The sequence below is a fragment of the Paraburkholderia sp. BCC1885 genome, from assembly GCF_900996235.1.
Lineage (GTDB): Bacteria > Pseudomonadota > Gammaproteobacteria > Burkholderiales > Burkholderiaceae > Paraburkholderia.
In genome coordinates, this window is the sequence record NZ_CAAJGM010000208.1 from 683,194 (window position 1) to 798,536 (window position 115,343).

Consider the following 115,343-nt stretch of genomic DNA (forward strand, 5'->3'; position numbering starts at 1 on the left):
GTTCGGTACGGGAGACGCGCGCGGTTTGCTCGATCTCGCTGCGCAACTCGCGTTCGAGCCGCTCGAAGGCGCGCGTCTGCGCTTCGGCGGTCGAACCGAGGTGGTCGCCCAGATCGTCGAGTTGCGCCTCGAGGTCGCCGTGGCGGCCGCCGCGCAGCAGCACCAGCAAGGCAATCACCAAGGCGGCGGCCAGCACCGCGACCGCCGCCGCCAGAATCATCGTCATGCGCGGGCCTTGCCGAGTACTTCCGGATTGACCGGATTCGCCGGGCGTCCTGCATTCGGACCTTCGCCGAGCGCCGCAATCAGATTGTCCGCGGCGAGATTGGCCATGGCGCGCCGGGTTGCTTCGGTGGCGCTCGCGATATGCGGCGTCAGCACGATATTCGGCACCGTGAGCAACGCCGGATTCAGGTTCGGCTCGCCTTCGTAGACATCGAGCCCGGCCGCGGCGATCTGTCCGGCACGCAAAGCGTCGACCAGCGCCGCGTCGTCGACGATCCCGCCGCGCGCAATGTTGGTGAGCGTCGCGGTGGGCTTCATCTGCGCGAGTTCGGCCGCGCCGATCGTGTGGTGGTTGTCACGGGTATAAGGCAGCACGAGCACGACGTGATCGGCGCGCTTTAACAACTCCGCCTTCGACACATACTGCGCGTTCAGTTCCGCCTCGATCTCCGGCGCGACCCGCGACCGGTTGTGATAGATCACCTGCATGTTGAAGCCGCGAGCACGCCGCGCCAGCGCCTGGCCGATGCGCCCCATGCCGATCACGCCAAGCGTCGAGCCGTACACGTCGCTGCCGAGAAAGGCGTCGTAGGCCCACTTCTGCCATTGGCCGGCGCGCAGCCAATGCTCGGATTCGGCGACGCGACGCGCGGCCGCCATCATCAGCGCCCAGCCGAAATCGGCGGTGGATTCGTTGAGCACGTCCGGTGTATTGGTGCCGAGCACGTTGGCCGCGTTGAAGGCGGCGATGTCGAAGTTGTTGTAGCCAACCGCCATGTTCGACACCACCCGCAGGCGCGGCGCCGCCGCCAGCACGGCCGCACCGACCGGATCGCCGGCGGTCAGCGCGCCGTCCTTGTCGGCGAGACGGCGCGTCAGTTCTTCGGCGGACAGGACGTCGCCGTTATTCCAGTCGACCTCGAAATACTGCTTGAGGCGTTCGATTACATCCGGAAAAATCGGACGGGCAACAAGGATCTTCTGCATTGCAATTCTCCGAATAGCGCGACGGAACTGTCAGCGGCTCCGTCATCATCAACCGCTAAAAGAACAACCAGGTGGTCACGAGAAAAACCGGCACCAGAATCGTGACCGACCACCCCAGATAAGCAAAAAAACTCGGCATGCGCACGCCGCGCGATTCCGCGATGGCCTTCACCATGAAGTTTGGCGCATTGCCGATATAACTGTTGGCTCCCATGAAGACCGCGCCGGCCGAGATCGCCGCCAGCGTGGTGGCGCCGTGGCTCATCAGGCTCTGCGCATCGCCGCCGGCCAGGTTGAAAAACACCAGGTAAGTCGGGGCGTTGTCGAGGAAGGATGAGAGGAGACCGGTCGCCCAGAAATACATCGCGTCATGCGGCTGGCCTGCGGCGTCGTTGACCAGATGGGCGATGCCGGCGAAAGCGCCCGCATCGCCGGCACGCAAAATGGTGATGACCGGCGCAATCGTCACGAAGATGCCGGCAAAGAGCTTCGCCACCTCTTCGATCGGCGCCCAGTTGAAGGCATTGCCGACGCGCGCGGCGCGCGGCGTCACGGCCAGCGATAGCAGTGTCACCCCGATCAACGCCACATCGCGCGCCGCATTCTGCAATGCGACGTGCGTGCCGAACAGGTCGAATTCGACGCCCGGCTTCCATAGCCCGCTCATCAGCACCAGCGCGATCACGACGCCGAGCAGCACGAAGTTGATCTTGCCGTCGATGCCCAGACGCGGCGTATCCGGCGTCGGATCGAGCAACGGCGCGCGCTCTTCTTCACGGCGATGGTAATAGTACGAATCGAGCGCGTAAAACGTCACGAGCAGCACGCCGCAGACGAACAGCATCGGCAGCGCCAGATGTGTGGTGGTCCAGAAGAAGCTGACGCCATTCAGGAAGCCGAGAAACAGCGGCGGGTCGCCGAGCGGCGACAGCGAACCGCCCGCATTGGCGACCAGAAAGATAAAGAACACGACGACGTGCACGACGTGCTTGCGGTTGTCGTTGGCGCGCAGCAGCGGCCGGATCAGCAGCATGGCCGCGCCGGTCGTGCCCATCAGGCTGGCCAGCAGGGTGCCGAGCGCAATGATCGCGGTGTTGGTGCGCGGCGTGCCATGCAGATTGCCGCGCACGCAGATGCCGCCGGCCACCGTATACAACGCGGTCAGCAGGACGATGAACGGCACATACTCTTCGAGCATCGCGTGCACGAAGCTGCCGACCGCGACGCCCGCGCCGAAGGTGACGCTAAACGGTACGAGGAACAGCGCGCCCCAGGCCGCCGCGATCTTGCCGAAATGGTGATGCCAGAATTTTGGCGCGACGAGCGGAAACACCGCGATCGACAGCAGCACGCCGGCAAACGGCAGGCCCCACCAGGCCGGTAGGCTCGCGCCATCCAGCGTCGCGGCTGAAGCACTCTGCGGCCACAGAGCCAACGCGAAAGCGAAAGCGCATGCGAGTGTGGATGTGACGGCGAGCCCGAGGCGCGCCGCTGCGGCACGATCACGCATGCGGCTCACGCGCCGCGCACGACGATCGCATGCACCCGACACGGCCCATGTGCACCGAGCACGATGGTCTGCTCGATATCGCCGGTACGCGACGGTCCCGAGACGAAATTGACCGCGCGCGGCAGTTCGCCGCGTTCGGCGCGGATCAGCTCGAAGGCGTCTTCGTGACCCGCGACGATCCGCGAGGCCGGCACAATCGCGATGTGCGTTTCCGGCAGCAGTCCCGCGGACGCATAGGTTTCGGGTCCGGACAGCAACGCCAGCGTGCCGGTCTCCGCAATCGCGCAGAAACAGCCGGTGATGCCGACCACGTCGCTATCCACGGGCTTGCGGAATTCGACCGCGAGGCCTGCGGCGCTCCAGTCGAGCTCTTGCAAGGTCTGCCAGGCAATCGCCTGCACCGGCAGGCCGTGCTCCGTCAGATAGCGCTGCGCCGTAGCGGGCACTTCGCTCAAGGTTTCGACGCTCTCGACGCTGGTCGCCATCTTCTGCGCCTCGTCGATAAAGCGCGCGGCGAGGTCGTCCGGCATAGGCGGCCGCGGACCTTGCGGATGACGCGCGAGATAGTCGGCGGCGGCCTCGCGTTCGGCGGCCGCAGGTTCGGCTTCGCGTCCCTGCGCCGCGCGGATGCGCGCCAGGATATTGCGGCGGGCGGTCGATGTATCCATGTACGCTTGTCCGTTGGGCCTAGTTCGACACTTCCTCGTCCGGCTGCCTGATGCCGAACACCTGGCGCAGGTAGGCCAGATACGCCTTGTCGTCGCACATGTTCTTGCCCGGCGAATCGGACAGCTTGGCGACCGGCTGGCCGTTGCAGCGAACCATCTTGATGACGATCTGCAGCGGGTTGTAGCCGAGGTCGTTGGTAAGGTTGGTGCCGACGCCGAACGCCAGCTTGCAGCGTCCCCGGAACCGTTCGTACAGTTGCAGGACCTTGGGGATATCGAGCGCGTCCGAGAACACGAGGATCTTGGTGCGCGGGTCGCAGCGGTTGGCTTCATAGTGCCGCAGAAGCCGTTCGCCCCATTCGAACGGGTCGCCGGAATCGTGGCGCGCGCCGTCGAACAGCTTGCAGAAATACATGTCGAAATCGCGCAGGAACGCTTCCATGCCGTACACGTCCGAGAGCGCGATGCCGAGGTCGCCGCGATATTCCTTTGCCCACATCTCGAAGCCGTAGATCTGCGAATCGCGCAGCCGCGGACCGAGCGCCTGGCAGGCCTGCAGGTATTCGTGAGCCATCGTGCCGAGCGGCGTCAGGCCGTGCTTCATGGCGTAAAAGACGTTGCTGGTACCGGTGAACTGTTCGCCGAGGTCGTCTTTCAGCGTCAGGATCACCTCTTCGTGCCAGCGCTTCGAGAAGCGGCGGCGCGTGCCGTAGTCGGCGATCTTGCAGTCCGCGAATTCGGGGCGCGCGCCGAGCAGCTTGATCTTTTCCGAGAGACGCTCGCGGCCTTCGCCATACGCCGGCTCGCGCTGCGTGTTGCGAAAGTAGACCTCGTTGACGATCGCCAGCACCGGGATCTCGAACAGGATCGTATGCAGCCACGGACCCTTGATCTCGATGTCGATTTCGCCGTTGCCCCTGGGCGAAGGCGTGATGGAAATGTACTTGTCGTTCAGATGAAACAGCGCCAGGAACTCGATGTAGTCGCCCTTGATGAAGCGCATGCGCCGCAGATAATCGAGCTCGCCGTCCGTGAAGCGCAGCTCGCACAGCTTGCGCACTTCCTCGCGGATTTCCTCGATATACGGCACGAGATCGACGTTCGGCGTCCGGCAGCGGAAGCGGTATTCCACGCTCGCAGCGGGAAAATGATGCAGAACCACCTGCATCATCGTGAACTTGTAGAGATCAGTATCGAGCAGCGAAGTAATAATCATGATGGTGCGAACCGGACTGCAGGAAAAACGGAAGGCCGCGGCGGCTGGCCCATGCGCCTGCGGCACGCCTCGCGTGCCGACCTGACGCATGTTACCCGAATGCGCAGGCCGAACGGCGCGGCCGGGGCTCGCCGCCGGAGGCGCCATAAACTAATCACGAAAACGTATAAACCGGTTGGCGCGCCGCTACATACGCCACTTGACGTTACGTTACAATAGCGCTTTTGGCGTTTCGCCTCCCCAGATACCGCATGCAGGAGCTGCCTGAATGACTCACGTTGTGACCGAAAGCTGCATCAAGTGCCGCTATACCGACTGCGTCGATGTGTGCCCGGTGGACTGCTTTCGCGAAGGTCCCAACTTCCTCGCGATCGACCCCGACGAATGCATCGACTGTGCAGTGTGCGTCGCCGAATGCCCGGTGAACGCCATTTACGCTGAAGAAGACGTGCCGGGCGACCAGCAGGATTTCATCGCGCTGAATGCCGACCTCGCCAAGAACTGGCCCAGCATCACGAAGACCAAGGCTCCGCTGCCCGAGGCAGACGAGTTCAAGGACGTGAAGGAAAAGCTGGCTCTGCTCGCCCGCTGAGCGGCCATGGGCGGTGTTCCGTCCGGTCAGGGCAAAAATTCCGGCTCACCTCTTCGAATGAAATGGAGATGAGTTCGGGGCCTTGACAGGTCCGGGAGCACCCCCTACAATTTCGCTTCTCTGCTGTTGTTGTTCCCCGATAGCTCAGTCGGTAGAGCGCCGGACTGTTAATCCGTAGGTCCCTGGTTCGAGCCCAGGTCGGGGAGCCAAAAATTGCAAAGGCCCGTTAACCAAAACGGGCTTTTTTATGTAAAGGTTGTACTGCTGTTCCTCGATAGCTCAGTCGGTAGAGCGCCGGACTGTTAATCCGTAGGTCCCTGGTTCGAGCCCAGGTCGAGGAGCCAAAAAATTCGAAGGCCCGCATCCGTGCGGGCCTTTTTGTTTTGGTTTCGGAAATGATCTGCCTGCGCGTTTCTGCGGACATAAACCAGCGCGCCGTGGAATTGCGAGCCCCACGCGTCACCTGGGCGGGGCTTGCCGTTATACGATGGGGCTTTCCCTTCGCGATCATTCCGGTCTCCCGATGAAATCCACCTTGCTGTGCCTCGCCTCCACACTCACCCTCGCTACCGCGCTGTTCGCTCCGCTCGTCCATAGCGAGGAAGTCGCCAGCGTCAACACCAATTTCCATCTCACCGGGTCCGACCGCGTGGTGGTCGAGGCCTACGACGATCCGCTCGTCCAGGGTGTGACCTGCTATGTCTCGCGGGCGCGCACGGGCGGCATCAAGGGCACGCTGGGGATTGCCGAAGATCCGACCGAGGCGTCGATCGCCTGCCGGCAAGTGGGCGCAATCAAATTCACCGAGCCGCTCAAGCAGCAAGCCGATGTGTTCTCCATGAGCATGTCGCTGATCTTCAAGACGCTGCACGTCGTGCGCGTGGTCGACGCCAAACGCAACACGCTGGTCTATCTGACCTATAGCGACCGGGTCGCGAGCGGCAGCGCGAAAAACAGCGTGACGGCAGTGTCGATGCCTGCCGGCACGAGCATCCCGGTCAAGTGAAAGCCGCCTGTGCGGGACGCCGCGGCGGGCGCTAAACTGGCAGACCGCGCCGGACTTTCATCATGACCGTCACCCGTTTTCGCGATTCCGCCCGCTACTGGCGCACGCCGCTTTTGCCCGGCGCGGATCTGCTCACGGCCGAATATCACGATCACGAGTTCTCGCCGCACTGGCACGACGCCTACACGATCCCGGTGATCGTGGCGGGCGCGGAGGGCTACCGGTATCTCGGCACGGACTACGTCGCCGAAGCCGGCAGCGTGCCGATCATCAATCCGGGCGAACTGCATACCGGCGCGCGGGCCATGGAGGAAGGCTGGCGCTATCGTGTGTTCTATGCGCCGGTGGACTTCATGCAGCAGCTCGCCGCGGATGTCGCCGGCCGGCCGCAGGATCTGCCGTGGTTCGAGCCCGGCGTGATCCGCGATGCCGATCTCGCCCAGCGGCTCGCACGCGCTCACCGCCTGCTCGAAGCACAAGCGGATCCGCTCGCGGCGGAAGCCGCCATGCTCGACGCGCTGTCGACGCTGCTGGTCCGCTACGCCGGCAATCCGACGAAACCGGCGCGACTCGCCACCGACGACGCCCGCGTCGCCACCATGAAAGAGCGTCTGACCGGCGATCTCATCGTGCCGCTGCAACTTGGCGAGCTGGCTGAGTCGGTGGGATTGTCGCCGTTTCACGCGGCGCGGCTCTTTACGCGGGTCACCGGCATGCCGCCGCACGCGTGGCGCAATCAGGTCCGTCTGCAACGGGCGCTGGCGCCGTTGCGCGCGGGCGTGTCGGTCACCGAAGTGGCGGCGGCCAGCGGCTTTACGGATCAGAGCCACTTCACGCGGCACTTCCGGCGCATGTTCGGGGTGCCGCCGGGCCGCTGGCAGGCGGCCTGAACGAGACGCCGCCCGCGCCGCCGCCACACCACGCCACACGAGACGCGGCTGCCCCTCACCGCAAGAACGTACAAGCCCTCCCACCGAGCCATCGCTATGCTCGATGGACCCAGGAGGCCAGCTTGACCCATCCCGACCATTCGACCCGTTCGACCCGTTCGACCCGCTCGACTCATTTGACCGAAGGCACCGCCGGCGCGCGCGACATCATCCCCATGATGGTCGGCGCGGCGCCGTTCGGCGTGATCTTCGGCACCCTCGTCACTTCCGGGCCGCTGCATCTGTGGCACGGACAACTGATGTCGCTCGTCGTCTTCGCCGGCTCCGCCCAGTTCATCGCGCTCGGTCTGATCGCCGGCCATGCGAGCTTTGCCGTGGTGTGGGCCACCACCCTCGTCGTCAATCTGCGGCACGTGCTGTACAGCGCCACGCTCGCGCCCTACGTCTCGCATCTGCCGCTGCGCTGGCGCCTCGCGCTCGGCGGCGTGCTCACCGACGAAGTCTTCGCGGTCGCCTGGGCGCACTACCGGCACCATCCGCCCGGCTCGGTGAGCCCATACTACTTCCTCGGCGCGGGCCTCGCCATGTATCTCAACTGGCAGATCTGGACCCTGGCCGGGCTGCTGTTCGGCGCGGCGTTCCCCGGCCTGCAGTCGCTCGGGCTCGATTTTGCAATGGTCGCCACCTTCATTGCGATCGTCGTGCCGCAACTGGTCGCCCTGCGCTACCTCGCCGCCGCCGTCGTCTCCGGCGCGCTGGCCTTTTTCTGGCAAGGATGGCCGTACAAGCTCGGCCTGCTCGGCGCGGTGTTCGCGGGCGTCGCGATCGGCGTGCTGCTGTCGCGCCCTGGCCGTCAGCCGCGCACGGCGGAGGCGGCACGATGATGAACTACGTCGTCCTGATACTCGGCATGGCGCTGCTCACGTGGATCATCCGCGCGGCCGTGTTCGTGCTCGGCGACCGGCTGGTATTTCCGCCGCTCGTGCGCACCGCCCTCGGCTTCGTGCCGGTGACGGTGCTAACGGCCATCATCGTGCCGATGGCCGTCGCGCCGCACGGTGGCGGCGCCGAGCTGAGCTGGCGCAATCCGCAGCTGGCCGGCGCGCTCGCCGCCATCGCGGTCAGCGCGCTGACGCGCCGGCCGCTGCTGACCATCGCGCTCGGGCTCGCGGTGTTTTTTGTCTGGCAAGGCGTCGTGCTCAAATAGAGCGCCCTGTCTACAAACATGCCGGCGGCGCGGTCAGCCTTGTGCAGCGCCGCATCCAGCGTTTTCCGCGGACGGACGGGCCTTGCATGTCCTCAAGTTTTATCCTGATCCGCCGTTATGCAGTCGAGGTCCGCTCGTCGGGAAGTCATCCCCGCTGGTTATGCGGCAACAAAGCAGGATCAACCGCGTCGGGCATCGACGCCGCCCTCGCACAGGAGTTGTTCGCAGAGGACGGCGCTTTGCGATGTCACGCGGGAGGACCAAACGGGATAAGACATGGGTCAGATCACCCTTTCACTCAAAGACGAAACCGTCGCCACTTTGCGCAAGGACTTCGACGCTTTTTTGCGCGTCTCGCTGAAGCTCGACCCGCAATTTGCCACGCCGTCGTTTGAGGATTTTTTGCGCGCCAAGCTGCTCGACAACATGCTGCCGCTCACCGAACACGCGGTGAAGCGGATGTTGCAGGGCGGCCAGTATGCGTGGGCCAAACGCACGCTGGACAAGGAATTTCCGGATGTCGTGGCGATTTTGATGCAACAGGCGTCGGAATTCGGCTTCGGCTTTGCGTCGCGTTCGGAATGGACGCCTGAGGAACTCGCCAAGCAGTGCCACGACTGGGCCGCGGCGATCGTCAAGGAATCGGAAGGCGACGAGTCGCTGGTCGACCCGCTCGCCGCGCAGATCAAGAGCGCCGCGCAGGACATCCAGGCGCTGGAAGAGGCCATGCAGACCCCGGCGTGGCGGCTCGTCGAGTCGCTGCGGCAGCGGGTCTACGAAGCCAAGGTGGCGTGCGAGACGAACGTCGGCAGCACGGCGCGCGAAAAGCTCGGCGAATTGCGCGGCCTGCTGCGTCTGGGTATTTCACACGGCTCGTTCCAGAAGCAGGAAGCGCAGCAGATCATGGAATATCTGCGTTTGCTGAAGCCAGAGATCTTCGTCGAAGAACCCTACGACATTTTCTCGCGCCTCGCGGCGTGGCTGCGCGCGTTCTTTACGCCGCCGCCGCGGCCGACGCAGACCCGCCAGCAGCAACAGCAGCCGCCGCAGGCGCGATAAGCCGCGCCGCGCGCTCAGTCCCACATTCTTTTCAGCTTCGCGGCAATCTCGAGCTTCGCCTGAGCCGCGGCGGCAAGTCCCGCTACGCTCGGCGCGGTGGGCTGAGGGATGCGCGGCCACGCATAGGCGTCGAAGAGCGGCAGCAGATGCGCCGGGATAAAACGCGTGCGCGACGCCCAGACGTGCCGGTCGCCCAGTTGCGTCTGGTTATGCACGTAAAAGCGCTGCGGCACGACGATGTGCAGATCCTCTTTCGCGCGCGTCATGGCGACGTAGAGAAGACGGCGCTCCTCGTCGATTTCCGCCTCGCTGCCGGTGCCGAGATCCGACGGGATGCAGCCATCCACGCCGTTCAGCACGAACACATTGCGCCACTCCTGCCCTTTGGCCGAATGGATCGTCGAGAGGATCAGGTAGTCCTCGTCGAGCAAGGGGACGCCGGACTCGCCGCTGGTGGCATCGGGCGGGTCGAGCGTCAGTTCTGTCAGGAAGCGCTCGCGCGACGCGTAGGTGGCCGCGATGCTTTCCATCTGCAGCAGATCCGCGTGACGCATGGCGGCGTCCTCGTGATTGCGCTCGAGATGCGGCTCGTACCAGCGGCGGATCTGCTCGAATTCGGCCGGCCACGCCGAACCTCGCCGGCACACGCTCGACATCAGCGCCACGAACGGCTGCCAGTCTTCAAGGGTGCGCGGCGGCGGGACGAAGGCGGCGAGCGCCTCGATGGTATTGGCGGCGCGGGCCGCGATGTCGTCGAGCAGGCGCGCGGCCGTCGCCGGCCCCACGCCCGGTAGAAGCTGCGTGACCCGAAACCCGGCCACCCGGTCGCGCGGATTTTCCGCCCAGCGCAGCACCGCCAGCACGTCCTTCACGTGCACCGAATCGAGAAACTTGAGGCCGCCGAATTTCACGAACGGGATGTTGCGCCGGGTCAATTCCACTTCCAGCGCGGCGCTGTGGTGCGCCGCGCGAAACAGCACCGCCTGCGACTTCAGCTTCATGCCGCCCTCGCGCGCTTCGAGCACCTGTTCGACCACGTAGCGCGCCTGCTCGGCTTCATCCACGACGCTTACGAGACGCGGACGCTGCGCCGAGGCTGTGTCGGTCCAGAGATTTTTGGTGAAGCGTTCGCTGGCGAGTTCGATTACCGCGTTCGACGCCGCGAGAATCGGCTGCGTGGAGCGGTAGTTGCGCTCAAGCGTGACCTGCTTCGCGGGCGGATTGAAGTGCGTCGGGAAATCGAGGATGTTGCGCACCGTCGCGCCGCGAAACGAATAGATCGACTGGGCGTCGTCGCCCACCACGGTGAGGCCGCGGCCGTCCGGCTTCAGCGCGAGCAGGATCGACGCCTGCAGGCGGTTGGTGTCCTGATACTCGTCGACCAGCACGTGATCGAAGCGGCCGGCGAGGTCGGCGGCAATCGCGGGCTGGCCGGCCATCAGGGACCAGTAGAGCAGCAGGTCGTCATAGTCGAGCACGCTCTGCTTCTGCTTGGCCTCCACGTAAGTGGCGAACAGCATGCGCAGGTCCGCCTCCCATTCACGGCACCACGGGAAGGCGCTCGCCAGCACGTCCGCGAGCGACGCGCCGGTGTTGACGACGCGCGAATAGATCGCAAAGCAGGTGCCCTTGGCCGGAAAACGCCGCTCCTTCGCCGACAGCCCGAGTTCGTGGCGCACCAGGTTCATCAGGTCGGCGGAGTCTTCACGGTCGTTGATCGTGAAGGTGGGCGCGAGGCCGATCAGCTCGGCGTACTCGCGCAACAGTCGCGCGCCGATGCCGTGAAACGTGCCCGACCACGTCAGACCTTGCGCCACCGCGGCCCGCGCGCCGAGCGCCTCGCCGGCGATGCGCGTGACGCGGCGGGTCATTTCGACGGCGGCCCGGCGCGAAAAGGTCAGGAGCAGAATGCGGCGCGGATCGACGCCCTTGACCACCAGATACGCGACGCGATGCGCCAGCGTGTTGGTCTTGCCCGAGCCCGCCCCGGCAATGACCAGCAAGGCGCCGGCCGGCTGGACGGGGTTCCCGGCGCCGTATTCGACGGCTTCGCGCTGCGCCTCATTGAGCTTCGCCAGCCAGGCGGCGGTATCGGACGGCGCGGAGTCGGCAACGGAGAGCACGTTTGGGTCGAAGGTTGGAGTCGTGGATGGGCGCGGCGTCGCATACTGTATATCCATACAACCGGGGACGACAAGCGCCCTTTTTTCGGCCTGACGTCAGTCGGAGCGCGAAAAAGAAAAGCGGCCCGGGTGCTAGAGCACCACGGGCCGCTTCTCGCCGGCGAATTTCAGGTCGCGCGAAAACCTATTCCTTCTTCGCGTCCTTTTCCTTGGCATCGGCGGCGGCCTTGTCGGCATCCGTCTGGGCGTCGGTTTTGGATTTGTTGGCCTTGGCCTGAGCGACATCGGACTTCTTGTCCGCCTTCGACTGTTCCTTGGCGGCCTTCTTGTCCGCGTGCGTCGGCGTGGCGGACGGGTCCGCGGCCTGCGCGAGGGCAACTGACGACAGGCAGCCCGCTATCAACGCCACGTAAATTCTGCTCATAGGCTTGTTCATGCATGGCCTCCATGATGGCCCGAGGTAAATCAAATCAAGTCAAAGCGAATCGAGCCGGGGCGAACCGGCCGGGGCGCGGGCAAAGGCGCACCGACCGGGCGGTCAGGCCGCCCGAAACGACGGTCCGGCGCCCTCAGATTTCAGTGATTAATGCTTGGCGTCCGACGGATCGCCCTGACCCGGCGTCTGGCCTTGCATGTCCGCCTTCATTTCGTTGTTGGCCGTCTGCTTGTCGGCCTTCTTGTTGAGCTTGGCGTCCTTGACCTGCTGCTTGTAGCTCGACTTGGCGGCCGCCTGCTGTTCCTTCAATTGCGCCTTCGACGACTTCTTCGACGCGCTGTATTCAGCATTCGCCTTGGCGTCGGCGTCGCGCTTTTGCACCAACGGATCGGTCGATCCCGGTGCCGTCAGGCGCTGCGGCGCCGGCGTCGCGGGCTGCACGCCCTGGGCGGCCGGCGCAGCGTTGTCGGCATCCGGTTGTGCGTTGGTCTGGGCAAACGCGCCAGTGACGGCAAAAGCACTCAGGGCGGTACCGATCAGGAGCGAACGAATCTGGGTCATGGTTATCCTCTCTAAAATTGTTGTTACGACGCGGGCGTCGGCGCTTCCATCCCCAGTCAGACAGCAACTGGACGCCGACCGCAGCACTGACAGTGCAGCCTGCCCGGTCTGTCATCACCAGCCGTCAAATGCAGCCATGTGGCAGTGAAGTCACAAAACAGCACGAAGACAGCAGGCTTTTCTACAGACCAGCCCGTTGCGAGTGAAGTTCTCAAGAAGCGCCCGCTGTTACGGAACGTTTCATTTTCTAACAATCACCCGACACCTACTTTCATTTATCCGATGTCCGCATTGCCAGGGCCGATGTGCCGGCTTCTGACTTATGATGCGAACCCCGTTACCCGAAGTGCAATCGCCATGCCTAACCTTGATTTCACCCTGACCGGCGACTATGTCGAACTGCACAATCTCCTGAAGATAACGGGCCTTGCCGACAGCGGCGGCTCCGCGAAATTAATGGTTGCCTCGGGCGATGTGACCGTCGACGGCCGGGTCGAACTGCGTAAAACCTGCAAAATCCGCGCGGGGCAGGTCGTGCTGCTGGGCGACACGCGCATTGCGGTCCACGAGGCTTAGCCACCACCCAAGGCCCGCGGATGCCGTCCCACGCCACGGCCGGTGATAGCTTGCAGTGGCCGCGATTGCCCTCGCGGTCGCGCCCAAAACCCGCACCAAAAATGTGCTTACAGATCGACAACCGCGCGCCTGGCCCATAAGCTGTCAGTTTTGACAGATACGGCGCGGGCGCCGCCCCGCCACCTCGCACGACCGATGACCCAATCCGGCTTCTCCCGCGTGGCCGTCCCGCCGCCGACCCTGACGCGTCACGCCGCCGACACCGCCCGCCTCGCCGCCCCGCTCGCCATCGCCCAGTTGTCGCAGATGGCCATGGGCGTCACCGACACGATCCTGCTCGGCGCGCTCGGCCCCGACTCGCTCGCGGCCGGCGGCCTCGGCGCGAACCTGTTTTTCGTGGTCGTGACGCTGCTGCAAGGCGTGCTGACTTCGGTGAGCGTGAGCGTCGCGCACGCCCGTGGCGCGCAGGCGGAGAACCGTGTGCCGGACATCTACTGGACCGGCCTCGTGATGTCGGTGCTGCTGGCGATCCCGGCCTTCGCGCTGCTGTCGTTCGCCGCGCCGATCCTCGCGGCCTTCGGCGAACCGGCGCTGCTCGCGCACAACGTCGGCGAATATGCGGCGATCGTGCGCTGGGGCGCGCCCGGCAGCCTGATCGGGATTGGCCTGATGCGCTCGTTCCTGCCGGCCATCGGCGCGGCGAAGCGGCTGCTGTGGGTCTCGCTGGTGGGCGTGCTGATCAACGGCTTTCTGAACTACGGCATGATCCACGGCGTGTTCGGCCTGCCGCGCCTCGGCTTCCTCGGCTCGGCGTGCGGCACGACCATCACCGTCTGGATCACCGCGCTCGTGCTGATGGCGTGGCTGCATCTGCGGCCGCGCTACCGGCATTTCGTCACCGCGGCGCGGCCTCGCTTGCCGCTGATGGGCGAGCTGTTCGGCATCGGCTGGCCGGTCGCCATCACGTATGGCGTCGAATCCACGCTGTTTCTCGCCACCGGCCTGATGGTCGGGCTGCTCGGCGAAGCCCAGCTGGCCGCGCACCAGATTGCGCTGAACGTCGCGTCCGTGGCTTTCATGGTGCCGCTTGCCATCGGCCAGGCGGCCAATGTGCGGGTGGGCTACTGGTCCGGCGCGGGGCAGCCGCTCGCGGCACGCCATGCCGGCTTCGTGGCGCTCGGCCTCGGCGTCGCCTTCATGTCGTTGTCGGGGCTTCTGCTGATACTCGCGCCGCACTGGATCGTCGGCCTGTATCTGCATCTGGACGATCCGGCCAATGCGGCCACGGTCAAGCTCGCCAGTTCGCTGCTCGGCGTGGCCGCGATCTTCCAGATCGTCGACGGCATGCAGACGGTGGGCTCCGGCTGTCTGCGCGGCCTGAAGGACACCCGCGTGCCGATGATCGCCGCGGCGTTTGGCTACTGGGGCATCGGTTTTCCGACCGGCTACGTGCTGGCGTTTCACCTCGGCCTGGGCACGCGCGGCCTGTGGTGGGGGCTCGCCGCAGGGCTCGCGAGCGTCGCGCTGCTGATGACGCTGCGTTTTCACCGCCTCAGCCTGCGGCGTGCGGACGGTTAGGCGCGGACGGTTAAAATACCCTCCGGTTAGTCTCCCGGCCCATCCCGGTCACCCTCGCAGCAGGTCCACGCGTCCCACGAGGACGCGCCCGCGCCGCCGCCGTCTTCAGCACAACGATTCATCCAAAAACAAACAGTATCAAGGACCTCCTGACATGCTTGCCCGGGTTACCCGTCTCTTCCCGCTGTGGGCCGTGCTGATCTCGCTCGCCGCCTATTTCTCGCCGGCCTCCTTCAGCTTTATCGCCCCGCACGTCACCACGCTGCTGACCATCATCATGCTGGCGATGGGCGTGACCCTTTCCATTGCCGATTTCCGGCGCGTCTTTACGCGGCCCGCGCCGGTCGTCGCCGGCATCGTGCTGCACTATCTGGTGATGCCGCTCGCCGCCTGGGCCATCGCCCGGGTGCTGCGCATGCCGCCCGATCTGACCGCCGGCATGGTGCTGGTGGGCAGCGTCGCGAGCGGCACGGCCTCGAACGTGATGATCTATCTGGCGCGCGGCGACGTGGCCTTGTCGGTGACGATCAGCGCGCTGTCGACGCTCGTGGGCGTATTCGCCACCCCGCTGCTCACGCGCCTCTATGTCGACGCGTCCATCGTCGTCGACGTGCACGGCATGCTCATGAGCATTCTGGAGATCGTCGCGCTGCCGATCGTCGTCGGCCTCGTCATCAACCATCTGTTCGGCAAGCTGGTGCGCAAGGTGGAACCGGTCCTGCCGCTCATCTCGATGATCGCGATTCTGCTCATCATCTCGGCCGTGGTGGGTGGCACGCAGAAGAGCATCGCTTCGGTCGGGCTGGTGGTGATGGTGGGCGTGGTGCTGCATAACGGCATCGGCCTGCTCGGCGGCTATTGGGGCGGCCGGCTGCTCGGCTTCGACGAAGCCGTGTGCCGGACCCTCGCCATCGAAGTTGGCATGCAGAACTCCGGCCTCGCGGCCACGCTCGGCAAGCTGTATTTCTCGCCGCTCGCGGCATTGCCGGGCGCCCTGTTTTCCGTGTGGCATAACCTGTCGGGATCGTTGCTGGCGGGCTATTGGGCCGGTCGTCCGGCCAAAGGCTCCACGCATCGCGACGCCGCCGCCTTCGACGTCAGGCGCGGGTGAAATAACGGCGTGAGAAAAAGCCGTGGCCAAAGCCGCAGAGCCGCAATCGCAAAAGTTCACGGCAGTTCCTGAAGCGCTGGCGTTGTTTTCGTCCCTGACGAGCGCAGCGCCGGCACGGGTTCAAACGAGGCGGGCGTGGCCGGCCATGCTTCAACCCGCGCACGCCTCACCTCACCTCACAATTAATCAGCATACCGAATCAACTCGGGCATCACTGATTCATCCACATTCACCGCGTCACGCGAAAACCCTTCGCGCTCCGCCCACCGCCGCGCGTCTGCGAACTCCCGCACTCGTCAGACCCATTCCCCCTTAGAATGCTTTCCTCACCAGCGCCCAGACGCCATGCCTATGCGCCTGCGTCGAATCAGCGTGTGCGAACCGAATCCAGCGGAGGAACAGCGTGCCGGTGTACAACAGCAATAACAAACTCGTGTCGCAATCTCATCATGAATCAACGGGAAGCTCGATGTTCCCGCGCCCCATCACGCAAATGGCGACACACATCGGCAAGCGTTGCCTGTTGCTATGCGCCACAGCGGCACTTTTGACCGCCTGCGCAAGCCGGCCGCCAGCCGCTTCGTTCGACCGTCCGGTCACGCACGCCCTGCCCACTTCGACATCGACCGCACTCAGCACGGCCCTGGCGCCTGTCGAGCTTGCGCATCCCGGCGAATCGGGTTTTCGCGTGCTCTCGGACGGCACCGAAGCATTGCAGATGCGCATTGCGCTCGCCCGCGCCGCGACCAAAACGCTCGATATGCAGTACTACATTGCCAACGAGGACACCACCGGCAAGCTGCTGCTCGGCGCCGCGCTCTACGCGGCGGATCACGGCGTGCGCGTGCGCATGCTGGTCGACGACCTGAACTTCAAGGACATCGACGACGTAATGGCCGGACTGAACTCGCATCCCAACATCGAAGTGCGCGTGTTCAATCCATTTGGCAGCACGCATCGCAGCGTATTCGAACGCACCACCAATCTGCTGACCAGGATCGACCAGTTCACGCGCCGCATGCATAACAAGGCGATGATCGCGGACAACCAGCTGGCGATCGTCGGCGGCCGCAATCTCGGCGACGAATACTTCAGCGCCAGCACGACGCTGCAATTCCGCGATCTCGACGTGCTGGCCGCCGGCCCCGTCACCGCCGACGTCTCCGCGAGTTTCGACGAGTACTGGAACAGCGCCGGAGCCTATCCGTTGAAGGCGCTCAATCATCAGAACTTCTCGGCGCAGGAACTGGACGCCACCCGCGACGCCTTGCGCGAGCACTGGCGCACCAACGCCGATCCCTATAACGCCAAGCCTTTGAATGCGACGCCGCTCGCCACACAGATCGCGAATAATTCACTCGGCCTGATCTGGGCGCCGGCGGAATTCAAGGCCGACACGCCGGGCAAGATCGACCAGCCGTCGCCGGATTACGTGAGCCCACCGATGCAACGGCTCGCGGACCTGATGAAGGACGCGCAGACGGACTTTCTGGTGGTGTCGCCGTATTTCGTGCCGCACGATGCGGGCGTGCAGGCACTCGCGCAACTGACGCACCGCGGCGTGCGGGTGGCGGTGCTGACCAACTCGCTCGCCGCGACCGACGCCGTCGCCGTGCAGGCCGGCTACAGCCCGTACCGCGTGCCGCTGCTGCAAGACGGCGTCGAGCTGTATGAGTTCAAGCCGGAGCAGAACAACAGTCCGCGGGTGTCGGTGGCGGGTTCGGGTTCGCGCGCCAGCCTGCATGCGAAAACCTACGTGCTCGACCGCAAGATTCTCGTCATCGGCTCGATGAATCTCGATCCGCGTTCGACCAATCTGAACACGGAACTGGCGCTGTTCATCCACAGCCCGGAGCTGGCCGGCCAGGTCGCCACTCTGTTCGATCGCGCCACGACGCCCGAAGTCAGCTTTCGTGTGACGCTCGCGACGCCTGCACAACTCGCCGGACTCAGCTACATTGGTGCGCCGCAGTCGCAGCTTGTCTGGACCGACGTCGAGAACGGCATGCAGCGCACCTACAGCGTCGACCCGCAAGCCGGTTTTTACCGGAATCTGATGACGGGTCTATTCTTGCTATTGCCAGTCCAGGGACAGCTTTGATCTGCGCCGTAGTTTGCGCCTTGATGTGTCCTCGCAGCAGCGGCGCGCAGGCCATCCGAACCACGCAGTTATTCAGCAAAAGCGGAGTTGAACCATGACCGAAGACGTACGAATGGAGCGCGACACGTTCGGCGAGATTGCCGTGCCGAACGCTCGTTTGTGGGGCGCGCAGACCCAGCGCTCGCTGCAGAACTTCAAAATTTCCACCGAGAAGCAGTCGCCCGAACTGATCACGGCGTTAGCCGTCATCAAGCGTGCGGCGGCTGAGGTCAATCTGGGCCTCGGCGTGCTCGAGGAAAGCAAGGCCCGCGCGATCATCGAGGCAGCGGACGAGATCATCGCGGGCAAGCATGCCGGCGAATTTCCGCTAGCGGTGTGGCAAACCGGTTCCGGCACGCAGACCAACATGAACCTCAACGAGGTGATTGCGAACCGGGCCAGCGAGCTGATGGGCGGCGAGCGCGGCGAAGCCCGCAAAGTGCATCCGAACGACGACGTGAACCGCGGCCAGTCTTCCAACGACGTGTTTCCGACCGCCATGCACGTGGCGGCGGCGGTGGGCATCGTCAAGCATCTGGTGCCGGCGCTGAAGGTGCTGCGCGCGACGCTCGACAGCAAGGCGAAGGCGTTCGCGGGAATCGTCAAGATCGGCCGCACGCACTTGCAGGATGCGACGCCGCTCACGCTCGGCCAGGAATTCTCCGGTTATGTCGCGCAACTCGACCACGGCATTCGCCACGTCGAAACGGCGCTGCCGCATCTGTACGAATTGGCGCAGGGCGGCACGGCGGTCGGCACGGGTCTGAATGCGCATCCGCAATTCGCGGACAAGGTCGCGGCCGCCATCGGCAAGCTGACGGGCGTGCCGTTCGTCTCGGCGCCGAACAAATTCGAAGTGATGGCCGCCGCCGACGCGCTAGTGTTCGCGCACGGCGCACTGAAGACCGTGGCGGCGAGCCTGATGAAGATCGCCAACGACATCCGCTGGCTGGCGAGCGGCCCGCGTTGCGGCCTGGGCGAACTATCGATTCCGGAAAACGAACCGGGCAGCTCGATCATGCCGGGCAAGGTCAACCCGACCCAGTCCGAAGCCATGACCATGCTGTGCTGCCAGGTGTTCGGCAACGACGTCGCGGTGAATATGGGCGGCGCGAGCGGCAATTTCGAGCTGAACGTGTTCCGTCCGATGATTGCGCACAACGTACTGCAATCGATCCGCCTGATCGCCGACGGCGCGCACAGCTTCAACGACAACTGCGCGGTGGGCATCGAGCCGAATCGGGAACGCATCGACACGCTGCTCAATGAGTCGCTGATGCTGGTGACGGCGCTCAATCCGCACATCGGCTACGACAAGGCCGCGAAGATCGCCAAGAAGGCGCACAAGGAAGGCACCACGCTCAAGGCATCCGCGCTGGCGCTCGGTTTTGTCACCGAGGAACAGTTCGACGAGTGGGTAAAGCCGCACGACATGGTCGGAAATACGGCGGGCTAAGCTGGGCTGAGCCAGGCTCAGCCGCGCCGGTTCGCGCCGATCCGCCTTGCGGATGGCACCGATGACGCACAAGCGCCGCGCCGGTCGTCGTGACCGGCGCGGCGCTTGTTCTTTGCGGCTGCCTGCTTTTAAAAAGCCGGGGACGGCCTGACGCCTAGATCTTGCCCTGCGCGACTTCTTCCGGCTTGAGTTCGACGATGGCGTCGAGCGCTTCCTTCACGTCCAGCGCGTATTTGGCGAGGCGCTTCTGCTCGTCGGTCTCGGGGACGAAAGCCGGCACCGGCACGGGATGGCCATTTTCGTTGACCGCCACCATCACGACGAGGCAATCGGTGGTCTGCATCAGCTCGCCGCCTTTCGGATCGCCCGCCTGCACCGACACATGAATGTGCATGCTGGTGCGGCCGGTATTGACGACGCGCGCCCGCAGTTCGACCAGATTACCGACGAGGATTGGCCGGCGAAAGCGGATATTGCCGACGCTGACCGTCACGCAATAGCGCCCCGACCAGACGGCGGCGCACGCGTAGGCGGTTTCGTCGATCCACTTCATCAGCGCGCCTCCGTGCACCTTGCCGCCGAAGTTGACCGAGGTCGGCTCGGCAAGAAAGCGGAACGTGGTTTCAGAACGGTCCAGCGGCGCGGCGGAAGGGGTGCTCATCTTGACTCCGGTCAAACAGTGTGTCGAAAGGAGCCGATTATACGAGCGCAATTTTGACTGCGGCGTGCCGGGCGGTCGGTAAGGGTGTTTTGTTGTACGGGAAACAGGCGAACCGGCGAGGCCGGAATGATCCGGACGTGAGCGGCACGCCGTCCGGCGACGTCCAAAGGCGCGTCAGCTGCTGGCGCCACGGACGGCGCGCCGACCCGGCCTGCCCCTACAGGCACGGAAAGCCTCAGCGGACCGGTTGCGCCGCGGCAAAGCGCTCGCGGTAATCGAGCGGCAGCACGCCGAACCGCCGCATGAAGGCGCGCCGCAGATTCTGCTCGCTGCCGAACCCGCACTCCAGCGCGATCCGTTTGAGCGGCCGGCGCGATTCGGCCAGCCAGCGCGACGCAGCCTCCAGACGCAATGCCGCGACCGTCCGCGCCGGCGTGCGGCCCACCTCGTCCACATAGCGGCGCGCGAAGGTACGCGGACTCATGCGGGTGCGTTCCGCGAGCCGTTCGACTGACAGGTCGTCGCGCAGATTCGCGGCCATCCAGCTATGCAAGGCCTCGAACGGCCCGCCCGCCGACGCCTGCGCCGCGAGCGCCGCGCTGAACTGCGACTGACCGCCCGGCCGCTTCATGAACACCACCAGCCGGCGCGCCGCCTGCATGGCGACCGCGTGGCCGAGATCCTCTTCGATCAGGGCCAGCGCGAGGTCGATGCCGGCCGTCACGCCTGCCGAGGTCCAGACGGCGCGGCCGTCGCGCACGTCGCGGATGAAGATGGGATCGGCGTCGACCTCGACTGTCGGGAAGCGCCGCGCCAGTTGCGCCGCGTCGCGCCAATGCGTGGTGGCGCGGCGGCCGTCCAGCAGCCCGGCGGCGGCCAGATAGAACGCGCCTGTGCATACCGAGCACACCCGCCGCACCTGCGGCGCGCGGCGCGCCAGCCACGCGACCAGTTCAGGCTGCAGCGGCGCGCCGTCGTCGACTGGCACGCCGGGAACGATCAGCGTGTCGATCGGCTCGTCGTCGAGCGCGTCCAGACGCGTGGTCACGACCGGCAGGCCCGGAAAAGTCTGCAGGACGCCGCCGTCGATCGAGGCTACGGTCGTGCGATAAGCCGTCGCGGCACCATCGTGCAACGCGAGCGGCGCGCCCGCCGCAGCCGCCGCAACCGTCAGCTCGGCGCGCCAGAAGGCCTCGAGCGGGCCGCAGGCGTCGAGCAGCACCAGTTCCGGCGCCACGGCGAACACGACGTGGCGCGCCCTGGGCGCCACGCCCGGCTGCGCTGCGTCGCGCTCGTCCCCGCCTTCCGGCCGAGGCGATTCAACAGATTCCAAAGCCGGTTCCAAAGCCGCCACTCGAAACGAAGCAACCATCAGCGTTTTTCCTCAATCCTCAGTCGAACCATTCGGCAATTTGCCGCCGCCACGTTCACGACGACACCCACGCCGCCTGCCGCGAACGCGACCAGCCATAGCCTAGCGTCGCCAGCGCGGCGAGCGCCAGAAACGGAAAGATCGCCGCGTTGATCATCGCCCAGCCGAAGTGCGCGAGCAGTTGCCCCGCGAACAGCGAGCCGAGCGCCGAGCACGCGAAGGTGGTGAATTCGCTCGTCGCCTGCGTCCTGGCGCGCTCGGACGGCCGGTACGACTGCGCCAGCAGTGTCGTGCCGCCCACGAACATGAAATTCCAGCCCACCCCGAGACAGGCCAGCGCCGCGTAGAAATGCGCCAGGTCAGTCGAGCGCAGCGCGAACACGCCGCACAGCGCCGACAGCACGATCCCACAGCCGATCACGCGCAGCACCCCGAAGCGCTGGATCAGGCGCGCCGAGAACAGCGACGGCGCGAACATGCCGACCAGATGCCACTGGATGATCTGCGCGCCGTCGCCGATGGTGTGGCCGCAGGCGAGCGCGGCGATCGGCGTCGCGGTCATCACGAACATCATCACCGCGTAGCCGAGAGCGTTATTTGCCAGCGCGGCGACGAAAATCGGCTGCCGGACGATCTGACCGAGCGGACGCGGCGCTTCTGCGGCGCACGCCCCAGCCATGCCGGCGTGCGTGGACGGCGCGGCGTCGCGATAGGCCAGCGCCAGCAACGCCAGCGAGATCAGCCCCAGCAGCGTGACCAGCGCATACGAGCCGGCGAACGCGACCGGCGCGAGCCAGTCCTTGCTCCATGCGGCGAGCAGCGGCCCGAGCACGGCGGCGACCACGCCGCCCGTCAGCACCGTCGAAATGGCGCGGCTTTTGGCGGGCACGGCGACCGCATCGGCGGCAGCGAGCCGGTAATACTGCGCGAAGGCCTGGAACACGCCGACCGTCGCGGTGCCCGCGCAGAACGCCCAGAAGCTGTGATGGAAGATCGCCCACACCGAAATCGAGCCGCCCAGCGAACCCACGCCCGCGCCGAGCAGAAAGCCCGCGCGTCGTCCGATACGCGCCATCAGGAAGGAGGCGAGGATCGTCGTCAGCGCGGCGGCCACGGTGATCAGCGAAAACGGCAGTGTGGCGAAGGCTTTGTCGTCGGCGAGGTTGTAGCCGACCAGACCGGTCAGTGTCAGATCGATCGAGACCGAGGACGTGTAGAGCGCCTGGCAGACCGCCAGCACGCCGGTGCCGCGCCAGCGGCCCGGTTGCTCCGGGGCGGCCTGCTGGCCTGAGTCTGCTGTGGGAATGGCGGCGACCGTTCCCGTGCGGGGGCGGAATCCGGAACTGGCTAGGGAAACCACAGACTGTGACGACATCGGCAAGCCTCGCGTTGCTGGAAGAACGAAGCCTGATCGTCACATGGCAGACGTTGGCAGAAGTGACAATGATGCATCAATTCCTGCCACACGTCGTGGACCGCCTGAAAAACTCGTGGCGCGGCGAAACGAATCATCCACGCCGCACAGCGTGGCCCCTATTTGCTGTGATAGGAAAGACCTTCGTCGATCGTGCCGTACATCGTGATGCCGCTCGAATCCGCGCTCGGGGGCGCCGAGCCGCCTTGTGCGCAGGCGGCACACAGCAGCGCGGTAGCGGCAAGGGCTAACAGAAGTTTCATGGGGAAAGGGGTCTCCGGATGCAGGTTTTGATTCTAGCCTGGTGGGCTCATGGCGCGCGCAAGCGCGGCGCGGACGGCTGCCGTGCTTTTCTTTGCCTCGCCGCACCTCACCGCGCCGCCGGTGCTTGCCCCAGCCCGCTTCGCCGCCGACCGGCCATTCGCATCCCACATTTCACGTCAACCCGAAACGTCGAATACCACGCTCCGATATAGTGAAGAGGTCGACGAGCGCGCACGCGCGCCAGCCTCAGGAGCCATTCATGTCCGCTTTGCTTTCCGATGAACACAACCACTTTCCAGGCTTGAGCCGGATCGGCGCCCTGCTCGCCGACCCCGGCCGCGCCGCCATGCTCTGGGCGTTGATGGACGGCAGCGCGCGCCCGGCCGGCGAACTGACCATGGTGGCCGGCCTCTCGCCCTCCGCAGCCAGCGCCCATCTGGCGCGTCTGACCGAAGGCGGCCTGCTGGCCGTCGAAGTGCGCGGCCGGCATCGCTACTTCCGGATTGCGTCGGCGGATATCGCGGCGTCAATCGAAGCGCTCGCCAACGTCGCGCAGGCAAGCGCGTCGCAGCGCACGACGCCGCGTCCGGCGCGCACCGTGCCCGTCGACATGCGCTACGCCCGCACCTGCTACGACCACATGGCCGGCGAACTGTCCGTGCAGCTATTCGAGCAGATGCTGAGCCACGAGCTGCTGAGCCTGCACGGCAACGCCCTCGAAGCCACCGCGGACGGCGTGGCCCAACTCGCCGCGTGGGGAATCGACGCAGCGGGCCAGCGCAGCCGCCGGCGCCGCTTCGCGTGCACCTGCCCGGACTGGAGCGTGCGCCGTCCGCATCTGGGCGGCGCGCTCGGCGCCGCGCTGCTCGACGCCTGGTCGACGCATGGCTGGGTGGAGCGCACCGAACGGCCGCGCATCCTCAGAGTGACGCCCGCCGGGCATCAGCATTTCAACGAATTTTTGCAGCCCTCCTGACCCGGATGCAGGAGGGCCGCGCCGGACCGCCGGGTTCGGGTCAGGTCCAGCGAGAATCGCCAAACAACCGGCACGGCAACACGTTTTGTTACACGCAAGCCAGGGAGGCTTACAAATGTCGACGCCTTGAAACAGGCCCCAACGGTAGAGTGTTTTCACGGATGCAACAACGAAGCGTCCGTTTGAGAGACACACCATGAAAACGAAAACATTCACCGTATCCCGACCCGCGCTGCGCCACGTCACCGGATACACCCTGATTGCCGCAGCCGTATGTTCGCTCGCCGCGCAAACCAGCTTCGCCCAGGAAGGGCCGCCTCCGGACGACGCGCCCAGCGCGACCCAGAGCGCCGGCAATGTCGACCCGCCGGGACGCGTGGCGCGCCTGAACTACACGTCGGGTGCCGTGACCACCGAACCCGCCGGCGCCACCGACTGGTCCTACGCGCAGATCAACCGTCCGCTCACCACCGGCGACCAACTCTGGGACGACCAGAACGCCCGCGCGGAACTGCATATCGGCTCGACGGCCGTGCGGCTCGGCGACTCGACCAGCCTCGACATCCTCAACCTCGACGACAGCAACGCGCAGTTGAAGATTGCGCAAGGCACGCTGTCGACCCGCGTGCGCGAACTCGCGCCGGGCTCGACCTATGAGATCGACACGCCGAACCTCGCGCTCGGCGTGACCGGCCCCGGCGACTACCGCGTGGACGTGGCGCCCGACGGCAGCAGCACGACCGTCACGGTACGCAGCGGCAGCGCCACTGTGTACGGCGACAACGGCCAGGTGCCGGTCGCCGCCGGCCAGCAGATCCGCTTCGCCGGCACCGCCCTGCAGCAGGTCGCCGACAACGGCGCGCCGGGCCTCGACGGCTTCGATCAGTGGGCGGCCGGCCGCGACGCCGCCGAAGACCGTTCGGTGTCGGCCCGCTACGTGTCGCGCGATGTGCCCGGTTACGAAGACCTCGACGCCAACGGCACGTGGCGCAGCAACCCGCAATACGGCGAAGTGTGGGTGCCGAGCGCGGTGCCGGCCGGCTGGGCGCCCTATCACGACGGCCACTGGGTCTGGCAGGCGCCGTGGGGCTGGACATGGGTCGACGACGCGCCGTGGGGCTTCGCTCCGTATCACTACGGCCGCTGGGCTTATGTCGACGATTCGTGGGCGTGGGTGCCCGGTCCGGTCGTCGTCAGCGAGCAGCCGGTGTATGCGCCGGCGCTGGTGGCGTTTGTCGGCGATGGCGGCGGTTCGTTCGACTGGGGCGTGAGTCTCGCGGTGGGCGGCGTCGCTGCAGCGGGCCTTGCCTGGTTCCCGCTCGGCCCGGGTGAGCCGTGGCATCCGCGCGGCGGCGGCTGGAGCCCCGGCTACTACAACCGCGTCAACAACTACGACCACCGGGTGAACGTCACCAACATCACCAACATTCACAACACTTACATCAACTACCGCGCGCCGGGTGGCGTGACGGCCGTGCCGGCGACCGCCTTCGTGCATGGCCAGCCGGTTGGCCGCTTCGCCCAGAAGGTCGATCCGCGGCAATGGCGAAACGCGCAATTCAATCCGGGCGGCCCGGGCATCGCGCCGGTGCGGCAGAGCTTCGATTCCGGCATGCGCAATGCGAACTACCGGCCGCCCGCCGCAGCGACGGCGCGCTCGGTCGTGGCGACGCGTAGTCCGTCGGTGCCCGCGGCCTATCACGACACGCTCGCGCAACGGTTTGCGCAAGGCGGCGGCCGAGTGCCGGGCGCCGGCGAGCCGATCGTGCGGACGTCAGTGCCGGCGCATTTCGCCGGTGCGGGGACGCGTGGCGGTCTCGCGGCGGCGACCGCGCAGAACGTGCGGGTCGTTCAGGCGAATTCACCGCGTATGGCGACGGGTGCCGTCGGCGCCGAACCGCATGTCGCACAGAATGCGGCGCAGGGTGCGGCGCGGCCGGGCGAGCCCGCGCTGAATGGGGCGCCTCGTCCGTCTGGGTTCGGCGGTACGGGGCCGAACGGGGCGCAGGCGCCGCGTGGAGTCGCTGAACAGGGACGGCCGGGAACGCCGGGTGCGCCCGTTGCGCCCGCGCAGCTTGCCAATGAGCGGCCGCAACCGAACAACGGCGTGCCGCGTCCGCCGCAGGCAGCAACGGCCGGTGCGAATCCGAACTCGTTCGCCCAGCGTAATGGCGTTGCGCCGGCAACGGGGCAGCAGGCGGCGGCCGAAGCTCGTCACGAGCCGGCATGGACGCAGCCGCATACGCCGATGGCGATCCAGGCGCAGCAGCATGGCAGCGCGCCACAACAGGGCGGCGCGGCGCGTGAGCCGTTTGCGCAGCAGGCGGGTGGGCCGCAGAACCGGCAGCCACAAGCGGGTTTCGCCGCGCAGCAGCAGGCGCAGGAACGTGGGGCGCCGCATCCGGCGGAGAATCCGGCGGCAGCGGCGCGGGCCCCACAAGAGGCTCAGCGCGAGCCCAACCCCGCGCAGCAGCAACAGCAGCAGCAGGCGCGCGCGACGGAGTATCGCCAGCAGGCCGCGCCGCCGGCGCAGCAGGCTCAGCGTGAAGAGGCCCGGCCGCAGGCACAGACGCAAGCTCAGCCTCGTCCGGAATATCGTCCGCAGCAGGTTCAGCAGGCGCCGCGTCCGGAGTATCACCCGCAGCCGCAAGCTCAGGCGCAGCCTCGTCCGGAATATCATCCGCAACAGGTTCAGCAGGCGCCGCGCCCGGAATACCACCCGCAGCAGGTTCAGCAGCCTCGGCCCGAAGCCCGTCCCCCGCAACAGGCTCAACAGCCCCATGCGCAGCCGCGTCAGGAGCAGCATTCCAACAACGGCGGGCATGAGGAGCATCGGAGGGGGTAATGAATGCTCGCTGACGGCGGCAGCGACGGCGTTGTTCCAGCTCGACCCGGCAGGTCACGAGTTCGCCAGCTCGCCCCAGATTGGCCACGCGGGACAATGCACGTCGCCGGCACGGTCGATTCACGCTATCGCAGCGCGCCGCCAGCGAACTGATCGCGGACATCTGGCGCGCGGCGCGGCAGTGGCGCGTCTACTTCGAGGAGTTCGGCGTGGACGCCGCCGAGACCGATCAAGCCGCGCCAGCGTTTCGCCACATCGACGCGATATCGACTCCGGCTATGCGCACGCTGTTACCGTGAAAAGATTCACCGGGAACAGATGCGCACGGCGTCGCCAGAAGCCGTTAAACCGCCATCGGCGCAGTCAGCGGCTCATGATGCCGGTAACCGACCAGCGAGAAATCGGCTGGTTCGATCTTTTCGAGCCATTCCGGCTCGTACACGCCGGTTTTGGCGTAATCCGGCACACGCGCATCGATCGCCAGCTGCGGGCTTTCATAAGGCTCGCGCGTTAGCTGCCGTTGCAGCATGTCGAGCTGATTTTCGTAGATATGCGCGTCGCCGATGAAATACGAAAACCAGCGCGGCGTGTAACCCGTCAAGCGGCCAACCAGATGCAGCAAAGCCGCGCCCTCGGTCAGATTGAACGGCGTGCCGAGCCCCACATCGTTGCTGCGAATGTAGAGGCACAGCGAAATTTCGCGCCGCGCCGCGTTCGGCAGGAACTGATAAAGCAGATGGCAAGCCGGCAAGGCGATCTCTTCCAGAACCGCAGGGTTCCACGCATGAAACAGAATGCGCCGGTCGCCCGGGTTCTGCATGATCGTGTCGAGGCACTGGCGCAACTGGTCGATGGCCTTGTACAGCAGCACCTTGCGGGCGCCGTCTTCGTCGAATTCGGTGACAACCCGGTAGCCGCGCCCGCTCGCATCCGCGATCTGCGCGCTCGCCGACGCATCCAGCACCTTGTAGGCCGGCCATTTGCGCCACTGCACGCCATACACGTCGCCGAGGTCGTCAGGACCTTCGCGGTACGGATTGGCCAGCCATTGCGGATTCTGATTGGCGTTCGCGTCCCACACCTTGCAGCCCAGATCGCGAAAGTCCGCCGCGCTGCGCGAGGCGCGCAGGAAGCCCACCAGTTCGCCAATCGCCGACTTGAAGGCGAGTTTCTTGGTCGTGACGGCGGGGAAGCCCTGCTGGAGGTCGAAGCGGAGCATCGCGCCCGGCATGCTGATGGTGCGGATGCCTGTGCGGTTCTCCTGCCACGTGCCGGTATCGAGAATCGAGCGGACGAGGTCGAGGTATTGTTTCATTCGGGTTCCTTCGGCCCGGCGCCGGGCGCCCAGGACTTTTCGCGACAAAACCCGATTCTAGCAAGCGCGGACGAGCGGCGCCCCAAAAGCGCAAGGCGCTCAGATGTGCGGCACCGTCGCCTGCTCGCCATGCGGCACGATGGGCTCGCCTTCCATATGCCGCATTCCATGCGCGCACAGCAGACGGTACAGCGTCACGCGTGAAATGCCCAGTTCCTGCGCCGCATCGCCAAGCCGGCCGCGATGACGCAACAGCGCCAGTTCGATAGCCTGGCGCTCCGCCGCCTCGCGCGCCTGCGCGAGCGACACCGGCACGATTTCCACGTATTCGGCAAGTTCGAGATCGCGCGCGGTAATCGCGCGCCCTTCCGACATCACGATGGCGCGCCGCACCCGGTTGATCAGTTCGCGCACGTTGCCCGGCCAGCTGTAATTGTGCAGCGCGGCGATGGCGTCGGGCGCAAAACCGCGCAGCCGGCGGCTTGCATCTTTTTTGAAACGTTCCAGCATGTGCCGCGCAAGTAGTTCGATGTCCTTACCACGCGCCCGCAACGGCGGTTCGTCGATCTGCAACACGCACAGACGGTGATACAGGTCCGAGCGGAAACGTCCTTCGATCATCGCGGCGTTCATATCCACGTGGGTCGCCGAGATGATGCGCACGTCGACGTCGATCGCGCCATGGCCGCCCAGCCGCTCCACCTTGCGCTCCTGCAGGAAGCGCAGCAGGCTCGCCTGGCTTTCGAGCGGCAGGTCGCCGATTTCATCCAGAAACAGCGTGCCGCCGTTGGCCGCTTCGACGCGGCCGATCTTGCGCTGATTGGCGCCGGTAAACGCCCCGCGCTCATAGCCGAACAGTTCGGACTGCAACAGATGCGGCGGTATCGCGCCGCAGTTGATGGGGACAAAAGGCGCGGCGCGGCGGGACGAACGTTCGTGAATCGCTACCGCCGTGAGTTCCTTGCCGGTACCCGATTCGCCGGAGATGAACACCGGCGCGTCGGTCATCGCCACTTTACGGATGGAGCGGAACAGCGCCAGCATCGCATCGCACGAGCCGACCATTTCGCCTTCTGCACCATTGGGCGAGCCGTCGTTCGAGCCGGGTTCGCCGAGTGAAATCATGCCGTAAGCATGCCCGACGGAATCGACGATCCTGTCGCCCGAGTAAGGCACGGTCACGTAATCGAAACAATAGTCGCGCACGAGCCGGCGCAACGCGGCATCCTGCAACTGGCCAGGCATGGTCGCGGCAACCCAGCCGACGTTGGGCATCGTCAGGCACGACTCGAACGCGGCGATCTCATGCTGCTGAAAATGGCTCGACAGATCGAGCAGTCCACCCGCGGCCATACCGGAGCGAACGGCACGACGGACGTCACGCGCCGAACCGACCACTTCAACGTGCCAGCCGCGTTGATGAAACTGGTTATGCAGTTCCGCGCTAGGGTCACGCGAAACGTAAATCAGTTGCCGCGTTGCGGGTTCCATTATTCAGATCCTCTCGTCAACGAACGTTAAGGATGACGGCACGCGCCGAAACATTGTTTCAGGCGCATTGACTCAGCTCGGGATTCGCGCATAGCAAAAACCGAACGGCCATTCCATTCCGTGCGGACAGCTGATCCCCGAAAAACGGCGTGTGTGATTGAGACGGCCCAACTACGGGCTTTTTTTAAATGTGACTCTGTTTTCGAGAGCTTACTATACGCGCGCCGCTTCGAAAACAAATATGCGAATTTAATCACCCACTTCACCGCCCAGCCGCTCTGGGCGGGCGTTCCAGAAGTCTACGCAGTCTGAATAAAGCGTTTCCAGAAGGCGATCCTACGTGTCTACCCTGACCTTTCCGGTGACGGCGTTAATCGCGCTTTATCGGTATTTCCTGCTGCCCGTTTCAGGGCTGAAACGTTTTTTCCGCATTTTCACGAGTTTCTTTCGAGGCTGTTACCTGAGACCCAGCCGTATCAATCGATTGCGGCTGATGGCACACGTTTCGCTAAATGTCCCGCACCAAGGAGACACATCATGCGACTCGCTTTCCGCATCGACCTGCACCGCTTTAAGCCCTACGCCGCATTGTGCGCCACGTTGCTGATTGTTGCGCTGCCGCTGGGCGCCAACGCCCAGGAATCCCTCACCGCCAGTTCGCCCGATACCGGGGCCGCCACCCTCGCGAGCGACGCGCCCGCAGCGGTGGCGGTCCCCGATACCGTGCCCAGCAGCGCGGCCGACACATCGAATGCCCCAGCCTCCGCCAGCGATCTCGCGGGCAACGTGCTGAGCATGCCGGCCGACGCGGTCGCAGCAACCGATCCGGTGCTCGACGACCAGGCGCTGTCGCAGCAACGCGGCGGCTTCGGCGGCCTCTTCATGGTGGCGGCGACGCCGCAACTGATGCGGGTCAGCAATGGCAGCGGCGGCGGCAACGGCGTGACGCTGTGGGACGAAATCGCGCCGCCCTCGCAGTTACCGATTCCGGTCGACGTCGCCCGCTCGGCGCAAGGCAACCTCACCACGTATCAGAGAAATTAGCCGGACGACGCCCGCTCGCTGCCCAACGCCAGCCGCGCGTCCGCCAAGGAACCGACATGAACGCCTCAATCCAGATGCCAAGCCTTCGCAGCGACCACCGGACCCTGCTCTGTGTGCTGTGCAGCGTGCTCGCCGCCGGCGCCGCGGTCTCATCGGTCCCCGCTGCCGCGCAGCAGGCCACGCAGCCCGGCAACCTGATCATCGAGCGTGACATCACCCCGCGCGACGCGTTTGTGCCGGTGCCGCGCAACGACGACCCGATCGCCGTGCAGGTGCAGACGTTCCCGACCGTGGCCTTCGACGGCGCGCTCGGCGCAATGGCGAGCGACCTCGACCTGAACAGCGCGCACGGCACCACCGGCATCAGCACCGGCAGCAGTTTCATGCCGGCGCTGGTCGGCACCAACGGCATCGAACACATGCTCGCGGGCAATGGCAACGGCAGCGGCCTGCCTGTCGGCGCGGCGGCGGGCTTGGGCGGCGCAGGCGGCATCGGCAGCACGATTACCCAGACCATCACCGGCGCACTGGCCCCGCTCGGCGCCGCGATGGGCTCCATCAAATGAAAACCTACCGGGCAATGGCCATGAACCCCCTGCCGTCACGTCAATCGCTGCGCTCACTGCTCGTCTTCGCGCTGTGCGGCGCGAGCTTCGCCGCCCACGCCCAGACGCCGCCGTCCGCCCTGGTGGACGTGCAATCGGTGATCGGCACTAGCGCAGTCACCGGCGCTACGGGCGTGGTGGCGATCAACGAGACCGCCGGGCTCGATAACGTCCAGGCAAATCAAGGTGTCCTGATGAATGGACCCGCGCCCCTGAACCTGACCGGCAGCGTGCAAAGCGCGTCGGCCAATGCGAGGACGACGGCCGCACGCAGCGACATCGGCAACAACGCATTCTCGAACACCTCCGGTCTGATTGAAGTGAATCAGTCGGCGGGTGCAGCGAATCTTCAGCGGAACAGCGCCGTGATCGGTGCGGCTCCGGTTGAGGGGGAGATCGTAGCGGATGGGATCCTATCCGCTACGACCGCCAAAAACGTCGGTACAGGAAGGTCCAGCGAAAACCACGACGCACGCGAGGTGTCCATCGGCACGGACGCGCTCAAGAACGTCAGCGGCATCGTCCAGATCAACCAGGCTGCCGGCACGGGCAATGTCAGTTCAAACAGTTTTGTGCTCCGTCCCCCGGCGGGCACCTTTTTCTAACGAGCCACACTCTCTATCGGAGCGTCATCATGAAGCGCACTCTCATTGCAGCAGCTGTTCTTTCGACGATGGCAGTCAGCTCGGCTTACGCCGAATGCACGGCAGGCTGCGACCCGGCTGAGCTGTTCACCGCCACGGACCTCTATACCGACATCGGCGAGTTCGGCTTCATCACCCTGCGCGGCCGGGTCGATGTGTCGAGCAGCAGCGGCGCCACGGTCAACAACACGCAGAACGTCAACGTAGGCGGCGTCGACATGAAGACGCCCCCGCAAACCTACACGTCCGGCAACGTGACGACCGGCATCCACACCGCCAACGTCTGGAACGACGCCAGCGGCAGCAGCAGCGGCGGCGGCTACAGCCAGTCGTATAGCACCAGCGGCTACAACTACGGCAACGTCAACTCGCACACCACGACTTCGACATCCGCGGGCGGCTTCGTCGCCGGTGGCGGCTTCACGGCAGGCATCGCCGCGGCCACGCAGAGCTACAGCTACGCCAACACGCATGCTTCGGCAAACGGCTTCCTCGCCGCAGGCCTGATCGCCGGTCTCGGCGTCGGCGACGGCGTGATCGTCGGCGGCCTGGCCGCGGGTTTTGCCGGCGCGCTGAACACGCATGAGTCGCAAAACGCGGGCGCCGGCGTCGCGGCGGCCGCAGCCGGTTACGGCGCGGCATGGGGCGGCTATGAGGCCGGCAACACCAGCACGACCACGAACTCGAACGCCGGCTACGGCGACAAGACCAATTACGCGTTCTCGGAAGGCAGCCACGCTTCCAGCTGGTCGCATGACTACGCGGACAACGCCGGTGCAGTGACGGTGAACGGGAGCATCACCGAACACATCAACACCGAAACGGCCACGACGATGTCGGCGGGCATTGGCAACGGCGCGCTGGACGGCACGAGCGGCAACGTCGGCGTCAACATCGCCACCGGTGTCGACAACGCGCAGTCCAACGACGCCGCCCTGACGAACATGGACGTGGGCCCGGTGTTCGGCAGCTCGCAGATCTACTCGACCCAGTCGTCGAACGGCACGGCCAAGATCGGTGACTTCAACTTCGTCTCTTCGGTCGGCGCAGGCGCGCTTGCCGGTGCGACCGGCAATGTCGGCGTGAACGTGGCGTCGGGTGCGGGCAACGTGCAGAACAACAGCCTGTCCGCTTCGGCGACGACTGACAGCAAGCCCACTGGCTTGCACGGCGCCGCGGTCGATGGCGGCGAAGTGCTCGCCAGCGACCAGAACTGCCAGACCGCCGCAGCCAGCGTGAATGGCGAATTCACCGGTTCGTCGCTGCTCGGCGCCGGCGCACTGGCTGGAGCCAGCGGCAACATCGGCGTGAACATCGCGTCGGGGGTAGGCAACCTGCAACACAACGGCCTCGCAGTCGCCAGCGTGTCGCACTAGCAACTAAAGCATCGACGCAGGAAGACTCCGGTCAGCCTTCGAGCTGGCCGGCTGTCTCCGCAGGGGGAAGTACCATGTTCGGGGTGAGCAGGGTCACGCGTTGTCTGGTTCTGGCGCTCGGCGCCGGCCTTTGGCTGTCACAGCCGGGGCACGCCCAGAGTGCGCTCAACATGTACGCCGCCGCGGGCGTGCCGTTCGATCTGAACGTGCATTCGGTTCGCGAGCTGCGCTACAACCACATCGTTTCCCAGCGTTACGACTATAGCTGCGGCTCGGCGGCGCTCGCCACCTTGCTGAAATTCGGCTATGGCATCGACATTCCGGAGACCGAAATGATCCGCCGCATGATGGTGTTTTCGACACCGGCCGTGGTGGTGAAAAACGGTTTCTCGATGCTCGACATGAAGAAGTTCGTCGAGACGCTCGGCCTGCGCGGCCGCGGCTTCCGGGTTGCCTCCGAGGCGCTCTACCACCTGCAGATCCCCGTGATCGTGCTGATGAACAGCGACGGTTACGAACACTTCGTCATCGTCAAGCATGCGGAAAACGGGCTCATTTTTCTCGCCGACCCCGCGTTGGGTAACCGCATCATTTCCGAAGACGACTTCGTCAAGAAGTGGAACGGCCTCGTATTCGCGGTCGTGGGCAAGCCATTTAGGGAGGATTCTCCGCTCTTGCAAGGCAACGAGTCGCTCGCGCTAAAACTGCGTGAACGTGCACTGGAAAACGGTACGGCAGCGACTCCCTTCGTTGAATACGGTCTGATCAAGGCAGAGTTGTTCTGACTCATCATGGATCGAAACTTACTTACCGTCGCCTGCGCGTTGTGCTTCGCGACCTGCAGTCTCGCCTCCGTCGCGCAGGCCGCCGAGCCGACGGCAGTCCCTCTTTTCGAAGACGTCGCCGCCATCAAACTACAACCGGTCGACGACACCATCCTCGCATCGCAAAGCGGCAAAGGCGTCGCGGGCGACATCATCTCCGGTGTGGTGGTGAACCTGCTGTCGCAATGGAACCTGCCCAATGGCACCACCGCCGTCGCGCAGGGCGCACTTTCCATTGTGACCAACGCGCTCAACCAGGTGTCGGTTCGGGTTGGTTCGTCCGCCAGCGTCACCGGCCCGAACACTAACCGGGACAGCGGCGCCAATCCGAACGCCAGCGCCAGCGGCGGCGAGAACACGAGCGTCAACGGCGTCTCGCAGATCGCGCAGGTGGCCGGCAACGGCAACAGCGGCAACAACCAGACGCTGATCGACTTCAACACCCCGTTGAGCAGTCTGCCGAACAGCGCCACCAACAACCAGACCTCAGCCTTCGCGAGCAACACGGCCGGTTCCGTCAAAGCCGGCGTGAGCTTCAACAACGGCGGCATCGCCATCGCCCTGCAAACGCCAGCAGGCCTCGCCACGCAAACGATCACGCCGGGCACCTCGACCCAGGCCGGCCAGATCGCGCAGCTACTTCAGATTGCAGGCAATAACCAGCAAGTCGCCAACGCGTTGCAACTGCATTTGCAGACACAACAGATGTCGGCCTCGATGCTTCGCCAACTCGGCGTACTACAAGCCCTGCAAAACACCGTGAGGAGATAACACGGGCCGCAACCCGATGAAAAAAGAAGGAATACGAAGTATCGAAGCACCAAAGCGACCGCACGAGCCACAAGGAGACACAGGACGCGCGGTCTGAATACCGGGGGAACAAAAATGACCAGACTTTCCACCATCGGGGCGCCGCGCATGGTTTTAGCGGCCATCCCTGCTGCCGTGATGTTGTTCGCACTTTCACAGGGGGCCTGCGCCCAGGCGCTCGGCGACCAATCCGTCGAGGACCGGCTGAACACGTTGATGCGCGTGGTCAGCGAGCAGCAGAAGCAGATCAATTCGCTCGAACAGCAGGTGACGACGCTGGAGATGTCGCAGCGCGGTCGCGGCATGCCCGGAGCCGGCGCACCGGCCGACAGCGCCGCGGTGGCCGAGCAGCCCGGTGCGGACGGCCTGCCCGTGCCGCTGCCGCCACTGGCCCAGATCAACCCGGGCGGCACACCCGCGCCCGGCGGCGGCACCGGCACCGCGACCGGCGTGCCGGTCAATCCGCCCGCGCCGGATGGCGGCAGCGCCGGCGGCCTGCCGTCTGCCAGCGACGGCACCGGCGCGGTCGGCCAGACGCAGAAGGACGCCCAGCCGGTGCGCACGCAATCGGAAGAAGCCGTCGCCCAGCGCGAACTGGCGCCGCTCTTCGACCACAAGCTGACCTTCGACTGGGGCATCAGCGATACCTACTACGACCGCCGCCAGTTGCAACTGTCCGGCTTCCTCGCGCTCGATGCGATTTTCCTCGGCAACATCAACCTGGGCGAAACCAAGTCGCACCAGGTGATGGCGGATCTCGACACGCGCTACGGCGTAAGCGACCGGCTGAGCGTCGACGTCGACGTGCCGTATATCTACCGGCATAGCAACTTCATCGTCGGCGGCGCGGGTGGCGCGGCCAGCACGCTGTCGGATGCGTCGGCGAACTCGAGCGATATCGGCGACGTCAACTTCGGCGTGTACTACCAGTTCATGAAGGAAACCAACAGCCTGCCGGACCTGGTCGCCAGTCTGCGGGTCAAGGCGCCGACCGGTTCGTCGCCGTTCGGCATCAAGCTCCAGCAGGTCGACGCAGACAATACCAACCTCGTCGCGCCCAACAAGCTGCCCACCGGCACCGGCTTCTGGAACGTGACGGCCGGCCTGTCGGCGTTGAAAACCTACGACCCGGTGGTGCTGTTCGGCAGTGTTTCGTACACCTATAACATCGCGCGCTCGTTCTCGGACATCTCGTCGGTCATCGGCCAGACCGAACCGGCGACGGTCAAACTCGGCGACGTCATCCAGTTCGGCGGCGGCGCGGCACTGGCCTTCTCCGACAAGGATTCGGCGAGCGTGTCCTACACCATGGCGCTGGAGCCGGAGTCGCAGACCAAGGCGCCGGGCGGCACGTACTCCAAGGTGCCGGGCAGCGAGACGACCGCGTCGGCCATCACCTTTGGTCTGAATCACGTAGTGAACAAGCACCTGACGATCAACGGTTCGGTTTCGGTTGGGCTCACGCCCGACACGCCGAACTTCGTGGTCGGCGTGCGCTTTCCCTACACTTTTTGACGTGCCAACGATACGAGGCTGATCGTGCGCGAATCCCCCCATCTGACCAGTGTTACCGCGCCCACGGGCACGCATCTTTCTCTGGCGCGCGCGCCGCAGGAAGCGCCCGCGGGGCGGCCGCGGGACGTCTCGCCCGGACAACCGCCGGATGCCGCAGCGGGTTCCAAAGCGGCGCCGCGGATTCCCCATGCGCAGGCCGAACGGGCGTTGCTGTACGTGGCGCGCACGCCGGACGAAACGCTGGTTGCGCACCTGAAGAGCCGCGCCTGGAACGTCATGGTGGCGCGCACGGCGCATGAGGCGAGCCGGCTCATCAAGCCCGACGTGGTGTACGCGGGCGTGGTCGATCTGGCGAGCTTTGCATTGCGCGATCTGGGCGGCCTCGAAGCGGGTCTGCGCCATCAGCAGATCGGCTGGATTGCGCTGTCCACCGCCGAGCGTCTGACCGATCCGGAAGCGCGCCGCCTGATCCGTCATTACTGCTTCGACTACGTGAAGAAACCGGTTGCGCACGCAACGATCGACTACCTCGTGAGCCACGCGCTCGGCATGGTGACGTTGTGCGATCCCGACGATATCGGCAGCGCGCCGGCCAGCGACGAGGAAGAAATGGTAGGCACCTGCGAGGCGATGCAGAATCTGTTTCGCACCATCCGCAAGGTCGCCAACACCGATGCGAGCGTGTTCATCTCGGGCGAGTCGGGCACCGGCAAGGAGCTCACCGCGCTGGCGATTCACGAGCGCTCGCGGCGCCGCAAGGCGCCGTTTATCGCCATCAACTGCGGGGCGATTCCACATCATCTTCTGCAATCCGAACTATTCGGCTACGAACGCGGCGCGTTTACCGGCGCCAACCAGCGCAAGATCGGCCGGGTCGAAGAGGCGGATGGGGGGACGCTGCTGCTCGACGAAATCGGCGATCTGCCGCTCGAAAGCCAGGCGAGCCTGCTGCGTTTCCTGCAGGAAGGCAAGATCGAACGTCTGGGTGGGCGCGAATCGATTCCCATCGACGTGCGCATCATCTCGGCTACCCACGTGGACCTCGAAACCGCGATGCGCGATGGCCGCTTTCGCGCCGACCTGTTCCACCGCCTGTGCGTGCTGCGGGTCGACGAGCCGCCGTTGCGCGCGCGCGGCAAGGACATCGAAATTCTCGCGCATCACATCATGCGCAAGTTCAAGACCGATAGCGCGCGCAAGATCCGCGGCTTTACGCCCTCGGCGATCGAGGCCATGTACAACTACAACTGGCCGGGCAACGTGCGCGAGATGATCAACCGCGTGCGCCGTGCCATTGTGATGGCGGAGAACAAGCTGATTTCCGCCGAAGACCTCGATCTGGCGCACTACACCGCGCAGGAACCCATGAGCCTCGCGCAAGCCCGCGAAGCCGCCGAAAAGCGCGCGATCGAATCCGCCCTGTTGCGGCACCGCCACCGCCTGTGCGAAGCGGCCGTAGATCTGGGCGTCTCGCGCGCGACGCTGACACGCCTGATGGGCACCTACGGTTTGCGCGAGGCGCCCGGCGCGGACGAGGACGGCCTGTCCGATGTGCCTGACGTGCCTGACGCGGGGGCCGGAGCGGGCGAGTAACCGCAGCGGCCTCGCGCTCCGTCCCCGTAAGCAGGCGCGCGCGCCCGTACTACGCGCCGGTGTAGCCGTCGCGACCCGGGCGTCAGGTAGAATCGGGACGATTACGTTCCCGTGTTCACTCGATGACGACGCTCACCCTGATCGTCGCTCGCGCCCGCAATGGCGTGATCGGCCGCGACAACCAGCTACCCTGGCGCCTGCCCGAGGATCTTGCGTTCTTCAAGCGCACGACCATGGGCGCGCCCATCATCATGGGCCGCAAAACCCATGAGTCGATTGGCCGGCCGCTGCCGGGACGGCGCAATATCGTCGTCACCCGCGATGCCGCGCGCCGCTTCAACGGCTGCGACACCGCCACCAACCTCGACGAGGCGCTCGAGCTCGCAGCCCAGGATCAGGCGCCGGAGGCGTTTCTGATCGGCGGCGCCGAGCTTTACGCCGAAGGACTGCGCCACGCGGACAAATTGATCGTCACCGAAATCTCGATCGACTTCGAAGGCGACGCGCATTTCGCCGCACTCGATTCGCAGGAATGGGAAGAAGTCGCGCACGAGACGCACCGGGCTCATGCGCCCAACGAATTCGACTACGCGTTTGTGACGTACCGCCGCAAGGGCGGCGTGGCGAATTCGCGCGAGGCGTAGATTCGCCTCACGCGGGGACTCGCGAGCAGGTACGAAACAAACAAAAAAACGCCACGGAAAGTACTTTCCATGGCGTTTTTTCTGGCTGCTGGCCGGCCGCGCCAGCCTGCCTCAAGTCTTACTGCCCGGCAATCGTCATCCGTTCGATCAGCACCGAACCCGTCTGCTTGGTGCCGCGCACGAGCGTGTCCGCGCCGACGGCGACGATATGGCGGAACATCTCCTGCAGCGTGCTCGCCACCGTGATCTCTTCCACCGGATACTGGATCTTGCCGTTTTCGACCCAGAAACCCGACGCGCCGCGCGAATAATCGCCCGTCACATAGTTGACGCCCTGCCCCATCAGTTCGGTCAGCAGCAGGCCGGTGCCGAGCTTCTTCAGCATGGCTTCGAAATCGTCTTCCGGACGCGTCTTCGAGCTGAGCAGCTTCAGGTTATGCGAGCCGCCGGCGTTGCCGGTGGTCTGCATGCCGAGCTTGCGCGCCGAGTAGGTGGACAGGAAATAGCCTGCGACCACGCCGTCCTTCACCACCGAACGCTGCTTCGTGCGCACGCCTTCTTCGTCGAACGGCGCGCTGCCCATGGCGCGGGCCACGTGAGGGTCTTCGACGATCTGCACATGCGGCGCGAACACCGGCTTGCCGAGGCTGTCGACGAGGAACGAGGTCTTGCGATACAGCGCGCCGCCGCTCACCGCCTGCACGAACGCGCCGAGGATGCCCGCTGCGAGCGGCGCCTCGAACAGCACCGGCACCTTGCGGGTATCGAGGCCGCGCGCGCCGATGCGCGCCAGCGCCCGTTGCGCGGCGTAACGGCCGACGGCTTCCGGATCGGCGAGGTCGGCCGCGCTGCGCTGCGAGGTGTACCAGTCGTCGCGCTGCATGTTGCGGCCGCTGCCGGCGATCGGCGCGCAGGCCACGTAGTGGCGCGAGTACGGATAGCCCGACAGAAAACCGCGCGAGGTGGCCAGCACGAACTGCGAATGCTGCGCGGAGACGCTCGCGCCTTCCGAATTGCGGATCTGCGGATCGGTGGCGAAGGCGGCGTCTTCGGCGCGACGGGCGATTTCCACCGCTTCGTCGGCGCTCAGATTCCACGGATGATACAAATCGAGGTCGCGCGGATCGGTTTCGAGCAGCTCGGCCTCGGCGAGGCCCGCGCAGTCGTCCTCCGCCGTGAAGCGGGCGATGTTGTAGGCGGCCGCGACGGTGTCCTTCAACGCCTGCGCGGAAAAATCCGACGTGCTCGCGTTGCCGCGCTTGTTGCCGATGAACACCGTCACGCCGACCATCTTGTCGCGGTTATGTTCGATCGTCTCGACCTCGCCACGCCGCACGGAGACGGACAGGCCGTCGCCTTCGGAAATTTCGGTCGCTGCGTCGGTGCCGCCGAGCGACTTTGCGTGACGCAGGATGTCCGAGGCAATCTCTTTCAGCTCATCCTGGGTATGCGGGAAAAAGCGCTGTCGTACGTCCATGTCTGCTGCCATATTCGTTGCCGTCCTTTTACATCGCTACGTATCCCGCGATCATAGCAAGGTCCGCGCGGACGCACCTGGCATTCGCCGCGCGGCAAGACGTCCTCGCGACACGGGCAAGCGCGCCGGCACGACCGCCGCACCCGGATGGCCGGCCCGCGGCCTCTCGCGCACGGCACGCTACAATAACGGTATGACACGTAAAACCCGCATTCAACCGATGGAACCCGCCGCCGAGCCAGAGATCGACGAGAACGGGTATGACCGTCCCAGCAAATCCCAGCTCAAGCGCGAAATGCACGCGCTGCAGGAGCTGGGCGAGGCGCTGATCGCGCTGCCGAAAGACGCCTTGAAGCGTATGCCGATGCCCGAAAAGCTCGACGACGCCGTGCGCGAAGCGCGCCGCATCACCGATCACGAGGGCAAGCGCCGCCAGGTCCAGTACGTGGGCCGCGTGATGCGCTCGCTGCACGAGGACGAAACCGCGGCGCTGCGTACCGCGCTCGACTCTTACAACGGCGTCAACAAGGCCGAAACGGCGCGCATGCACTGGATCGAGCGGACCCGCGAGAAGCTGCTCGCCGACGACGCCGCGCTGACCGAATTCATCCGCCAGCACCCGGCCGCCGATCCGCAGGAAGGCCGCACGCTGATCCGCAATGCCCGCAAGGAAGCCCAGCAAAGCAAGCCGCCGCGCTATTTCCGCGAACTGTTCCAGTGGATCAAGCACGCGGACGGCCCGGCGGCAGCCGAAGACGGCGCGGACGACGCCCCGGAAGACGACGATGACGAAAATCGCGCGTAACCACCCTGACGAAATCGTGATCGGCCTGGTGTCGATCAGCGACCGCGCGAGCACCGGCGTCTACGAAGACAAGGGCATTCCGGCGCTGCAGGAGTGGCTCGGGGCGGCGCTGAGCTCGCCCTGGCAGGCCGTCACCCGTCTGATCCAGGACGACGCGGCGACGATCTCCGCCACCCTCATCGAACTGGTGGACGAGGCGGGCTGCGATCTGGTGCTGACCACCGGTGGCACCGGGCCGTCACGGCGCGACGTAACGCCCGAGGCGACGCTGGCGGTGGCAACCAAGGAAATGCCCGGATTCGGCGAACAGATGCGGCAGATCAGCCTGAATTTCGTGCCGACGGCGATTCTGTCGCGCCAGGCGGCGGTGATCCGCGAGACTGCGGACCATGCCGCGCTAATCGTGAATTTGCCGGGGCAGCCCAAATCGATCCGGGAAACGCTGGAAGGGCTGCGCGACGCGGCGGGCACGCTCAAGGTGCCGGGCATTTTCGCCGCGGTGCCTTACTGCGTGGACCTGATCGGCGGCCCTTACGTGGAGACGAACGAGGCGGTCGTGAAGGCGTTCCGGCCGAAGAACGCCATCCGCGCGCCGCGACAGGGCTGAGTGAGCCGCGGGCTTGCGGGGGCTTGCTGAGGCGCTTGTCGGGGTCTGCCGGGGCTTGTCGGGGCGTCTTAAGCCTCGTCGGCCGGCGTGGCTGCAGCCGGGATCAGGAAGTGCTCGCGGTAATACTTGAGTTCGTCGATCGACTCGTGGATGTCGGCCAGCGCCGTGTGCATGGCGCGCTTCTGGAAGCCCTTGTAGATGGCCGGCTGCCAGCGGCGGCACAGTTCCTTGAGCGTGCTCACGTCGAGATTGCGGTAATGGAAGAAGCGTTCCAGATCCGGCATCCAGCGCGCCATGAAACGGCGGTCCTGGCAGATCGAATTGCCGCACATCGGCGACTTGCCCGGCGGCACGTACTGGCCGAGGAAATCGCGGATCAGCTCGGTGGCGTCCGCTTCGCTCACCGTCGAGGCCTTCACCCGGTCGATCAGCCCCGAACGGCCGTGGGTGTTCTGGTTCCACTGATCCATTTTGGCGAGCGTTTCGTCGCTCTGATGAATGGCGAGCACCGGCCCTTCGACCATCCTGTCGAGCGTGGAATTGGTCACCACCACGGCAATCTCGATGATGCGGTCGGTGTCGGGCTCGAGCCCGGTCATTTCCATGTCCAGCCAGATCAGGTTCATGTCGCTGCGTACTAGCGAGGGCTGGCCGGTGGATTCGAGGATGTCAGTCATGAAGGGCAACCTTGGTGGAGAGCGCCGCGCGTCTTGAGCGACGCGCCATTCGCCGTTAATTTCGCCGTCGAAACAGTTCGTTTTAGCGTGGCCCCGCCAGCCGGCGGGAAGAAACATATAATTCTCGCATAGATACCACGGATTCCCCGGATGCCAACCCTGTACTTCTCCGTTCTGTTCGCTGTCGCCGTCGTGGCGATGGTCTGCACCAAGCTCTGGCTCGCGTCGCGGCAAATCCGCTTCGTCGCGGCGCACCGCGAGCAGGTGCCGGGCCAGTTTGCGGCCACGATCGCCCTCACCGCGCACCAGCGCGCCGCCGACTACACCGTCGAACGCACGCGGCTTACGATGGTCGAGATCGTCGTCAGCGCGGCCGTGCTGATCGGGCTGACGCTGCTGGGCGGCGTGCAGGCGCTCGATCTGGCGATCTCCGGCTGGCTCGGACGCGGCTACCTCGGCCAGATCGGGTTGATCGCGGCGGTCATAGCGATTACCAGCGTGATCGATCTGCCGTTCGACTATTACCGTCAGTTCGGCATCGAAGAACGCTTCGGCTTTAATCGCATGGGCAAGGGCATCTTCTTCGCCGACCGCATCAAGGGCGCGCTGCTCGGCGCCGTTTTCGGGCTGCCGCTGCTGTTCGTCGTGCTGTGGCTGATGAACCAGGCCGGCAGCCTGTGGTGGCTGTGGACGTGGGTCGTGTGGGTGGTGTTCCAGTTGCTGGTGCTGGTGCTGTATCCCACCTTCATCGCGCCGCTCTTCAACAAGTTCGAACCGCTCAAGGACGAAGCACTGGTGAGCCGCATCGAATCGTTGATGAAGCGCTGCGGCTTCGCGGCCAAGGGGCTGTTCGTGATGGACGGCAGCCGCCGCTCGGCGCACGGCAACGCGTACTTCACCGGTTTCGGCGCGGCCAAGCGCATCGTCTTTTTCGACACGCTGCTCGCGCGTCTTTCGGGTAGCGAGATCGAAGCGGTGCTCGCGCATGAGCTCGGTCACTTCAAACGCCGTCACGTGATCAAGCGGATGGTAGTGATTTTCGCCGTCAGCCTCGTGATGCTCGCCTTGCTCGGCTGGCTCATGCAGTGCGTGTGGTTCTACGAGGGTTTGGGCGTGCGGCCGTCGCTGCTCGGCGGCAACAGCGGGCTCGCGCTGGTACTGTTCTTCCTCGCGCTGCCGGTGTTCCTGTTCTTCGTGACGCCGCTCAGCAGCCTCAGCTCGCGCCAACACGAATTCGAAGCCGACGCATTCGCCGCCACCCAAACCGACGCGCAGGATCTCGTCAACGCGCTCGTCAAGCTGTACGAGGACAATGCCTCCACGCTCACGCCGGACCCGCTCTACACCGCGTTCTATTATTCGCACCCACCGGCGTCGCAGCGGATTGACCGCCTGATGCGGCACGCATGAGCGGCCGCTCCCCGAAAGCGCCGCGCGCACCGTCCACGACGCGCGTGGGCGGCCTCGTGATCGCCGCGCACGGACGACACTATCTGGTGGCGCCGGAAGATGGCGGCGCGATGCTGCAGTGTTTTCCACGCGGCAAACGCAGCGAGGTGGCGGTCGGCGATCGCGTCCTGTACGAACCTACCTCGGCCGATCAGGGGGTGATCGTCGAGATCGGCGAGCGGCGCAATCTGCTGTACCGCTCGGACCAGTACAAATCGAAACTGTTCGCGGCCAATCTCGATCAGTTGCTGATCGTGCTCGCCACCGAGCCCCACTTCAGCGAGGATCTGCTCGGCCGCGCCCTGGTGGCCGCCGAGGCAAACGAGCTGAAGCCGCTGATCGTCCTGAACAAGACCGACGTCACCGCCGAGCTGGCGGGCGCACGCGCCCGACTCGCCCGTTATCAGGCACTCGGCTATACGGTGGTGGAACTGTCGATCAAGACCCAGCCTGACGCCGCGCGCGCCGCGCTCGAAGAACATCTGCATGGTCATGCCACGTTGCTGCTGGGACAGTCGGGGATGGGTAAATCGACCCTGGTGAATCTGGTGGTGCCCAACGCCGAGGTCGCCACCCGTGAAATCTCCACCGCCTTGAACAGCGGCCGCCACACGACCACGTTCACGCGGCTCTATCCGCTGCCGGATGGCGGAGCGCTGATCGACTCGCCGGGGTTCCAGGAGTTCGGGCTGCATCACCTCACTGAGGGCAAGCTCGAACGCGCGTTCCCGGAGTTCAGGCCGCTGCTGCCCAATTGCCGCTTCTATAACTGCCATCACTTGCAGGAACCCGGATGCGCGATTCTCGAAGCGGTCGCCGACGGCCGCATCGCGCCGGCACGGCACGCGCTCTATGCGCAGCTCGTGCACGAGGCGAGTCAGATCGTCCGTTGAGTTCAGCGCGGCATCTGGGCGATTGACCAGCCGCCGCCTTGCATACTTCATTTAATCAACCGCACTCACCCGCCACGGATCTCCCCTCATGATGAAACTGATGCGCGCGCCGAATCTGCTGATCGGACAGCATTGGATCAATGTGCTGGCGACGGCGGGGATTCCATGCGAGTTGCACAACCGCTATCTGAATGGCGCGCTAGGGGAGATTCCGGCGGATCAGTGCGCGCCGGAGTTGTGGCTGGTCGACGAACGCGACGAGATGATGGCGCGCAAGCTCATCGACGTGGCCGCGCATGGACCGGGCGCGGGCGCGCCGTCATGGCGCTGTGCTCAATGCGGCGAGACGCTGGAGGCGCAATTTACCGTGTGCTGGCAATGCGGGACGGCGCGTAATCCGCTGGACGGCTAAAGAGGGGACGGCGAGCAAACTCGCCACTTGGCAGCGGCGTCAGCTTCAGGCGAGCCACACGGCGATCGTCAGCATCAGCAGCAAAATCATCCACAGGATGACGGCGCGCCACACGAGCCCCACCGCCGATTGCAGCGTGCGCGGCGTGCAGTCGTCGCCGACCTGCATCGGACCGCCGTCACCCGTTGCCAGAGCGTCGAGGCTCGACGGTTCGGCGAGCGGCCCACTCAGACGTGCGCCGAGGGCGCCACTGCCCGCGGCGAGCAGCACGCCATCATTGCTGTCCGGCCATTGACGCGCGTGATTACGCCAGGCGTAAATGGCGTCCTCGAAGTTGCCGACAATCGCAAAGCCCAGCGACGTCAGCCGCGCCGGAATCCAGTCGATCACGAAGAAAGCACGCTGCGCAAAACTCGAAAACGCCACGGTGCGCTCGTCCGTCGGGCGGGCCCAGGTGCGCGCCAAATACTCGGCGATCCGGTACAGCACCGCGCCAGCCGGCCCCACCGGCACCAGGAACCAGAAAAATACGCCGAACACATGGCGGTGCGAAGCCACCACGGCGTGAATCAGGGTATGACGCACGATCTCGCTAACGGGCATGTCGACCGTATCGAGGCCGGTCCATTCATTGAGGATTTCCCGCGCGCGCGGTACGTCGTCGTTATTCAGCGCGAGGTGGATGTCCGTGAAGTAATGGCTGAACTGACGGAAACCAAGCGTGAAATAGACGATCACGATGTTCCACAGGAACGCCAGCACGAAGTTGATGTGATAAAGCACGTAGTAGACGAGCGCGACGGCAAGCGTCCACGGCACCACGACAACGAGCCACGCGAGCAGGCCATGCCTGGGTTTGCCGGCATCGAATCCGTGCGCCGCCGACTCCGCATGATATTGAAGCAACGCGGACACCGGATTGTTCGGCGATAGCGCGCGTACCTGTTCAATGATCAGAGCCAGCAATACGGAGAAAAAAGTCATGCGATGCGCCGTGCTTTTCGAGTTTTTACGATTGTTTTATAACGATAGCACAGGGTCGGATGCGACCGGGCACGCCGATGGTTGCAAAGCCGCGACACTCCGGGCCATTCGAACTGTTCCGCGGCCGTCATGCGGCGAGGAAGCGATAGAAGTTGCGTAACATGCCCGCCGTTGCGCCCCAGATGAAGTAGTGTCCGCCCGCATCGCCGCGTGGGTAGGGCATCGAAAAAAAGCGCCGTTCGCCGCCTTCCCAGCGCAGCACTCGCACCTCGTGATGAGACGGGTCCATCAGAAAGCGCAGCGGCACTTCGAAGACTTCCGCCACTTCCAGTGAATCGGCCTCGACCGTAAACGGCGGATGCACGAGCCCTACCACCGGCGTGACGCGAAAGCCCGTGCCGGTCAGATAGTCCGGTAGCGCGCCGAGCACTTCCACACGCTGCGGATCGAGGCCGACCTCTTCCTGCGCCTCGCGCAGCGCGGTGGCCGTCGCGTCGGCATCGAACGGTTCGTGGCGGCCGCCCGGAAAACTGATCTGGCCCGCGTGATCGTTGAGGTGGTCGGCCCGCTGCGTGAGCAGCACCGTGAGCCCTTCGTCACGCACCACCAGCGGCACGAGCACGGCTGCGACGCGCGGATCGCCGAACTCCTTCCAACGTGCGTCGCCCGGCTCTGCGGTCCATGACAGACGTTGCTCGAAGCGCGCGCGCAGCCCGTCGGGCGTCAGACGCACAGGAGCAACCGATGGCAGATCGCGGCCCGTCGATTCGACAGGCAGGTTTTCGGGTTCGAAGACAGGACGGGTCAACGGGATCTCAGGGGCGAGCTTGTAGAGGCAATGCCGCTATTTTGACCCAACAAAGAAAAAAGCACCCGCGAAGGGTGCTTTTTCTTACAGCTTTTACGCTCAGGAAGCAGCGCGGTCTTTCGAGACCAGCTTTTCCTTGATCCGGGCCGACTTGCCCGAACGGTCGCGCAGGTAGTACAGCTTCGCACGACGCACATCGCCACGACGCTTCACGACGATGCTTGCCAGCAGCGGCGAGTACGTCTGGAACGTACGCTCGACGCCTTCGCCCGACGAAATCTTACGGACGATGAACGACGAATTCAGACCACGGTTACGCTTGGCGATCACGACGCCTTCGTAAGCCTGAACACGCTTACGCGTGCCTTCAACCACGTTCACGCTGACGATCACCGTGTCGCCGGGGGCGAATTCGGGGATGGTCTTCTCGCCGAGGGCGCGCGCGATTTCTTCCTGCTCGAGTTTTGCAATCAGATTCATCACTGACTCCTAATGCCATCTTGTCGGCGTTCGTACCTGCCTCACAGAAACTGCTCGGCTACGGCCCCGATAGAGGATGGGTTCACATCAGGCACCGTACACGCATGTGCGGCGCCGCCTATTCGCTAGTGACACCGGGGCGTTACGCCTTCGATGCTTCCTTCGCGAGACTAGCAAGCCATGCCTCATCGGCACGGCTCAACATCTTGTTATTTCTGGCCTTCTCGATCAGATCGGGCCGCTTGCTGAGCGTGTTGCGCAGCGCTTCGCGTCGGCGCCACAGCTCGATTTCCGCATGATGCCCGCCGAGCAGCACATCGGGCACACGCACGCCTTCGTATTCCTCAGGACGCGTGTAATGCGGACAATCCAGCAGCACCTCGACGAAACTGTCCTGCACCGCCGATTGCGAGTCGTTCAGCACGCCAGGCAACTGACGCACCACGGCGTCCATCAAGGCCATGGCCGGCAGTTCGCCACCGGACAGCACGAAGTCGCCGAGACTGACTTCCTCATCCACGCAACGGTCGATCAAACGCTGATCGATCGCTTCGTAACGCCCGCACAGCACGATCAGGCCAGGCTCAGCGGCAAACTGCATGACCCGCTCGTGATTGAGCGTCGCACCTTGCGGGGACATCATCACGACGCGCGAGCCGGCGATGCCCTGCTCCGCCTGCGCGGCCTTCGCCGCCCCGATCGCATCTTCCAGCGGCCTGCCCAGCATCACCATGCCCGGGCCGCCGCCATACGGGCGATCATCGATGGTACGGTAGTTGTCGGTTGTGAAATCGCGCGGATTCCACGTGCGCAAACCGTAGCGCTCCTGCTTCGCCGCGCGGCTGGTGATACCCCAGTCGGTCAGCGCACGAAACATGTCAGGAAAGAGCGTAACGACATCGAACTGCATCGCTCTCTCCGTTATTGAGCTGGTTTAACGAGCTCGTTTAATAATCGGCTTCCCAATCGACGACAATCTGCTTCGCCGTCTGGTCCACCGTTTTGACATAGACACCGACGAACGGGATCAAACGCTCGCCCGCGGCCGGCTTGCCATCTTTGCCGGTAGTCGGATATTCGATGCGCAACACCGAGTGCGCACCGTTGTCGATCATGTCGGCCACCTTGCCGAGGGCAACCCCGGTCAGGTTCACGACATCCAGGCCGAGCAGATCGACCCAGTAAAACTCGTCAGCATCCAGCGCCGGGAAGTCGCTGCGGCAGATATACACCTGCGTGCCACGTAGCGCGAGCGCCTCGTCGCGGTCAGCCGTGCCGCCCAGATGGGCCACAATGCTGTCGCTATGAATTTTGGCCTGCAACGCCGGCGCCGAACTGCGCTCGCGGCCTTTCATCAGCCACCAGCGCTTCGCGCTCAGCAACGCGTCGCCACCACGCCCGGCATCCGCATGCGCGGCCACCTTGATCCAGCCCTTGAGGCCGTATGCGTCGACGATCGCGCCTACTTCGACAGCGTCCTCCGGCCAGCTTTCCGCCGTTTCGGCGCGCATGACTGCAGCGCCCGATTCGACCACGGCTTCCGGTTTTGCTTTGCTCGGGGCGCGTTCGACCGGCTTGCGGACGAATGCGCCGAACGGTGCCTCAGCCGCTGCCGGGCTTGCTGCCCGGACACGCGGACCCGCCTTGGCGCGACCTGAACTTCCCGAATCACGCTCAGACATGAAAACACCTCAAGACGAAGCTCGCTGCCATCTTCGACGTCTGCTGTTTCTGTAAAACATGCAGCAAAACTCGCGCATCGGACACCTCGGGCAAGCTGCGCGAGCCGCCGGCGATGCACATGCTGGCTACCATTAAGCAGCCGGCTGCGCCTTTTGCGCTTCCTTCACGAGACGCTCGACTGTCGGCGACAGTTGCGCGCCAACGCCTTGCCAATACGTCAGGCGGTCTTGAGCGATACGCAGCGATTCACCCTTCGTAGCGACCGGGTTGTAGAAACCAACGCGTTCGATGAAGCGGCCGTCACGACGGTTACGCGAATCGGTTGCGACGATGTTGTAGAACGGGCGCTTCTTGGAGCCGCCACGAGCCAAGCGGATGATGACCATACTAGAATCCTTGAAAACCGGGGTTCGGAACCACTGAAACAGGCGATTATAGCGGGAAACCGAAGCCATAACAAACACTTACCGGGATAAACTGCGATTCGCGGTTGCGCCGGCCATACAGTCCGGCCAGCCGGGGCTTGTCGGACGGCACGAATTCTCCCCTTCAGGAACCGATATGCCCGCCGCGGCGCCCCCGGCGTAGAATGCGCCTCGGCCCGCGCACCGTTGCGCGCCAGTGATCCAGACCGCCTGCCACCCAACTGCCGCCCATGTCCACCCGCGTTTCGAATTCCCCGCGTTTCAGGTCCAAGACGATGACCGCCGCGCTGGCCTTTTTTCTTGGCAGCCTCGGCGCGCATCGCTTCTATCTGTATGGAAAGCGCGACGTCTACGGCTGGCTCCATCTGCTCGGCACGCTGCTCGGCATTCCGGGAGTTCTGCTGCTGATCGGCAGCGAGCGGACTTCGGCGCTCGGCTGGGTGCTGACGGTTCCGGGCGCGATCTCGCTCTTTGCGGCGTTCCTTGCGGCGATGGTCTACGGCCTGCGTCCCGATGAAAAATGGGACGCGCAATTCAATCCGCAGAGCCAGCAACGCAGCCGCTCCGGCTGGAGCGTGATCTTCGTGGTGATCTTTTCGCTCTTCATCGGCGCCATGCTGCTGATGACCGGGCTCGCCGTGACGTTCCAGACCTATTTCGAATCACAGGTTCCGGCGGACAAGACGCCATCGCAGTAACCGGCAGGCGGCCATGCCGCCGTTCTGGTACCGGCTCGCTATCTAGAACAGTTTCATTTGCGGATCGTCGCGCGCCGGGGTCAATGGCGCGGCCGGCGCGGCGCGCACAAAGTGCGACATATCCAGAATGCCATGCCGGCGCTCGTTCAGACCGAGCCTGCGCGCCGCTTTGTGAAAGCGCTGCCTGAGCAGATCGGCCCACGCACCCTCACCCTTCATGCGCGTCGCGAAGTTCGCGTCGTAATCCTTGCCGCCGCGCATGTCACGCACACGGCTCATCACGCGGTCGGCGCGATCCGGAAAATGCGCCGCCAGCCAGTCTTTGAAAAGCGGCGCCACCTCCCAGGGCAGACGCAGCACGATATAGCTCGCATTGCTCGCCCCGGCTTCGGCGCAGGCCTCCATGACCCGCTCCATATCCGGTTCCGTGACGAACGGAATCACCGGCGCGATGCTCACGCCCACCGGGATGCCGGCTTCGGTGAGCGTGCGGATGGTGCGCAAACGGCGTGACGGCGTGGCCGCGCGCGGTTCGAGCGTGCGCGCGATTTCGGCGTCCAGCGTCGTGATGGTGACGGCCGCCATGAACTGCCCACGCGCTGCCATGGGCGCCAGCAGATCCAGATCGCGCTCGATCAGCGACGACTTCGTAATGGCCGCGAACGGATGGCCGCGCTCATGCAGCACCTCGATAACCCGCCGGGTGAGCCGCAACTCACGCTCGACGGGCTGCCATGCGTCGGTATTGACGCCCAGCGCGATCGGCTCGGGCACATATGACTTCTTCGATAGCTCGCGCTCCAGCAGTTCCGGCGCGTTGACCTTGGCGTAGATGCGGCTCTCGAAATCGAGCCCCGGCGACAGCCCCAAATAACTATGTGTAGGCCGCGCGAAGCAGTAGATGCAGCCATGCTCACAGCCCCGGTACGGATTGAGCGACACGCTGAACGGGATATCCGGCGACGCGTTGCGGTTCAGAATGCTCTTAGCCTGCTCGCTGAAGACCTGCGTGCGCAACGCGGGCGAGCCGCCCTCTTCGTCCTCGTGCAGCATCCAGCCGTCGTCGACCGCTTCGCGCTGGTCGACTTCATAACGGCCCTGCAGGTTCGTAACGGCGCCGCGCCCTTTGCGTGGCACGGGCGGTGCGATGGGATATTCGGGGACGGAGTCGGTCACGGTAAGATCCAGCACAAGCGGACAACAAAAAGGCGCAACAATACTGTACAAATATACAGTGTTTACGCCATTTGTCGAGCCCTGTCTTCAGCCGGTCGCCGCAGCTTACTCGCCCACCGCAATCGTCAAGGTTTCCTTGATTTCTTCCATCACCACATAGCTCTTCGACTGCACCGCGCCCGGCAGTTGCAGCAGAATGTCGCCCAGCAGCTTGCGGTAATCAGCCATCTCGCCAATGCGCGCCTTGATCAGATAATCGAAGTCGCCCGAGACCAGATGGCACTCCAGCACCTCGGGAATCTTCTGCACCTCGCGGCGAAACTGGTCGAACATGTTGCCGCTTTTGTGGTCGAGCGTGATCTCGACGAACACCAGTAGCGCCGCGCCCAGCTCGGCCGGGTTCACGCGCGCGTGATAGCCGGTGATGACGCCGTCGCGCTCCATGCGCTTGACCCGTTCGATGCACGGCGTCACCGACAGCCCGACCTGCTCCGCGAGGTCTTTCATCGCCATCCGGCCGTCCTGCTGCAGCAGCCTGAGAATCTTGTGATCGAGCTTGTCGAGAGCGCGGATCGGTTGACGTTGGGTTCGCATGGTGTTTCTACTAAAAATCTCAAAAATACAATAACAAAACCTGCCGTTCTCTAAATAGTATAGCGGTTAACACTGGGCTGAAAGCGTATCACCTCGTTAATCGAATCATCCGCAAACGAGCTGAGCCATCCACGGACGCGCAAGCCCCAAAGAACCTTCTGGAGCAGCTATGCGAGTCGTCGTTTTGGGCAGTGGCGTGGTCGGAGTGACGAGCGCTTATTATCTGGCGCGCGCCGGTCATGAAGTGACGGTGATCGACCGCGAAGCCGGTCCGGCACAAGAAACGAGTTTTGCCAACGCGGGCCAGATCTCGCCTGGCTACGCCTCGCCGTGGGCCGCTCCGGGCGTGCCGTTGAAGGCCGTCAAATGGATGTTCCAGAAACACGCACCGCTCGCCATCCGCCTCGACGGCACGCAATTCCAGCTGCAGTGGATGTGGCAGATGCTGCAGAACTGCACGTCCTCGCGCTATGCGGTGAACAAAGGCCGCATGGTGCGTCTTGCCGAATATAGCCGCGATTGCCTGCAGGCGCTGCGCGCCGACACCGGCATCCAGTACGAAGGCCGCACCGGCGGCACGCTGCAGGTGTTCCGCACACAGCAGCAATTCGACGGCGCGGCGAAAGACATCGCCGTGCTGAAAGACGCCAACGTACCGTATGAACTGCTGACGTCGGCCGAACTGGCGCGCGCTGAACCCGCGCTCGCCGCGACCGCGCACAAGCTGACCGGCGGCCTGCGTCTGCCGGGCGATGAAACCGGCGACTGCCAGCTCTTCACCACGCGCCTCGCAGCTTTGGCCGAAGAGCTGGGTGTGACGTTCCGCTACAACACGCCGATCGACGCGCTCGCCACGACCGGCGGCCGGATCGCCGGCGTGCAATGCGGCGCCGAATTGCTGCGCGCCGACGCGTTTGTCGTGGCGCTCGGTTCGTATTCGACCCGGTTCCTCACAGACATCGTCAAGATTCCGGTCTATCCGCTCAAGGGCTATTCGATCACGGCGCCTATCGTCGACGCGGCGGCCGCGCCGGTGTCGACCGTGCTCGATGAAACCTACAAGATCGCCATCACGCGTTTCGACGACCGGATTCGCGTCGGCGGCATGGCGGAGATCGTCGGCTTCGACAAGTCGCTGCGCGAGGCACGCCGCGAGACGCTCGAAATGTGCGTCAACGATCTGTTCCCCGGCGGCGGCGATACGGCCAAGGCCAGCTTCTGGACCGGCCTGCGTCCGATGACGCCGGACGGCACGCCGATCGTCGGCCGCACGCCCCTCTCCAATCTGTTCCTCAACACCGGCCACGGCACGCTCGGCTGGACCATGTCGTGCGGCTCGGGGCAACTGCTCGCCGATCTGATCTCGGGCAAGCAGCCGGCGATTCAGTCGGACGATCTGTCAGTGCATCGCTACCTGGGCGAGACGCGAGGTGCGGGACGTCCGGCTTTTGCCTGAGTCATTGTCTTTCTTAGGCGATTCTGGCCATAGCAGCGAAGTCATTCCGACAGAACAAAAACGGCACCTTCTCAGGTGCCGTTTCTATTGGCAATTGGCAGCGCCATCTGACAAAGCCCGGCGTCAGAACTGATCCTCTGCCAGCGCCAGCACGCCCTCGTCCCCCTTCGCGCTGACCACTGCCGCTTCCAGCGCCGACGCCTGCGGCAGCACGTGCTCCGCGTAGAACTGCGCGGTGGCGATTTTCGCGCCGTAGAACGACGGATCGTCCGCGCGCTTTTCCTGCGCCGCGAGCAACGCACGCGCCATCTGCCAGCCGCCCAGCACGATGCCCGCCAGCTTCAGATACGGCACGCTGCCGGCAAACACCGCATTCGGATCGCGCTTTGCCTGGGTCACGACAAACTCCACCACCGCGGCGAGCGAGTCGTGGCCTAGCGCGAGATACTTCCTCATCGACTCGAACGCCGCGCCCTGCTGCGCCCCCAGCGCCTCGACGGTCCCGGCAATCCCGGCCAGCAGCGACTTCGCCACCGCCCCGCCGTCACGCAAGGTCTTGCGGCCAATCAGGTCGTTCGCCTGGATCGCGGTGGTGCCTTCGTAGATCGGCAAAATGCGCGCGTCGCGATAATACTGGGCCGCGCCGGTTTCCTCGATGAAACCCATGCCGCCGTGCACCTGCACACCGAGGCTCGCCACGTCGATCGACAATTCCGTGCTCCAGCCCTTCACGATCGGCACGAGGTATTCGTAGATGGCCTGATGCTCGCTGCGCTTCGCCTCGTCCGGGTGACGATGCGCGATATCGCAATGCGCCGCGGCCACGTAGGCCAGCGCGCGCGAGGCCTCGGTCAGGCCACGCATCGTGGCGAGCATGCGGCGCACGTCCGGGTGATGAATGATCGACACCGATTGCCTGGCGGAACCGTCCACCGGCCGGCTCTGCACGCGGTCCTTCGCATACGCCGCCGCTTTCTGATACGCGCGGTCCGACACGCCCACACCCTGCATGCCCACCGCGAAACGCGCGGCGTTCATCATGATGAACATGTACTCGAGGCCGCGATTTTCTTCGCCGATCAGATGACCGAGCGCGCCGCCGTGATCGCCGAATTGCAGCACGGCCGTCGGGCTCGCCTTGATGCCGAGCTTGTGCTCGATCGACACGCAATGCACGTCGTTACGCGCGCCGAGCGAGCCGTCCTCATTGACGAGAAACTTGGGCACGATAAAGAGCGAAATGCCCTTCACGCCTTCCGGCGCGCCCGGCGTGCGCGCCAGCACGAGATGGGCGATGTTCTTCGCCATGTCGTGCTCGCCCCACGTAATAAAAATCTTGGTGCCGAACAGCTTGAACGAGCCGTCGCCCTGCGGCTCGGCGCGCGCGCGCACCAGTGCGAGATCGGAGCCGGCCTGCGGCTCGGTGAGGTTCATCGTGCCGGTCCATTCGCCGGAGATCAGCTTCGGCACATAGGTCTGTTTCTGCGCTTCGGTGCCGGCCGTCAGCAGTGCTTCGATCGCGCCATCGGTCAGCAACGGACACAAGGCAAACGAGAGATTCGAGGCATTGAGCATTTCGACGCACGGCGTCGCGATCAGCTTCGGCAGCCCCTGCCCTTCGTAGTCCAAAGGATGCTGCACGCCTTGCCAGCCACCCTCGGCGAATTGCCGGAACGCCTCGGCAAACCCCGGCGTCGCGGTAACCTCGCCGTCCTTCCAGCTACTCGGGTTGCGGTCGCCTTCGACGTTCAACGGCGCCAGCACTTCGCCGCACAGCCTGGCCGACTCCTCGAGCACGGCTTGCGCGGTGTCGAGATTGGCATCTTCGAAGCCGGGCAGCTTCGCGATGTCTTCGAGTCCGGCCAGTTCTTTCATCACGAACAGCATGTCCTTGACGGGCGCCGTATAGCTCATTTTGGTTCTCCTCCTGCCTGCGATATAAAAAGGGACGCCGGACTATGGGTCCCTGCGTCCCTTTATGTGCTGCCAGACGCCTTATTGCGGCGTTCCCGGCTTTAGCCCAGCTCGGTTACCAGTTCCGGCACGACCGTGAACAGATCGCCGACCAGACCGTAATCGGCGACGCTGAAAATCGGCGCTTCCGGGTCTTTATTGATGGCGACGATGACCTTCGAGTCTTTCATGCCGGCCAGATGCTGGATGGCGCCTGAAATGCCCACGGCCACGTACAGTTGCGGCGCGACGATCTTGCCGGTCTGGCCGACCTGATAGTCGTTCGGCACGAAGCCGGCATCGACGGCGGCGCGCGACGCGCCCAGCGCCGCGCCCAGCTTGTCGGCCAGGGGCTCGAGCACCTTGGTGTAGTTCTCGCCGCTGCCGAGACCGCGACCACCCGAAACGATGATCGACGCCGAGGTCAGTTCCGGACGGTCCAGCTTCGTCACTTCGCGGCTAACGAACTGCGACAGGCCGCTATCCGCCGCGGCTTCGATCTTCTCGACCGCCGCGCCGCCGCCTTCTGCCGCGACCGGGTCGAAGCCGGTGGTACGCACCGTGATGACCTTGATCGGATCAGCCGATTGCACCGTGGCGATTGCATTGCCCGCGTAGATCGGGCGCTCGAACGTGTCGGCGGAATCCACGGCGGTGATGTCGCTGATCTGCGCGACGTCGAGCTTCGCGGCGATGCGCGGCGCGATATTCTTGCCGTAAGCGGTAGCCGGCGCGAGGATATGCGAGTAGTCCTTCGCAATGTTCAGCACCGTGGCTTCGACGTTTTCCGCGAGGCCCGCTTCGAGTTGCGGCGCGTCGGCCAGCAATACCTTGGCAACACCTGCCACCTTCGCTGCCGCGTCGGCCGCGCCTTGCGCGTTGTGGCCGGCGACCAGCACGTGCACGTCGCCGCCAATCTTCGCGGCCGCCGCCACCGTGTTCAGCGTCGCCGCTTTCAGCGACGCGTTGTCGTGTTCCGCAATTACCAGAATCGTCATTTCGTCCGTCTCCTCTTACAGCACCTTGGCTTCGGTCTTCAGCTTCTCGACCAGCGTCTTTACGTCAGCGACCTTCACACCAGCGCTGCGCTTCGCGGGCTCGACCACCTTCAGCGTCTTCAGGCGCGGCGTCACGTCGACACCCAGGTCTTCGGGCTTGAGCGTTTCCAGCGGCTTTTTCTTCGCCTTCATGATGTTCGGCAGCGTCACATAACGCGGCTCGTTCAGGCGCAGGTCGGTGGTGATGACGGCGGGCAGCGCCAGCGACAGCGTTTCCGCGCCGCCATCCACTTCGCGCGACACCGTCGCCTTGCCGTCGGCCACCACCACTTTCGATGCAAACGTGGCTTGCGGCAAATTCGCCAATGCAGCCAGCATCTGGCCGGTCTGGTTCGAATCGTCGTCGATCGCCTGCTTGCCGAGGATCACGAGCGACGGCTGTTCCTTGTCGAGCAGCGCCTTGAGCAGCTTGGCCACCGCCAGCGGTTGCAGGTCTTCGTTCGACTCGATCAGGATGGCGCGATCCGCGCCGATTGCCAGCGCCGTGCGCAGCGTTTCCTGCGACTGCGTCACGCCCGCCGAAACGGCGATCACTTCCGTCGCCACGCCCGCTTCCTTCAGACGCACCGCCTCTTCCACGGCGATCTCGTCGAACGGGTTCATCGACATCTTTACATTTGCGATGTCGACGCCCGTGCCGTCCGACTTGACCCGGACTTTCACGTTGTAATCGACCACTCTCTTGACTGGCACCAGGATTTTCATGCACACGCTCCAAAGTTACGAATACGTCAACCCAACGGACATTATAGCGACTGCCCTTTTACGACAGCCGCGTCGCGGGCTGGTTTTACATCGAGGATAGCGCTCCTCAGCGGCGTGACAGCAATAACGAACGGTCGTTCTATTTTAATCCCGAAAAAACCCGGGCGACAACCCCGGGTCCCGACTTCCGACTCTAATTCATCATTTGCCATCGATGACGGTTGTGGTGCTGGGCCGCGCGCCGGGCGCGGCAGCCAGTTTCAGAACCCAACGACATTGCATGACCGCCCCCTCGCAATCTCGCCAGGCGGCGGTCGATAACCCCGTGCTTATTTATGGCTCAGACGGCGCACGAGCCAATCGCCGAACGACTGCACCAGTTGCACGAACACAATCAGGATCAGCACGACGGTCCACATCACGTCCGGCTCGTAGCGCTGATAGCCGTAGCGAATGCCGAGGTCGCCAAGACCGCCGCCGCCGATTGCGCCCGCCATCGCCGAGTAGCCGACCAGCGAGACGAAGGTGATCGTCAGACCCGCGACCACGCCGGGCCACGATTCCGGCAGCAGCACCTTGAAGACGATCTGGCTGGTGGTCGCGCCCATGGCCTGCGCGGCTTCGATCAGGCCGCGGTCCACTTCGCGCAAGGCCGTTTCGACCAGACGCGCGATGAACGGCGCGGCGGCGATCGTCAGCGGCACGACGGCCGCGGCGGTGCCGATGGACGAACCCACCACCAGCCGCGTGAACGGAATCACCGCCACCAGCAAGATGATGAACGGCGTCGACCGCACCGCGTTGATGACGACGCCCATCGTGCGATTCAGCGCGACGTTCTGCAGGACACCCTGGCGATCCGTCAGATACAGCAGCACGCCGAGCGGCAAACCGACCAGTGCGCCGACGAGCCCCGAGATGCCCACCATGATGAGCGTCTCCCAGAACGACTGGACGAACATATCGAACATTTCACTCAACATGGGACATCTCCTCCACCACCACACCCTGTTCGCGCAGATACGCCAGCGCCTGCGCCACCTTCAGCGGTTCGCCGCCCGCCAGCACCGCGAGCGAGCCGAACGCCTGCCCCTGGATCTCGTCGATCTGGCCGTGCAGGATGTTGAAGTCGAGTTCGTAACGGCGGATGGTCTCCGAGAGGATCGGCTGATCGACGCCTGTGCCGGTGAAGGCGAGACGCAGCAGATGCCCGCGGCCTGTCTTCAGGCGCTCGGCGACGCGCGCCTTCAGTGCCGGCGGCAACTCCTGGGCGATCACGTCGCCGATCAGCGCGCGCGTCACTTCGTGATGCGGTTGCAGGAATACGTCGATGACCTTGCCGTGTTCGACGACCCGGCCGGCATCGAGCACCGCGACGCGGTCGCAGACCTGCTTGATGACGTCCATCTGATGCGTGATCAGCACGATGGTCAGGCCGAGTTCGCGATTGATGCGCCTGAGCAGGTCGAGAATCGAGCGGGTGGTTTCCGGGTCGAGCGCCGAGGTGGCTTCGTCGGACAGCAAGACCTTCGGCTTGCTCGCCAGCGCCCGGGCGATCCCCACGCGCTGCTTCTGGCCGCCGCTGATCTGCGCCGGATAGCGGTCTTTCTGCGCCGAGAGCCCGACGAGTTCGAGCAGCGGCAACACATTGGCCTCGATCTCGTCACGCTTCAGTCCCGCCAGTTCGAGCGGCAGCGCGACGTTCTCATACACCGTGCGCGACGAGAGCAGATTGAAATGCTGGAAGATCATGCCGATCTCACGACGCGCCTCGCGCAATTGCGCGGCGGACAGCGTGGTGAGATCGCGGCCGTTGACGACGATGTTGCCTTCGGTGGGGCGCGTCAGCAGGTTGATGGTGCGCACGAGCGTGCTCTTGCCGGCGCCGCTGCGGCCGATAATGCCGAACACCTCGCCCGCCGGAATCGACAGGTCGACGTTATGCAGCGCCTCGATCCAGCCGCGCGGGCCGGCAAAACGCTGGGAGATATTGCGAATTTCGATCATGGAAAAACCAAACGGCGGGGCTGCCAGCGAGCGTGAATGCGCTCCCGGCAAGCGGCCGCCGTTGCTTCGATTGGGAATTTGAGCGGCGATTCTACCGCAGCGTCGACATTCCCTTTAATAATCAATTCCGATTTTTTCATAACCCAGAGGAATTAGAGGTGCGTCCTGCACGCCGCGCTCGCGTGCGCCGCCCGCGTGCGACTATGATCGGCCCAATCAGAACAACATCAAGACGGTGGATATGGAGACGACCCAGCACGACGACGCTCGCCCGAGCCTAACGGCGCAGGAGGCCCCGAGTTCTCATGCGGCCGGCACGGGCGCGGCTGCCCAGCACGGCGGCGCGACGCGCTCGACCGTCACGACCCGCGATGGCATCACGCTGCCGCTCTACCGCTGGCCCGCGACCGGTCCGCGCCGCGCGACAGTCGCGCTGGTGCATGGCCTCGCGGAACACGCCGGCCGTTACGCGGCGCTCGCCGGGCGGCTGAATGCAACGGGCATCGAACTGCTCGCCATCGATCTGCGCGGCCACGGACGCGCGCCTGGCCGGCGCGCCCGCATCGATCGCTTCGACGACTATCTGCTCGACGCCGACGCTTTGCTCGGCGTCGCCGCGCACGATCCGGCGCCGCTGTTCCTGATGGGCCACAGCATGGGCGGCGCGATTGCCGCGCTGTACGCCATCGAGCGTCTGCCGGCGAGCGGCCATCGGCTGGCCGGTCTGATCCTGTCGAGTCCCGCGCTCGCGCCGGGCCGTGATGTGCCGCGCTGGATGCTGACCATGAGCCAGATTATCAGCCGCATCTGGCCGGGCTTTCCCGCCATGAAGATCGACGCGGCGCTGCTGTCGCGCGACAGGGAGATTGTCAAGGCGAATCGCCACGATCCGCTCGTGCATCACGGCGCCATTCCGGCTCGCACCGGCGCGGAGATCCTGCTGGCAATGGCGCGCATCGAACGTGGCCGCGCGGATTTGCGCATGCCCCTGCGCGTCTATCACGGCACCGCCGACAAGCTCACCGAACCCGACGGCAGCCGTGCATTCGGTCAGCACGCCGGCTCGCCGGACAAGACGCTGACGCTCTACGAAGCCAGTTATCACGAGACGATGAACGACCTCGATCGCGAACGGGTGATCGGCGAACTGCTGGCGTGGATCGAACCGCGCTGCGGTTGAATCGAAACGTGGGTGAGTAGCTGATTCAGCGCCGGGCGATGGCGCGGAATCGGCGCGGCGTCATTCAGATGCCTGCCAGCGCGCGCACATGCGCCACCACGCTGCGCCCGAGCGCCGACAGGTTATAACCGCCCTCCAGACAGCTCACGATACGCCCACGCGCATACCGGCCGGCGATATCGCGAATCTGGCCGGTCAGCCACGTGTAATCGTCTTCGACGAGCCCGAGGTTGCCGAGGTCGTCCTCGCGATGCGCGTCAAAGCCCGCCGAAACGAAGATCATCTCCGGCTTGAATGCATGCAGACGCGGCAGCCATAGCAGGTCTACCGCCTCCCGCACTTCCATGCCTTTGGAACGCGCCGGCATCGGCACGTTGACCATATTCGACGCCTGATTCTCAGCGCCGCTAAACGGATAAAACGGATGCTGGAAGATGCTGCACATCAGCACCCGCGAGTCGCCGGCAAAAGCAGCCTCGGTGCCGTTGCCATGATGGACGTCGAAGTCGACGATCGCGACGCGTTGCAGCCCATGCACTTCCAGCGCGTGACGCGCGGCAATCGCGACGTTGTTGAAAAAACAGAAGCCCATCGCGCGAGCCGGCTCCGCGTGGTGACCGGGCGGTCGCACGCTGCAAAACGCATTGTCGTAACGGCCTTCGATCACGGCGTCCGTGGCCGCCACCGCAGCGCCCGCGGCGCGCAGGGCGGCCTGCCAGGTGTGCGGATTCATCGACGTGTCCGGGTCGATCTCCGCATAGCCTTCGTCGGGTGAGCGGCTGCGGATATAGTCGACGTGCGCCGGGGTATGTACGCGCAGCAGCGCGGTCTCGTCTGCAAGCGGCGGCGACTCGCGTTCGATCAGCGCGTCGATGCGGCTGGCGATCAGTTGATCTTCGATAGCGTGCAGACGCGCCGGACATTCGGGATGCCATTCGCCCATCTCGTGAAGCAGACAGTCTGCGTGGGAATAAAAGGCTGTGGCCATGATTCTCTTCTGCGCCGCGTCGCCTCGGCGCACGGCGTGTCTCCATCCAAAGGCGCGCACGCATGGCGCGCCCAACACCGTCAACTTACCACACCATGTGGCGCAAACCCGCCACGGCAACAGTTCTGCATAGTTCTGCAATGGGCCTCGGGTATACTGCCCCGTAATCTTCTGCAACCGTCTGTCTCCTTCGCCTCGCGCCCCCAGTTCAATATGACCGTCAAGCTTGCTCTGTCCGCACGAACCCGGCTACGCAGCCAGAAAGCAGCCACCGCACTCGCCATTGCATGGTGCGTGGTCGCGGCAGCCAGTCCGGCCGAGGCACAGACCAGCGCGCCCAAACGGCCGCTGCTGATAGCGCAGGCGCAACCGCAACCCACGGTGCCCCAGGGCCAGACGTTCGAAGAAGAGATTATTCCGCAACGTTACGCCAACAACCCTGATGTCGACGGTTTCATCAACGACATGGTGGCGCGCTACGACTTCGATCCGGCCGCGCTGCACACGCTGTTCGCGGGCGTCAGCTATTCGACCACGGCGGTCAAGCTCGTCACGCCCTCGCCCACGCCGTCGGTGAAAAACTGGCGTTCGTACCAGTCGCGTTTCCTCGACCCGGTTCGCATCAATGCGGGGGTGCGTTTCTGGCGCAACAACCAGGCTACGCTGCAACGCGCCTATGAGGAATTCGGCGTGCCGCCTGAGGTGATCGTCGGCATTCTTGGCGTCGAGACCATCTACGGCCGCTTCATGGGCAACTTCCGCGTGCTCGACGCGCTGACCACGCTCGCCTTCGATTACCCGAACACGCCGAACCGCGCGGAACGCGAGCAGACCTTCCGCAAGAATCTCGAAGACTATCTGGTGTGGACGCGCGATTCGCAGCTCGATCCCACTTCGGTACTCGGCTCATATACGGGCGCGATCGGCATTCCGCAGTTTCTGCCAAGCAGCATCGTGCAATACGCCATCTCCTATGACGGCAACAAGCAGATCGACCTGCGCACCAGCCAGGCGGATGCGATCGGCAGCGTGGCGAATTATCTGAAGCAGAACGGCTGGGAGAATGGCCGTCCGGTGATATGGGAGATCGGTTCGGATGCCGGCAGCCAGGGCATCGCCCAGGCCGGCGCCGACGGTCAGCCCGAACCGCATTGGCCGCTCGAACAACTTCTGCGCGCCGGCATGGTGCTGAATCAGCCGGGGGTGGATATGTCCTCGGAAGCCGGCACGCCGGTGACGATCGTCGACCTGCCCACACCAGGCCTGCCCACCGAATACAAGCTGGGGCTGAAGAATTTTTATGTGCTGACGCGCTACAACCGCAGCTTCTTTTATGCGCTTGCGGTGTATCAACTCGGGCTCAGAATCAAGGCGCAAATGCAAGCGTCCGGCGATCTGGACAGCAATGGCGCGCCCGCGCCGCGAAGCGCGCCGATGATGCCAGCCGTGCCATCCGCACCAACGAACCTGCCGGCTCCGATGTCCGCTCCCGCGCAAGACACGGACTAAGCTCGCGGCGATCCGTGAGAACTCGCCCGAATGCAAAAGCGCCAGTCAAGACCGGCGCTTTTGTTTGGCGAACGAAACATGCCAGATCGGCATTCCAGTTTTGCCTGTCGGCCCCTCAACGCCTGACAGACGCTGACATTACGCAGGAAACACGCCCGTAGACAGATACCGATCACCACGGTCGCACACCACGAACACAATGGTCGCGTTCTCCACTTGCCGCGCAATGCGCAGCGCCACTTCGCACGCGCCGGCCGCCGAAATCCCACAGAAGATTCCTTCGACCGCCGCCATCTTGCGCGCCATCGCTTCAGACGCGGCCTGACTGACATTCTCGACCCGATCGACGCGGCTGCGATCGAAAATCTTCGGCAAATATGCTTCCGGCCATTTGCGGATACCTGGAATGCGCGAGCCCTCTTCAGGCTGCGCACCGATAATCTCCACGGCCTGATTCTGTTCCTTCAGATATTGCGACACGCCCATGATCGTGCCGGTCGTCCCCATGGCCGACACGAAGTGCGTGATGCGACCTTCGGTTTCCTGCCAGATTTCCGGGCCGGTCGTCTCGTAATGAGAAAGCGGGTTATCCGGATTTGCGAACTGGTCGAGGATGATGCCCTTGCCTTCGCGCTGCATCTGCTCGGCGAGATCGCGGGCGTATTCCATGCCGCCCGTGACCGGCGTCAGCACGATCTGCGCGCCGTAAGCGGCCATGCTCTGACGGCGCTCCACCGACAGATCCTCCGGCATGATCAGCACCATCTTGTAGCCGCGGATCGCCGCCGCCATGGCGAGTGCGATGCCGGTGTTGCCGCTGGTGGATTCGATCAGCGTGTCGCCCGGTTTGATGCGGCCGCGCATTTCGGCCTTCTTGATCATCGACAGCGCCGGACGGTCTTTCACCGAACCCGCCGGATTGTTGCCTTCGAGCTTGCCGAGGATCACGTTGTTGCGGCTGCGGATCTCGTCGTCCGGCAGGCGGACGAGTTGTACGAGCGGCGTATTGCCGATCGTGTCTTCAATAGTTTTGTAAGCCATATTGGGGGTATGTTGCAGTCGCTGCGCGGAGTCTTCAATCGAACGATTCTAAACCACCCTGCGCCACGCCGCCGTGCGGCCCTCCTGATGACAGGGATGCATAGCCGCGCGGTCATGCCTATATAACGTCGCGCTATAAGCCGGCACGCCATGCAAAAAGCCCGCGGCCGAGTACCGCGGGAGCCAGTCATTTGAGTGACGGCTGAAGGAGCGTGCTGTACCGACTCCGACCTGAGAAGAAAACCTGCGAGACAGCAGCGCGGCAACAGGCACGCGCCGCCGCGCATGGCGTCAAGGGTGCAGTTGCTCACGATTGCTCGCAACCGTTCACGCATGGGCCATTCGTCTCGCGTTACGGCGGGCGCCTATTTCTTGACCACCACCGCGGCGCCATTTTTCTGCGCGCCGCCGGTGGCAGCGGCAGCCGTCGCAGAAGTCGCGGCCTTGCCTTGTGCCGCCGCCGCAACCTGTGCGCCAGTAGCAGCGCCAGCCGGACCGACAGCCAGACCCTCCGCCTGCAAGCGCTCGACGGTATGCCCGCCCATGCCCTTGACGCGCTTGCTGAGGTCCGTCGGATCTTTGTACGGGCCGTGCGCGTCGCGCTCTTCGAGAATCGCTTTCGCTTTGGCGGGACCGATGCCCTTGACACCGCGCAGCGCGGCTTCGTTCGCCGTATTGACGTCGACCGACGCGTAGGCCTGTCCGAACGCGGCGAGCATTGCCGCGGTAACCATGATTTTTCGCAACATTATGGAATCTCCCTCTTACAACCTCACCGGTGACGACCACCGGCGAGGAGATTCCAGTTTAGAGAGGTTTGCGAAATATTTACACCTGGCCGAATAGCCAACGCACGTAGCGATCGACGCCTTCCTGCACGCTCAGGAACGGCGCGTCATAACCCGCGGCACGCAGCTTCGTGAGATCGGCTTGCGTGAAGCATTGATACTTGCCGCGCAGCGCGTCGGGAAACGGGATGTACTCGATCAGCCCGCGTTGCACCTGTTCTTGCAGCGACAGCGGCGCCTCGTTGTTCAGCGCACGCAGCGTGTTGACGACGCTGCTCGCAATGTCGTTGAACGGCTGCGCGCGGCCACTGCCGAGATTGAAAATGCCCGAGCTTTCCGGATGATCGAAGAAGTGCAGATTGACCTTCGTGACGTCTTCAACCGAAACAAAATCGCGCGTCTGCTCGCCCGCCGCATAGCCGTTGTATTCGCCGAACAGCTTGACCTTGCCCTCGGCGCGGAACTGGTTGAAGTTGTGGAACGCCACGGAAGCCATGCGGCCTTTATGCGTTTCGCGCGGCCCGTACACGTTGAAGTAGCGAAAGCCCGCAATCTGGCTTTTGGCCGTGGGCAGCACGCGGCGAATCACCTGGTCGAACAGGAACTTCGAATAACCGTAGACGTTGAGCGGCTGCTCCACTTCGCGCTCTTCGACGAAGCGGCTGGAGCCGCCGTAGGTAGCGGCCGACGACGCATACAGGAACTGCGTGCCTTGCGCGAGGCACGCGTCGAGTACGGCGCGGCTATAGCGGAAGTTGTTGTCCATCATGTAGCGGCCGTCGTGTTCCATCGTGTCCGAACAGGCGCCTTCGTGGAACACCGCGCGCACCTTGCCGAAGTCGCCGCGCGCAAAGCGTTCGACGAATTCGGTCTTGTCGAGATAGTCGTCAATCTCGCAATCGACGAGATTCTTGAACTTGTCCGCGCGCGTGAGGTTGTCGACGGCGATGATGCGTTGTTCGCCGCGCTCGTTGAGCGCCTTCACGAGATTGCTGCCGATAAAGCCGGCCGCGCCGGTGACGATGAGGGTCATGGTCGTCCTGCGGTATGAGATTGCGCACGCCGCCCGCGCCGCATGCAGGCGCGAGACGGCGTGCTGCATTAGAGAAAGAGTTCGTCGTAGTCGACGGTTGCGGTGCCGAGCTTGCCGACCACGATGCCGGCCGCGCGATTCGCCAGCGCCACGGCATCGACGAGCGACAAACCCGCGCCGAGCATCACGGCGAGTGTAGCGATCACGGTGTCGCCCGCGCCCGAGACATCATACACTTCGCGTGCAACCGCCGAAGCGTGCAGGATGCCGTCGTCCGAGAAGAGCGTCATGCCTTCTTCAGAACGCGTCAGCAGCAGCGCCTTGAATTCGAGTTCGGTGCGCAGTTTCGTCACGCGCGCGATCAGATCTTCTTCCGACTTCCACTGCCCGACCACCTCGCGCAACTCCGCGCGGTTCGGCGTGATCAGGGTCGCGCCACGGTAGCGCTCCCAATCGTCGCCCTTCGGGTCCACCAGCACCGGCTTACCGGCCGCGTGCGCCTTGGCGATCATCTTCGTGACGTGAGTCAAGCCGCCTTTGGCGTAGTCCGACATCAGGATCACGTCGTGCGTGGGCAGCAGTTCGTCAAAACGCGCGAGGCTCGCGAGCAGCACTTCGTGCGCCGGCGTGTTCTCGAAGTCGACCCGCAGCAGCTGTTGCTGACGCGACAGCACGCGCAGCTTGATGGTGGTCAGCAAGTCCGGATCGCGCTCCAGATGCGGCACCACGCCGCTATCGTCGAGCAACTGGATGATGCGCTCGCCCGGTTCGTCATGGCCCACCACGCACAGCAGGCCCGATTGCGCGCCGAGCGCGACTGCATTGCGCGCCACGTTGGCCGCGCCGCCAAGCCGGTCTTCCTGTTTCTGGACGTGCACGACGGGCACCGGCGCTTCCGGCGAAATACGGTTGACGTCGCCGAACCAGTAACGGTCCAACATGACGTCGCCGACCACCAGCACGCGGGCTCCGGCGAGCCGCTCGCGCGGCACGGCGCCGGGACCGGGAGCGGACACGGCGGTTTCGTTGATAGTCTCAGGCATCGGCTGCGATTGCGGAGGGGTGGGCATAAGGACGTCCAATCGAGTGGTAATCGATGCCCAGTTCGGTCATCGATTCCGGTTCGTAGAGGTTGCGGCCGTCGAAAATCAGCGGCGTCTTCAGCACCGATTTCAGATGCGCGAAGTCCGGGCTCTTGAACTCCTTCCATTCGGTGACGATCACGAGCGCGTCGGCGCCGGTGAGAGTCTCGTCCTGGGTGCTGGTGAAGTGCAGGCGCGCCAGATGATCGGGCGCGTCGTGCAGATCGAGCGCGAAAACGCGGCGCGCTTCGGTGATGGCGACCGGATCGTACGCCCGCACGTTGGCGCCGCGCGCCAGCAGTTCCGCGATGATGCGGCGGCTCGGCGCTTCACGCATGTCGTCGGTATTCGGCTTGAAAGCGAGGCCCCAGACAGCGAAGGTGCGCCCGCCCAGATCGTCGCCGAGCGCGCCGGTGATCTTGCGCACCAGCACTTCCTTCTGCTCATGGTTGACGGCTTCGACCGCTTCGAGGATGCGCAGGCTCTGGCCGCTTTCGGCGGCGGTGCGCACCAGCGCCTGCACGTCCTTCGGGAAGCACGAGCCGCCGTAGCCGCAGCCGGCGTATAGAAAGTGATAACCGATGCGCGGGTCCGAACCAATGCCGCGGCGCACCGCTTCGATATCCGCGCCGACGCGATCCGCCAGATTCGCCATCTCGTTCATGAACGAGATGCGGGTGGCGAGCATGGCATTGGCCGCATACTTGGTGAATTCAGCCGAGCGCACGTCCATGTAGAGCGTGCGTTCGTGATTGCGGTTGAACGGCGCGTACAGACGCTTCATCAACTCGCGCGCGCGCAGGCCGTCTTCGTCTTCGTCATGGCCGAGCACGATACGATCGGGGCGCATGCAGTCGTCGACCGCGGCGCCTTCCTTCAGGAACTCGGGGTTCGAGACGACCGAGAAACGATGCTGCCCGCTCGCGCCGGAACCGCGCTTCGCCAGTTCCTCTTCGACGACCGCGCGCACGCGCTGCGCGGTGCCGACCGGGACCGTCGATTTGTCGACGATCACCTTGAAGCCGCTCATCGTGCGGCCGATGTTGCGGGCCGCTTCGAGAACATATTGAAGGTCGGCTGAGCCGTCTTCGTCGGGCGGCGTACCGACCGCGATGAACTGCACTTCGCCGTGCGCCACGCTGGCTTCGACATCCGTCGAAAACGTAATGCGCCGTGCCCGCCGGGTGCGGGCGATGATCTCCTGCAGGCCCGGCTCGTGAATCGGCACGCCGCCATTGTTCAGAATCTCGATCTTGCGCGGATCGACATCCAGACAGAAAACATCGTGGCCGATCTCGGCGAGGCACGCGCCAGTGACAAGGCCAACATAGCCCGTGCCGATGATGGTGATTTTCATACGCGTTCCGCTAATGGGTTCCGGTGATGGTTTCCGGTATTGATTCCGGCGCTGACTGCCGTACACGAAGGCGGGCCCCTGCTGCACCGGCCCGCGCGCACTGCCGGGCCGCCGCGCCTGGCTGCTTTGCCGCCCTCGGCGCGCCGCTCAGCTCGACGCCGTAATGGGCTCGACGCGGCGCGGTGCATAGGTTTCCCACCCACTGCAACCCGGACACTGCCAGTAGAAAAGACGGGCCCGGAAGCCGCAATTCTGGCACGTATATCGTGGCAGATTTTTGGTGCGCTGCTTGATGAGCGTGCGCATCAGTTCCAGTTCGCTGCGCCGTGGCTCTTCGGCGACAGCCTGCTGCGCTTCGAGCAGCCGTGTCATGCCGGCCAGGTTGGGCGATTTCTGCATCTGCGAGCGCGCCAGCGCATGCGCCGCGTCCTGTCCACGCAGGGCCGCGACGTGCTGATAGGCGACGTCCAGAAGATCGTTCGACGGGTAACGGTCGACCCAGCTCGTCAGCAGATCGGCTCCGTCCTGCGGGCGGCCGAGCGCGTCGTAGGCCTTCATCAGCTTCTCGGCCACCAGCGGCAGATACGAGGAATTCTGCTCCTCGACTTTCAGCCAGTGTTCGATGGCCGCCTGCGGGTCGCCGCCGGCCATGTCCACATCGCCGAACAGGATGGTGGCGCGCACGCTTTGGGCGTAAGCCTTCAGCGCCAGATGCAATTGACGGCGTGCTTCGTCGGGATTTTTTTGCTGCAGCGCTTCCTGCGCCAGCTCGCAGTGGAACTGGGCAATCTCCTTGTCGAGCGACTCCGCGCCCATTGTTTCGAGATGGCGCGCGGTGTCGATTGACTTGAGCCAGTCTTTTTCGATCTCGTAGATCGTGAGTAGCGCGCGCTGGGCGCCCAATGCGTGCTCGCCGGCTTCGAGCGAGCGGAAGGTCTCTTCCGCGCGGTCCAGCAGCCCTGCCTTCAGGAAGTCCTGGCCCAGCTCATAGGCCGCGTGGTCGCGTTCCTTGACCGGCAAATCGGCGCGGCTGAGCAGATTCTGATGCACGCGAATCGCCCGATCCGTCTCGCCGCGACGGCGGAACAGATTGCCGAGCGCGAAGTGCAGTTCGATGGTCTCGGGATCGAGTTTGACGACCTCGATGAAGGCGTCGATCGCCTGATCCGGCTGTTCGTTCAGCAGAAAATTGAGGCCGCGGAAATACGACCGCGGCAGGTTGGCGCTCTCGGACAGCAGCGTCTTGAGGTCGTAACGCGCGGCCATCCAGCCGAACGCGAAAGCGACGGGTATGACGAGCAGCCACCAGAAGTCTAGATCCATGCGAGTGATCAGGAGTGCAGAAACAAACGCCATGCGCCTTGGGCGCATGGCAGGGGAAAGCCTAGATCAGCGGCGGCAGCGGCGGGGTTTCGACCACCACCGGAGCCTCGCGCGCCACGCGCAATTCGCGCTTCAGGCGGCCGTTTTCAAGCCGTAGCCGGAACACGGCCGGCACCGCCGACACCAGCCCGGCCAAAAGCCCCACCACAAAGAACGCCAGGCCGATCAGGATCAGCGGAGCGGACCACGCATAACCGGCGAGGAAATTCAGCGTAGCGGGTTGCGTGTTGGAGAGCGCGAGCACCAGCAGCAGCACGAACACCAGAACGCGGATCAGCCAGACGATAAATTTCATGAATAAGGCCTCTTGACGGCAGTTGCGAGTCGGACGCCGGCCAGATGACGCGCGTCGCGCCACGGTCTTGCCCGCGCCGAAGTGACCCGTATTGTAAAGGAAGGCCTCGCGAGTGGGCAGGAACAAGCCGTTTGCATGCGCTTACGCCGGGCTTACCAGGCGCGTGCGCCGCGGGGCGGCTCTGCGGCCCTCGAAACCATCGGCGAAAAAAAAGCGCCCGAAGGCGCTTTTTCTGGTCTTTTGCCGTCTGGCTTTGGCCGCTGACGCTGCCAGGGCCGCGCCGCTAAACACGCAGCGGAGCACTTACAGGTCGTCGTCATCCGGCTCTTCGGCCTTCAGCGGCTCGCCCGAACGTCGATCGACCCGTTCGCGCAATTCCTTGCCTGGCTTGAAGTGCGGTACGAACTTCTCAGGTACCAGCACCTTCTCGCCCGATTTCGGATTGCGCCCGACACGGGAGGGACGACGGTTGAGGCCGAAGCTGCCGAAGCCACGAATTTCGATGCGATGGCCGTTGGCAAGCGCCTCCGACATCGCATCAAGCATCGTCTTCACCGCGAAATCCGCATCTTTAAGGACAAGCTGCGGAAATCGCGTAGCCAGCTGGGCGACCAATTCCGATTTGGTCATACTGCAGCAGACCTCTCAAGAAAACTCAAGGCTTACTGGTTCTGGCCGTCGAGCTTGGCCTTCAGCAGCGCGCCGAGGTTCGTCGTGCCAGTGGCAGCCGAGCTGGAATCCGACGAAGCCAGGCCGCGGATCGCTTCCTGTTGCTCAGCCGAGTCCTTCGCCTTGACGGACAGGTTGATGCCGCGCGATTTGCGATCGATGTTGATGATCATCGCGTTGACCTTGTCGCCTTCCTTCAGCACGTTGCGAGCATCTTCCACGCGGTCTTGAGCGATTTCCGAAGCGCGCAGGTAACCTTCGACTTCCGCCGACAGTTGAACCACTGCACCCTTCGCATCTACCGTCTTGACCACGCCGTCGACGATCGAACCCTTGTCGTTCATTGCAACGAAGTTGCTGAACGGGTCGCCTTCGAGCTGCTTGATACCCAGCGAAATGCGTTCCTTCTCGACGTCGATGCCGAGAACGATAGCTTCCACTTCGTCGCCCTTCTTGTACTTGCGAACGGCTTCTTCGCCCGTTTCCGACCACGACAGGTCCGACAGGTGAACCAGGCCGTCGATGCCGCCAGGCAGACCGATGAAGACGCCGAAGTCGGTGATCGACTTGATTGCGCCTTGCAGCTTGTCGCCCTTCTTGAAGTTGCGGCTGAAGTCATCCCACGGATTCGGCTTGCATTGCTTCATGCCGAGGCTGATACGGCGGCGGTCTTCGTCGATTTCGAGAACCATGACTTCGACTTCGTCGCCCAGCTGCACAACCTTCGACGGTGCAACGTTCTTGTTCGTCCAGTCCATTTCCGACACGTGAACCAGGCCTTCGATGCCCGATTCCACTTCGACGAATGCGCCGTAGTCGGTGATGTTGGTGACCTTACCGAACAGGCGCGTGCCCGACGGGTAACGGCGGGAAATGCCTTCCCACGGATCGTCGCCGAGTTGCTTGATGCCGAGCGAAACGCGGTTCTTCTCTTGGTCGAACTTGAGGATCTTGGCGGTGACTTCCTGGCCAACCGACAGTACTTCGCTCGGGTGACGCACACGACGCCATGCGATGTCGGTGATGTGCAGCAGGCCGTCGATACCGCCGAGGTCCACGAATGCGCCGTAGTCCGTGATGTTCTTCACCACGCCTTCCACGATCGCGCCTTCCTTCAGCGTTTCGAGCAACTTTGCGCGCTCTTCGCCCTGGGTGGCTTCGATCACGGCACGGCGCGACAGCACGACGTTGTTACGCTTGCGGTCGAGCTTGATGACGCGGAATTCCAGCGTCTTGCCTTCGTACGGGGTCGTGTCCTTGACCGGACGCGTATCAACCAGCGAACCCGGCAGGAACGCGCGGATGCCGTTGACCATGACGGTCATGCCGCCCTTGACCTTGCCCGTGATCGTGCCGGTCACGAGTTCGTTGTTGTCGAGAGCCTTTTCCAGCGACAGCCACGAAGCCAGACGCTTCGCCTTGTCGCGCGACAGGATGGTGTCGCCATAGCCGTTTTCCAGCGCGTCGATCGCGACGGAAACGAAGTCGCCCGCCTGCACTTCTACCTCGCCCGCGTCGTTCAGGAACTCTTCGAGCGGGATGTAGGCTTCGGACTTGAGACCAGCGTTGACGACCACGAAGTTGTGGTCAACACGCACGACTTCGGCGGAGATCACTTCGCCGGCGCGCATGTCTTGCTTGGTCAGCGACTCTTCGAACAGAGCCGCAAAAGATTCGGTATTCGGGGTAGAGGTTTGCAGGTCGGACATAAAAATCAAAATTTGCATGGTTCTCGCGGTGCCCGGCTGAACGGATGATCAGCAATGACGGCTAGTGTGCGAATGCCACGCGGGGTTAAGGGGTTGACACACGCTCCACGCACCCGCGCGGAGCACCTACACGACAACAGACTGCGTTTGCTGCTACAGCTTGCTGCTTTTCACTTCTTATTTCTTATCTCATGCGGCCGGCATCAGCGCCCGGTACCACTGCACCACCTGATCGACCGCCTGGTCAACCGACAATGTGGAGGTATCGAGCAGCTTCGCATCCGCTGCAGGCTTGAGCGGCGCGGCTGCGCGCTGACTGTCACGCTCGTCGCGCTCACGCAAATCCCGGAGCAAGTCATCTATATTAGCAGAAAAACCTTTTTGGATCAATTGCTTATGCCGCCGGGCGGCACGGGCCTCGGCGCTGGCCGTCAGGAACACCTTGAGCGCCGCGTCCTGGAAGATCACGGTACCCATGTCGCGGCCGTCCGCGACGAGTCCCGGCTCCTTGCGGAAAGCCCGCTGACGGGCCACCAGCGCGGTTCTGACAGAGGCGTGGACGGCAATCGCCGACGCCCGTTTGCCGATCTCTTCAGCGCGAATCTCGCTTGAGACATCCACGCCGTCGAGCTGGGCGAGCCCCTCGCGGAACGTGATATGGAGGTCGTCGATCAGCTTCGCAAGGGCCTCGGCGTCGTCCGCTGCAATGTTGTAGCGAACGCTCGCCAGCGCGGCGAGCCGGTACAGCGCGCCGCTGTCAAGCAGGTGAAAGCCAAGGCTCGCGGCAACCAGTGCGGCCACGGTGCCTTTGCCGGAGGCAGTCGGGCCGTCAATCGTAATGACGGGCGTCTGGTGAAAGGGACGGGTCGGTTTCATCGAAAAAGTCGCACGTCAGGTCGGTTCAGGTCGAATCAGGGTTGGGCAAGCGCCGTGAAGCGCTCGAAATAGTCTGGGAAAGTTTTACCGACGCACTTCGGGTCGTTGATCCGCACCGGCACGCCGCCGAGACTCACCAGGGAAAAACACATCGCCATACGGTGGTCGTCGTAGGTGTCGATGGCGGCGTTCGGCGTCAGTTTTTCGGGCGGCGTGACGGCAATGTAGTCCTCGCCCTCCGTGACCTTGGCGCCCACCTTGCGCAACTCGGTCGCCATGGCGGCCAGCCGGTCGGTTTCCTTGACGCGCCAGCTGGCGATGTTACGCAGCGTGGTGGTGCCGTCGGCGAACAACGCGGCGACGGCAATCGTCATCGCCGCATCCGGGATCAGGTTGCAGTCCATGTCGACAGGTTCGAGCTTGCCGTGGTCGTGACCGACGCCGCGCACCTCGATCCAGTCGTCGCCCATCGTCACGTTGGCGCCCATGCGGATCAGCGCGTCGGCAAAGCCGACATCGCCCTGGATGCTGGCGCGTCCCACCCCTTCCACACGCAGCGGACCGCCGCCGAGCGCGCCCGCGGCGAGGAAATACGAGGCGGACGACGCATCGCCCTCCACCATGATCTTGCCCGGCGACTGATAACGCCGCCCGGACGGCACGGTGAATTGATGCCAGCCGTTACGCTCGACCTCGATGCCGAAGCGCTCCATCAGCTTGATCGTGATCTCGATATAGGGCCTGGAAATCAGTTCGCCTTCCACCTGAACGATGGTCGAGCCGCTGTCTGTGCGCAGTAGCGGCAGCGTCATCAGCAAGGCGGTCAGGAACTGGCTCGAGACGTCGCCGCGCACGCGGATCGGCGCCTCGACGGCAATTTGCCCCGCGCGAATCCGCAGCGGCGGATAGCCTTCGTTCTCTTCGTAATCGATGCGCGCGCCGATTTGCCGCAGACCGTCGACCAGATCGCCGATCGGCCGCTCATGCATGCGCGGCACGCCGTGCACGCGATAGTCGCCGCCATTGACCGACAGCGCCGCCGTCAGCGGCCGCACCGCTGTGCCCGCATTGCCGAGAAACAGATCCGCGGTTTTCGCCGTGAAAGCGCCGCGCGTGCCGGACACGACGCATTCGTCGCCCTCGCGCTTCAGCTTGACGCCCAGCTTTTCGAGCGCGTCGAGCATCACGCGTGTGTCGTCGGAGTCGAGCAGGTTGGTGATCGTGGTTTCGCCCTCGGCCAGGGCTGCGAGCAGCAGCACGCGGTTCGAAATGCTCTTCGAGCCGGGCAGGCGGATCGTGCCGGATGCACGGGAAAACGGTCCGAGATCGAGGTATTCCATGATTGAGTCCAGGTTCCGGTTATTTCGCGGGATCGGCGGCAGCGGCGCCCGGCGCGCGCTGCTCCTGCCATTCGGTACGGGCCACGCGCGAGCGTGCGAACACGGCCTCCAGAGCCGCGCCGTCACTCGCCTCGACGGCCGCGCGCAGACGCGCGAGCACCGCCGTGTAGCCGTCCAGTTCTTCGAGCAGCGCGGCGCGATTGGCGACACAAATGTCGCGCCACATTTCCGGACTCGACGCGGCAATCCGCGTGAAATCGCGGAAACCGCCGGCGGCGAAGGAAAATTTAAGCGCTGCGTCGGACGAGTTCAGAATCTGTTCGACCAGCGCAAATGACAACAGATGCGGCAAATGACTCACCGACGCCAGCACACGATCATGCTGATCCGGCGCCATCTCGTGCACCGCCGCGCCGGTGGCGCGCCACATCGCGGCGACGCGCTGCACCGCTTCCGGCGTATTTTCGGGCAACGGACACAGCACGACGTTGCGGCCTTCGTAGAGATCGGGCAACGCGGCGTCCGCGCCGCTCGACTCGCGCCCGGCGATCGGATGCCCCGGCACGAACTGTCCGACGCGCTCGCCCAGCGCGGCGCGTGCGGCGGCGACGACGTCGGACTTCGTACTGCCTGCATCGGTGATGAGTGTGTCGGCGTCGAGAAACGGTGCGATTCGCTCGAGCAGCGGCTGGGTCTGCGCGACCGGCGCCGCCAGCAGCACGTAGTCCGCGCCGGCGAGCGCGGCCCGCAACGCCTCGTCGTCGCTCAGGGCGACGGCGGCGTCGACCACGCCCAGTTCGAGCGCGCGCGCAATCGACGCCGGCGTGCGCCCCACGCCGATCACGGCACGCGCGCCACCGACGTCGCCGCGTTCGCGCAGTCCGCGCGCGAGCGAACCGCCGATCAGGCCGACCCCAAAAATCACCAGCTTGTTAAATGAAAACCCGGCCACGTCGGTCACAGAGAAAAGCGCACCATTGCACGAAGCACGGGTGCGCGGGTCAAAATCTCACGCTCGATTCAAGCGTGCTTACACTATCAGGCGACTCAAGCGGTCGCCCGGTTAGCCATTCAGGCGGACGCGAGCGTCTTTTCGAGCGCGGCGATAAATGCTGCGTTTTCCTGCGGCAAGCCAATCGTCACGCGCAGCCACTGCGGCAAGCCGTAGCTGCCCACTGGGCGCACGATCACACCTTGCTTGAGCAGGGCAAGATTGACGCGATTGCCGGCGCCGTCGTCATGGCCGACGCGCACCAGCACGAAGTTGCCGTGCGACGGCACATATTCGAGGCCGAGCCGGTTAAACGCTTCCGTCAGCAGACGATACCCCTCGGCATTGAGCGAGGCGGTCTTTTCGAGAAAAGCCGTATCGTTCAGGGCAGCGATCGCCGCCGCCTGAGCCAGCGTGTTGACGTTGAACGGCTGACGCAGACGGTTGAGCAGATCGGTCAATTCCGGCTGGGCAATCGCAAAACCGACGCGCAAGCCGGCCAGCCCAAACGCCTTCGAGAACGTGCGCGACACGAGCAGATTCGGATAACGGCGCACCCACGCAATCGAGTCGTAGCGCTTTTCCGGCGCCAGATATTCCGTGTAGGCCTCGTCCAGCACCACCACGACATGACGCGGCACCTTGTCGAGAAAGGCTTCGAGCGCCGGGCCTTCGATGAACGTGCCGGTCGGATTATTCGGGTTGGCGACGAACACGAGGCGCGTGTCATCCGTGATGGCGGCCTGCATCGCGTCGAGGTCATGGCCGTGCTTGACCGCCGGCACGACGATGGCGCGCGCGCCGAGGCCCTGGGTGGCCAGTGCATATACCGCGAACGAATACTGCGCGTAGACGATGGACTGATCCTTCTCGACCAGCGCATGCGCCGCGATTTCGAGGATGTCGTTGCTGCCGTTGCCGAGCGTGATCCAGTCGGCGGGCACGTCATAGCGCGCGCTCAGCGCCGCTTTCAGTTCGAACGCGTTGGCATCCGGATAACGGCCGAGTTCGCTTGCCGCCTGCACCAGCGCGCGCTGCGCCGACTCCGGCATGCCGAGCGGATTCTCGTTCGACGCCAGCTTCACGATGCTCGCCTCATCAAGGCCAAACTCGCGCGCCACTTCCGAAATCGGCTTGCCGGCGACGTAAGGCGCAATCGCACGCACGTAGGAAGGGCCGAATGGCGTTGTCATAACTATCTCCGGATCGACTAATTGAATACTGAATATGAATGAGGTTCGAGCTTCGACGCGAGGGATCACGCTGATAGATCAGCGTGCCCGCGGGTAGGAGCCGAGAATCTTCAGGAATTCGGCCTTCGCGCCCAGTTCGGCCAGCGCCGCCGCGACGGATGCGTCGTCCCGGTGCCCTTCGACGTCAATATAGAAGTAGTACTCCCACGTGCCGACACGGGCCGGCCGCGACTCGAAGCGCGTCATCGACACGCCGTGGCGAGCCAGCGGCTCCAGCAGCTTGAACATGGCGCCCGGCTCATTCGCCACCGAAACGATCAGCGAAGTCAGATCGTTGCCGCTTACGCCGGTCGGCTCTTTGCCGATCATCACGAAACGGGTGCGATTGTGCGGATCGTCCTGGATCAGTGCGTGCGCGACCTGCAGACCGTAGTGGATCGCCGCACGATCGCCGGCGATAGCCGCCACGGTCGGATCGCCGGCGGCGAGGCGCGCGCCTTCGGCATTGCTCGCCACCGCCTGCCGCTCGAGATGCGGCGCGTTCGACGCGAGCCAGCCCTGGCACTGCGCGAGCGCCTGCGGATGCGCGCACACGCGCGTCACGCCGGTGAGATCGCCGCCGAGCGTGAGCAGATTGTGGTGGATCGGCAAAGCCAGTTCGCCGCCGATCAGCAACTGCGTCTGCAGCAGCAGATCCAGCGTGCGCGACACCGCGCCCTCGGTGGAATTCTCGATAGGCACGACGCCGAATTCGGCCGCGCCCGCCTCGACCGACCGAAACACCTCGTCGATCGACGGACACGGCAATCCCTCGATCGACTGACCGAAGTACTCGTGCATCGCCTCTTCGCTATAGGTACCCACCGGCCCAAGAAACGCGGCCTTCAGGGTCTTTTCGAGCGCGCGGCTCGCCGCCATGATCTCGCGCCAGATAGCGCTGATATGCTCGCCGGCGAGCGGCCCGTCGCTCAGGTCCTGCAGACGCGCAATCACCTGCTGCTCGCGCTCGGGCCGAAACACCGGCGCGTTGAAATGCTTCTTGACCTCGCCAACCTCGAGCGCGACCGCGGCCCGCTGGTTCAGCAGCGCGATGAGCTGGGCGTCGAGCGCGTCGATGCGCTCGCGCAACGGTTTGAGTCGTGTATTAAGTTCGTCGTCCATGCGTGAAACGGCTCTGCCGGGAAACTGCGGGAAGGGATGCCCACGCCTGACACTCAGGCGCGGCGCTGTTCGAATTCCTTCATGTACTCGACGAGCGCTTTAACGCCTTCGAGCGGCACCGCGTTGTAAATCGACGCCCGCATGCCGCCGACGGACTTGTGGCCCTTCAGCTGCACCAGCCCGCGCGCCTTCGCGCCGGCCAGGAAATCTTCGTTGCGCGCTTCGTCCGCGAGGAAGAACGGTACGTTCATTCGCGAGCGCGAGGCGCGTTCAATCTTGTTCAGGTAGAAGCTGCTGGCGTCGATGGCGTCGTAGAGGAGCTGCGACTTTTCGAGGTTGCGCGCTTCCATGGCAGTCAAGCCGCCCTGCTTCTTCAACCACTTGAACACCAACCCGGCGACGTAGATCGCGTAGGTGGGCGGCGTGTTGTACATCGAATTATTGGCGGCGACGGTTTTCCACTCGAACGCCGACGGACACACCGTCATGGCGCGGTCGAGCATATCCTCGCGCACGATCACCACCGTCACGCCCGCCATGCCGATATTCTTCTGCGCGCCACCGAACAGTACGCCATATTTGGCGATGTCCATGGGGCGCGACAGGATATGCGACGACGCGTCGGCCACCAGCGGAATGTCGCCGAGGTCCGGAATCTCGAAGGTCTCGATGCCGTGGATCGTCTCGTTCGTACACAGATGCACGTAAGCCGGATCGTCAGACAATTGCCATTCGGCACGCGCCGGCGCGCGGGTGAAACCCTCCGCAGTCTCGCCGCTCGCGGCCAGATGCACGGTGCCGTACTTCTGCGCTTCCTTAAACGACTTTTGCGACCACGAGCCCGTCACCACAAAGTCGGCGCGCGGCTTCGAACCGAACAGATTCATCGGCACGATGGCGTTCTCGCCCAGCCCGCCGCCCTGCAGAAACAGGATGCGATGGCTGGCCGGCACGTTCAGCAGGTCGCGCAGGTCGGTGAGCGCTTCCTCGTGGATCGACATGAATTCTTTGCCGCGATGGCTCATTTCCATCACGCTCATGCCGCTGCCGTGCCAGTCGAGCATTTCCTCGGCAGCGAGGCGCAGGACTTCTTCGGGCATGGCCGCAGGTCCGGCCGAGAAATTAAAGACGCGCATCATGAGGTCCCTGAAGCGGGCGCACGGCGAATCCGTCATGCCGACGATTCGCGCCCGAAAAGAAAATGGCCGTCTGCGCGTGTGCGCAAACGGCCATTATCGCATTGACGCCGCTACCCCGCCAAACCCAGCCGCCAAATCCGGACGCCGTGAAGCGCCTGTTGTTGGTAGCCGGTTACCGGTGGGATACCCGCGGCGTCAGCAAAGTCTGATCGACCTGCTTACTTGGCAGCGGCCGGCTTGACCGAAGCGACTTCCGCGTCAGCTTGCGTGCGCGTTGCCTTGATCGATTGCGGCATGTACTTCTGCATCAGACCGTTCACGACGTCGCGGCCAACCTGGTCTTGCACCTGGATGAACTTACGGCCCGTCGGGCTCTTGTAGAACGCCGTCAGATCCTTGATTTCCGACGTGCTGTAGTACTTCGCGTAAGCGTCGTACTGAGCTTGCATCGCATCCTGACGGAAGCCGTCCGTTGCGAAGACCTGGCCTGCCGAGTCAACCAGCTTCGGCACGGCGTTCTTCTGCAGCGTCGGGACGGAAGCCTGTTTCTGCTTGTCCGTCATGGACTTGTTTTCGCTCAAAGCGTCCGACAGGATGGCCGGAACCAGTTGTTTTGCCTGCATTTGCGCGCTGTTACCGATCGCGCCGACGAGCTTTTGCGCGTCGATTGCGTCCAGCAGATCCTTGATGGCAGCCTGCTTGGCCGGATCAACCGGTGCCGGAGCAGCCGTGCTGTTGTCTGCCGGATTCGGCGTTTGCGTCTGAAGTGCCTGCGCCATTGCGAACGCCGGTACGAAAGCAGCCAGCAACATCAACTGTTTGAATCCTTTTTGCATCATTACTCCCAAAGAGAAATTAGTCGAACTGCATGCCGCGTGGACTGCTACGCATCAGCCCGATGCGCCTGTCTACGTCCCCGCGGCGTTCACTCGTTACATGATTGCCGGCGCGAATCAGGCTGCTCCGCCCTCTTCACCGCTTTCGTCACCGTCAGCGGAACCTTCGGCGTCGCTTTCCACATCAGCTTCGGCTTCAGCAACCTGCTGCAAACCGGAAAGCTTCGTCCCGTCATCAAGGCTGATGAGTGTAACACCTTGGGTTGCGCGGCCCATTTCACGGATTTCCGACACGCGCGTGCGAATCAGCACGCCCGTATTGGTAATCAGCATGATCTGAGCCTCCGGATCCACCAGCGTCGCGGCAACGACCCGGCCGTTGCGCTCCGACGTCTGGATCGCGATCATTCCCTTCGTACCGCGCCCATGACGCGTGTACTCGGTGATGGGCGTGCGTTTGCCGAAGCCGTTCTCCGTGGCAGTGAGCACTGACTGCTGCTCGTCGCCGGCAACCAGCAGCGCAATGACCTGCTGCCCGTCGTCCAGCTGCATGCCGCGCACGCCGCGAGCCTCGCGGCCCATCGGACGAACGTCGTTCTCGTCGAAGCGAACCGCCTTGCCCGAATCCGAGAACAGCATTACGTCGTGCTGGCCGTCGGTGATGGCCGCGCCGATCAGGTAATCACCGTCATCCAGACCGACCGCAATAATACCCTTGCGCAGCGGCCGACTAAAGGCTTCTAGCGGCGTCTTTTTTACCGTTCCTAACGCGGTGGCCATGAACACGAACTTGTCCGCCGAGAATTCCTTGACCGGCAGCACTACCGTGATCTTCTCGCCGTCCTGTAGCGGGAACATGTTGACAATCGGACGGCCGCGCGAGTTCCGCGAGCCCTGCGGCACTTCATAGACCTTGACCCAGTAGACGCGGCCGCGGTTCGAGAAGCACAGAATGTGGTCGTGCGTGTTGGCGATGAAGAGCGTGTCGATCCAGTCGTCTTCCTTCATGGAAGTCGCCTGTTTGCCGCGACCTCCGCGCTTCTGGGCGCGATATTCGGACAACGGCTGCGATTTCACATAACCGGCGTGCGACATGGTCACCACCATGTCCTGCGGCGTGATCAGGTCTTCGGTGTTCAGTTCGGTGGCGTTCAGCTCGATCTTCGAGCGGCGGGCGTCGCCGAATTCGGCCTTGATCGAGGTGAGTTCGTCGACGATGATCGCCGTAATGCGCTCCGGGCGCGCCAGGATGTCCAGCAGGTCGGCGATCTGGGCCATGACTTCGCGGTACTCGCCGATGATCTTGTCCTGCTCCAGACCGGTCAGGCGTTGCAGACGCATCTGCAAGATTTCCTGAGCCTGGGTGTCGGACAGACGATAGAGCCCGTCGGACTGCATGCCGAACGCAGGGTTCAACCCTTCCGGACGATATGCTTCGCGACCGCCGGCCGAGGCATTTTCCGTCTCGGCACGCGACAACATCTCACGCACCAGCGACGAATCCCACGGCCGGTTCATCAATTCCTGCTTCGCGATAGGCGGCGTCGGCGCAGCCTTGATGATGGCGATGAACTCGTCGATGTTGGCGAGCGCCACGGCCAGGCCTTCCAGCACGTGACCACGTTCGCGCGCCTTGCGCAGTTCGTAAACAGTGCGCCGCGTCAGCACTTCCCGCCGGTGCGACAGGAAGCAGCTGAGCATTTCCTTCAGGTTCAGCAGCTTCGGCTGGCCGTCGACCAGCGCGACCATGTTCATGCCGAAGGTATCCTGCAGCTGGGTTGCCTTATACAGATTGTTGAGAATGACCTCGGGCACTTCGCCGCGCTTCAGCTCGATTACCACCCGCATGCCGCTCTTGTCAGACTCGTCGCGGATGTCGGAAATGCCTTCCAGCTTCTTCTCGTTGACGAGTTCGGCGATGCGCTCGAGCAGCGAGCGCTTGTTCACCTGGTACGGCAACTCGTCGACGATGATCGCCATGCGCTGACCGCGGTCGATTTCCTCGAAGTGCGTGAGGGCGCGCATCACCACGCGGCCACGGCCGGTGTGATAGCCGTCGCGCACACCGGCCACGCCGTAGATGATGCCGGCGGTCGGGAAGTCGGGCGCCGGAACAATTTCGATCAGTTCGTCGATCGTGGCTTCCGGATTCTTCAGCAGATGCTGACAGGCGTCGACAATCTCGTTCAGATTGTGCGGCGGAATGTTGGTTGCCATTCCCACCGCGATGCCGGACGAGCCATTGATCAGCAGATTGGGGATACGCGCCGGGAGAATGGCCGGTTCGTTTTCGCTGCCGTCGTAGTTCGGCGTGAAATCGACCGTTTCCTTGTCGATGTCGGCGAGCAGCTCATGGCCGATCTTCGACATGCGGATTTCGGTGTACCGCATTGCCGCGGCGTTGTCGCCGTCGACCGAACCGAAATTGCCCTGGCCATCCACCAGCATGTAACGCAGGGAAAAGTCCTGCGCCATCCGGACAATCGTGTCGTAGACAGCCGTGTCGCCGTGCGGGTGATATTTACCGATCACGTCGCCGACAATACGCGCCGACTTCTTGTAAGCTCGGTTCCAGTCGTTGTTCAGTTCGTGCATCGCGTACAGCACGCGCCGGTGCACCGGCTTCAGGCCATCGCGAACGTCGGGAAGCGCACGCCCCACGATCACGCTCATCGCGTAATCGAGATACGAACGGCGCATTTCCTCCTCTAGGGAGATTGGCAGAGTCTCTTTGGCGAATTGATCCATTATCCGTATCTTTTACGTGCGAAGACGATGACGAAACCACGCCTTCGCGTAGGCGCTGCAGGCGCAACGCATCACGCGATTCTAACACGCGGCGCATCCACGCCCGGCGGGGGTACGTATACCTATTAGTGGAAGGTGCGCGAGCGGCTGCAAAGAGGTTCCAGCGGGAAGTCGGGGCAGGCCCGATTTATGCTGGCCCCTTTTCGGCTCACAGCCATGACTGGCGGGGCATGCACCGTTGTTGTCAGGCCTCTGTTGCGGATGCACCACAATCGGACAGGGCTATGGAAGGTGGGCAGATTTTTTTACGTGGGAAGGGAACGATATGGCAAAATGCCAACGCACAAAGAAGTTAGACACTGCTCGAAGTCTACACAGCGCGTTTTTTGTTCCGCACCAATGTTATACTTCGAGCAATGTATGACTTGTCATCGTCAACAAGCTCGCAGTAAACCTGCGGTAATCTCAATTTCGAGAGGAGAAATATGAATAAACTTTCAAAGCTCGCGTTCATTGCAGCTACCGCAGTTATGGCTGCATCCGCAATGGCACAGTCGGTGCCGGCGTCGCGACAAGCTGTGAACGACAACTGGGTGAACGGCACGGGCGAGTACGTGTGGATGAACGGCACGAACGAACTCTGCTGGCGCGATGCATTCTGGACGCCGGCAACCGCCAACGCAAAGTGCGATGGCGCCCTGGTTGCTCAGGCGCCGACTCCGCCGGCACCGGCTCCGGCACCGGCACCGGTTATCCAAAGCCAGAAGATCACGTATCAAGCTGACGCTCTGTTCGACTTCGACAAGGCTATCCTGAAGCCGGCTGGCAAGGAAAAGCTGGACGATCTGGCATCGAAGATCGGCGCGCTGAATCTGGAAGTTGTGGTTGCAACGGGCTACACGGACCGTATCGGTTCGGATAAGTACAACGACCGCCTGTCGCTGCGTCGTGCACAAGCTGTCAAGGCATACCTGGTCAGCAAGGGCATCGAAGCCAACCGCATCTACACGGAAGGCAAGGGCAAGCGCAACCCGGTCACGACCGGTTGCAACCAGAAGAACCGTAAGCAACTTATCGCCTGCCTCGCACCGGATCGTCGCGTGGAAGTCGAAGTTGTCGGTACTTCGAAGCAGTAAGCTCCAAATTACCGCAGTATCAAAGCCCCGCTTCGGCGGGGCTTTTTTTATGTCCAGATGTCTGCATGCGCCAGATTGGGGCATGCTTGCGGCAGCCGATCGCATGCCGGCCGAAGGACCGATTTCGTCAAATCGAGCGTCCACTGCATTTTGCCGCCCTAGCCGTCGGACTATATACTCGGGGCTTATCCGCGATACCCGCTCACCCGCTCTCATCAAGGCCGCATTCGCCATGACCAACGCCGATCCCCACGAACTACAAAAATTCAGCGATCTCGCTCATCGCTGGTGGGACCCGAACGCCGAATTCAAACCGCTACACGAACTGAATCCGGTGCGGCTCGGCTGGATCGACGCTCACGCGCATCTCGCCGGCAAGCGGGTGCTCGATATTGGTTGCGGCGGTGGCATTCTGACGGAATCGATGGCCGGATTAGGTGCGCACGCGAAGGGAATCGACCTCTCGCACCAGGCGCTCGGCGTGGCAGATCTTCACAGCCTTGAAAGCGGTGTAACCGTCGATTACGAAGAAATCGCCGCGGAAGCGCTCGCCGCCCGCGAACCCGGCACCTACGACGTGGTGACCTGCATGGAAATGCTTGAGCACGTGCCCGAACCGGCGGCCATCGTCGCCGCCTGCAAGGCATTGGTGAAGCCCGGCGGCTGGGTGTTTTTCTCGACGCTCAACCGCAACGTCAAATCCTATCTGTTCGCGGTAATCGGCGCGGAGTACATTGCGCGGATGCTGCCCAAGGGCACGCACGACTACGCGCGCTTTATCCGCCCGTCAGAACTGGCCGGTTTCGTGCGCGCCGCCGATTTGCGCACGGCGGACATCAAGGGCATCGTGTACAACCCGCTCAGCAAGCACTTCGCTCTGTCGGACGACACGAGCATCAACTACATGCTCGCCTGCCGCCGCGACGCCTGACGCGCACCGACCACCCTACGCATCCATGAGCGACCCTACCCCCCTGCCCCAACGCGAAGACGAAGATGCCTCGATCGGCCTGTGCCAGGCGGTCCTGTTCGACCTCGACGGCACCCTCGCCGACACGGCGCCCGATCTGGCCGCGGCCGTCAACAAGATGCGCCACGAGCGCGGCCTCGAGATGGTGCCGCTCGAAGAGCTGCGGCCGCTGGCTTCGGCCGGCGCGCGCGGGCTGATTGGCGGCGCCTTCGGCATTGGGCCTGAGCACCCCGAATTTGCGGCGATGCGCGAGGAGTTTCTCGCCAATTACGAAGCAGACCTGTGCATCGAGACCACGCTCTTCCCCGGCATCGATGCGCTGCTCGACGAACTCGATGCACGCGGCGTGCGCTGGGGCGTGGTCACCAATAAGGTGGCACGCCTCACCGATCCGCTAGTGGCGCTGCTGGGCCTGGATACGCGAGCCGGCTGCGTGGTCAGCGGCGACACGACGCCGCACTCCAAGCCGCATCCGGCGCCGCTGCTGCACGCGGCGCGCATGCTGGATCTCCCGCCGGAGCGCGTCGTCTATGTGGGCGACGACTTGCGCGACGTGCAGGCGGGGTTCGCGGCCGGCATGGTGACCGTCGCGGCCGCCTACGGCTACTGCGGCAACGACATCCCGCCGAGCCGCTGGCATGCGCAATACGTGGTCGGGTCAACGGCGGAACTGCAGGAGCTGCTGCGCGAGATCAGTTGAGCGGCTTGCCGTTACGCGGGAAGCGGCGTCCGTTCCAAAGACAGGCAAGACAGGGCTGTCAATTTATTGTAAAATATACTTTGGCCTAGAAATTTTAGGCAACAAACCGTGGGGGCGACCTGGTTTCGACAGGGGTTGCGAAGCGGCTAGGGCATACCGAGGACCCGTCACCTCGTTAATCAATGGGAAAAACGTAACTGCAAACGACGATACGTTCGCACTGGCAGCCTAAGGGCCGCCGTCCTCTGCCTAGTTTACTGACGGGCTAGAGTCGCAAGACCGGTAGCAATACCGACAGAGGTCATATACGTCAGTTAAGCCTTGGCGGTGTCACGACGTCCGGGTCGAAAATCTAGTGAATCGCCGTAGTGCAGCGTGTTCGTCCGCGTCGCTCCGGTTAAATCAAATGACAGAACTAAGTATGTAGAACTGGTCGTAGAGTGCTTCTGGACGCGGGTTCGATTCCCGCCGCCTCCACCAAAAAATCGAACATGAAACCCCGTAAGAGCGAAGGCTTGCGGGGTTTTTGTTTTTCTGGCTCACCGGCCGACATCGTGATTTTCCCGATGCAAGTGCCTCCCCACAAAACCCCGACTACGACCACGCTTACGGGGTTTTCGCGAGCCGCCCTCACTGATCCTGCGGACACTGCAGATTGCAGCCATTCGGATCGCCGTTATCGCCCTTGCGGCGCATTGCGGACTTCTTGTCGGATTGGTACTTGGTATCCGGCGCCGAAGCCCCGAACGGCAGTTGCGGATGTTCCTGCAAATGGAATCCGTCGTCCAGAATACCGCCCGGCACGCCCGGCGAATTCTGAGCGAAAGCAATCGAAACGGTGGCGCACAGCGTGCCTGCCGTGACGGCAACAGCACAGGCTTTAAGAAGAACGTTCATGTCGATCCGGCGCGGCGGCCCGCGCAGTTGAGGCTAAATCAGAAGATCAAAGAGTATCGCATACCGCCCCGCGTCGCAGCCACCGCCTGCTCCGCTCCTGTTACCGCGGCTTACGCGAGCGGCGGGCCGAGCCCGTCTTCGAGTTCCAGCAGCGTGCCGCATTCCGCGGGATTGTAGCCTTCCAGCCGCGCCACCCCGCTTCTGAACGCCTCGCTACGCAGCATCTCGATGACGGTGACGAGCGGCGCCCGCTCCAGCGCCGCCCGGTCGCAGGCAAAGTAATAGTCCTCGTCGACGACCGGCACGAAATCGAGACCGAAATGATGCGCGGCCGGCTCGACGCCGAATCCCACGTCAGCCATGCCGCTGGCGACAAACGCCGCGATCGCCGAATGCGTCAGTTCCGTCGATGCGTAGCCGTTGACCCGATCGGGATCGACACCCACGCGGCGCAGCGCCAGATCGAGCAGCATCCGCGTACCGGAGCCCGGCTGGCGGTTGACGAAACGGATGTCGTCGCGCGCCAGATCACGCAGTCCGCCGATCTGCTTCGGATTGCCCTTCGAGAGAAACAGCCCCTGCTTGCGCTGCGTGAGATGGAGCAGCACGTGGCGCTCGGGGTCGAGCCAGCGCCGGTAGTTGCTGGCGCACGCAGCGCGAAATTCGCCGCGCGGCAAATGAAAACCGGCCAGGTCGCACTCGCCTCGCGCGAGCGCGGTCACCGCGTCCGCGCTGTCGCGATACTTGATATCGACGGGCACGTCATCGGCCACCAGCGCCGTCACCAGCGCGGCCACCGCGTAACCGTGCGACGCGTGAATGCGGACGTCGTCGGCGGGCGGCGCGAGCCAACGGTTCAGATCGCTCGCCACCTCGCTCGCCAGCGCCCGCATGTTGCCGTCGAGCCGCTCGCCACACAGCCGCTGCGCGCGCAGCACCGCCTGACCGAGTTCCGAGAGTACCGAGCCGCGCCCGCGCTCCTTCGCGATCAACGGACCGCCCAGCCGTTCCTCGATGCTGCGCAGCAAACCCCACGCATGACGGTAGGACAAACCCTTAAGCGTCGCCGCCTGAGCGATGCTGCCCGCTTCGTCGACGAGCGCCAAAAGCTGCACGACGTCCGTCAGGCTGGCTTCGCGGCCGTCCGCGTCACGGATAACCAGCTGCGCATGGCATTCGATCCTGATCATATATGCTGACTCGCCTCCTATTGCGTCAGGGCCAGTACCCGCCTATCTTTGCTCTACACATACCAATCAGGTGAAGCATATGTGCACACTTTATGAAATACAAGTGCATATAAGACTTCGGAGGAGCCCCCCACTTTGGACGATTTCGACGCGTTCGAGCCGGAGCAACTGGTGCAGCGTCACACGCAGCCAGGCCGCTCTTTGCTCGCCATCCTGCACGCCATTCAGGACGAACTCGGGTTCGTTCCGCCGGATACCGTAGCGCCGCTTGCCCGGGTGATGAATCTCTCGCGCGCGGAAGTCCACGGCGTGCTCACCTACTATCACCACTTCCGCACGCATCCCGCTGCACCGGTCACCGTGCAACTGTGCCGTGCCGAAGCGTGCCGCAGCATGGGGACGGAGGCGCTGGCGCAGCATATCGAAGCGCGCACCGGTTGCCGCTTCGACAGCGCGCATCAAGCCGCCCAGAACGCGCGGCACGCCGCCGTCGGGCTCGAATCGGTGTATTGCCTCGGACAGTGCGCGCTGTCGCCGGCGTTGACGATCAACGGCACGCTGCACGCCCGGGTGACGCCACAGAAGTTCGACGCGCTGTTCGCGGCGGCGACCAAACGCGTGGAGGAAACCGCATGACACGCGTTTATGTCCCTCGCGACTCCGCGGCACTCGCACTAGGCGCCGACGCGCTCGCCGACGCCATCGCGCATGAAGCGGCACGACGCGGCATGGCCGTCGAACTGATCCGCAACGGTTCACGCGGCTTGCTGTGGCTCGAGCCGCTCGTCGAAGTCGCGACGCCGCGCGGACGAATCGGTTACGCGAATCTCGACGCCGCCGATGTCGCTTCGCTGTTCGACGCCGGTTTTCTCGAAGGCGGTGCGCATCCGAGCCTGGTGGGTGTTGTCGATGAGATTCCGTATCTGCAAAGACAGCAGCGTCTGACGTTCGCGCGCATCGGCATCACCGATCCTTTATCCATCGACGACTACGTGCAGCACGGCGGCCTCGAAGGCCTGCGGCGCGCGCTCGCCGCCGATGGCGACGCCGCCTGCGAAGCCCTGATCGAATCGGGTCTGCGCGGCCGGGGCGGCGCGGCCTTCCCCGCCGGCATCAAATGGCGCACGGTGCGGGGCGCGCAGGCAGCCCAGAAGTATGTCGTCTGCAATGCGGATGAAGGCGACTCCGGCACCTTCTCCGACCGCCTGATCATGGAGAGCGATCCCTACGTGCTGATCGAAGGCATGATCATCGCGGGCATCGTGACCGGCGCGACGCTCGGCTACATCTACGTGCGCAGCGAGTATCCGCACGCGATTGCGACGCTCGAAGCAGCCATCCAGCGCGCCCGCGATGCCGGCTGGCTGGGCGACAGCGTGCTCGGTTCGGCCCACCGGTTTGAACTGCAGGTTGCGAAAGGCGCGGGCGCCTATGTGTGCGGCGAAGAAACCGCGCTGCTCGAATCGCTCGAAGGCAAACGCGGCATCGTGCGCGCCAAGCCGCCGGTGCCGGCGCTGGTGGGTTTGTTCGGACAACCAACCGTCATCAACAACGTCATCACGCTCGCCACGGTGCCGATCATCTTCGCGCGCGGGGCGGCGTTCTACAAAAACTTCGGCATGGGCCGCTCGCGCGGCACGCTGCCGTTTCAGCTCGCCGGCAATGTCAGGCAAGGCGGTCTCGTCGAACTCGCGTTCGGCGTGACGCTGCGCGAGCTGCTGCACGACTATGGCGGCGGCACGGCCAGTGGCCGGCCGGCGCGCGCGGTGCAGGTGGGCGGCCCGCTCGGCACCTATCTGCCGGAAAGCCAGTGGGACATTCCGCTCGACTACGAAGCCTACGCGGCGGTCGGCGCGGTGGTGGGACACGGCGGCATCGTCGTGCATGACGACACCTCGAACCTGGCCGAGCTTGCGCAATACGCCATGCATTTCTGCGCGCTCGAATCCTGCGGCAAATGCACGCCCTGCCGGATCGGCTCGACGCGCGGCGTCGAAGTGATTGCGCGGATCCGTAACGGCGACACCTCGACGAGGCAAGTCCAGTTGCTGCGCGACCTGTGCGACACGATGGTGTCCGGCTCGCTCTGCGCCATGGGCGGCATGACACCTTTCCCGGTGCTGTCCGCACTCGACCATTTCCCCGAAGACTTCGGTCTCGACACCGTCCTGCCCAAAGCGGCGGCGGCCTGACGATGGAGCCCACCATGTCCGACGTGCTTAATTCCTCCGCAGGCGGTTGCGGCTCCGGCAATTGCGCCTGCAAATCGCAAGCGCTGGCGCAGACCAGCAAGCAGGCCCGCGCGCCCTTCGACGACACCGACTACGGCACGCCCTTGCGTCATGCCGACGTCGACGTGACGCTCGAAATCGATGGCCAGGCGATCACCGTTCCGGCTGGCACATCCGTGATGCGCGCGGCTATCGAAGCCGGCGTGCACGTACCGAAACTATGCGCCACCGATTCCCTCGAACCATTCGGCTCATGCCGCCTGTGTCTCGTCGAAATCGAAGGCAAGCGCGGTTATCCGGCGTCGTGCACGACGCCCGTCGAAGCGGGCATGAAAGTACGCACGCAAACCGACCGCCTGCAGTCGCTGCGCCGCAACGTGATGGAGCTCTACATCTCCGATCACCCGCTCGACTGCCTGACCTGTCCCGCCAACGGCGACTGCGAACTGCAGGATATGGCCGGCGTGACGGGGCTGCGTGAAGTGCGCTACGGCTTCGACGGCGCCAATCATCTGAAGGACAAGAAGGACGAGTCGAATCCGTACTTCACCTACGACCCGTCCAAGTGCATCGTATGCAACCGCTGCGTGCGCGCCTGCGAAGAGACGCAAGGCACGTTCGCGCTGACCATCGCCGGACGCGGTTTCGAATCGCGCGTCGCCGCGAGCGCCAGTCAACCGTTCATGGAATCGGAATGCGTCTCGTGCGGGGCCTGCGTCGCCGCATGCCCCACCGCGACGCTGCAGGAAAAGACCGTCGTCATGCTCGGTCAGGCCGAGCACTCGGTGGTGACGACGTGCGCGTATTGCGGCGTCGGCTGCTCGTTCAAGGCCGAGATGAAGGGCAACCAGGTCGTGCGGATGGTGCCGCACAAGAACGGCCAGGCCAACGAAGGACACGCCTGCGTGAAGGGCCGCTTCGCGTGGGGTTATGCCACGCATAAAGACCGCATCACCAAGCCGATGATCCGCGCGAAGATCACCGATCCGTGGCGCGAAGTCAGTTGGGACGAGGCGCTCAGCTACGCGGCCTCGGAGTTTCGCCGCATCCAGGCCAAGCATGGCCGCGACTCGATCGGCGGCATCACGTCGTCGCGCTGCACCAACGAAGAAACGTACCTGGTGCAAAAGCTCGTGCGCGCCGCGTTCGGCAACAACAATGTCGACACCTGCGCGCGCGTGTGCCACTCGCCGACCGGCTACGGCCTGAAGACCACGCTGGGCGAATCGGCCGGCACGCAGACCTTCGCGTCCGTCGACAAGGCCGACGTCATCATGGTGATCGGCGCGAATCCCACCGACGGCCATCCGGTGTTCGGCTCGCGTCTGAAGCGCCGCGTGCGGCAAGGCGCGAAGCTGATCGTCGTGGATCCGCGCCGCATCGACCTGGTCGATACGCCGCACGTCAAGGCCATGCATCATCTGCAATTGCGTCCGGGCACCAACGTCGCGGTCATCAATGCGCTGGCCCATGTGATCGTCACCGAGGGGCTGCTCAACGAAGCCTTCATTGCGCAACGTTGCGACACGCGCGCGTTCGAGCAATGGCGCGCGTTTGTCGCGCTGCCGGAAAACGCGCCGGAAGCCACCGCGGAGATCACCGGCGTGCCGGCCGAACACGTGCGTGCCGCGGCCCGCATCTACGCGACGCCCGGCAACTCCGCGATCTACTACGGTCTCGGGGTCACCGAACACGCGCAAGGCTCGACCATGGTGATGGGGATTGCGAACCTCGCGATGGCCACCGGCAACATTGGCCGCGAAGGCGTGGGCGTGAATCCGCTGCGCGGCCAGAACAACGTGCAGGGTTCGTGCGACATGGGCTCGTTCCCGCACGAGCTGCCGGGCTATCGCCATATCAGCGATACGACCACGCGTACCCTGTTCGAAGACGCCTGGCACGTCACGCTGCAACCCGAGCCGGGTCTGCGCATTCCCAACATGTTCGAAGCCGCGCTCGACGGCAGCTTCATGGGCCTCTACTGCCAGGGCGAGGACATCGTGCAGTCCGATCCGAACACGCATCACGTGTCGGCTGCGCTGTCGTCGATGGAATGCATCGTGGTTCAGGACATTTTTCTCAACGAGACCGCGAAGTATGCGCACGTGCTGCTGCCGGGTTCGTCGTTCCTCGAAAAGGACGGCACCTTCACCAACGCCGAGCGCCGCATCTCGCGCGTGCGCAAGGTGATGCCGCCGATCGCCGGTTACGCCGACTGGGAAGTCACCGTGTTGCTCGCCCGCGCGCTCGGCTACGAAATGGACTACGCGCATCCGTCCGAGATCATGGACGAAATCGCCCGCCTCACGCCGACCTTCCACGGCGTTTCCTACGCGAAGCTCGAACAGCTCGGCAGCATCCAGTGGCCCTGCAATGACAACGCGCCGGACGGCACGCCGACCATGCATATCGACACCTTCGTGCGCGGCAAGGGCAAGTTCGTGATCACCAGGTTTATCGCCTCACCCGAAAAGGTCACGCGCAAATTCCCGCTGATTCTCACCACCGGACGCATCCTGTCGCAATACAACGTGGGCGCGCAAACCCGCCGCACGGAGAATTCGCGCTGGCACGACGAGGACCGCCTCGAGATTCACCCACACGACGCGGAAGAACGCGGCATCAGGATGGATGACTGGGTGGGCATCGAATCGCGCGCGGGACAAACCGTACTGCGCGCCAAGGTGACCGAACGGATGCAGCCGGGCGTCGTCTATACGACATTCCACTTCCCCGAATCCGGCGCGAACGTGATCACGACGGAGAGTTCCGACTGGGCCACCAACTGCCCCGAATACAAGGTGACGGCCGTGCAGGTCATGCCGGTCGAACAGCCGTCGCAATGGCAGAAGGACTATTCGCGCTTCAATACGGAACAGCTCGATTTGCTGCGCCAGCGCGAACTGGCCAATGTAACGTCAGGCAAATAGGGACACGCCATGGATGAACAGAACCTGATCGAAATGGCGAACCGGATCGGCGAGTTTTTCGATTCGATGCCGGATCGTGAAGAAGCACTCGCTGGCGTCGCCGATCACATTCGCCGCTTCTGGGAGCCGCGGATGCGGCGCGCGTTATTGGCCGCGCTCGATCGGCCGGACGCGGGCGGCAGTCAGTCGATTTCGCCGATCGTCAAAGAGGCGTTGCTGGCGCATCGGGATACGTTGACGCCGGCGGCGGCTTCGGTGAGTTGAAGTGCCTCGGCGCCGCGTGGTGTCCTGCGGCGCCACGCCCGCTCAACCGGCGGGCTGCGGCGTGACGCTCCGTGCGAACCACGCCTCGCAGTGACGCAGCAATGCGTTCAGATCCGACGCCGGACGTCCACGCGCGCAGATGTACCCATCCGGGCGCACCAGATAAAACGCCGGGCGCGTGCGCCCATACGATTCGGACAGCGATTGCGCGCTCTCGCCCGTCGTGTCGCTGACACGCCAGATTCGCACCGCGCCCGGCAAGAGCCGCTCGATGGCGTCGCTCAAACGGTCGAGGTCGGCGTCGCGCATCACCTTGTGGCTGGCGGCCGGGTCGAGCGGCAGTTCTTGCGTATCGTCCGGTTCCACCAGCAGGAACAACGAGAACAGCGCCGGATCGTGCAAATCGAAGATACAGCCGATCCCCGGCGCGCATCCGAGCGGACCATCCACCACATGCACGAGCGCGTCGGGCGCCCGCTCGCCAGCGCGCGGGCCGCCATCCAGCACGCGCTCCAGCGTCAGCGGACTGCGGCGGTACTGGATCGCCAGTTCGCTAAGCGTGAGACGCGCGGCGTCGCGTAGCGGGCCGAGCGCGGCCAGCGCCGGCATGACGTGCTCGCGCAGGAGCTTGAGCGGCCCATGATCCGCTTCGGCCAGATGCGTGATGAAGCTGGTTTGCCGCAACACGTCGCGCTCGATCGGATGCCGCTCCAGATGATAGGAGTCGAGCAGGCGATCCGGCGCGCGGCCTCGCATCACCCGCGCCAGCTTCCAGCCCAGGTTGAAGGCTTCCTGGATGCCCGTGTTCATGCCCTGCGCGCCCGCCGGACTGTGCACGTGCGCGGCGTCGCCCGCCAGAAACACGCGCCCGACCCTCAATTGCTCGACCATGCGGCTGTTCAGATGAAAATTCGCCGACCACGTGAGGTCCGCGAACTTCACCGGATGATGGATACGCCGTGCGGCGAGCGCGCGGCATTCTTCGAACGAGGGCGCGGGTGCCTGCGGCGCTTGCGGCGCATCGCTGGAGGCGGGTGGCGTGGCGCTAGCATCTGAAGGCGTGGAAGACTCGGGAGACGCGCCGCTGGCCGCGCTCGACGACCCCGCTCCCTTCAACGAGCCCCTCGCGTCAGATCGAGGCGTCCCGGCTTCCTCAGCCGCCGGACGATCCGCAATCAACCGATAACGCCCCTCGCCCATCGGAAACAGCACCGCGAGCCCTTCGCCCGACGCGAAAATATGGAACTCGTCGTCGGGCCACTGCGTTTCGGCGTGCAGATCGGCCAGCAAGAAAGTCTGCTCGAAGGTCTTGCCGGCGAAGCTCATGCCGAGTCCGTGGCGCACCGTGCTGTGCGCCCCATCCGCCGCGATCAGGTAGGCAGGATGCACGGTCTCGCTGCGTCCCTGGGCGTCTCGCAAGGTCGCGCTGAGGCCGGCCGCGTCCTGCTCGAAGCTCGTCAATTCGACACCGCGCTCGATGCGCACGCCGAGCGTCGCCAGATGCTCGGTCAGCAGCCGTTCGGTGACGGCCTGATCGAGAAACAGCACGTATGGGTAGCGCGTTTGCAGCGGATCGAAGTCGAGGCGCGCGAGACGTTGTCCATTGGAAAAAAGATTCGCCACCCGGGCGCGATGACCCAGCTCGAGAAACGGCTCGATCAGACGATGCTGCTCGAGCAGTTCGAGCGTGCGCGCCTGGATGCCGATGGCCCGCGAATGCGGGTCCGGCTGCAGCGCCTTGTCGATCAGACGCACGGGAAGATGCGCGCGCGCAAGGCTCATTGCCGCAGCGAGACCGGTCGGGCCCGCCCCGACGATCAGCACCGGCGACGCGTCGTAGGAAGCGGCGGCCATGCAGAACTCCGGAGACCAACGATGCTGCCTAGTGTACGCCGCCGCCCCGCCGGCTGCGGGTTGCAGTGCGTCAACCCGATCGCGTCGAATGCGTGCCGGCCGCCCCTCAACAGGCGTCAGTGGGCGTGCGGATGCTGCAGGGAGCAGTGATGGTGCGTGGTGCCGAGATCGACCTGCAGCGTGGCGTGCTGCATCGAAAATTCTTCGCGTAACCTGAGCACGATGGCGTCGACGGCCGCGTCGCCAGGATGTCCGGCGGGAATCACCAGATGCGCGCTCAGCGCATTGCCGGTGGTGGAGAGCGCCCAGATGTGCAGGTCGTGTACATCGGTGACGCCGGGTTGGCCGGCGAGAAACTCGCGAATGCGTTGCAGATCGACGCCCGGCGGCACCGCGTCCAGCGCGAGCCGCACCGAATGGCGCAGCAGCCCCCATGTGCCGTAGACGATCACGCCCACGACGACCAGGCTCATAAGCGGGTCGAGCCAGCTCCAGTTCGTGAACAGAATCACCAGTCCACTCACCGCGACGGCTGCGGAGATCAGCGCGTCGCCCGCCATATGCAGAAACGCGCCGCGAATATTGAGGTCTTCCTTCTGGCCGCGCATGAAAAGCCACGCGGAAAAACCGTTCACCAGCATGCCGATGAGGGCGACCGCGAACACCGTCATCCCGGCAACGGGCGCCGGGTTGAACAGGCGCCCAATCGCCTCGGCGACGATCACGCCGCTCGCGAACAGCAACAACCCGGCGTTCGCCAGTGAAGCGAGGATCGAGGTGCTGCCGTAACCGAAGGTGTAGCGCGCCGAGGGGCGGCGCGAGGTGAGCCAGCTGGCGCCCCAGGCGAGCAGCAGGCCCAGCACGTCGGAGAGATTGTGGCCGGCGTCGGCGAGTAGCGCGGTGGAATGGGCGATCACGCCGTAGACGCCCTGAATCACCACAATGGCCACATTCAGGGCGACCGCGATCGCGAAGGCGCGGCCCTGACCTGCCGCCGGCGCGTGGTGGTGATGATGGCCGCCGTGGCCGTGGCCGTGGTCATGACTCCGACTCTGGCTGTGATCGTGGCCATGCTGGTCGTGATCGTGATGGTGGCCTTCGGCGTGCGGTGTGTTCATGGCAGGTCGGCGAGCGGCGCGACACGGTCGTTGAGGGATAGCGGCCGCATCGTCGTTTAACGCGTGAACCGTTGTCCGTAAGTTATAGATCAAGCTGCTGAGCGTCAATCAATGGGTAGAGGGCGGCGAGTGTGGGAAAATGCGACATTTGCCTTACAAGAAGCGCCCCTCCCGTCATGGAACCCCTGTTTGAACGCGCCTACGCGGCGCATCGTGACGGCCGCCTCGACGATGCCGAGCGCGGCTATCGCGCCGCGCTCGATATCGATCCCAAGCATGTCGATGCGCTGCACCTGCTGGGCGTCATCCGCCACCAGCAGGGTCAGCATGCCGAAGCTGCCGACCTCGTCGGCCGCGCGGCTAATCTGCGTCCGCAGGATGCCGCGCTGCAGTTGAATCTCGGCAATGCGCTCAAAGCTCTCGGCCAACTCGACGGTGCCATCGAGCGCTTTCGCAATGCCCTGACGCTCGCGCCGGGCTTTCCGCTCGCGCATTACAACCTCGGCAATGCTTACGCGCAGGCGGGTCGTCATGAAGACGCGGCGGACGCCTTCAGCAAATCGTTGCGTCTGCAACCGAATGACGCGTCGACCCACAACAACCTGGGCAACGCGCTGCACTCGTTGGGGCGCCACGACGAAGCAGTCGCCGCGTTCCGGCGCGCGCTCGAACTCAAGCCGGGCCACGCAGGCGCCCACAACAATCTCGGCATGGCGCTCAACGCGCTCAACCAGCCCGCCGAAGCGATCACGCAATTCCGTGCCGCGATTGCCGCGCAGCCGCGTTTTGTCGCCGCGCATTTCAACCTCGCCAACACGCTGGCTGCAAGCGGTCAGCATGAAGAGGCGCTCGACGCCTTCGAAGCCGTGCTGGCATTACAGCCGAAATTTCCGCCTGCGCTGTACGGCCTGGGCAATTCGCTCGCCGCCTTGGGACGTCATAAGGAGGCGCTGCAGCGTTTCGAGCGCGTGGTGGGCCTCGATCCGAAATTCGCGCTCGCGTGGCTAAGCCTCGGCACCACGCATCACGCGCTTGGCGCGCACACGGCGGCAGTACGCGCGTTCGATCAGACCTTGCGGCTGCGGCCCGATCTGGCGTCGGCGCATCTGAACCGGGCCGTTGCGTGGCTCACGCTCGGCGACTTCGCGCGCGGCCTTCCCGAATACGAGTGGCGTCTGCAGACCACGGCTCAAGCTGACCCGCAGACGCTGCCGCGCTGGCAAGGCGAGCCGATCGAGAAGCGCACGCTCCTCGTGCATGCCGAACAGGGCTTCGGCGACACACTGCAATTCGTGCGTTTCATGCCGAGCGTGGCGCAGCGCGCCGCGCGCGTCGTACTCGAAGTGCAGCCGCAACTCATGCCGATTCTGGCGCCGGCCGCGGCTCAATGGCGCGTCACGCTGATTGCTCGGGGCACGCCGCGTCCGGCGGCGGATCTGCAATGCCCGCTGCTGAGCCTGCCGTTGGCGCTCGGCATCGATCGCGATACCATCCCGGCGCGCACGCCGTATCTCAGCGTGCCGCCGACTTACCGGCGCAAATGGCGCGGCTCGCTGGGCGGCCACGCCAGGCGCAAGATCGGCCTCGCCTGGTCCGGCCGTGTCCAGCAGCAGGAAAACCGCACGATGCCGCTCGCCGCGCTCGAACCGCTCTTCGCGCTCGACGGTATCGACTGGATCATCCTGCAGCCGGATCTCAGCGAGCAGGAGCGCGCCACGCTCGACGCCCATCCGCGCGCCGGCTCCATTCATCGCTTCGACAACCGCATCGGCGATTTCGCGGATACCGCGGCGATCATCGAACGGCTCGACGCCGTCGTCTCGATCGACACCTCGATTGCCCATCTGAGCGGCGCGCTGCGCAAGCCGCTCTGGCTGATGCTGCCGTTTGCCGCCGACTGGCGCTGGTTCGTCGACGAACCGCGCAGCCCGTGGTATCCCGGCGCGCGTCTCGTGCGTCAGCCGCAACCGGGCGCATGGGATGCCGTCGTGGCGAGGGTCGCGGACGAGTTGCGCGAGGCGTAGGCGCGTCTTCCCGGCCAGGTCCAAGGCCAGGTCCAAGGCCGGGTCCAGGCTTAAGGACACCGAGGCTCAAGGACTCCGAGGCTTAAAGGCTCCGAGGCTGGAGAACCCAAAAGCAAAAACCCCACAGTCTTGCGACCGTGGGGTTTTTGCGTGTCAGCCTGGCGCTACTTCCATCGCGGCTGCCTGCGGCCACTTGGCCCGCCGCTTAGTCCGTCACTTATCTCGTTACGCCGCGCGATACTGCTTGCGCGATTCCGGCGTGCGATACAGCACCAGCGTGGCGATCAACCCGCAGATCGCCGCGAGACCGAGCCACAAGCCAGGCGCCGCCTTGTTGCCGGTGTTATGGATCAGCAGCGTCGAGATAGCCGGCGTGAAGCCGCCGATCGTCGTCGCGAGGCTGTAGGCGAGCGAGAAACCCGCGGTACGCACTTCGACCGGCATCACCTCGGTCAAGGCCACCACCATCGCGCCGTTGTAGCTGCCGTACAGGAACGACAGCCACAACTCGACCACCAGCAGGCGTGCGAACGACGGCTCGCTCACGAGCCATTGCACCGCCGGGTACGCCGTGAGAATGGTCAGGATCGTGAATACCAGCAGCACCGGACGGCGCCCGATGCGGTCCGACACGGCACCGGCAAGCGGCAACCAGACCAGATTCGACAGCCCGATACAGACGGTGACGACCAGCGCATCCAGCGACGACAGCTTCAGCACTTCCTTGCCGAAGGTCGGCGTATAGGCCGTGATCATGTAGAACGACACCGTGGTCATGATCACCATGCCCATGCCGCCGAGCACGATGCCCCAGTTATCGAGCATCGACTTCATGATCTCGCCCATGCTCGGACGATGCTTGCGCGCCGCGAATTCCGCGGTCTCCTGCAGCGAGCTACGGATGATGAACAGGAACGGCACGATCAGGCAGCCGATCAGGAACGGCACGCGCCAGCCCCATGCTCCCATTTGTGCCGCGGGAAGAATCTGATTCAGGACCACGCCGATCAGCGCCGCGAACACCACAGCGACCTGCTGGCTGCCCGACTGCCACGAGCAATAGAAGCCCTTGTTGCCCTTGGTGGCGATTTCCGACAGATAGACCGAGACGCCGCCCAGCTCCACCCCCGCCGAGAAGCCTTGCAGCAGACGCCCCAGCAGCACGAGGGCTGGCGCGAGCATGCCGATGGTGGAGTAGCCCGGAATCGCGGCGACCGTGAGCGTGCCGAGCGCCATCAGGCCGAGTGTCAGCATCAGGCCTTTGCGGCGGCCGTGATGGTCGATGTAAGCGCCGAGGACGATGGCGCCGAGCGGCCGCATCAGGAAACCCGCGCCGAATACCGACAACGACAGCATCAGCGAGGCGAAATCGCTCCCGCTCGGAAAGTAGGTCTTGGCGATCGCCGAGGCGTAGTAGCCATAGACCATGAAATCGTACATCTCCAGGAAGTTGCCGCTGACGACGCGGAAAACGGTCCGGACTTTCGATTCGTTGGACGATGCGTGAGACGCAGTAGACATGACATTCTCGAAATGGCCCACCGCCGGATCGAGCCCGGCATGATTGGGCGGTTGACAACATTTCACCGCGTCGGCGAGCAAATGCCAGTGGCGAGGAAACCTGCGCGAATGCGCCGCAGGGCGCTGCATTCTGATGCGCCACGCAACACGACGGTATAAGGGTAAACCCGCGCACCAACCGAATCCGCCCTTACAACCTGTGAGGCCGAATCTTACCGCCCCTGACACAAGCGTGCAGTCCGGCGGCCCACTGATCGCGCCGGTGGTGGCCGCCGCAGTACACTCACCGTACTCTTGGCATATTGCCTCGCTATTACGTAACTGCGACGTAACCGCCACATAAGCGCCGAACCGATGTCCACTGCCCGTGCTGTTTCCCTGCGTCCCGCCACCCCCACCGATGCCGCGCTGATCGCGTCAATCCATGCCGCCAGTTGGCAAGCGACGTACCGTGGCCTGCTGCCCGACGCCTTCCTCGACGGCGAAGTGACGCGCGAGCGCGCCGCCTACTGGCAAGCGCGGCTCAACGCGCCGGGGGCCGAACGGCGCAATGTGGTGATCGCTGAAGTCGCCGGCGAGCCGATCGGGTTTGCGTGTGTCGAATGGCAGCCTGATTCCGCGTGGGGTGTTCTGCTGGACAATTTGCACGCCTTGCCCGGCCATCAGGGCCTGGGTGTGGGCAAGCGGCTGATACAGGCGGCCGTCGACTGGACTCGCGCGCAAGGCGAGAACCAGCTTTATCTGTACGTGCTGGAAGGCAATACGCCGGCCATCGGTTTCTATGAACGTCAGGGTTGGCTGTTCTCAGGCGCGGAGCCCGATCGGATGGGCGGGGTGGACATCACGGCGCTGCGTTATGTGTACCCGCTGGATCGCCGCACATAAACGAAAGCCCGGCGAATTGCCGGGCTTTCCGTATTGAAAACACACACGAAGATAATTACCGCAGCGCCGCCTAGCGTGACACCGGCGAAACCGGCAGCCCCGATTCGTTCTGCCGCTGCAACTGCTGAACCTGCCTCTGTACTTCGACCAACTGAGCCTGAGCCTTTTCCTTGGCCGCGCGCAAGGCCTGTGCTTCGCTCTGCGTCTGGCGCTGATAGTCGTTGACTCGCGCCTGCTGCGTGCGCGCCACATCGAGGTCGGCCTGCAGGCGCTTCGCGCGGTCTTCCGAAAGCGCGATCACGTCTTCGATAAATGCCTTTTGCGCCTGCAAGCGCGTGCGGCGAATTTCTACCTCGGACAATTGCGCGGTCTGCTGCACGAAGCCCGCATAGATGGCCTCGGAGCGCGCGTCGTCCTGCGATTTGATCACGCGCCAGAAATGCTTGTCCTGAAACAAGGCGATGTAGTACGTCATTTCCTGCGCGTCGAAGAACAGACTCGCGCCATAGCTGCCGTTGTAGGTGGTGCGCAGCTCGGTGAGTTGCGAGTCGTGAATCATTTGCATCAGCTCGGCGACGTTGCCTTGCGCGTCGCCGCCGTTCGCACTGGCGTCATCGTCCGCGGCGCGCGCCGCCCCAACGCCGGAAGAGGCCGAAGCCGAAGCCGCTAACGATCCGGTGGCAACCGGCTGGGGCGTGAGCGTATTCATGGCCGGCCGGGTTCCGACGATCGGCGCCGAATCCGCTGATCCATCGTCCTCTCCTGCCAGTACGAAACCGCCGTGCTGCAGCAGCGCGCACGCGGTCACAAACAACATGACGCGCCGAACAGTCAAGAGGATTTTCATACGTGCATGCTCCAGGCGAATTCCAAATAGCCTCGGATTATCGCGCGGATTTGCGCCCAAGCGAAGCGCTACAGCGGCATGTGACAGCACTTTAAATCGAGATAGATAGCATTCCCAAGGTTTTGTCGAATCGATCGACAAATCTCGAAAAAGTGTCTCGCCTGATGTACTAAAAAGAAACAGTACGCCGCATGGAGAGAGACTTATTTTCCATCCGTTTGCGCCCGGCCAAAGCAGGTCACGACGACCTGTGTGCTCTCAAGCGAATCTCAAAAAAATTCGCATCAACAGAAAAACGGCCCCGTCTTTTTAAAAACGGAGCCGTTTCGTGCCGTCGTATCGCCTGCCGAAAATCCCTGCCGCGAAAGTGATCTTGATAAGCGTGCCGCCTAGAACCGCGTCTCGCGCGCCACGCGTAAAAATGTGTCGAGCAACGGCGTGCAATCGAGCAATTCCGCACCGCCCGCGCGATGAAACTCCGGGTGCCACTGCACGCCCATCACGAACGGCGCGCGTCGATAGCGGATGGCTTCGATGATGCCATCCGCCGCCGATACCGCCTCAATATTGAGATCGCGGCCGAGTGTCTTGACCGCCTGATGGTGAATCGAATTGACGATGGCGTCGCGCCGCCCCGGAAACATATTGGCGAGCGTCGAGCCATCCGGAAAATGAATGCCGTGGCGGTGTTGATCGTAGTGTTCGTTGACGTGCGCGCCGGCGGTCGGCACGTCGGTGGCAATGTCCTGATACAGCGAGCCGCCGAACGCCACGTTGATCAGTTGACAGCCGCGGCACACGCCCAGCACCGGCTTGCCTGACTCGATGAATTCGTGCAGCAGTTCCAGCTCGTACATATCCCGGACGCGGTCGCCGGGCCACTCGGGGCTCGTCGCCTGCTCGGCGTAGGACTGCGGCGAAACATCCGCGCCGCCTTGCAGCAACAGGCCGTCCAGATGCTTCGCGTAGTCGCGCAGACGGATGTTGCTCGGATGCAGCATGCCTTGGTGACCGACGGTGGGGATCATGAAGACCAGCACGTCGCGCGACATCACCCAATGCGCAATCGATTCTTCGAGATATTGCAGCGTCTTGCCGCGCAAACCTTTGGCGCCCGGTTCCGGATGAAAGATGCGCGCCGACACGCCGATACGAAGGGTCCGCTGGGTGATCCGCTGTCCCGCGCGGTCGAAGATCTGCCGCGCCCGCGCCGCGATGATGCGGCCGAACACCGACCAGGCCGAATCAGTCTGCTTCAGGTAACGCGGCGGGGATGGCGGCAACGCATTCGGCGGCGGCGGGTTGGTTGCAGTGAAATCGGGAGCCGCGCCGAAGCCTGGCGGCACCGAACTCGACCCGGCGCGCGCGCCAGCCGCCGCGGCCTCGCTGCTTCCCGCACCCGTGATCGGCGGCGCGGAGGCGGCTGTTGCGGCTGTTGCGGCTGTCGCGGCTGTCGCGGCTGTCGCGGCGGCCGCGGATGCTGCAGCTGCTTCCGCAGCCGCCGGCCTGGCCCGCGCGGCGTCGCGCAGTTGTTGGGTTTGAGCCTCCTGCTGCGCGTATGCCTCTTGCCGCGCCGTCGACTCCGCAGCGGACGCGCGCGCCTCGGCGGCGTCTTTCTTCTGGGCTTCGACAGTATCCGCAGGCGTCACGCTCGACGCGCTAGCCGGGTCGTCCGTCGAAGACCGAACCGCAGCTTCTTCTGCGGCGGCCGACTGGACGGAATCCTCATGTGAGGGCGGCAAGGCCGCCTTTGGAGAGACGGGCGCTGTCCCGGGCTGCGAACCGGCTGGCTGGGGAACCCCGGGGATTGCCACAGCGGGCTTCGAAACCTCAGCCGGCGTGCCGGACGGGGACGGGGTGCCGGGCGTACCGGCATTCTCTGGCTTGTTTTCGCTCATGACTGTCGGACGGGCGCCTTCCACGCGAACGAATAGGTATGGATCGATTATCCGCTACCGGGCGAGGTGCCGCAAACCTGCACACAATTGCTCACATTGTTCCGCCGTGCTCATCAGCCGATGCGATAACCGTCTTCTTTTATGGATCGGGTTGCTCATCGAAAGTTTCGCGTAGTGCGATCTGCAAGGCCGCGTGGATCTTCACGCACCAGCGCCAGAGCAGCGTCATCAGCAGGGCGGCGCATATCAGCACGGCGATCAGCAGGCCCGTCGGCGGCAGGATCCCGCCGGACAGTGCCGCCACCACCAGAAACACGCCCACCATCGACACCACCGGCACGAGCTCGGAGATCGCCGAGCGGATCGCGCGCGTGAAGCGCCCTGCTGTCGCGGGCTGCACGCCGAGTTCGGCCAGCAGCAGCGCGAGCGACTGGGTCTTGCGATACACGGCCACGAGGAATGGCATCGACATCAACAAGGCCATGCTCCACAGCACCACGCGCTGCATCGGCTCGGACGGCAACCAGCGATCCAGCAGCGCGCTCGCGTAACTCGCGCCATACGTCACCGCGAGAAAGATCGCCACCACCAGCGCGAGATTCACCACGATCTGCACAATGATTCGCCGGGTGATGCCGAAGGGAGTCGGGCCGTCGCCGGCAGGCCGCAGGCTGCCGAGCCATTGCGAATACATGCCGAACACATTGGCGACGGTGCGCGGCATCGCGTGACCAAGCCGCTGGGTAAGCGGATCGGCGGCGCGGATCAGATAGGGAGTGAACAAGGTCGTCAACGCCGATACCGCCACCGCGATGGGATACAGAAACGCGCTCGTCACCTTCAGGGTGAGGCCGAGCGAAGCAATGATGAACGAGAACTCGCCGATCTGCGACACCGTCATACCGACCCGCATCGCCGTGCGTCCGTCCTTGCCGGCGAGGAACGTGCCGAGGCCGCAAGAGACGATCTTGCCGACGATCACGGCCACGGTGATGACCGCGATCGGCCAGGCGTAATCGACCAGCACATGGGGGTTGAGCATCAACCCGATGGTGACGAAGAAGATCGCCGAAAACGCGTCACGCAGCGGCGCAATCAGATGCTCGATGCGGTGCAGATGACGCGACTCCGCCATGATCGCGCCGATCAGAAATGCGCCGAGCGCGATGCTGTAATCGAGCTTCACCACCAGCAGACAAAAGCCAAAACAGAAGCCGAGCACCGACACCAGCAGCATTTCGTCGCTGCCCGAACGCGCCACGTAATTGAGCGCGCGTGGCACCACGAGGATGCCCACCACCAGCGACACCGTCATGAACAGCAGCAGCTTGCCGAGCGTGACCAGCGCGACGCCCGCGCTCAACTGTCCGGTCTGGGCGATGCCGGACAGCAGCACCAGCATGGCGATCGCGAGAATGTCCTCGACGATCAGAATGCCGAACACCAGTTGCGCGAAACGCTCGCGCTTCAGGCCGAGTTCGGACAGCGCCTTGACGATGATGGTGGTGGACGAGATCGCGAGAATCGCGCCGAGAAACAGCGAGTCCATCGAACTCCAGCCGAATGCGCTGCCGATCTCATAGCCGAGCCACAGCATCAGCACGATTTCGGACAAGGCGGCGACGATCGCCGTCGCGCCGACCTGAAACAGCTTGCGCAGACTGAATTCGAGCCCCAGCGAAAACATCAGGAACACGACGCCGAGTTCGCCGAGCGTCTGAATGGTCTGCTCGTCGTGGATCAACTGAAACGGCGGCGTATACGGCCCGATGATCACACCGGCGGCGATATAGCCGAGCACCACCGGCTGCTTCAGGCGATGAAACAGCACGGTGACGACGCCCGCGAGCGCCATGACCACCGCCAGATCCTGAATGAAGCCGATACCCTGGTGCATAGGCGAACCCCCATTTCTTACAAAAAGTAATATTGAGACCCGATACTACCGCACCTTGCCGGCGAGCCCGGTTTGCCGTGCCGTCCAGAATGGAGATGTTTCTGAAATGGCGGCGCGGCGAGGAAATGTCGGAACAATATTTTCCTTTCCCGCGGCGCTTTGTGCCCTTGTTCTACAATGCCTGCGAACGAGTTCCACCCTTGCTTCTCACGCCGCCGCACCCCTCGTTCACGACGCATGTGCAGACTACTCCCCGCGCTTCCGGCCCCGTCCGGCAAGACGCCGCGAGCCGCGCCGCGCAGGCCCGTGAATGACCTGACCGGAATGATCATGGCCACCGAATTCACACCCTTCCCGCCGCTCGCCCAGCTTGCCGCCGATCTGGCCGCCGGCCGCACCACCAGCCGCCAGCTCGTCGAAACCGCGCTCGAACGCATCGCCGATCCGTCCGGCCAGGGCTCGACCGTTTTCATCCACGTCGACGCCGAGAATGCCCGCGCCGCCGCCGACGGCCATGATCGTCTGCGCGCGGCCGGCACCGTGCTGTCGCCGCTCGCGGGCATTCCGGTATCGATCAAGGACCTGTTCGATATCGAAGGCCAGGTGACGCGCGCCGGCTCGACCGTGCTCGCCGATGCGCGGCCGGCCGGCGCCGACGCCGTTACGGTGGCGCGCCTGAAACGGGCCGGCGCGGTGATCGTCGGACGCACCAATATGAGCGAGTTCGCGTTCTCCGGACTCGGGCTGAATCCGCACTACGGCCATCCGCTCTCGCCTTACCGGCGTGACGTGAAGGGCGACGAGCGGGTCTCCGGCGGATCGTCCTCGGGCGCGGCGGCGTCGGTGGCGGACGGCATGGCCGCCATCGCACTCGGCACCGACACCGGCGGCTCGATCCGCATCCCGGCGGCGCTCTGTGGTCTGACCGGCTTCAAACCCACCGCTGATCGCATCCCCAAACACGGCGGCGTGCCGCTCTCGGCGACGCTCGATTCGTTCGGGCCGATCGGGGTATCGGTGGCCTGCTGCGCGCTGGTCGACCGGATGCTGGCGGGGCTCGAGCCGCGCATCCCGGCGCTGCGCCCGCTCGAAGGCGTGCGCCTCGGCGTGCTCACCCACTACGTGACCGACGACGTCGAGCCGGCCGTGGCCGCCGCCATCGATGCGGCGCTCAAGCATCTGGAAGCGGCCGGCGCGATTGTCAGCGAAGTGCGTTTTGCACCGCTCGACCGCTTGCCGGAGATCAACCGCTTCGGTTTTCCGTCGATCGAGGCCTATGCCTGGCATCGTCCCCTGCTGGAAAAGCACCGCGAGCAATACGATCCGCGCGTGCTGACGCGCATTCTGAAAGGCCAGCCGGCCAGCGCCGCCGACTACCTCGACCTGGTGGCCGAACGCAACGCCCTGCTGGAAGCGGCCCGCAACACGCTGTGGCAGCGCTTCGACGCGATCGTGGCGCCGACGGTGCCGGTCGTGCCGCCACGCGTGGCCGATCTGGTGCATGACGACGATGCTTTCGCCCGCACCAATGCGTTGATCCTGCGCAATCCGAGCGCGTTTAATTTCCTCGATACCTGCGCGCTTTCGCTGCCCTGCCATCGCCACGGCGACGCCCCGGTCGGCCTGATGCTGGCGGGCGCGCCGCATGGCGACGACGCCCTGCTGGCGATCGGCCGCGCTGTCGAAGCGGTGCTCAACACGATCCGGTAGCCGAAAACCGGGCGGCTGGGGTTCGCGCTAGAATCGCGGGCACCCGCCCCCTTGGGGTTTTCGACTTTCGACAGCCACACGATCCATGAATAACGATAATGCGATGCTGCGCCGCGAGCGCACCCTGCTGGTTCTGCTTGGCCTGATCTGCGTGGCGCTGGTGGCCGGCGCGCTGTATCTGCAATATGGCCTGCACGAAGATCCTTGCCCGCTGTGCATTTTGCAGCGCTACTTCTTCCTGCTGATCGCGATCTTTGCGTTCCTGGGCGCGCGTTTCAATAGCTGGCGCGGCGTGCGGCTGCTCGAAGCGCTGGCCGCCATTTCGGCGCTGGCCGGCATCGTGACGGCGGCGCGGCATGTGTACGTGCAGGCCAATCCAGGCTTTAGCTGCGGTTTCGACACGCTGCAGCCGGTGGTCGACAGCCTGCCGCCAGCTCACTGGCTGCCGGGTGTATTCAAGGTCTCGGGATTGTGTGAAACGGCGTATCCGCCGATTTTCGGCCTTACGCTGCCGCAGTGGTCGCTGCTCGCGTTTTTCGTGGCCTATGTGCCGCTCGCGCTGAGCCTGATTCGTAATCGCCGCCGCATTGCTTAAAAAGCAGGCTTGAACACCGCCATGGCCCGGCTCGTCGCTGAGCCGGATGTACCCGGCGCGCCGCATCGGCGCGCGCCGTCGTAGTCAATGCCTGGGGCCAGACTGGCCCCTTTTCTCCGCCCTTCTCGTCCCGATTCCCGTCTTGCGGCGCCTCGCGCGCCGCCCGTTGCGGCTTGCTGCGCAGGGGTTTCCAGCCAAACCGCCCTGCCCCGCGAGCGCGACGTCAGCCACGGCGCGCGGTCGCTTATGACCGTCCGCGAATAACCCCCATCACCCTGGGGAAATATTTTTGAGACGAGGGAGTGCTATCGTCGCATATGGATGGCGATCTACGTGCGCGAGGCCGGCTGCGGTACGACCCCCTGCGTAACGCGCGCCCGGTCCGCAATGTCTTTCGGATTCGCCATGACAACGCAAACCATCCGCTTCTATCACCGTGGGGCCGTCCGTGAGGTTCAGGGCGTGCCGGCGACGCGCACCGTGCTCCAGCACCTGCGCGAAGACCTGCATTGCACAGGCACCAAGGAAGGTTGCGCGGAAGGCGACTGCGGCGCCTGCACGGTCGTGCTCGGCGAACTCGATGGCGACGGCCGGCTGACCCTCAAGGCCGTCAACGCCTGCATCCAGTTCCTGCCCACCCTCCATGGCCGGGCACTCCTGACCGTGGAAGATCTGCGCGCGGCTGACGGCGCACTGCACCCGGTGCAGCAGGCGATGGTCGACTGCCACGGCTCGCAATGCGGTTTTTGCACCCCCGGTTTCGTGATGTCGATGTGGGCGCTGTACGAAAACCAGCCTGCGGCCGCCGGACTGCCGACCCGCGACGAAATCAACGCCGCCTTGTCCGGCAATCTGTGCCGCTGCACCGGCTACCGGCCGATCGTCGATGCCGCGCAGAAGATGTTCGACTATGGCCAGTATCCGCGCGTGGCGTTCGACCGCGCCGCCGTCACCGAGGCGCTCAGTCCTCTGCAACGCAAAGACACCTTCGAATATCGCGCGCCCGATGTGCGCGGCGATGCTTTCGGCACGCCCGCGTTCTACGCGCCGCGCACGCTGGATGCACTGGCGGACCTGCGTGTGCAGCAGCCGCAGGCACGCATTGTCGCCGGCAGCACCGATGTGGGCCTGTGGATCACCAAGCAGTTCCGCGATCTCGGCGACATCCTGTACCTCGGCAATGTGGCGGAGCTCAAGACCATTGGGCGCGACGCACAAACCTTGACGATCGGCGCGGCGGTCACGCTGGAAGACGCCTACGCCACGCTTGCCGCCGACTACCCCGAACTCGCCGAACTCTGGACCCGCTTCGCCTCGCTGCCGATCCGCAATGCTGGCACGCTCGGCGGCAATGTCGCGAACGGCTCGCCCATCGGCGATTCGATGCCGGCGCTCCTCGCGCTTAACGCCGCAGTCGTACTGCGACGCGGCCGCAAGACGCGCACGGTGCCGCTCGACGCGTTTTACCTCGGCTATCAGAAGACCGCACTCGAAGCCGGTGAATTCGTCGAGGCGATCCGCGTGCCACGTCCCGCGCCCGATCTGCGCCTGCGCATTTACAAGGTCGCAAAACGCTACGATCAGGACATCTCGGCGGTCTGCGCCGCCTTTGCATTGCGGATTGCGGACGGCACGATCGTCGAGGCGCGCATCGCCTTTGGCGGCATGGCGGCGACGCCAAAGCGCGCCGCTCACGCCGAAGCCGCGCTGACGGGCGCGCCCTGGGATGCGCAGACCACCCACCGCGCAATGGACGCGCTCGCCGCCGACTACCAGCCGCTCACCGACATGCGAGCCTCGAGCGCGTATCGATTGAAGGTGGCGCGCAATCTGCTGCTGCGCTTCCAGATGGAAACGCGCGACGATGCGCCGCTCGCGCTCCACGAGGTGAATGCCTTCGCATTCGAAGCGGAAGAAACGGGCACGACGGCCGCGCAGGAGTCGCCCTGATGAACCGGCAAAACGAAGTATTTATCCAACACGCCGCCAATGGCGAGGAAAGCGCCGCGATCGGCACGTCGCTGCCGCACGAATCCGCCACGCTGCATGTGAGCGGCGAGGCCGCCTATACCGACGACCTGCCCGAACTCCACGGCACGCTGCATGCGGCGCTCGGCCTGTCGCGCGAGGCGCACGCACGCATCGTCTCGCTCGATCTGGACGCGGTGCGGCGCGCGCCGGGCGTGATTGCAGTGCTGTCGGCCGCCGATATCCCCGGTGAAAACAACTGCGGCCCGGTGCTGCATGACGACCCGATCCTCGCCGAAAACGAAGTGCTGTATCTCGGCCAGCCGGTCTTCGCGGTCATTGCCGAGAGCCATGAACTGGCACGCCGTGCCGCTGCGCTGGCAAAAAGCGACGACGTGGTCCGCTATGAGCCGCTCGACGTCGTGCTGAGCCCGGCCGAAGCCAAGGCCATCAAACAGTTTGTGTTGCCGCCGTTGCATCTGAAGCGCGGCGAGCCCGCGGCGAAAATCGCCGCCGCGCCGCATCGGCTTCAGGGCACGTTCGAAGTCGGCGGCCAGGAACAGTTCTATCTCGAAGGGCAGGTCGCCTACGCGATCCCCAGGGAGATGGACGGCATGCTCGTCTACAGTTCGACGCAGCATCCGAGCGAAATGCAGCAGGTGGTCGCGCATATGCTCGATTGGCCGGCGCATAGCGTGGTGTGCGAATGCCGGCGCATGGGCGGCGGCTTCGGCGGCAAGGAATCGCAATCGGCGCTGTTTGCGTGTGTGGCCGCGCTCGCCGCGCACGCCTTGAAGCGTCCGGTGAAACTGCGCGCCGACCGCGACGACGATTTCATGATCACCGGCAAACGGCACGACGCCCTCTACGAATACGAAGCCGGCTTCGACGAAACCGGCCGCATTCTCGGCGCGCGTGTCGAGATCGCATTACGCGCGGGTTATTCGGCCGATCTTTCCGGCGCCGTGGCAACGCGCGCCGTGTGCCACGTCGACAACGCGTATTACCTGTCCGACGTCGAGATCGTCGCGCTGTGCTGCAAGACCAACACGCAGTCGAACACGGCGTTTCGCGGCTTCGGCGGCCCGCAGGGCGCACTGGTGATGGAAGTGATGCTCGACGGCATCGCCCGGCAACTGCGGCGCGATCCGCTCGACGTGCGGCTTGTCAACTACTACGGCGTGGACGAACGCAACGTCACCCCGTATGGCCAGACGGTCGAAGACAACGTGATCGCGCCGCTCACCGAAGCACTGCTCGCCAGCAGCGACTATCGCGCCCGCCGCGCGGCGCTCGCGGCCTATAACGCGGCGAGTCCGGTGCTCAAACGCGGTATCGCGTTTTCGCCGGTGAAATTCGGCATTTCGTTTAACGTGCCGTTTCTCAATCAGGCCGGCGCACTCGTGCATGTCTACAAAGACGGCTCGATCCTCGTCAATCACGGCGGCACCGAAATGGGCCAGGGCCTGAATACGAAAGTGGCCCAGGTGGTGGCGAACGAATTTGGCCTGCCGCTTGCACGCGTGCGCGCGACGGCGACGGACACCTCCAAGGTGGCGAACACCTCGGCCACGGCCGCGTCGACCGGCAGCGATCTGAATGGCAAGGCGGCCGAAGCGGCGGCGCGCACGATCCGCACGCGGCTCGCCGTACTGGCCGCCGCCGAACTCGGCGGACAGGCCGATGCCGTGCGGTTCAGGGACGGCATGGTGCACGCGAACGGCGTGGCGATGCCCTTCGCCCAGCTGGTCAACGCCGCCTATCTGGCCCGCGTGCAGTTGTGGTCCGACGGCTTTTACACGACACCCAAGGTGCATTGGGACGCGAAAACGCTGACCGGTCACCCGTTCTACTATTTTGCGTATGGTGCGGCGGTGTCGGAAGTGGTGGTGGATACGCTGACCGGCGAATGGAAGCTGGTGCGCGCCGACGTGCTGCACGACGCCGGGCAGTCGATCAACCCGGCCATCGACATCGGCCAGGTCGAAGGCGGCTTCATCCAGGGGATGGGCTGGCTCACCACCGAGGAACTCTGGTGGAACCGCGACGGTCGACTCATGACTCACGCGCCGTCGACCTACAAGATTCCCGCCGTCAGCGACACGCCCGCGGCCTTCCACGTGCACCTGTTCCACAATCAAAACGCGGAGCCGACGGTGTTCCGCTCGAAGGCGGTCGGCGAACCACCGTTGCTGCTGCCTTTTTCGGTGTTTCTGGCGATCCGGGACGCGATTGCCGCCGCGGCGCCGGACGCCAACGAGGCACCGCCCTTGCGCGCCCCGGCGACACCCGAGGCCATCCTCGATGCACTGGAGGCCATGGCGGCGCCGCCCGCTGACGCAGCGCCCGGCTTAACCGGCTGCCCGGATACCCCGGGCGGCCATGGATGGAGAACCGTCGGATGCACGCCTGGCTAACCGATCTGCAACAACTGCTCGCGCACGGCGACGCCGCCGTGCTGGTGACGGTCGCGCGCGTCGAAGGATCGGCGCCGCGCGAGGCCGGCACCAAGATGATCGTCACGCGCGATTCGGCGCGCCACACCATCGGCGGCGGACACCTCGAATGGAAAGCCATCGAAACCGCGCGCCAGGTCCTCAGGGAAGGCATGCGCATGTCGCATATGCGACGGCTCGAACGCTTCGCGCTTGGCCCGAGCCTCGGCCAGTGCTGCGGCGGCGCCGTGGTGGTGGCGTTCGAACGGCTGGACGTCGCCGATCTCGGCTGGATCAGTTCCCTCGCGAAGCGCATGGCGGCGGGTCTTTCGACGGTGCGTAGCGTATCATTCGGGCCCGCGCCGGACGCCGTCATGTTGTCCGACCCGGAGCCGGGCGTCGAAGGCGCCGATTGTCTGCTGTGGGACGGCGCCGGTTTCGACGCAAGCAATTCGCTGCTGACCGAAACCATCGCGCCGCGCGAGTTCGCCGTCGTGCTGTTCGGCGCCGGGCACGTAGGCGCGGCGCTGGTGCGCGTGCTCGGCACGCTGCCGTGCCACGTGCGCTGGGTGGACGAGCGCGACGCGCAATTTCCGCCGCCCGAGTTGCTGCAGGCCACGAATGTGACGATCGACCCGAACGACGCGCCCGACGAAGCCGTCGACCAGGCTGCGCCGCACACGTATTTCATCGTGATGACGCACAACCACACGCTCGACCTCGATCTCGCCGAGCGCATCCTGCGGCGCGGCGACTTCGCGTTCTTCGGCATGATCGGCTCGCTCAGCAAGCGCAAGCAGTTCGAACACCGGCTCGCCGCACGCGGCATCGACCCTGCGCTGGTGGCACGGATGAAATGCCCGCTCGGCGTGGACGGCATCGTCGACAAATCGCCGGAGATCATTGCGATCTCCGCGGCCGCGCAAGTGTTGCAGGCGGTCGAAGCGAATGCGCACGCAACGCATCCCGCGTCCGCCTGATACAACCCGAAAGTTAACCGACAGCGCCCCTCTCAACCCTATCCGGCACGAATCGACTCACCAGCATCAGACCATTGAAGAAGCGAACATGAACACAACGACCACCCTCACTCTCGCCGACAAGGTGGCAGCGGCGCCGAAGGCCGAACTGCATATCCATATCGAAGGCTCGCTGGAGCCCGAACTGATTTTCGCGCTCGCCGAGCGCAACGGCGTGAAGCTCGCCTACGCTTCGATCGAGGCGTTGCGCGCGGCCTATGCCTTCACCGATCTGCAGTCATTCCTCGACATCTACTACGCCGGCGCAAGCGTCCTGCTGCATGAGCAGGATTTCTACGACATGACGATGGCCTACGTCGAACGCTCGCTCGCGGACAACGTCACGCACACCGAAATTTTCTTCGATCCGCAAACGCATACCGAGCGAGGCGTGCCGATCGCCACCGTCGTGGCGGGTATCGAACGCGCGCTCGCCGACGCCGAACCGCGCGGCCTCACCAGCAAGCTGATTCTGTGCTTCCTGCGCCACCTGTCCGAAGAGGATGCGCTTGCGACTTTCGACGAGGCGTTGCCTTTGTTCGACCAGTACAGGCACCGGCTGATCGGCGTCGGGCTCGATTCGTCGGAGCGCGGTCATCCGCCGTCGAAGTTCGAGCGCGTGTTTGCGAAGGCGCGGGCCAAGGGCCTGAAGCTCGTCGCGCACGCCGGCGAGGAAGGACCGCCCTCGTACATCTACGAAGCGCTCGATCTGCTGAAGGTGGATCGCGTCGATCACGGCGTGCGCAGCATCGAAGATCCGGCGCTCGTCACGCGTCTGGCCGACACACGCGTCGCCCTGACCGTGTGCCCGCTGTCGAACCTGAAGCTGTGCGTGTTCGACGACCTGACCAGGCACACGTTGAAGGCGCTGCTCGACCAGGGCGTCGCCGTCACGGTGAATTCCGACGACCCGGCCTACTTCGGCGGCTACGTCAACGCGAATTACCTCGCCATCATCGAGGCACTCAAGCTCACCGAAGCCGAGGTCTACACCATCATCCGCAACAGCTTCGAAGCGGCGTTCGTCACGCCCGCCGAGCGCGACGCCTTGATCGCCACGCTCGACGCGCACTGGCACGCCGTCGAGATGAGCTGAGCCGCACCAGCGCGGCTGCGCCAGACCGGCACGGGGGCAACGCGCGGCGCGCGCCTAACGCCCCCTCTGCGCCCCCTTTACACGTTCATATAACGGAGACGGCTTTTCCCATGAATCAATCCGCCCAAGCGGCTCAAGTGGGCCAGACCACAGCGGGCCAAACCGCATTCCGCGCGCAACTGCTGACGTTCAACGGCGACCCCGCGCAATCGTCCAACGCCGCGGTCTTCCACGAAGACGGCCTGCTGATCGTCGAAGACGGCCACGTCGTTGCAACGGGCGCCTATGCGGCGCTGGCGGCGCAACTCATGCCCGGCACGCCTGTGCAGGACCTGCGCGGCAAGCTGATCGTGCCGGGCTTCATCGACACCCACATCCACTATCCGCAAACCGACATGATCGCCTCGCCGGCGCCCGGTCTGCTGCCGTGGCTCGAAACCTACACGTTCCCGACCGAACGCCGCTTCGCCGATCCGGCCTATGCGCGGGACACGGCGAGCTTTTTCGTCGACGAACTGCTGGCCTGCGGCACGACGACGGCGCTGGTGTATTGCACGGTGCATAAGGAATCGGCCGACGCGCTCTTCACCGAGAGCGAAGCGCGCAATCTGCGCATGGTGGCCGGCAAGGTGCTGATGGACCGCAATTGCCCCGAGTTCCTGCGCGACACCGCGCAATCGGGCTACGACGACAGCGCCGAGCTGATCGGCCGCTGGCACAATCGCGGCCGCCAGATGTATGCGCTGACGCCGCGTTTCGCGCCGACCTCGACCGAGGCCCAGCTCGAAGCCTGCGGCGTGCTCGCGCGCGAGCACGCGGACATCTTCATCCAGAGCCACGTCGCGGAGAACACCGACGAGGTGAAGTGGGTAGCGGATCTGTTCCCCGGTCACCGCAGCTATCTGGACATCTACGATCATTACGGCCTACTGCGCCGCCGCGCTGTGTATGGCCATTGCATCCATCTGGATCAGGAAGACCGCCGGCGGATGGCGCAGACCGGCACGCTCGCCTCGCATTGCCCGACCTCGAATCTGTTCCTCGGCAGCGGCCTGTTCGACTTCGACAAGGCCGACGAAGCCGGCATGCCGATCGCACTGGCCACCGACGTCGGCGGCGGCACCTCGTTCTCGATGCTGCAGACGATGAACGAGGCGCATAAGGTGGCGCGTCTCACCGGCCATCATCTGACGGCGACGCGCATGTTCTGGCTCGCCACGGCAGGTGCGGCCGAGGCGCTCGACCTGGCGGACAAGGTGGGCACGCTGGCGCCGAAGTCGGAGGCGGATTTCGTCGTGCTCGATCCGCAGGCGACGCCGCTGCTCGCGCGCCGCACCGCGCGCACCGGGACGCTCGAAGAATTGCTGTTCGCCTTCGCGCTACTCGGCGACGACCGCGCCATCTTCGAAACCTACGCGGCCGGCAAGCGCGTGCACAAACGCGATGAGGCGCGTCAGCACACCGCGCAACGCAAGGCGAAGATCGCGGCGTAGGCCGTCTGAGCCTCGCCAGCCAGCCATGCAAAACGGCCCGGCAGGATCATCCTGCCGGGCCGCTTTTACTGGCGTGCGCCGAGTCTTGCCAACCCCGGTCATGTCAACCCTCGCGCCAACCTGACTCCTACTGCACGACCACTGGCGCCGAAGCCGGCGCCGGCGCACCGGCCGCCTCATTCGACACCCCGGCGTTCCTGTTCACCGGTAGCTTGACGGTGCGCACCGCGCCGTTGCCGAGCGGGAAGTCCGCCAGCGCGCTATGC

The 115,343-nt window shown here is 64.4% G+C and carries 104 protein-coding genes, 2 tRNA genes and 1 other RNA gene (2 of these 107 only partly in view); 51 read left to right on the plus strand and 56 right to left on the minus strand.

Going from position 1 to position 115,343, the window contains the following annotated elements:
* The 5 genes in view from rmuC to pncB are tightly spaced (at most 55 nt apart) and all read right to left on the minus strand, a layout consistent with a single transcriptional unit that may run on beyond the window.
* Positions 1–226: the start of a DNA recombination protein RmuC gene (gene rmuC / locus FQ755_RS21660; protein WP_144156813.1), read on the minus strand. 1,253 nt of this gene lie to the left of the window's left edge; the window shows 226 of its 1,479 coding nt (coding positions 1–226); its start codon is at positions 224–226; its stop codon lies off the left edge, out of view.
* The gene (locus tag FQ755_RS21665; RefSeq protein ID WP_144156814.1) at positions 223–1,212 is read right to left on the minus strand and encodes a 2-hydroxyacid dehydrogenase; all 990 of its coding nucleotides are present in this window, start codon (positions 1,210–1,212) and stop codon (positions 223–225) included. Before FQ755_RS21665 ends, rmuC begins: the two co-directional genes overlap by 4 nt.
* Positions 1,213–1,267: 55 nt before the next feature.
* Positions 1,268–2,722, minus strand: coding sequence for a sodium:proton antiporter (locus tag FQ755_RS21670; protein WP_144156816.1), 1,455 nt, complete (start codon positions 2,720–2,722; stop codon positions 1,268–1,270).
* 5 nt (positions 2,723–2,727) lie between these two features.
* A complete protein-coding gene (locus tag FQ755_RS21675) occupies positions 2,728–3,390 on the minus strand; it encodes a lactate utilization protein C (RefSeq protein WP_144156817.1) in 663 nt (220 codons plus the stop codon).
* A 19-nt stretch (positions 3,391–3,409) separates the two neighbouring features.
* Positions 3,410–4,606, minus strand: coding sequence for a nicotinate phosphoribosyltransferase (gene pncB, locus FQ755_RS21680; protein ID WP_144156819.1), 1,197 nt, complete (start codon positions 4,604–4,606; stop codon positions 3,410–3,412).
* Positions 4,607–4,874: 268 nt separating this feature from the next.
* On the opposite strand from pncB, the gene fdxA reads away from it, so the two are divergent.
* The 8 genes from fdxA to FQ755_RS21725 all read left to right on the plus strand — a co-directional run bounded on the left by fdxA (position 4,875) and on the right by FQ755_RS21725 (position 9,360).
* Positions 4,875–5,198, plus strand: coding sequence for a ferredoxin FdxA (gene fdxA / locus FQ755_RS21690; RefSeq protein WP_090684436.1), 324 nt, complete (start codon positions 4,875–4,877; stop codon positions 5,196–5,198).
* Positions 5,199–5,331: 133 nt separating this feature from the next.
* Positions 5,332–5,407 (plus strand) — tRNA-Asn (locus tag FQ755_RS21695).
* Positions 5,408–5,466: 59 nt separating this feature from the next.
* Positions 5,467–5,542 (plus strand) — tRNA-Asn (locus tag FQ755_RS21700).
* A 179-nt stretch (positions 5,543–5,721) separates the two neighbouring features.
* A complete protein-coding gene (locus FQ755_RS21705) occupies positions 5,722–6,204 on the plus strand; it encodes a CreA family protein (RefSeq protein ID WP_144156821.1) in 483 nt (160 codons plus the stop codon).
* 62 nt (positions 6,205–6,266) lie between these two features.
* On the plus strand, positions 6,267–7,094 hold the full coding sequence (locus FQ755_RS21710) for a helix-turn-helix transcriptional regulator (protein ID WP_144156823.1): 828 nt from the start codon (positions 6,267–6,269) through the stop codon (positions 7,092–7,094).
* Between the two features lie 215 nt (positions 7,095–7,309).
* Entirely contained in the window at positions 7,310–7,978 is a 669-nt protein-coding gene (locus FQ755_RS21715) for an AzlC family ABC transporter permease (RefSeq protein WP_144157106.1), read from the plus strand.
* Entirely contained in the window at positions 7,978–8,301 is a 324-nt protein-coding gene (locus FQ755_RS21720) for an AzlD domain-containing protein (RefSeq protein WP_144157108.1), read from the plus strand. Before FQ755_RS21715 ends, FQ755_RS21720 begins: the two co-directional genes overlap by 1 nt.
* Positions 8,302–8,577: 276 nt before the next feature.
* Complete coding sequence (locus FQ755_RS21725) at positions 8,578–9,360, plus strand: DUF4088 family protein (protein ID WP_144156825.1); 783 nt, start codon at positions 8,578–8,580, stop codon at positions 9,358–9,360.
* Between the two features lie 14 nt (positions 9,361–9,374).
* Here the strand turns inward: FQ755_RS21725 and FQ755_RS21730 are convergent, their stop codons facing one another.
* From FQ755_RS21730 to FQ755_RS21740, 3 genes are all read right to left on the minus strand, one after another.
* A complete protein-coding gene (locus FQ755_RS21730; protein ID WP_144156827.1) occupies positions 9,375–11,540 on the minus strand; it encodes an ATP-dependent helicase in 2,166 nt (721 codons plus the stop codon).
* Positions 11,541–11,667: 127 nt separating this feature from the next.
* On the minus strand, positions 11,668–11,919 hold the full coding sequence (locus FQ755_RS21735; RefSeq protein ID WP_144156829.1) for a hypothetical protein: 252 nt from the start codon (positions 11,917–11,919) through the stop codon (positions 11,668–11,670).
* 147 nt (positions 11,920–12,066) lie between these two features.
* On the minus strand, positions 12,067–12,480 hold the full coding sequence (locus FQ755_RS21740) for a hypothetical protein (RefSeq protein ID WP_144156831.1): 414 nt from the start codon (positions 12,478–12,480) through the stop codon (positions 12,067–12,069).
* Between the two features lie 357 nt (positions 12,481–12,837).
* On the opposite strand from FQ755_RS21740, the gene FQ755_RS21745 reads away from it, so the two are divergent.
* The 5 genes from FQ755_RS21745 (at position 12,838) to fumC (ending at position 19,341) form a co-directional block, all read left to right on the plus strand.
* Positions 12,838–13,056 (plus strand): RNA-binding S4 domain-containing protein, encoded by a 219-nt coding sequence (locus FQ755_RS21745; protein WP_144157110.1) that lies wholly within the window; start codon positions 12,838–12,840, stop codon positions 13,054–13,056.
* Between the two features lie 195 nt (positions 13,057–13,251).
* A complete protein-coding gene (locus tag FQ755_RS21750) occupies positions 13,252–14,634 on the plus strand; it encodes an MATE family efflux transporter (protein ID WP_144156833.1) in 1,383 nt (460 codons plus the stop codon).
* Between the two features lie 154 nt (positions 14,635–14,788).
* On the plus strand, positions 14,789–15,745 hold the full coding sequence (locus FQ755_RS21755) for a bile acid:sodium symporter family protein (RefSeq protein WP_144156835.1): 957 nt from the start codon (positions 14,789–14,791) through the stop codon (positions 15,743–15,745).
* Between the two features lie 469 nt (positions 15,746–16,214).
* On the plus strand, positions 16,215–17,846 hold the full coding sequence (locus FQ755_RS21760; RefSeq protein WP_144156837.1) for a phospholipase D family protein: 1,632 nt from the start codon (positions 16,215–16,217) through the stop codon (positions 17,844–17,846).
* A gap of 94 nt (positions 17,847–17,940) precedes the next feature.
* Complete coding sequence (gene fumC, locus FQ755_RS21765; RefSeq protein ID WP_144156839.1) at positions 17,941–19,341, plus strand: class II fumarate hydratase; 1,401 nt, start codon at positions 17,941–17,943, stop codon at positions 19,339–19,341.
* A 154-nt stretch (positions 19,342–19,495) separates the two neighbouring features.
* On the opposite strand, the gene FQ755_RS21770 is transcribed toward fumC, so the two are convergent.
* The 4 genes from FQ755_RS21770 to FQ755_RS37565 all read right to left on the minus strand — a co-directional run bounded on the left by FQ755_RS21770 (position 19,496) and on the right by FQ755_RS37565 (position 23,051).
* Entirely contained in the window at positions 19,496–20,002 is a 507-nt protein-coding gene (locus FQ755_RS21770) for an acyl-CoA thioesterase (protein WP_144156841.1), read from the minus strand.
* A gap of 235 nt (positions 20,003–20,237) precedes the next feature.
* A complete protein-coding gene (locus FQ755_RS21775) occupies positions 20,238–21,335 on the minus strand; it encodes a GlxA family transcriptional regulator (RefSeq protein WP_409937532.1) in 1,098 nt (365 codons plus the stop codon).
* Between the two features lie 94 nt (positions 21,336–21,429).
* Positions 21,430–22,749 carry an MFS transporter gene (locus FQ755_RS21780; RefSeq protein WP_144156845.1) on the minus strand — a complete coding sequence of 440 codons (1,320 nt, stop codon included), beginning with the start codon at positions 22,747–22,749 and terminating at the stop codon, positions 21,430–21,432.
* A 158-nt stretch (positions 22,750–22,907) separates the two neighbouring features.
* Positions 22,908–23,051, minus strand: coding sequence for a hypothetical protein (locus FQ755_RS37565; protein ID WP_186308617.1), 144 nt, complete (start codon positions 23,049–23,051; stop codon positions 22,908–22,910).
* Between the two features lie 260 nt (positions 23,052–23,311).
* Between FQ755_RS37565 and FQ755_RS21785 the strand changes: the two genes are divergently transcribed.
* From FQ755_RS21785 to FQ755_RS21795, 3 genes are all read left to right on the plus strand, one after another.
* Complete coding sequence (locus FQ755_RS21785) at positions 23,312–24,028, plus strand: ArsR/SmtB family transcription factor (protein ID WP_144156847.1); 717 nt, start codon at positions 23,312–23,314, stop codon at positions 24,026–24,028.
* 196 nt (positions 24,029–24,224) lie between these two features.
* Positions 24,225–26,873: a DUF6600 domain-containing protein gene (locus tag FQ755_RS21790; RefSeq protein WP_144156849.1), complete on the plus strand. Its 2,649-nt coding sequence runs from the start codon at positions 24,225–24,227 to the stop codon at positions 26,871–26,873.
* 80 nt (positions 26,874–26,953) lie between these two features.
* Positions 26,954–27,172, plus strand: a complete 219-nt coding sequence (locus FQ755_RS21795; protein WP_144156851.1) for a hypothetical protein — start codon at positions 26,954–26,956, stop codon at positions 27,170–27,172.
* 44 nt (positions 27,173–27,216) lie between these two features.
* On the opposite strand, the gene FQ755_RS21800 is transcribed toward FQ755_RS21795, so the two are convergent.
* Together FQ755_RS21800 and FQ755_RS21805 are read right to left on the minus strand one after the other, a co-directional pair.
* Positions 27,217–28,188, minus strand: coding sequence for a thymidylate synthase (locus tag FQ755_RS21800; protein ID WP_144156852.1), 972 nt, complete (start codon positions 28,186–28,188; stop codon positions 27,217–27,219).
* A gap of 99 nt (positions 28,189–28,287) precedes the next feature.
* A complete protein-coding gene (locus FQ755_RS21805; protein ID WP_144156854.1) occupies positions 28,288–29,679 on the minus strand; it encodes a sigma-54 dependent transcriptional regulator in 1,392 nt (463 codons plus the stop codon).
* Positions 29,680–30,216: 537 nt separating this feature from the next.
* On the opposite strand from FQ755_RS21805, the gene FQ755_RS21810 reads away from it, so the two are divergent.
* From FQ755_RS21810 to FQ755_RS21850, 9 genes are all read left to right on the plus strand, one after another.
* Entirely contained in the window at positions 30,217–30,723 is a 507-nt protein-coding gene (locus FQ755_RS21810; protein ID WP_144156856.1) for a hypothetical protein, read from the plus strand.
* Between the two features lie 56 nt (positions 30,724–30,779).
* Complete coding sequence (locus tag FQ755_RS21815) at positions 30,780–31,289, plus strand: hypothetical protein (RefSeq protein ID WP_144156858.1); 510 nt, start codon at positions 30,780–30,782, stop codon at positions 31,287–31,289.
* Positions 31,286–31,933, plus strand: coding sequence for a hypothetical protein (locus FQ755_RS21820; RefSeq protein ID WP_260858758.1), 648 nt, complete (start codon positions 31,286–31,288; stop codon positions 31,931–31,933). The genes FQ755_RS21815 and FQ755_RS21820 overlap by 4 nt, the downstream gene beginning before the upstream one ends.
* A gap of 29 nt (positions 31,934–31,962) precedes the next feature.
* Positions 31,963–33,348: a hypothetical protein gene (locus tag FQ755_RS21825; protein ID WP_144156859.1), complete on the plus strand. Its 1,386-nt coding sequence runs from the start codon at positions 31,963–31,965 to the stop codon at positions 33,346–33,348.
* A 170-nt stretch (positions 33,349–33,518) separates the two neighbouring features.
* Positions 33,519–34,133 carry a C39 family peptidase gene (locus tag FQ755_RS21830; RefSeq protein WP_260858787.1) on the plus strand — a complete coding sequence of 205 codons (615 nt, stop codon included), beginning with the start codon at positions 33,519–33,521 and terminating at the stop codon, positions 34,131–34,133.
* A 6-nt stretch (positions 34,134–34,139) separates the two neighbouring features.
* Positions 34,140–34,943 (plus strand): peptidase C39, encoded by an 804-nt coding sequence (locus tag FQ755_RS21835; RefSeq protein WP_144156863.1) that lies wholly within the window; start codon positions 34,140–34,142, stop codon positions 34,941–34,943.
* Positions 34,944–35,090: 147 nt separating this feature from the next.
* Entirely contained in the window at positions 35,091–36,497 is a 1,407-nt protein-coding gene (locus tag FQ755_RS21840; RefSeq protein ID WP_144157114.1) for a hypothetical protein, read from the plus strand.
* 24 nt (positions 36,498–36,521) lie between these two features.
* Positions 36,522–38,090: a sigma-54 dependent transcriptional regulator gene (locus FQ755_RS21845; RefSeq protein WP_144156865.1), complete on the plus strand. Its 1,569-nt coding sequence runs from the start codon at positions 36,522–36,524 to the stop codon at positions 38,088–38,090.
* Between the two features lie 122 nt (positions 38,091–38,212).
* Positions 38,213–38,734: a dihydrofolate reductase gene (locus FQ755_RS21850; RefSeq protein WP_144156876.1), complete on the plus strand. Its 522-nt coding sequence runs from the start codon at positions 38,213–38,215 to the stop codon at positions 38,732–38,734.
* Between the two features lie 118 nt (positions 38,735–38,852).
* Here FQ755_RS21850 and pmbA read toward each other — a convergent pair whose 3' ends face one another.
* A complete protein-coding gene (gene pmbA / locus FQ755_RS21855; protein WP_144156878.1) occupies positions 38,853–40,223 on the minus strand; it encodes a metalloprotease PmbA in 1,371 nt (456 codons plus the stop codon).
* Between the two features lie 181 nt (positions 40,224–40,404).
* On the opposite strand from pmbA, the gene yjgA reads away from it, so the two are divergent.
* Both yjgA and mog read left to right on the plus strand, forming a co-directional pair.
* Complete coding sequence (gene yjgA, locus FQ755_RS21860) at positions 40,405–41,016, plus strand: ribosome biogenesis factor YjgA (RefSeq protein ID WP_144156880.1); 612 nt, start codon at positions 40,405–40,407, stop codon at positions 41,014–41,016.
* Positions 40,997–41,623 (plus strand): molybdopterin adenylyltransferase, encoded by a 627-nt coding sequence (mog, locus tag FQ755_RS21865; RefSeq protein WP_144156882.1) that lies wholly within the window; start codon positions 40,997–40,999, stop codon positions 41,621–41,623. Before yjgA ends, mog begins: the two co-directional genes overlap by 20 nt.
* A gap of 68 nt (positions 41,624–41,691) precedes the next feature.
* Here mog and orn read toward each other — a convergent pair whose 3' ends face one another.
* Positions 41,692–42,300 (minus strand): oligoribonuclease, encoded by a 609-nt coding sequence (orn, locus tag FQ755_RS21870; RefSeq protein ID WP_144156883.1) that lies wholly within the window; start codon positions 42,298–42,300, stop codon positions 41,692–41,694.
* Positions 42,301–42,450: 150 nt separating this feature from the next.
* Between orn and FQ755_RS21875 the strand changes: the two genes are divergently transcribed.
* The 3 genes from FQ755_RS21875 to FQ755_RS21885 all read left to right on the plus strand — a co-directional run bounded on the left by FQ755_RS21875 (position 42,451) and on the right by FQ755_RS21885 (position 45,054).
* Complete coding sequence (locus FQ755_RS21875) at positions 42,451–43,710, plus strand: M48 family metallopeptidase (protein WP_144156885.1); 1,260 nt, start codon at positions 42,451–42,453, stop codon at positions 43,708–43,710.
* Positions 43,707–44,642, plus strand: coding sequence for a ribosome small subunit-dependent GTPase A (rsgA, locus tag FQ755_RS21880; RefSeq protein ID WP_144156887.1), 936 nt, complete (start codon positions 43,707–43,709; stop codon positions 44,640–44,642). Before FQ755_RS21875 ends, rsgA begins: the two co-directional genes overlap by 4 nt.
* A 91-nt stretch (positions 44,643–44,733) precedes the next feature.
* Positions 44,734–45,054: a putative signal transducing protein gene (locus FQ755_RS21885; protein WP_144157116.1), complete on the plus strand. Its 321-nt coding sequence runs from the start codon at positions 44,734–44,736 to the stop codon at positions 45,052–45,054.
* Positions 45,055–45,099: 45 nt separating this feature from the next.
* On the opposite strand, the gene FQ755_RS21890 is transcribed toward FQ755_RS21885, so the two are convergent.
* From FQ755_RS21890 to rpsP, 6 genes are all read right to left on the minus strand, one after another.
* Entirely contained in the window at positions 45,100–46,038 is a 939-nt protein-coding gene (locus FQ755_RS21890; RefSeq protein ID WP_144156889.1) for a CobD/CbiB family protein, read from the minus strand.
* 127 nt (positions 46,039–46,165) lie between these two features.
* On the minus strand, positions 46,166–46,846 hold the full coding sequence (locus FQ755_RS21895; protein ID WP_144156891.1) for a CoA pyrophosphatase: 681 nt from the start codon (positions 46,844–46,846) through the stop codon (positions 46,166–46,168).
* Between the two features lie 99 nt (positions 46,847–46,945).
* Positions 46,946–47,326 carry a 50S ribosomal protein L19 gene (rplS, locus tag FQ755_RS21900; protein ID WP_074263789.1) on the minus strand — a complete coding sequence of 127 codons (381 nt, stop codon included), beginning with the start codon at positions 47,324–47,326 and terminating at the stop codon, positions 46,946–46,948.
* A gap of 142 nt (positions 47,327–47,468) precedes the next feature.
* Positions 47,469–48,236: a tRNA (guanosine(37)-N1)-methyltransferase TrmD gene (trmD, locus tag FQ755_RS21905; protein ID WP_144156893.1), complete on the minus strand. Its 768-nt coding sequence runs from the start codon at positions 48,234–48,236 to the stop codon at positions 47,469–47,471.
* 37 nt (positions 48,237–48,273) lie between these two features.
* The gene (gene rimM, locus FQ755_RS21910; RefSeq protein ID WP_144156895.1) at positions 48,274–49,008 is read right to left on the minus strand and encodes a ribosome maturation factor RimM; all 735 of its coding nucleotides are present in this window, start codon (positions 49,006–49,008) and stop codon (positions 48,274–48,276) included.
* Positions 49,009–49,140: 132 nt separating this feature from the next.
* Positions 49,141–49,395 (minus strand): 30S ribosomal protein S16, encoded by a 255-nt coding sequence (rpsP, locus tag FQ755_RS21915; protein ID WP_006050280.1) that lies wholly within the window; start codon positions 49,393–49,395, stop codon positions 49,141–49,143.
* Positions 49,396–49,664: 269 nt separating this feature from the next.
* Between rpsP and FQ755_RS21920 the strand changes: the two genes are divergently transcribed.
* A complete protein-coding gene (locus tag FQ755_RS21920) occupies positions 49,665–50,132 on the plus strand; it encodes a TM2 domain-containing protein (protein ID WP_144156897.1) in 468 nt (155 codons plus the stop codon).
* A gap of 42 nt (positions 50,133–50,174) precedes the next feature.
* On the opposite strand, the gene FQ755_RS21925 is transcribed toward FQ755_RS21920, so the two are convergent.
* On the minus strand, positions 50,175–51,308 hold the full coding sequence (locus tag FQ755_RS21925; RefSeq protein WP_260858763.1) for a PA0069 family radical SAM protein: 1,134 nt from the start codon (positions 51,306–51,308) through the stop codon (positions 50,175–50,177).
* Between the two features lie 105 nt (positions 51,309–51,413).
* A complete protein-coding gene (locus tag FQ755_RS21930) occupies positions 51,414–51,902 on the minus strand; it encodes an Lrp/AsnC ligand binding domain-containing protein (RefSeq protein ID WP_074300378.1) in 489 nt (162 codons plus the stop codon).
* Positions 51,903–52,071: 169 nt separating this feature from the next.
* Between FQ755_RS21930 and FQ755_RS21935 the strand changes: the two genes are divergently transcribed.
* The gene (locus tag FQ755_RS21935) at positions 52,072–53,358 is read left to right on the plus strand and encodes a D-amino acid dehydrogenase (RefSeq protein ID WP_144156899.1); all 1,287 of its coding nucleotides are present in this window, start codon (positions 52,072–52,074) and stop codon (positions 53,356–53,358) included.
* Between the two features lie 123 nt (positions 53,359–53,481).
* Here the strand turns inward: FQ755_RS21935 and FQ755_RS21940 are convergent, their stop codons facing one another.
* From FQ755_RS21940 to FQ755_RS21960, 5 genes are all read right to left on the minus strand, one after another.
* Positions 53,482–55,272 carry an acyl-CoA dehydrogenase gene (locus FQ755_RS21940; protein ID WP_144156901.1) on the minus strand — a complete coding sequence of 597 codons (1,791 nt, stop codon included), beginning with the start codon at positions 55,270–55,272 and terminating at the stop codon, positions 53,482–53,484.
* A 101-nt stretch (positions 55,273–55,373) separates the two neighbouring features.
* Positions 55,374–56,309 carry an electron transfer flavoprotein subunit alpha/FixB family protein gene (locus tag FQ755_RS21945; protein ID WP_144156903.1) on the minus strand — a complete coding sequence of 312 codons (936 nt, stop codon included), beginning with the start codon at positions 56,307–56,309 and terminating at the stop codon, positions 55,374–55,376.
* Between the two features lie 15 nt (positions 56,310–56,324).
* A complete protein-coding gene (locus FQ755_RS21950) occupies positions 56,325–57,074 on the minus strand; it encodes an electron transfer flavoprotein subunit beta/FixA family protein (protein WP_144156905.1) in 750 nt (249 codons plus the stop codon).
* A 329-nt stretch (positions 57,075–57,403) separates the two neighbouring features.
* On the minus strand, positions 57,404–58,057 hold the full coding sequence (locus FQ755_RS21955; protein ID WP_144156907.1) for a methionine ABC transporter permease: 654 nt from the start codon (positions 58,055–58,057) through the stop codon (positions 57,404–57,406).
* Positions 58,047–59,081 (minus strand): methionine ABC transporter ATP-binding protein, encoded by a 1,035-nt coding sequence (locus FQ755_RS21960; RefSeq protein ID WP_144156909.1) that lies wholly within the window; start codon positions 59,079–59,081, stop codon positions 58,047–58,049. The genes FQ755_RS21955 and FQ755_RS21960 overlap by 11 nt, the downstream gene beginning before the upstream one ends.
* 241 nt (positions 59,082–59,322) lie before the next feature.
* Between FQ755_RS21960 and FQ755_RS21965 the strand changes: the two genes are divergently transcribed.
* The gene (locus FQ755_RS21965; protein ID WP_144156911.1) at positions 59,323–60,261 is read left to right on the plus strand and encodes an alpha/beta hydrolase; all 939 of its coding nucleotides are present in this window, start codon (positions 59,323–59,325) and stop codon (positions 60,259–60,261) included.
* 64 nt (positions 60,262–60,325) lie between these two features.
* On the opposite strand, the gene FQ755_RS21970 is transcribed toward FQ755_RS21965, so the two are convergent.
* The gene (locus FQ755_RS21970) at positions 60,326–61,249 is read right to left on the minus strand and encodes a histone deacetylase family protein (protein ID WP_144156913.1); all 924 of its coding nucleotides are present in this window, start codon (positions 61,247–61,249) and stop codon (positions 60,326–60,328) included.
* Between the two features lie 213 nt (positions 61,250–61,462).
* Between FQ755_RS21970 and mltB the strand changes: the two genes are divergently transcribed.
* Complete coding sequence (mltB, locus tag FQ755_RS21975) at positions 61,463–62,758, plus strand: lytic murein transglycosylase B (RefSeq protein WP_144156915.1); 1,296 nt, start codon at positions 61,463–61,465, stop codon at positions 62,756–62,758.
* Positions 62,759–62,896: 138 nt separating this feature from the next.
* On the opposite strand, the gene cysM is transcribed toward mltB, so the two are convergent.
* The 17 genes from cysM to gyrA form a co-directional block, all read right to left on the minus strand.
* Positions 62,897–63,799 (minus strand): cysteine synthase CysM, encoded by a 903-nt coding sequence (gene cysM, locus FQ755_RS21980; RefSeq protein WP_144156917.1) that lies wholly within the window; start codon positions 63,797–63,799, stop codon positions 62,897–62,899.
* Positions 63,800–64,164: 365 nt separating this feature from the next.
* Positions 64,165–64,548 (minus strand): ComEA family DNA-binding protein, encoded by a 384-nt coding sequence (locus FQ755_RS21985; protein ID WP_144156919.1) that lies wholly within the window; start codon positions 64,546–64,548, stop codon positions 64,165–64,167.
* 79 nt (positions 64,549–64,627) lie between these two features.
* Positions 64,628–65,620, minus strand: coding sequence for an ADP-glyceromanno-heptose 6-epimerase (rfaD, locus tag FQ755_RS21990; RefSeq protein ID WP_144156921.1), 993 nt, complete (start codon positions 65,618–65,620; stop codon positions 64,628–64,630).
* Between the two features lie 68 nt (positions 65,621–65,688).
* Positions 65,689–66,663 (minus strand): D-glycero-beta-D-manno-heptose-7-phosphate kinase, encoded by a 975-nt coding sequence (gene rfaE1 / locus FQ755_RS21995; protein WP_144157120.1) that lies wholly within the window; start codon positions 66,661–66,663, stop codon positions 65,689–65,691.
* Positions 66,656–68,059, minus strand: a complete 1,404-nt coding sequence (locus FQ755_RS22000) for a UDP-glucose dehydrogenase family protein (protein ID WP_144156923.1) — start codon at positions 68,057–68,059, stop codon at positions 66,656–66,658. The genes rfaE1 and FQ755_RS22000 overlap by 8 nt, the downstream gene beginning before the upstream one ends.
* Positions 68,060–68,206: 147 nt before the next feature.
* On the minus strand, positions 68,207–69,382 hold the full coding sequence (gene lapB, locus FQ755_RS22005) for a lipopolysaccharide assembly protein LapB (protein WP_144156925.1): 1,176 nt from the start codon (positions 69,380–69,382) through the stop codon (positions 68,207–68,209).
* A gap of 61 nt (positions 69,383–69,443) precedes the next feature.
* Positions 69,444–69,737 (minus strand): lipopolysaccharide assembly LapA domain-containing protein, encoded by a 294-nt coding sequence (locus FQ755_RS22010; RefSeq protein ID WP_144156927.1) that lies wholly within the window; start codon positions 69,735–69,737, stop codon positions 69,444–69,446.
* A 303-nt stretch (positions 69,738–70,040) separates the two neighbouring features.
* Positions 70,041–70,367 carry an integration host factor subunit beta gene (locus tag FQ755_RS22015; RefSeq protein ID WP_144156929.1) on the minus strand — a complete coding sequence of 109 codons (327 nt, stop codon included), beginning with the start codon at positions 70,365–70,367 and terminating at the stop codon, positions 70,041–70,043.
* A 32-nt stretch (positions 70,368–70,399) separates the two neighbouring features.
* Positions 70,400–72,133 (minus strand): 30S ribosomal protein S1, encoded by a 1,734-nt coding sequence (gene rpsA, locus FQ755_RS22020; RefSeq protein ID WP_144156931.1) that lies wholly within the window; start codon positions 72,131–72,133, stop codon positions 70,400–70,402.
* A gap of 171 nt (positions 72,134–72,304) precedes the next feature.
* Complete coding sequence (gene cmk / locus FQ755_RS22025) at positions 72,305–72,991, minus strand: (d)CMP kinase (RefSeq protein ID WP_144156933.1); 687 nt, start codon at positions 72,989–72,991, stop codon at positions 72,305–72,307.
* Positions 72,992–73,026: 35 nt separating this feature from the next.
* Positions 73,027–74,331 carry a 3-phosphoshikimate 1-carboxyvinyltransferase gene (gene aroA / locus FQ755_RS22030; RefSeq protein ID WP_144156935.1) on the minus strand — a complete coding sequence of 435 codons (1,305 nt, stop codon included), beginning with the start codon at positions 74,329–74,331 and terminating at the stop codon, positions 73,027–73,029.
* Positions 74,332–74,350: 19 nt separating this feature from the next.
* Entirely contained in the window at positions 74,351–75,292 is a 942-nt protein-coding gene (locus tag FQ755_RS22035) for a prephenate dehydrogenase (protein ID WP_144156937.1), read from the minus strand.
* A gap of 110 nt (positions 75,293–75,402) precedes the next feature.
* A complete protein-coding gene (gene hisC / locus FQ755_RS22040) occupies positions 75,403–76,515 on the minus strand; it encodes a histidinol-phosphate transaminase (RefSeq protein ID WP_144156939.1) in 1,113 nt (370 codons plus the stop codon).
* 78 nt (positions 76,516–76,593) lie between these two features.
* Positions 76,594–77,676 (minus strand): prephenate dehydratase, encoded by a 1,083-nt coding sequence (gene pheA, locus FQ755_RS22045; RefSeq protein ID WP_144156941.1) that lies wholly within the window; start codon positions 77,674–77,676, stop codon positions 76,594–76,596.
* A 53-nt stretch (positions 77,677–77,729) separates the two neighbouring features.
* Positions 77,730–78,812, minus strand: coding sequence for a 3-phosphoserine/phosphohydroxythreonine transaminase (gene serC, locus FQ755_RS22050; RefSeq protein WP_144157122.1), 1,083 nt, complete (start codon positions 78,810–78,812; stop codon positions 77,730–77,732).
* 221 nt (positions 78,813–79,033) lie between these two features.
* Positions 79,034–79,651: a DUF2059 domain-containing protein gene (locus FQ755_RS22055; RefSeq protein WP_144157124.1), complete on the minus strand. Its 618-nt coding sequence runs from the start codon at positions 79,649–79,651 to the stop codon at positions 79,034–79,036.
* A gap of 117 nt (positions 79,652–79,768) precedes the next feature.
* A complete protein-coding gene (gene gyrA / locus FQ755_RS22060; protein ID WP_144156943.1) occupies positions 79,769–82,399 on the minus strand; it encodes a DNA gyrase subunit A in 2,631 nt (876 codons plus the stop codon).
* A 485-nt stretch (positions 82,400–82,884) separates the two neighbouring features.
* Here gyrA and ompA point away from each other — a divergent pair, with 485 nt between their 5' ends.
* The 4 genes from ompA to ssrA all read left to right on the plus strand — a co-directional run bounded on the left by ompA (position 82,885) and on the right by ssrA (position 85,685).
* A complete protein-coding gene (gene ompA / locus FQ755_RS22065) occupies positions 82,885–83,535 on the plus strand; it encodes an outer membrane protein OmpA (RefSeq protein WP_144156945.1) in 651 nt (216 codons plus the stop codon).
* Between the two features lie 232 nt (positions 83,536–83,767).
* Entirely contained in the window at positions 83,768–84,466 is a 699-nt protein-coding gene (ubiG, locus tag FQ755_RS22070) for a bifunctional 2-polyprenyl-6-hydroxyphenol methylase/3-demethylubiquinol 3-O-methyltransferase UbiG (RefSeq protein WP_144156948.1), read from the plus strand.
* Between the two features lie 25 nt (positions 84,467–84,491).
* On the plus strand, positions 84,492–85,205 hold the full coding sequence (locus FQ755_RS22075) for an HAD-IA family hydrolase (protein ID WP_144156950.1): 714 nt from the start codon (positions 84,492–84,494) through the stop codon (positions 85,203–85,205).
* A gap of 110 nt (positions 85,206–85,315) precedes the next feature.
* Positions 85,316–85,685, plus strand: a transfer-messenger RNA (tmRNA) gene (gene ssrA, locus FQ755_RS22080).
* Positions 85,686–85,835: 150 nt separating this feature from the next.
* On the opposite strand, the gene FQ755_RS22085 is transcribed toward ssrA, so the two are convergent.
* Both FQ755_RS22085 and FQ755_RS22090 read right to left on the minus strand, forming a co-directional pair.
* The gene (locus FQ755_RS22085; RefSeq protein ID WP_144156952.1) at positions 85,836–86,102 is read right to left on the minus strand and encodes a hypothetical protein; all 267 of its coding nucleotides are present in this window, start codon (positions 86,100–86,102) and stop codon (positions 85,836–85,838) included.
* Positions 86,103–86,212: 110 nt separating this feature from the next.
* Positions 86,213–87,292, minus strand: coding sequence for a substrate-binding domain-containing protein (locus FQ755_RS22090; protein ID WP_144156954.1), 1,080 nt, complete (start codon positions 87,290–87,292; stop codon positions 86,213–86,215).
* 135 nt (positions 87,293–87,427) lie between these two features.
* Here FQ755_RS22090 and FQ755_RS22095 point away from each other — a divergent pair, with 135 nt between their 5' ends.
* Genes FQ755_RS22095 through FQ755_RS22110 form a run of 4 tightly spaced genes read left to right on the plus strand, consistent with a single transcriptional unit; the run spans position 87,428 to position 92,717 of the window.
* Positions 87,428–87,928, plus strand: a complete 501-nt coding sequence (locus tag FQ755_RS22095) for an NAD(P)H-dependent oxidoreductase subunit E (protein WP_144156956.1) — start codon at positions 87,428–87,430, stop codon at positions 87,926–87,928.
* A complete protein-coding gene (locus tag FQ755_RS22100) occupies positions 87,925–89,484 on the plus strand; it encodes a formate dehydrogenase beta subunit (RefSeq protein WP_144156958.1) in 1,560 nt (519 codons plus the stop codon). Before FQ755_RS22095 ends, FQ755_RS22100 begins: the two co-directional genes overlap by 4 nt.
* Before the next feature lie 14 nt (positions 89,485–89,498).
* Positions 89,499–92,453 carry a formate dehydrogenase subunit alpha gene (gene fdhF / locus FQ755_RS22105; protein WP_144156959.1) on the plus strand — a complete coding sequence of 985 codons (2,955 nt, stop codon included), beginning with the start codon at positions 89,499–89,501 and terminating at the stop codon, positions 92,451–92,453.
* A 9-nt stretch (positions 92,454–92,462) separates the two neighbouring features.
* Positions 92,463–92,717 carry a formate dehydrogenase subunit delta gene (locus FQ755_RS22110; protein WP_144156961.1) on the plus strand — a complete coding sequence of 85 codons (255 nt, stop codon included), beginning with the start codon at positions 92,463–92,465 and terminating at the stop codon, positions 92,715–92,717.
* Between the two features lie 42 nt (positions 92,718–92,759).
* Here the strand turns inward: FQ755_RS22110 and FQ755_RS22115 are convergent, their stop codons facing one another.
* Positions 92,760–94,571 carry an FAD-dependent monooxygenase gene (locus FQ755_RS22115; protein ID WP_144156963.1) on the minus strand — a complete coding sequence of 604 codons (1,812 nt, stop codon included), beginning with the start codon at positions 94,569–94,571 and terminating at the stop codon, positions 92,760–92,762.
* 116 nt (positions 94,572–94,687) lie between these two features.
* Positions 94,688–95,689 (minus strand): cation diffusion facilitator family transporter, encoded by a 1,002-nt coding sequence (locus FQ755_RS22120; RefSeq protein ID WP_144156965.1) that lies wholly within the window; start codon positions 95,687–95,689, stop codon positions 94,688–94,690.
* A gap of 176 nt (positions 95,690–95,865) precedes the next feature.
* Here FQ755_RS22120 and FQ755_RS22125 point away from each other — a divergent pair, with 176 nt between their 5' ends.
* Positions 95,866–97,713 (plus strand): tetratricopeptide repeat protein, encoded by a 1,848-nt coding sequence (locus FQ755_RS22125; RefSeq protein WP_144156967.1) that lies wholly within the window; start codon positions 95,866–95,868, stop codon positions 97,711–97,713.
* 225 nt (positions 97,714–97,938) lie between these two features.
* Here FQ755_RS22125 and FQ755_RS22130 read toward each other — a convergent pair whose 3' ends face one another.
* Positions 97,939–99,234 carry an MFS transporter gene (locus FQ755_RS22130; RefSeq protein ID WP_144156969.1) on the minus strand — a complete coding sequence of 432 codons (1,296 nt, stop codon included), beginning with the start codon at positions 99,232–99,234 and terminating at the stop codon, positions 97,939–97,941.
* A gap of 354 nt (positions 99,235–99,588) precedes the next feature.
* Here FQ755_RS22130 and FQ755_RS22135 point away from each other — a divergent pair, with 354 nt between their 5' ends.
* Positions 99,589–100,119: a GNAT family N-acetyltransferase gene (locus FQ755_RS22135; protein WP_144156971.1), complete on the plus strand. Its 531-nt coding sequence runs from the start codon at positions 99,589–99,591 to the stop codon at positions 100,117–100,119.
* 70 nt (positions 100,120–100,189) lie between these two features.
* Here the strand turns inward: FQ755_RS22135 and FQ755_RS22140 are convergent, their stop codons facing one another.
* The 3 genes from FQ755_RS22140 to FQ755_RS22150 form a co-directional block, all read right to left on the minus strand.
* Entirely contained in the window at positions 100,190–100,966 is a 777-nt protein-coding gene (locus FQ755_RS22140; protein ID WP_144156973.1) for a DUF2968 domain-containing protein, read from the minus strand.
* Positions 100,967–101,355: 389 nt separating this feature from the next.
* A complete protein-coding gene (locus FQ755_RS22145; RefSeq protein WP_144156975.1) occupies positions 101,356–102,864 on the minus strand; it encodes a gamma-glutamyl-gamma-aminobutyrate hydrolase family protein in 1,509 nt (502 codons plus the stop codon).
* A gap of 139 nt (positions 102,865–103,003) precedes the next feature.
* A complete protein-coding gene (locus tag FQ755_RS22150) occupies positions 103,004–104,761 on the minus strand; it encodes a cation:proton antiporter (protein ID WP_144156977.1) in 1,758 nt (585 codons plus the stop codon).
* A gap of 330 nt (positions 104,762–105,091) precedes the next feature.
* Between FQ755_RS22150 and FQ755_RS22155 the strand changes: the two genes are divergently transcribed.
* From FQ755_RS22155 to guaD, 7 genes are all read left to right on the plus strand, one after another.
* Complete coding sequence (locus FQ755_RS22155) at positions 105,092–106,471, plus strand: amidase (protein WP_144156978.1); 1,380 nt, start codon at positions 105,092–105,094, stop codon at positions 106,469–106,471.
* Positions 106,472–106,556: 85 nt separating this feature from the next.
* Entirely contained in the window at positions 106,557–107,066 is a 510-nt protein-coding gene (locus tag FQ755_RS22160; protein WP_144156980.1) for a disulfide bond formation protein B, read from the plus strand.
* A 405-nt stretch (positions 107,067–107,471) separates the two neighbouring features.
* Complete coding sequence (xdhA, locus tag FQ755_RS22165; protein WP_222105761.1) at positions 107,472–109,016, plus strand: xanthine dehydrogenase small subunit; 1,545 nt, start codon at positions 107,472–107,474, stop codon at positions 109,014–109,016.
* Positions 109,016–111,451, plus strand: coding sequence for a xanthine dehydrogenase molybdopterin binding subunit (gene xdhB, locus FQ755_RS22170; protein ID WP_144156984.1), 2,436 nt, complete (start codon positions 109,016–109,018; stop codon positions 111,449–111,451). Before xdhA ends, xdhB begins: the two co-directional genes overlap by 1 nt.
* A complete protein-coding gene (gene xdhC / locus FQ755_RS22175) occupies positions 111,436–112,449 on the plus strand; it encodes a xanthine dehydrogenase accessory protein XdhC (protein WP_144156986.1) in 1,014 nt (337 codons plus the stop codon). Before xdhB ends, xdhC begins: the two co-directional genes overlap by 16 nt.
* 88 nt (positions 112,450–112,537) lie before the next feature.
* A complete protein-coding gene (locus tag FQ755_RS22180; protein WP_144156988.1) occupies positions 112,538–113,584 on the plus strand; it encodes an adenosine deaminase in 1,047 nt (348 codons plus the stop codon).
* Positions 113,585–113,694: 110 nt separating this feature from the next.
* Complete coding sequence (gene guaD, locus FQ755_RS22185; protein ID WP_144156990.1) at positions 113,695–115,077, plus strand: guanine deaminase; 1,383 nt, start codon at positions 113,695–113,697, stop codon at positions 115,075–115,077.
* Between the two features lie 127 nt (positions 115,078–115,204).
* On the opposite strand, the gene FQ755_RS22190 is transcribed toward guaD, so the two are convergent.
* Positions 115,205–115,343, minus strand: partial view of a DUF4136 domain-containing protein gene (locus FQ755_RS22190; protein ID WP_144156992.1) — the 3' portion only. 542 nt of this gene lie beyond the right edge of the window; only the last 139 of its 681 coding nucleotides appear in the window; its start codon lies off the right edge, out of view; the stop codon is at positions 115,205–115,207.

Coding starts and splice junctions, on each gene's coding strand:
- cysM (WP_144156917.1), bottom strand. CDS start 63,799: ATGGCTTACAAAACTATTGAAGACACGATCGGCAATACGCCGCTCGTA.
- FQ755_RS22115 (WP_144156963.1), bottom strand. CDS start 94,571: ATGGCCGCCGCTTCCTACGACGCGTCGCCGGTGCTGATCGTCGGGGCG.
- mltB (WP_144156915.1), top strand. CDS start 61,463: ATGACCGTCAAGCTTGCTCTGTCCGCACGAACCCGGCTACGCAGCCAG.
- FQ755_RS22140 (WP_144156973.1), bottom strand. CDS start 100,966: ATGAAAATCCTCTTGACTGTTCGGCGCGTCATGTTGTTTGTGACCGCG.
- fumC (WP_144156839.1), top strand. CDS start 17,941: ATGACCGAAGACGTACGAATGGAGCGCGACACGTTCGGCGAGATTGCC.
- FQ755_RS21955 (WP_144156907.1), bottom strand. CDS start 58,057: ATGTTGAGTGAAATGTTCGATATGTTCGTCCAGTCGTTCTGGGAGACG.
- FQ755_RS21810 (WP_144156856.1), top strand. CDS start 30,217: ATGCGACTCGCTTTCCGCATCGACCTGCACCGCTTTAAGCCCTACGCC.
- FQ755_RS21960 (WP_144156909.1), bottom strand. CDS start 59,081: ATGATCGAAATTCGCAATATCTCCCAGCGTTTTGCCGGCCCGCGCGGC.
- FQ755_RS22075 (WP_144156950.1), top strand. CDS start 84,492: ATGAGCGACCCTACCCCCCTGCCCCAACGCGAAGACGAAGATGCCTCG.
- FQ755_RS21785 (WP_144156847.1), top strand. CDS start 23,312: ATGTCCGCTTTGCTTTCCGATGAACACAACCACTTTCCAGGCTTGAGC.
- FQ755_RS21755 (WP_144156835.1), top strand. CDS start 14,789: ATGCTTGCCCGGGTTACCCGTCTCTTCCCGCTGTGGGCCGTGCTGATC.
- gyrA (WP_144156943.1), bottom strand. CDS start 82,399: ATGGATCAATTCGCCAAAGAGACTCTGCCAATCTCCCTAGAGGAGGAA.
- FQ755_RS22110 (WP_144156961.1), top strand. CDS start 92,463: ATGGATGAACAGAACCTGATCGAAATGGCGAACCGGATCGGCGAGTTT.
- FQ755_RS21835 (WP_144156863.1), top strand. CDS start 34,140: ATGGATCGAAACTTACTTACCGTCGCCTGCGCGTTGTGCTTCGCGACC.
- FQ755_RS21890 (WP_144156889.1), bottom strand. CDS start 46,038: ATGACTTTTTTCTCCGTATTGCTGGCTCTGATCATTGAACAGGTACGC.
- FQ755_RS21715 (WP_144157106.1), top strand. CDS start 7,310: ATGATGGTCGGCGCGGCGCCGTTCGGCGTGATCTTCGGCACCCTCGTC.
- fdxA (WP_090684436.1), top strand. CDS start 4,875: ATGACTCACGTTGTGACCGAAAGCTGCATCAAGTGCCGCTATACCGAC.
- FQ755_RS21760 (WP_144156837.1), top strand. CDS start 16,215: ATGTTCCCGCGCCCCATCACGCAAATGGCGACACACATCGGCAAGCGT.
- FQ755_RS21935 (WP_144156899.1), top strand. CDS start 52,072: ATGCGAGTCGTCGTTTTGGGCAGTGGCGTGGTCGGAGTGACGAGCGCT.
- pheA (WP_144156941.1), bottom strand. CDS start 77,676: ATGGACGACGAACTTAATACACGACTCAAACCGTTGCGCGAGCGCATC.
- orn (WP_144156883.1), bottom strand. CDS start 42,300: ATGACTGACATCCTCGAATCCACCGGCCAGCCCTCGCTAGTACGCAGC.
- FQ755_RS22180 (WP_144156988.1), top strand. CDS start 112,538: ATGAACACAACGACCACCCTCACTCTCGCCGACAAGGTGGCAGCGGCG.
- FQ755_RS21750 (WP_144156833.1), top strand. CDS start 13,252: ATGACCCAATCCGGCTTCTCCCGCGTGGCCGTCCCGCCGCCGACCCTG.
- FQ755_RS21780 (WP_144156845.1), bottom strand. CDS start 22,749: ATGTCGTCACAGTCTGTGGTTTCCCTAGCCAGTTCCGGATTCCGCCCC.
- FQ755_RS22125 (WP_144156967.1), top strand. CDS start 95,866: ATGGAACCCCTGTTTGAACGCGCCTACGCGGCGCATCGTGACGGCCGC.
- rsgA (WP_144156887.1), top strand. CDS start 43,707: ATGAGCGGCCGCTCCCCGAAAGCGCCGCGCGCACCGTCCACGACGCGC.
- lapB (WP_144156925.1), bottom strand. CDS start 69,382: ATGGATCTAGACTTCTGGTGGCTGCTCGTCATACCCGTCGCTTTCGCG.
- rpsP (WP_006050280.1), bottom strand. CDS start 49,395: ATGGTCATCATCCGCTTGGCTCGTGGCGGCTCCAAGAAGCGCCCGTTC.
- FQ755_RS21840 (WP_144157114.1), top strand. CDS start 35,091: ATGGTTTTAGCGGCCATCCCTGCTGCCGTGATGTTGTTCGCACTTTCA.
- ubiG (WP_144156948.1), top strand. CDS start 83,768: ATGACCAACGCCGATCCCCACGAACTACAAAAATTCAGCGATCTCGCT.
- FQ755_RS21970 (WP_144156913.1), bottom strand. CDS start 61,249: ATGGCCACAGCCTTTTATTCCCACGCAGACTGTCTGCTTCACGAGATG.
- FQ755_RS21985 (WP_144156919.1), bottom strand. CDS start 64,548: ATGTTGCGAAAAATCATGGTTACCGCGGCAATGCTCGCCGCGTTCGGA.
- FQ755_RS22155 (WP_144156978.1), top strand. CDS start 105,092: ATGGCCACCGAATTCACACCCTTCCCGCCGCTCGCCCAGCTTGCCGCC.
- FQ755_RS22135 (WP_144156971.1), top strand. CDS start 99,589: ATGTCCACTGCCCGTGCTGTTTCCCTGCGTCCCGCCACCCCCACCGAT.
- FQ755_RS21875 (WP_144156885.1), top strand. CDS start 42,451: ATGCCAACCCTGTACTTCTCCGTTCTGTTCGCTGTCGCCGTCGTGGCG.
- hisC (WP_144156939.1), bottom strand. CDS start 76,515: ATGACAACGCCATTCGGCCCTTCCTACGTGCGTGCGATTGCGCCTTAC.
- FQ755_RS22120 (WP_144156965.1), bottom strand. CDS start 95,689: ATGAACACACCGCACGCCGAAGGCCACCATCACGATCACGACCAGCAT.
- FQ755_RS22015 (WP_144156929.1), bottom strand. CDS start 70,367: ATGACCAAATCGGAATTGGTCGCCCAGCTGGCTACGCGATTTCCGCAG.
- trmD (WP_144156893.1), bottom strand. CDS start 48,236: ATGCAGTTCGATGTCGTTACGCTCTTTCCTGACATGTTTCGTGCGCTG.
- rimM (WP_144156895.1), bottom strand. CDS start 49,008: ATGTCTGAGCGTGATTCGGGAAGTTCAGGTCGCGCCAAGGCGGGTCCG.
- FQ755_RS21830 (WP_260858787.1), top strand. CDS start 33,519: ATGTACGCCGCCGCGGGCGTGCCGTTCGATCTGAACGTGCATTCGGTT.
- FQ755_RS21965 (WP_144156911.1), top strand. CDS start 59,323: ATGGAGACGACCCAGCACGACGACGCTCGCCCGAGCCTAACGGCGCAG.
- rfaD (WP_144156921.1), bottom strand. CDS start 65,620: ATGACCCTCATCGTCACCGGCGCGGCCGGCTTTATCGGCAGCAATCTC.
- FQ755_RS22055 (WP_144157124.1), bottom strand. CDS start 79,651: ATGCAAAAAGGATTCAAACAGTTGATGTTGCTGGCTGCTTTCGTACCG.
- FQ755_RS21740 (WP_144156831.1), bottom strand. CDS start 12,480: ATGACCCAGATTCGTTCGCTCCTGATCGGTACCGCCCTGAGTGCTTTT.
- FQ755_RS21725 (WP_144156825.1), top strand. CDS start 8,578: ATGGGTCAGATCACCCTTTCACTCAAAGACGAAACCGTCGCCACTTTG.
- FQ755_RS21735 (WP_144156829.1), bottom strand. CDS start 11,919: ATGAACAAGCCTATGAGCAGAATTTACGTGGCGTTGATAGCGGGCTGC.
- FQ755_RS21800 (WP_144156852.1), bottom strand. CDS start 28,188: ATGAAACAATACCTCGACCTCGTCCGCTCGATTCTCGATACCGGCACG.
- FQ755_RS21950 (WP_144156905.1), bottom strand. CDS start 57,074: ATGAAAATCCTGGTGCCAGTCAAGAGAGTGGTCGATTACAACGTGAAA.
- guaD (WP_144156990.1), top strand. CDS start 113,695: ATGAATCAATCCGCCCAAGCGGCTCAAGTGGGCCAGACCACAGCGGGC.
- fdhF (WP_144156959.1), top strand. CDS start 89,499: ATGTCCGACGTGCTTAATTCCTCCGCAGGCGGTTGCGGCTCCGGCAAT.
- FQ755_RS22010 (WP_144156927.1), bottom strand. CDS start 69,737: ATGAAATTTATCGTCTGGCTGATCCGCGTTCTGGTGTTCGTGCTGCTG.
- FQ755_RS21850 (WP_144156876.1), top strand. CDS start 38,213: ATGACGACGCTCACCCTGATCGTCGCTCGCGCCCGCAATGGCGTGATC.
- FQ755_RS21730 (WP_144156827.1), bottom strand. CDS start 11,540: ATGGATATACAGTATGCGACGCCGCGCCCATCCACGACTCCAACCTTC.
- FQ755_RS21790 (WP_144156849.1), top strand. CDS start 24,225: ATGAAAACGAAAACATTCACCGTATCCCGACCCGCGCTGCGCCACGTC.
- FQ755_RS21930 (WP_074300378.1), bottom strand. CDS start 51,902: ATGCGAACCCAACGTCAACCGATCCGCGCTCTCGACAAGCTCGATCAC.
- FQ755_RS21770 (WP_144156841.1), bottom strand. CDS start 20,002: ATGAGCACCCCTTCCGCCGCGCCGCTGGACCGTTCTGAAACCACGTTC.
- pncB (WP_144156819.1), bottom strand. CDS start 4,606: ATGATTATTACTTCGCTGCTCGATACTGATCTCTACAAGTTCACGATG.
- FQ755_RS21745 (WP_144157110.1), top strand. CDS start 12,838: ATGCCTAACCTTGATTTCACCCTGACCGGCGACTATGTCGAACTGCAC.
- FQ755_RS21710 (WP_144156823.1), top strand. CDS start 6,267: ATGACCGTCACCCGTTTTCGCGATTCCGCCCGCTACTGGCGCACGCCG.
- rfaE1 (WP_144157120.1), bottom strand. CDS start 66,663: ATGCCTGAGACTATCAACGAAACCGCCGTGTCCGCTCCCGGTCCCGGC.
- FQ755_RS21670 (WP_144156816.1), bottom strand. CDS start 2,722: ATGCGTGATCGTGCCGCAGCGGCGCGCCTCGGGCTCGCCGTCACATCC.
- FQ755_RS22085 (WP_144156952.1), bottom strand. CDS start 86,102: ATGAACGTTCTTCTTAAAGCCTGTGCTGTTGCCGTCACGGCAGGCACG.
- FQ755_RS21675 (WP_144156817.1), bottom strand. CDS start 3,390: ATGGATACATCGACCGCCCGCCGCAATATCCTGGCGCGCATCCGCGCG.
- FQ755_RS22130 (WP_144156969.1), bottom strand. CDS start 99,234: ATGTCTACTGCGTCTCACGCATCGTCCAACGAATCGAAAGTCCGGACC.
- pmbA (WP_144156878.1), bottom strand. CDS start 40,223: ATGGCAGCAGACATGGACGTACGACAGCGCTTTTTCCCGCATACCCAG.
- ompA (WP_144156945.1), top strand. CDS start 82,885: ATGAATAAACTTTCAAAGCTCGCGTTCATTGCAGCTACCGCAGTTATG.
- FQ755_RS21885 (WP_144157116.1), top strand. CDS start 44,734: ATGAAACTGATGCGCGCGCCGAATCTGCTGATCGGACAGCATTGGATC.
- FQ755_RS21805 (WP_144156854.1), bottom strand. CDS start 29,679: ATGGAACCCGCAACGCGGCAACTGATTTACGTTTCGCGTGACCCTAGC.
- FQ755_RS22150 (WP_144156977.1), bottom strand. CDS start 104,761: ATGCACCAGGGTATCGGCTTCATTCAGGATCTGGCGGTGGTCATGGCG.
- FQ755_RS21945 (WP_144156903.1), bottom strand. CDS start 56,309: ATGACGATTCTGGTAATTGCGGAACACGACAACGCGTCGCTGAAAGCG.
- FQ755_RS21940 (WP_144156901.1), bottom strand. CDS start 55,272: ATGAGCTATACGGCGCCCGTCAAGGACATGCTGTTCGTGATGAAAGAA.
- rplS (WP_074263789.1), bottom strand. CDS start 47,326: ATGAATCTGATTGCAAAACTCGAGCAGGAAGAAATCGCGCGCGCCCTC.
- FQ755_RS21825 (WP_144156859.1), top strand. CDS start 31,963: ATGAAGCGCACTCTCATTGCAGCAGCTGTTCTTTCGACGATGGCAGTC.
- FQ755_RS21820 (WP_260858758.1), top strand. CDS start 31,286: ATGAAAACCTACCGGGCAATGGCCATGAACCCCCTGCCGTCACGTCAA.
- serC (WP_144157122.1), bottom strand. CDS start 78,812: ATGCGCGTCTTTAATTTCTCGGCCGGACCTGCGGCCATGCCCGAAGAA.
- xdhA (WP_222105761.1), top strand. CDS start 107,472: ATGACAACGCAAACCATCCGCTTCTATCACCGTGGGGCCGTCCGTGAG.
- FQ755_RS21920 (WP_144156897.1), top strand. CDS start 49,665: ATGTCCACCCGCGTTTCGAATTCCCCGCGTTTCAGGTCCAAGACGATG.
- FQ755_RS21720 (WP_144157108.1), top strand. CDS start 7,978: ATGAACTACGTCGTCCTGATACTCGGCATGGCGCTGCTCACGTGGATC.
- xdhC (WP_144156986.1), top strand. CDS start 111,436: ATGCACGCCTGGCTAACCGATCTGCAACAACTGCTCGCGCACGGCGAC.
- FQ755_RS37565 (WP_186308617.1), bottom strand. CDS start 23,051: ATGAAACTTCTGTTAGCCCTTGCCGCTACCGCGCTGCTGTGTGCCGCC.
- cmk (WP_144156933.1), bottom strand. CDS start 72,991: ATGAAACCGACCCGTCCCTTTCACCAGACGCCCGTCATTACGATTGAC.
- FQ755_RS22160 (WP_144156980.1), top strand. CDS start 106,557: ATGAATAACGATAATGCGATGCTGCGCCGCGAGCGCACCCTGCTGGTT.
- rpsA (WP_144156931.1), bottom strand. CDS start 72,133: ATGCAAATTTTGATTTTTATGTCCGACCTGCAAACCTCTACCCCGAAT.
- FQ755_RS21815 (WP_144156858.1), top strand. CDS start 30,780: ATGAACGCCTCAATCCAGATGCCAAGCCTTCGCAGCGACCACCGGACC.
- FQ755_RS22000 (WP_144156923.1), bottom strand. CDS start 68,059: ATGAAAATCACCATCATCGGCACGGGCTATGTTGGCCTTGTCACTGGC.
- FQ755_RS22145 (WP_144156975.1), bottom strand. CDS start 102,864: ATGAGCGAAAACAAGCCAGAGAATGCCGGTACGCCCGGCACCCCGTCC.
- FQ755_RS22090 (WP_144156954.1), bottom strand. CDS start 87,292: ATGATCAGGATCGAATGCCATGCGCAGCTGGTTATCCGTGACGCGGAC.
- FQ755_RS21705 (WP_144156821.1), top strand. CDS start 5,722: ATGAAATCCACCTTGCTGTGCCTCGCCTCCACACTCACCCTCGCTACC.
- FQ755_RS22100 (WP_144156958.1), top strand. CDS start 87,925: ATGACACGCGTTTATGTCCCTCGCGACTCCGCGGCACTCGCACTAGGC.
- xdhB (WP_144156984.1), top strand. CDS start 109,016: ATGAACCGGCAAAACGAAGTATTTATCCAACACGCCGCCAATGGCGAG.
- yjgA (WP_144156880.1), top strand. CDS start 40,405: ATGACACGTAAAACCCGCATTCAACCGATGGAACCCGCCGCCGAGCCA.
- mog (WP_144156882.1), top strand. CDS start 40,997: ATGACGAAAATCGCGCGTAACCACCCTGACGAAATCGTGATCGGCCTG.
- aroA (WP_144156935.1), bottom strand. CDS start 74,331: ATGGAATACCTCGATCTCGGACCGTTTTCCCGTGCATCCGGCACGATC.
- FQ755_RS21665 (WP_144156814.1), bottom strand. CDS start 1,212: ATGCAGAAGATCCTTGTTGCCCGTCCGATTTTTCCGGATGTAATCGAA.